We start from the raw sequence: 115,045 nt of genomic DNA, 5'->3' as shown, positions 1-115,045 counted from the left end.
TGGGGCGGTTTCAGCCGGCCCGGTCGATGCGTCAACAACGCCGGTTCTGGCGCGCCCCGCCGTTGCCGGGGGCGGAGTACCGTTGAGCACGGTCGTCGGGGCGACGGGTCTTTATCGCGAACCGGTATGGTAAAGTGGCGCACTTTTTCGAGGGGGCTGTCACTGTGTGGGAATTGGTCAAATCCGGCGGCTGGATGATGTTGCCGATCATTCTGAGTTCCATCGCCGCCATGGCGATCGTCGCCGAGCGCCTGTGGACCCTGCGCGCCAGTCGCGTCACCCCTGAGCATTTGCTGGGTCAGGTCTGGGTCTGGATCAAAGACAAGCAGCTCAACAAGGAAAAACTCAAGGAGTTGCGCGCCAACTCGCCGCTGGGGGAAATCCTCGCTGCGGGTCTGGCCAACTCCAAGCATGGTCGCGAGATCATGAAAGAGTGCATCGAAGAGGCCGCCGCCCGGGTCATCCATGAGCTGGAACGCTACGTCAACGCGCTGGGCACCATCGCCGCCATGTCGCCGCTGCTCGGTCTGCTGGGTACGGTGCTGGGTATGATCGATATTTTCAGCGCCTTCACCGGCTCGGGAATGACCACCAATGCTGCGGTGCTGGCCGGCGGTATTTCCAAGGCGCTGATCACCACCGCCGCGGGCCTGATGGTCGGTATTCCGGCAGTGTTTTTCCACCGTTTCCTGCAACGCCGCATCGATGAGCTGGTGGTGGGCATGGAACAGGAAGCGATCAAACTGGTGGAAGTGGTGCAGGGCGACCGTGACGTCGATCTGGCCGGGGGCAAAGCGTGAAATTCCGTCGCAAGCCCCGGGAAACGATCGACATCAACCTCGCGTCGCTGATCGATGTGGTGTTCATCCTGTTGCTGTTTTTCGTCGTGACCACCACCTTCACCCGCGAAACCCAGCTGCGTGTCGACCTGCCGGAAGCGGTCAGCGGCTCGCCGGCCGAGGATCAGCAGGTCAAGCAACTGGACGTGGCCATCAGCGCCGAAGGCGTGTTCTCGGTGAACAACAAGATTCTGCCGAAAAACGATCTGGCCACCCTGATGGAAGCCATGCAGAAAGAATCCAACGGCGACACCAACATGCCGTTGTCGATCAGTGCTGACGGCAAGACTCAGCACCAATCCGTGATCACCGCCATGGACGCGGCCGGCAAGCTCGGTTTCAGCCATCTGCGCATGACCACGGTCGAGGCGGCGCCCAAATCCTGATGGCCATGTCCGATCGTCTGCTCGCCGCGTGGTACCAGGGGCACCCGGCCCTGACGCTGTTGCGGCCGCTGGAGTGGCTGTACCGCCGTGTCGTGGCCGGCAAACGTCAGCGTTTTCTCGATGGCGAGGGTGAGATTTACCAGTCGCCGGTGCCGGTGATCGTGGTCGGCAATATCACCGTCGGTGGCACCGGCAAGACGCCGATGATCCTGTGGCTGATCGAGCACTGCCGACGCCACGGGCTGCGGGTCGGTGTGGTCAGTCGTGGTTACGGCGCCAAACCGACGCAACTGCCATGGCGAGTCCAAGCCGATCAGGCTGCCGACATCGCCGGCGACGAACCTTTGCTGATCGTGCAGCGCACCGGCGTACCGCTGATGATCGATCCCGATCGCAGCGCCGCTGTCAGGGCCCTGCTGGACAGCGAGCCGCTGGACCTGATCCTGTCCGATGACGGCATGCAGCATTACCGCCTCGCGCGGGATCTGGAACTGGTGCTGATCGACGCCGCACGTGGTCTGGGGAACCAGCGCTGCCTGCCCGCCGGCCCCCTGCGCGAACCGGCCGAGCGCCTGCAAAGCGTTGACGGTGTGCTGTTCAACGGCGCCCTTGAGGATCGCGACGGCGGTTTTGCTTTCCGTCTGCAACCTTCGACGCTGGTCAATCTGCACAGCGGTGAACGCAAGCCGCTCGATCATTTTCCGCCCGGTCAGGCCGTGCACGCGGTCGCCGGGATCGGCAACCCGCAACGTTTCTTCAATACCCTCGAAGCGCTAGACTGGCGACCTGTGCCCCACGCCTTCGCCGACCACGCCGAATACAGCGTGCAGGCCTTGAGTTTTACGCCGTCATTGCCAGTGGTGATGACTGAGAAGGACGCGGTGAAGTGCCGTGCCTTCGCCGCCGCCGACTGGTGGTACCTGGCGGTCGATGCCGTGCCGTCGCCGGCCTTTGTAGCCTGGTTCGACACACAGTTGATGCGCCTGTTGCCGGATCGTCTTTTGCCTTAATCCGTTTTTATCCAGGGAATGTTCATGGACACCAAATTGCTCGACATCCTCGCCTGCCCGGTCTGCAAAGGTCCGCTCAAGCTCAGCGCCGACAAGACCGAACTGATCAGCAAGGGCGCCGGTCTGGCGTACCCGATCCGCGACGGCATCCCGGTGATGCTGGAAAGCGAAGCCCGCACCCTGACCACTGACGAGCGTCTGGATAAATGACCACTGCCTTCACCGTTGTCATCCCGTCGCGTTATGCCTCGACCCGTCTGCCGGGCAAACCGCTGCTGGACATCGCCGGCAAGCCGATGATCCAGCACGTCTGGGAACAGGCCAGCAAAAGCAGCGCCAGCCGTGTGGTGGTGGCGACCGACGATGCGCGCATTGTCGAGGCCTGCAAGGCTTTCGGCGCTGAAGTGGTGCTGACCCGTGAAGATCACAACTCCGGTACCGATCGTCTGGCTGAGGTGGCCGCGAAGCTGGGTCTGGAGCCGGATGCCATCGTGGTCAACGTGCAGGGTGACGAACCGCTGATTCCGCCGAGCGTGATCGATCAGGTCGCCGCCAACCTCGCGGCCCACACCGAAGCGCGCATGGCCACTCTGGCCGAGCCGATCGAAGACGTGGAAACCCTGTTCAACCCGAACGTGGTCAAAGTCGTCAGCGACCTCAACGGTCTGGCGTTGACCTTCAGTCGCGCGACCCTGCCCTGGGCCCGCGATGCCTTCGCCAAGAGCCGCGACGTACTGCCGGAAGGCGTGCCGTATCGTCGTCACATCGGCATTTATGCCTACCGCGCAGGCTTCCTTCAGGACTTCGTGAGCTGGGGCCCGTGCTGGCTGGAAAACACCGAATCCCTCGAGCAGCTGCGTGCCCTGTGGCACGGCGTGCGGATTCACGTGGCGGACGCGTTGATCGCGCCGCCGACCGGGGTCGACACCGCCGAAGACCTCGAGCGCGTCCGTCGCCTGCTGGAGGCCTGATGCGCGTTCTGTTCGTGTGCCTGGGCAACATCTGCCGTTCGCCCACCGCCGAAGGCGTGTTGCGCCACAAGTTGCGCGAAGCGGGGCTGGCGGATCAGGTCGAAGTGGCCTCTGCCGGCACCGGTGACTGGCACGTCGGCAATCCGCCGGACAAGCGCAGTCAGGCTGCGGCCAAGTTGCGCGGTTATGACCTGTCGGCGCAGCGCGCGCAGCAGGTCAGCCGCGCCGATTTCGCCAGTTACGACCTGATCCTTGCCATGGACAACAGCAACCTGCGCAACCTCAAGGCCTTGCAGCCGTCCACCGGCAAGGCCGAGCTGGACCTGTTTCTGCGCCGCTATGCAGGCGTGGTCGACGAGGTGCCGGATCCGTACTACGACGGCGATCAGGGTTTCGAGCAGGTGCTGGATCTGATCGAGCGTGCCTGCGATCAGCTGTTGATCGAAGTGAAGGGGCGGGTATGAGTTTGCAGGTACAGCCGCAGGTTTCCCTGAAACCCTTCAATACCTTCGGCGTTGACGTTCGCGCGCAGCTGTTTGCCGAAGCCCACAGTGACGCCGATGTGCGCGAAGCCCTGGCTTACGCGGCTGCCCACGACGTGCCGTTGCTGGTGATTGGCGGCGGCAGCAATCTGTTGCTCACGGCGGACATCCCGGCGCTGGTGCTGCGCATGGCCAGCCGTGGCATCCGCGTCATCAGCGACGATGGCAACCGCGTGGTGATCGAAGCTGAAGCTGGCGAGCCGTGGCACCCGTTCGTGCAGCACACGCTGGCGCAGGGTTTTTCCGGGCTGGAGAATCTCAGCCTGATCCCCGGCACTGTCGGTGCCGCGCCGATGCAGAACATCGGTGCCTACGGCGTCGAGATGAAGGATGTGTTCGCCGGCCTGACGGCGCTGGATCGCCAGACCGGCGAGCTGCGTGACTTCAGCCTGGAAGAGTGCAACTTCGCCTACCGCGACAGCGTGTTCAAACAGCAGCCGGGGCGTTGGTTGATCCTGCGAGTGCGCTTCGCATTGAATCGAGTCGCGCATCTGCACCTGGAATACGGTCCGGTGCGTCAGCGTCTGACCGAGCAGGGCATCGAGCAGCCGACGCCGACGGATGTCAGTCGAGCGATTTGCAGCATTCGCAGCGAAAAACTGCCGGACCCGGCGGTACTCGGCAATGCCGGCAGCTTCTTCAAGAACCCGCTGGTGTCGGCGGCCGTGGTCGCACAGATCAAGGCGCAGCACCCGGATCTGGTGGCCTACGCGCAACCGGACGGGCAGATGAAACTGGCGGCGGGCTGGTTGATCGAGCGAGCGGGCTGGAAAGGTTTCCGCGAGGCCGATGCCGGCGTGCATAAATTGCAGGCGCTGGTGCTGGTCAACTACGGCGCGGCGACCGGGCTGCAATTGCTCGATCTGGCCCAGCGCATCCAGAAAGACATTGCAGAACGTTTCAATGTCGAGCTGGAAATGGAGCCCAATCGCTATTGAGGCTACGCTTTCAAGTCTGGACCCAAAGCCCTGCACTATTTAAAAAAGTGCAGGGCTTTTTTGTTAATCGCGGGTTAACGTAGCCAGCTAACGATACCAGCCATTTGCTCCACCAAAGGCCCGGTGCAGACGTTCCCGTCAGCACAAGAGAGCCTGATTAGCCTGAGCCGATCTGCGCGAACCACTACCGTCCCTGCGGTGGCAGATGGCTCGACCCCATAACCTCCAAGAATATGCGGGCGTGCCCATGATTACCCTGAAACTCAATGGTCAAGATCATCCACTCGATGTCACCGAGGACATGCCACTGTTGTGGGCGATCCGTGACGTCGCTGGCTACAACGGCACCAAGTTCGGCTGCGGCATGGGCCTGTGCGGTGCATGCACCATTCATATCGACGGCGCGCCGGCGCGCAGTTGCATCACCCCGATCGGTTCGTTGGTCGGGCAGAACGTGACCACCATCGACAACCTGCATGCCGACCCGGTCGGTCAGATCGTTCAGCAAGCCTGGCTCGACACCGCCGTGGCCCAATGCGGTTACTGCCAGGGCGGGCAGATCATGTCCGCCACCGCGTTGCTCAAGACCAACCCGAACCCGAGCGATGAGCAGATCGAAGAGGCGATGGTCGGCAACATCTGCCGTTGCGGCACCTACAACCGGATCAAGACCGCGATCCGTCAGGCATCCACTCACCTGAAGGAGGCCAAGGCATGAGCCGTCTACCGAACGATTTCGCCCTGAGCAACCTGAGTCGTCGGGGCTTCCTCAAGGGCGTCGGCGCCACCGGGGCGTTGGTGCTGGCGGCGAGCTGGGGCTGGCAGGATGCGCTGGCCGAAGACAAGCCCAAGAAGTTTGGCGCCGACGGCATGCCCAACGGCTGGATCGATGATCCCAAGGTCTACGTCAGCATCGCGGCTGATGGCACGGTGACCGTGGTCTGTAACCGTTCGGAAATGGGCCAGGGCGTGCGCACCAGCCTGACCATGGTGGTCGCCGATGAGCTGGAAGCCGACTGGGCGCACGTCAAGGTTCAGCAGGCGCCGGGTGATGAAGTGCGCTTCGGCAACCAGGACACTGACGGCTCGCGCAGCATGCGTCACTGGTACGAGCCGATGCGCCGTTGCGGCGCGGCCGCCCGGACCATGCTGGAACAAGCGGCCGCCGCCCAATGGAAGGTGCCGGTCGGCGAATGCCGTGCGCAACTGCATAAAGTCATTCACACACCGTCCGGGCGTGAGCTGGGTTACGGTGAACTGGCCGCTGCGGCCAGTGCGCTGACGGTGCCGGCCCGTGACAACCTGCGGCTCAAGCAGCCGTCGGAATTCCGTTACATCGGCAAGGAAGGCACCAAGGCCATCGACGGTGCCGACATCGTCAATGGTCGCGCGGTTTACGGCGCCGACGTGCATTTCGACGGCATGCTGTTCGCGGTTATCGCGCGTCCTGCGGTTTACGGTGGCAAGGTCAAATCGGTGGATGACAGCGCCGCGCTGAAAGTGCCGGGCGTACTCAAAGTCATCCAGATCGAACCTCGGCCATTGCCTTCGGAATTCCAGCCGTTGGGTGGCGTGGCTGTGGTGGCCAGCAACACCTGGGCGGCATTGAAGGGCCGTGAAGCGCTGAAGATCGAGTGGGACGATGGCCCGAACGCCACTTATGACTCGGTCGCCTATCGCAAGGAGATCGAAGCTGCTTCGCTGAAACCGGGCAAAGTGGTGCGCAACACCGGCGACATCGACAAAGCCATCGCCGGTGCCGCCAGCACGCTCGAAGCCTCTTATTATTTGCCGCATCTGGCACAGGCGCCGATGGAGCCGATGGTCGCCATCGCCCGTTACAAGGATGGCGCCTGCGAGGCGTGGGCACCGAGCCAGGCGCCGCAGGTCACCCGCGAGCGGATCGCCGAACGCCTGGGGCTGCCGTTCGATAACGTCACCTTCAATGTCACGCTCTTGGGCGGTGGTTTCGGGCGCAAGTCCAAACCGGACTTCGTCGTTGAAGCGGCCGTGCTCGCCAAGGAATTCCCTGGCAAGGCAGTGCGCGTGCAGTGGACCCGGGAAGACGACATCCACAACTCGTATTTCCACACCGTATCCGCCGAATACCTCAAGGCCGGCGTCGGCAAGGACGGCTTGCCGTCTGCCTGGTTGCACCGCACGGTGGCGCCAAGCATCACCGCGCTGTTTGCGCCGGGCATGAACCACGAAGCCGCGTTCGAGCTGGGCATGGGCTTCACCAACATGGCCTACGCGATTCCCAACGTGCGCCTGGAAAACCCTGAGGCCACGGTGCATACGCGGGTGGGCTGGTATCGCTCGGTGTCGAACATTCCCCATGGTTTTGCGATTCAGAGCTTTGTCGACGAACTGGCGCACAAGGCCAAGGAAGATCCGCTCAAGTATCAGATCAAATTGCTCGGCCCGGATCGGCAGATCGACCCGCGTACGCTCAGTGAAGAGTGGAACTACGGCGAATCCCCCGAGCGTTATCCGATCGACACCGGACGCATGCGCACCGTGCTCGAAACCGCGGCCAAGGCGGCGGGTTGGGGGCGTCAATTGCCTAAGGGCCGTGGTCTCGGATTGGCGGTGCATTACAGCTTCGTCACCTACGTGGCGGCGGTGATCGAAGTCGAGGTCAAGGACGATGGCACGCTGATCGTGCACAAGGCCGATATCGCCGTGGATTGCGGCCCGCAGATCAACCCCGAGCGGATTCGTTCGCAGTTCGAAGGGGCGTGTGTGATGGGTCTGGGTAATGCCGTGTGGGGCGAAATCAGCTTCAAGGACGGCAAGGTGCAGCAGGACAACTTCCATATGTATGAAGTGGCGCGAATGTCGCTGGCGCCGAAGGAAGTCGCGGTGCATCTGGTGACGCCGCCAGGTGACGTGCCGTTGGGTGGTGTCGGAGAGCCGGGCGTTCCTCCGATCGCTCCGGCGCTGTGCAACGCGATCTTCGCTGCCACCGGTCAGCGCATCCGCAACCTGCCGGTGCGTTACCAGTTGCAGGGCTGGCAGAAGGCGCAAGCGTGATGGACAGCGCCGATCTGAATGTCCTGCGCAGTGTGCTTGAATGGCGTCGCGCCGGGCAGCGAGTGATGTTGTTCAGTGTCGTGCAGACCTGGGGCACCGCGCCCCGGGCGCCCGGCGCAATGCTCGCGTTGCGCGAAGATGGCGTGGTTATCGGCTCGGTGTCCGGCGGTTGCGTCGAGGACGATCTGATCGCCCGGCTGCACGACGGACGGATTCCCGCCGACGGGCCGCCGGTGCAGTTGATCACCTACGGCGTGACGCAGGAAGAGGCGGCGCGTTTCGGCCTGCCGTGCGGCGGCACTCTGCGCCTGACCGAGGAGCGGGTCGGCGATCCGGCGTGGGTCGCCGAGTTGCTGGATCGCTGCGAAGCCCACGAAATCGTCGCTCGCGAGCTGAACATCGGCACTGGCGAGGTGGTGCTGCGACCGGCCGGCAAGACTGACACCTTGAGCTTCGACGGCCAGACCCTGCGCGCCATTTATGGCCCACGCTGGCGCCTGCTGTTGATCGGCGCCGGGCAGTTGTCGCGGTACGTGGCCGAGATGGCGCGATTGCTGGATTTCGAAGTGCTGATCTGTGATCCGCGCACCGAATTCGTCTACGGCTGGGAAGAGCAGCATGGGCGGTTTGTGCCCGGTATGCCGGATGAAGCGGTGCTGAACATCCAGACCGATGAACGCACGGCGATTGTCGCGCTGACTCACGACCCACGGCTGGATGACATGGCACTGCTCACGGCGCTCGACTCCAAGGCGTTCTACGTCGGCGCACTCGGCTCACGGGTCAACAGCCGCAAGCGTCGGGAAAATCTGGCTGAGCTAGGCTTGTCTGAAGCGGCCATCGCCCGTTTGCACGGGCCGATCGGTTTGCATATTGGCAGCCATTCTCCGGCGGAAATCGCCTTGTCGCTGTTGGCAGAAATCGTCGCGATCAAGAATGGTGTCGAGCTCAAGCAGAAGAAAACAGTGGAGAGCGTATGAGCCGATCCATCGGAGTGATTGTGCTGGCGGCGGGCGAGGGCAGGCGCTTTCGCGAGGTGGCAGGCGTTGACAAGGACAAGCTGCTGGCCGATTGCACCGGGCGCGATGGCGCGGTGCGTTCGGTGGTCGAGCAGGTGCTGGTGAATCTGCCGGCGAGTCTCGACAAGCGAGTGCTGGTGACGACTGAGGCGCGGCCGCAGGCAATGCGCATGGCGCAGGCTTATGGGTGTGACATTGTCTCGATCGAGTCCACCGGAATGGGCGACAGCATCGCGGCGGGTGTGACGGCTTGCCCTGATGCCGATGGCTGGCTGATTGTGCTGGGCGACATGCCGTTCATCCTGCCGTCGAGCATTGAGCGGGTTGTGGCGGCGATTGCCGAGGATGCGGTCAGCGTACCGACGTTGAACAGTGATTATGGGCATCCGGTCGGGTTTGGTCGTTCGTTCGGAGCGGGGCTGATGGCTTTGTCCGGTGACCGGGGCGCCAGGCCATTGTTCAAGCAGGGGCGTGTGGTGGAAGTCGTGGTAGATGATCCCGGCGTTCTGTGGGATATCGATGTGCCGCAAGCGCTGGTTTTCCCTCAAGTTTGAAGTACGCACAGATTCCCACAATTGAGTTGTGTGAATTTTGAGGCATAAAAAAGCCCCGCCTGGATTACCAGGCGGGGCTTTTTAGTGGCTTTTGGAATCAGACGAGGGGTTTAGGCTCGTGTTCTTTTTCCTGGGCCTCTTCGTGTTGCTCGACCGCTTCCTGGACGGAGCGTGGTGCCTCGGCAATCACAGCTTCAACGGCCACTTCCTCAGCGACCGGGGCAGGAGCCGCCTCGACCACTTCGGCAGCTGGAGCAGCAGCCAGCTCGGCTTCCTTCTGCAGACGCTCTTCTTCACGCTTGCGACGACGCACTTCACGCGGATCGTTCGGTGCGCGGCCGCTTGGGGTCAGGGCGCTGACCGGGGCAACGACTGGAGCCGCTTCAACTGCCGGGGCAGGTGCTTCGACGACAACTGGCGCTTCAACCACAGGGGCTTCAACGACCGGTGCCGGTTCGGCAACCACCACTGGCTCGGCAGCCTTGGCTTCTTCAACAACAGGCGCTTCAACCACTGGCGCTGGTGTTTCAGTGACAGCTGGCTCGGCGACCCAGTTGAATGCGGTCTGTTCTTCGCGAACTTCACGCACGGTTTCGGTCACGGTTTCAGCGACGGTTTCGACACCCGACTCTTCAACTACGGCTGGTGCCTGGAAGGTCACCGCTGGTTCGGCAGCTGCTTCAACCTGAGGCTGAGCTTCGCGAACCGGAGCCACTTCGACTTCCGGAGCAGCCTTCGCTTGGACTGGCGTAGTCGCTTCAACAACCGGTGCTTCAACTGGAGCACTTTCCAGCGTGGCAGCAGTGGCGCGCTCAGCCTGCTCGTGAGCCTGAGCTTCGGCTGGAGCGCTGATCACGGTGCTGGCAACCGCTGCGGTGACGGCCAGGCCGGCGGCCAGATCGGCTGTGCTCGGTTGTGCGGCTTCAGTGTTCTCTGCGGACTCTTCCGAACCTTCGATCACGTTGCCGTTGGCATCACGCTGACGCTCGCGACGGTTGCTGCGACGACGCTGACCACGGGAGCGGCGGCGTGGACGATCGCCTTCGGCGTTCTCCGAACCGTCTTCCGGCAGTTGCTCTTCGTTGGTGTGAGTTTCTTCTTCGGCGACAGCGGCAGCGGCCTGTTCGGCACGCGGTTGACGCTCTTCACGCGGAGGACGTGGTGCACGTTCTTCACGCGGCTGACGGGCCGGACGCTCTTCAGCGGTAGCGGCAGCAGCAACGGCCGGAGCGGCATCCAGCGGCTCGCGCAGTTCACGTACGCGTTCTTCACGCTCGCCACGCGGCTTGCGATCTTCACGCGGAGCACGTGGTGCACGTTCTTCACGAGGGGCGCGTGGTGCGCGTTCTTCGCGGGCTACCGGTGCTTCGTCACGGGATTCGCGTGGCTCGCGGACTTCACGTGGTTCGCGCGGTTGACGCTCTTCACGCGGCTCGCGTGGGGCGCGCTCTTCACGCGGTGCACGTTCTTCGCGCGGTTTGCGTTCTTCATCGCGGCGACCATTACGGTTGCGGCTCTGCTGACGACCGTTGCGACGCTCTTCGTTGCGGGCCGGACGCTCGGCGGCAGGTTTTTCAACCACAACCGGAGCAACAGGCTCTTCCTTGGTGGCGAACAGGCTGACCAGCGACTTCACCAGGCCTTTGAACAGGCTTGGCTCTGGCGCAGAAACCGGAGCAGGTGCCGGGGCCGGTGCGGCGACTTCGGTCGGAACCGGAGCGTTGGCGCGGGCCGGAGCCGTCTTGACGGCGGCTTCCTGGCGAACCAGGGTGCGGGTTGCGGCGGCTGGCTGGACGTCTTCGACATCGGCGGCAGCGGCAGCGATTTCGTAGCTGGACTGGTTGGTCGCGGCTTCCGGGCTGTCGTCACGCAGACGCTGAACTTCGAAATGCGGGGTTTCGAGGTGATCGTTCGGCAGGATGACGATGCGGGCGCGGGTGCGCAGTTCGATCTTGGTGATCGAGTTGCGTTTTTCGTTGAGCAGGAATGCGGCCACCGGGATCGGCACTTGGGCGCGAACTTCGGCGGTGCGGTCTTTCAGGGCTTCTTCTTCGATCAGGCGCAGGATCGCCAGGGACAGCGATTCGACGTCGCGGATGATGCCGGTGCCGCTGCAACGCGGGCAGACGATGCCGCTGCTTTCGCCCAGCGAAGGACGCAGGCGCTGACGGGACATTTCCAGCAGGCCGAAGCGCGAGATGCGACCGATCTGCACGCGAGCGCGGTCGGCCTCCAGGCATTCGCGGACTTTCTCTTCCACGGCGCGCTGGTTCTTGGCAGGGGTCATGTCGATGAAGTCGATGACGATCAGGCCGCCGATGTCGCGCAGGCGCAACTGACGGGCGATTTCTTCGGCGGCTTCAAGGTTGGTCTGCAGGGCGGTCTCTTCGATGTCGCTGCCTTTGGTGGCGCGCGCCGAGTTGATGTCGATGGACACCAGGGCTTCGGTCGGATCGATGACGATGGAGCCGCCGGACGGCAGTTCGACGACGCGCTGGAAAGCGGTTTCGATCTGGCTTTCGATCTGGAAACGGTTGAACAGCGGAACGCTGTCTTCATACAGCTTGATCTTGCTGGCGTACTGCGGCATCACCTGGCGGATGAAGGTCAGGGCTTCGTCCTGGGCTTCAACGCTGTCGATCAGCACTTCGCCGATGTCCTGGCGCAGGTAATCGCGGATGGCGCGGATGATCACGTTGCTTTCCTGGTAGATCAGGAACGGCGCGGAACGATCCAGCGAAGCTTCTTTGATGGCGGTCCAGAGTTGCAGCAGGTAATCGAGGTCCCATTGCATTTCTTCGCTGCTGCGGCCAAGGCCTGCAGTGCGCACGATCAGACCCATGTCGGCCGGAGCGACCAGACCGTTCAGCGCTTCACGCAGTTCGTTGCGTTCTTCGCCTTCGATGCGACGGGAGATGCCGCCGGCACGCGGGTTGTTCGGCATCAGTACGAGGTAACGACCGGCCAGGCTGATGAAGGTGGTCAGGGCTGCGCCCTTGTTGCCACGTTCTTCTTTTTCGACCTGAACGATGACTTCCTGGCCCTCGCTCAGGACGTCCTTGATGTTGACGCGGCCTTCAGGGGCTTTCTTGAAGTATTCGCGGGAGATTTCTTTGAGGGGCAGGAAGCCGTGGCGCTCGGAGCCGAAATCGACAAAGGCAGCCTCAAGGCTTGGTTCGATGCGAGTGATGCGGCCTTTATAGATGTTGGCCTTTTTCTGCTCGCGTGCACCGGATTCGATGTCCAGGTCGTAGAGGCGCTGGCCATCTACCAGTGCAACACGCAACTCTTCGGGTTGAGTTGCGTTAATCAGCATTCTTTTCATGTAGTACCGTCGGTTTCCGGGCTGCCGGAAACGGCGTTCGGCACACACGACTTCTCACGGTCGGTGTCAGGTGCGTCGGGAGTGGTTGGCCATTCCCGTGTCCAGCGATGTCCGGCCAATTGGGCCGTTATCGCGACGTACGCGTCCTGCTTGCTGTGGCTACTTAAGCACTCAGTCAGGAGGAGGAATCAACCGGTGGCTGTGGACGAGATGAAGCGTCTTGATAAAGCCTGTTGCTACACAGTCCAGCGGTTGTGCATCTCCACCCTACACGTATCCCTGATAATTCGGGTGCTGCCGCGCGCAGAATCCGCAGCGGGTTGGCATTTACCGTGAGCTCCGAAAGGGGAGGTCACGCATCATGGCTAATTCAGGCGGTGTTTCCGGAGCCTTCGCTCGGGGTCATCCGCGGCTGACTGCACTTTGTGAACTGGCCGTGAATATGGCTCGCGTGGCGAGTGAAAACTCTGCTTTGCGGCGTGATTCAGGCCTCATGTCACCTGCGCTTGTTACAGCTGCAAACTCCACCGTTACGTAGCAAAAGCCCCGTAGGACGGCCTCGCGTCCTGGTGAATTGCGTTGGTCAGGGCCGGTTTTTGACCGTGGTTCCGCTGTCCAGGCCGCTTTTGGCGGCGTTCGCGACTATAGCAGCAATGATTAAGTGCTTCAATTCCATAAAAAATTGTTATTATCCGCGCCATGACGACTACTGCCCCCTCGACTCCAGGCGTTCAACTGCTTGAGGTCTCGCCGGAATATGCCGGCCAACGAATCGACAATTTCCTCCTCGCCCGGCTCAAAGGCGTGCCCAAGACTTTGATTTACCGCATTTTGCGCAAAGGCGAAGTGCGTGTGAACAAGGGTCGGATCAAGCCCGAATACAAGCTGCAGGCTGGCGATATCGTGCGCGTGCCGCCGGTTCGCGTGCCTGAGCGTGACGAACCGGTGCCTTTGGCCCAAGGCCTGTTGCAGCGTCTGGAAGCCTCGATTGTCTACGAAGACAAGGCTCTGATCGTGATCAACAAGCCCGCCGGGATTGCGGTTCACGGTGGCAGCGGCTTGAATTACGGTGTTATCGAAGCCTTTCGTCAGTTGCGCCCCGATGCCAAGGAGCTCGAGCTGGTCCACCGCCTCGATCGTGATACCTCCGGTCTTCTGATGATCGCCAAGAAGCGCAGCATGCTGCGTCACTTGCATGCCGCGTTGCGCGGTGACGGTGTCGACAAGCGCTACATGGCCCTGGTTCGCGGCAATTGGGCGACCTCGATCAAACAAGTCCGTGCGGCGCTCGGCAAGAGCAATCTGCGTTCCGGTGAGCGTATGGTCGAGGTCGACGAGGAGGAGGGCAAGGAGTCTGTGACCGTGTTCAAGGTCCTGCGTCGCTTTGGCGATTTTGCCACTTTGATCGAGGCCAAGCCGATTACCGGTCGCACGCACCAGATTCGCGTCCACACGTTGCACGCCGGGCACTGCATTGCCGGTGACACCAAATACGGCGATGACAATTTCAGTAAGGAAATCCGTGATCTGGGCGGCAAGCGCCTGTTCCTGCACGCCTACATGCTGACCGTGCCGCTGCCCGACGGCGGTGAACTCAAGTTGCAGGCGCCGGTCGATGAAATGTGGGCCAAGACTGTGGAGCGATTGAGTGCGCCCATCTGATTACAAGCTGCTGATTTTTGATTGGGACGGCACGCTGGCCGATTCCATTCATCGGATTGTCGAGGCGATGCACTCGGCGTCCGGGCGATCCGGTTTCGAGTTGCGTGATGATTTTGCCGTCAAAGGCATTATCGGTCTGGGCTTGCCCGAGGCGATTCGCACGCTGTATCCGGAAATCAGCGATGCCGAAATGACGTTATTCCGCGAGTATTACGCCGATCACTACATCGCTGCAGAAGCGGTGCCTTCGCCGTTGTTCGAAGGCGTAGTCGAGTCGATGGCGTCTTTTCGCGAGCAGGGTTATCACCTGGCGGTCGCGACCGGCAAGAATCGTCGCGGGCTGGATCGGGTGCTCAAGGCCAATGGCTGGGAAGATTATTTCGATATCACCCGCGCAGCCGATGAAACTGCAAGCAAGCCGCATCCTCTGATGCTGGAGCAGATCCTTGCGCATTGTGGTGTGCGTGCCGAGCAGGCGCTGATGGTCGGTGACTCGTCCTTCGATCTGCTGATGGCGCGCAATGCGGGGATGGATTCAGTGGCGGTCAGCTATGGCGCGCAATCGATCGAATCGCTGCAACAGTTCGAGCCGCGACTGTCGATCGACCATTTTTCCGAATTGCATGCCTGGCTGGGGAAGCAGGCTTAATACGTTTTTGCTGGGGTGGATGGCATGACCGACGAATGGAAAGCACCGGCCAAGGCAACTGCCGACGACGGTGATGCGAAAAGCTGGAAGCTGCTGGAAAAGACCCTGCTGGCCGGCGTGCAGGAACAGCGTCGTTCGCGTCGCTGGGGCATCTTCTTCAAGCTGTTGACCTTTATTTATCTGTTTGTTGCGTTGATTCTGTTTACGCCGTTGATGGATATGGAGAAAAGCGCCACGCGCAGTGGCAATTACACCGCATTGATCGACGTTACCGGCATGATCGCTGATAAAGAACCTGCCAGTGCCGACAATATCGTAGGTAGTCTGCGCGCGGCGTTCGAGGACAAGAAGGTCAAGGGTGTAATCCTGCGCATCAATAGTCCGGGCGGCAGTCCGGTGCAGTCGGGTTACGTGTATGACGAGATCAAGCGCCTGCGCGGCCTGCACCCCGACACCAAGCTGTACGCGGTGATTTCCGACCTGGGCGCTTCCGGTGCCTATTACATTGCCAGTGCGGCGGATCAGATTTATGCCGACAAGGCCAGTCTGGTGGGTTCCATTGGTGTGACGGCAGCCGGTTACGGCTTTGTCGGCACCATGGAGAAGCTTGGCGTCGAGCGTCGCACTTACACCTCTGGCGAACACAAGGCGTTCCTCGATCCGTTCCAGCCGCAGAAGCCGGAAGAGACGGTGTTCTGGCAGAGTGTGCTGGATACCACGCACAAGCAGTTCATCAACAGCGTCAAGCAGGGGCGTGGCGATCGACTGAAGGACAAGGAACATCCGGAGCTGTTCTCCGGGCTGGTCTGGTCGGGTGAGCAAGCATTACCGCTGGGCTTGATCGATGGCTTGGGCAATGCGAGTTCGGTGGCGCGTGATGTGATTGGCGAAAAAGAGCTGGTGGACTTCACCGTTCAGGAATCGCCTTTCGACCGCTTCTCGAAGAAGCTCGGAGCAAGCGTTGCCGAAAAACTGGCAATGTGGATGGGTTTTAACGGCCCGTCGTTACGCTGATCGAATGCTGCATGAAAAAACCGGCCTGAGGGCCGGTTTTTTGTGGGTCAGGGAATCTGTACGCCTTCCGTCAGCAGCATGTCGATCAGGCGAATCAGCGGCAAGCCGATCAGGCTGGTGGCGTCCGGGCCTTCGGTTGATTGAAACAGGCTCACGCCCAGTCCTTCGGCCTTGAAGCTGCCGGCGCAGTCGTAGGGCTGCTCGGCGCGCAGATAGCGCTCGACGCGGGCCTGATCCAGTACGCGCATGTGCACGGTGAAGGGCACGCAGTCGACCTGGCAGTGGCCGGTCTGGCTGTTGAGTAGGGCCAGTCCAGTGAGGAAGGTCACGCTGGAACCGCTGGCGGCCAGCAGTTGTTCGCGGGCGTTTTCGAAGGTGTGTGGCTTGCCGATGATGCGCTCGCCGAGTACCGCAACCTGATCGGAACCGATGATCAGATGAGCGGGGTGGCTGTCGGCCAAGGCTCGGGCCTTTTGTTCGGCAAGACGCTTGACCAGCTCGATTGCCGACTCATCCGGGCGATGGCTTTCATCGATATCCGGCGAGCTGCAGACGAACGGCAGGCGCAGGCGGCTGAGCAATTCCCGACGATAGGTCGAGCTTGAAGCGAGTAATAAAGGCAGCATTCGCATCTCCAGAGGCAGGCGACAGATTCTAGCGGAGCCGCGCAAGTGACGGACAGGGCACAATTTCCTTTGACATGGGTGGGTGCATCCCTATAATGCTGCGCCTATGTTGAATGACCCGATTCCACCTCACGTTGACCCGCGCAAATTGGCTGACCGTGGCACCACCCTTCAAGGTGAACTGCTGCTGGCCGATTTGAAGAGACTCTGCGACCCGCTTTCCGACGATGTCGGTACGGTGCAGGCCAAATTCGTTTTTGAACGAGATGAACGTAAATCTGTGGTGATCCACAGCTTTATCGACACCGAAGTCAAAATGGTTTGCCAGCGTTGTCTTGAGCTGGTCACCCTGCCGATCCACAGCGAATGCAGTTACGCTGTAGTGAAGGAGGGTGCGAATACCCAGTCGTTGCCGAAAGGTTATGACGTGCTGGAACTGGGCGAAGATCCATTGGATCTGCAGTCACTGATCGAGGAGGAGCTTCTGCTCGCCTTGCCCATTGTGCCTGCTCATCATCCGGAAGAATGCCAGCAGCCGGCGGGAGCAGATGAGCCCGAACCGAGCGAGGACGAGGTAACGCGGTCCAACCCGTTCAGTGTATTGGCGCAGTTAAAGCGTGACCCAAACGTTTAGGAGTTAATCAATTATGGCTGTTCAGCAGAACAAAAAATCCCGCTCTGCCCGTGACATGCGCCGTTCGCACGACGCTCTCGAGGCTAGCACTCTGTCTGTAGAAAAAACCACTGGTGAAGTTCACCTGCGTCACCACGTATCGCCAGAAGGCGTATACCGTGGCCGTAAAGTGATCGACAAGGGCGCTGACGAGTAATCACTTGTCCGCTCAAGTCATCGCGATTGACGCAATGGGCGGGGACTTCGGTCCCCGCAGCATTGTTCAGGCCAGTCTCGCTTGCCTTTCTGCTACACCCTCGCTGCACCTGACCCTCGTCGGTCAACCCTCCCTTCTTGAAGAATTGATCAACGGCCAATCGGCTGCCGATCGCGCGCGCCTGACGATTGTCCCGGCGTCCGAAGTCATCACCATGGACGAAAAGCCTGCCCAGGCCCTGCGTGGCAAGCCGGACTCGTCGATGCGTGTCGCCCTTGAGTTGCTGCGTGATGGCAAGGTCCAGGCCTGTGTCAGTGCCGGCAACACCGGTGCCTTGATGGCTCTGTCGCGATTTGTGCTCAAGACCCTGCCGGGGATTGATCGTCCGGCCATGGTCGCCGCGATCCCGACTCAGAAGGGCTATTGTCAGTTGCTTGATCTGGGCGCCAACGTCGATTGCAGTGCCGAGCATCTGTTGCAGTTTGCTGTGATGGGGTCCGTGGCGGCGCAGACGCTGGGCATTGCCCGTCCGCGCGTTGCGCTGCTGAATATCGGCACTGAAGACATCAAGGGTAATCAGCAGGTCAAGCTGGCTGCGACGTTATTGCAGGCTGCGCGGGGCATTAATTACATCGGCTTCATCGAAGGCGACGGCTTGTATCGCGGTGAGGCCGATGTGGTGGTATGCGACGGTTTCGTCGGCAATATCCTGCTCAAGTCCAGCGAAGGCCTGGCGACCATGATCGCTGCCCGCATCGAGGCCTTGTTCAAGAAAAACCTCGCCTCCCGCGCTGTCGGTGCACTGGCGCTGCCATTGATGAAGCGTCTGCAGGCAGATCTGGCGCCGGCGCGACATAATGGCGCAAGCTTCCTAGGCTTGCAGGGGATTGTCGTGAAAAGTCACGGTTCGGCCGGGGTTCAAGGGTTTCAGAGTGCCATTCAGCGAGCGCTGATCGAGATTCAGGAGAATCTTCCCGAGCGCCTGCACGGCCGTCTGGAGGATTTGTTGTCTTAGGCGTTTTCGTCGGACAATGCTTAAATGTGACCGCCCGGTTCAAAGGGCCATCCAACTGTCAGTTTCTTGCGTCCCTCTAGCGGGATGCCATTTTTCCGACGACAAGATCATTAGGGGCTTGTTACATGTCTGCTTCCCTCGCATTCGTCTTTCCAGGACAGGGTTCGCAGTCCCTCGGCATGCTGGCCGAGCTGGGCGCGCAACATCCACTGATCCTCGAAACTTTCAAAGAAGCATCCGATGCTCTGGGCTATGACCTGTGGGCGCTGACCCAGCAGGGCCCGGAAGAGCTGCTCAATCAAACCGATAAAACCCAACCGGCCATCCTGACTGCTTCGATCGCCCTGTGGCGTCTGTGGCTGGCGGAAGGCGGCGCGCGTCCGGCCTTCGTTGCCGGCCACAGCCTGGGTGAATACAGCGCACTGGTCGCTGCGGGCAGCCTGAGCCTGGCCGACGCGGTAAAACTCGTCGAGCGCCGTGGCCAGTTGATGCAGGAAGCCGTTCCGGCCGGTCAGGGCGGCATGGCTGCCATCCTCGGTCTGGAAGATGCCGATGTTCTCGCTGCCTGTGCCGAAGCGGCGCAAGGCGAAGTGGTCAGCGCGGTGAACTTCAACTCTCCGGGTCAGGTGGTGATCGCCGGTGCCAAGGCTGCCGTTGACCGCGCCATCGAAGGCTGCAAGGCCCGTGGCGCCAAGCGTGCCATGCCGCTGCCGGTCAGCGTGCCGTCGCACTGCGAGCTGATGCGTCCGGCCGCCGAGCGCTTCGCCGAGTCCATTGCTGCCATCGACTGGCAGGCGCCGCAGATCCCTGTGGTACAGAACGTCAGCGCCCAGGTGCCGGCGGATCTGGAAACCCTCAAGCGTGATTTGCTGGAGCAACTCTACAAGCCGGTTCGCTGGGTAGAGTCCGTACAGACCCTGGCCGCCAAAGGCGCGACCAACCTGGTCGAGTGCGGTCCTGGCAAAGTGCTGGCTGGTCTGAACAAACGTTGCGCCGAAGGCGTTTCGACTTCCAACCTCAATACCCCAGACGCTTTCGCTGCTGCTCGTGCAGCGGCTGTCTGAATCAGGAGAAGCTTGCATGAGTCTGCAAGGTAAAGTTGCACTGGTCACCGGCGCAAGCCGTGGCATCGGCCAGGCTATCGCACTGGAACTGGGTCGTCAGGGCGCCATCGTTGTTGGCACCGCGACTTCCGCTTCGGGCGCCGAGCGCATTGCTGCGACCTTGAAGGAAAACGGCATTCAGGGCGCAGGTTTCGAATTGAACGTCACCAGCGACGAATCGGTTACTAAGGTGCTGGCAAGCATTCAGGAGCAATTCGGTGCTCCGGTAGCGATTCTGGTCAACAACGCCGGCATCACCCGCGATAACCTGATGATGCGCATGAAAGACGACGAGTGGTACGACGTGATCGATACCAACCTGAACAGTCTGTATCGCCTGTCCAAGGGCGTTCTGCGCGGCATGACCAAGGCGCGTTGGGGCCGAATTATCAGTATTGGCTCGGTGGTGGGTGCCATGGGCAACGCTGGCCAAGTAAACTACGCAGCCGCCAAGGCCGGTCTGGAAGGTTTCAGCCGTGCCATGGCGCGTGAAGTCGGTTCGCGTTCGATTACGGTCAACTCGGTAACCCCAGGGTTCATCGACACCGATATGACTCGCGAGCTGCCTGAAGCACAGCGTGAAGCCTTGCAGACGCAGATTCCGCTGGGTCGTCTGGGACAAGCTCAAGAGATCGCGTCTGTGGTCGCTTTTCTTGCGTCCGACGGTGCGGCATACGTGACCGGGGCTACAATCCCGGTTAACGGCGGGATGTACATGTAATTCAAATGTGACGGATTGCTTCAAAAAAATGTCATACGAGCTGTCTAAAATCCGTTATAAAGCTGCAATCTATTTATAGGCAGAGGGCCGCAGGGTTTGAGGAGTGAAGCTTTCAGTTGAAAAGCTGAAAAGTCTTTCTATACACTTACCCACTGGCCAGCTGCCTGAATTTGTCCATTAGGAGTGAAAACAAGGTATGAGCACCATCGAAGAGCGCGTCAAGAAAATCGTTGCCGAGCAACTGGGTGTCAAAGAAGAAGAAGTGGTTAACGACGCTTCCTTCGTAGAAGACCTGGGTGCCGACTCCCTTGACACCGTTGAGCTGGTGATGGCTCTGGAAGAGGAATTCGAGACCGAAATCCCTGACGAAGAAGCTGAGAAGATCACTACTGTAAAAGCTGCAATCGACTACGTTACTAGCCACCAGGCGTAATAGTTTGTAATCGTTGCTTGCTGTCATGGAAAAACCGCACTGCCATCATGGCGTGCGGTTTTTTCTTTAGGCCTGATGCAAAGTCGTCATTTGAAAAAGGAGAGTGCTGTGTCGCGTAGACGCGTCGTAGTCACCGGTATGGGTATGTTGTCGCCACTGGGCACGGATGTGCCGAGCAGTTGGCAGGGCATTCTGGCTGGCCGCAGTGGCATTGGTCTGATCGAACACACCGACCTTTCTGCCTATTCCACCCGCTTTGGCGGCTCGGTAAAGGGCTTCAATGTCGAGGAATACCTGTCGGTCAAGGAAGCGCGCAAGCTCGACCTGTTCATTCAGTACGGTCTGGCGGCCGGCTTTCAGGCCGTACGCAATGCCGGTCTGGAAGTCACCGATGCCAACCGTGAACGCATTGGCGTGGCCATGGGTTCGGGTATCGGCGGTCTGACCAACATCGAAGAAACCAGTCGCACTCTGCACGAAACCGGCCCGCGTCGGATTTCTCCGTTCTTTGTGCCTGGCTCGATCATCAATATGATTTCCGGTTTCCTGTCCATCCACCTGGGTGCACAGGGACCTAACTACGCCATCGCCACAGCGTGTACCACCGGTACGCACTGCATCGGCATGGCGGCGCGCAACATCATGTACGACGAAGCCGACGTGATGATTGCCGGCGGTGCCGAGATGGCGGCGTGCGGTCTGGGCATGGGCGGCTTCGGTGCTTCCCGTGCGCTGTCGACTCGCAACGACGAGCCGACCCGCGCCAGCCGTCCGTGGGACAAGGGCCGCGACGGCTTCGTGTTGTCCGACGGCGCCGGCGCACTGGTGCTTGAAGAACTCGAGCACGCCAAGGCTCGTGGCGCGACCATCTACGCCGAGCTGATCGGCTTCGGTACCAGTGGCGATGCCTTCCACATGACTTCGCCACCCGCTGACGGCGCCGGTGCTGCACGCTGCATCACCAACGCGCTGCGCGATGCGAAGATCAACGTCGATCAAGTGCAATACATCAACGCTCACGGCACTTCGACCCCGGCCGGCGACCTCGCCGAAGCCAACGCGATCAAGTCGGTGTTCGGTGATCACGCCTACAAACTGGCAGTCAGCTCCACCAAGTCCATGACCGGTCACCTGCTGGGTGCGGCGGGCGCGGTCGAGGCGATCTTCAGCGTGCTGGCGATCAACAGCCAGGTGGCGCCGCCAACCATCAACCTCGATGAGCCGGACGAAGGTTGCGACCTCGATTTCGTGCCGCACACCGCGCGCAACATGGACATCGATGTCGTGCTGTCCAACTCCTTCGGCTTTGGCGGCACCAACGGCACGTTGGCGTTCCGTCGGTTCGCCGGCTGATGGACTGCTGGGTCGACGGTCTGCCGGCTGACGCTCTGTCGCTGAAAGATCGCGGCCTGGCTTACGGCGACGGTCTGTTCGAGACCATCGCCGTGCGAGGTGGCCAGCCGTTGCTGCTGGATCGGCACCTGGCGCGTCTGGCCGACGGCTGTGCGCGTCTGGCCATCGCAGCCGACATCGAGCAGGTTCGCCATGAGCTGCAATCCTATGCCGCCGCGATGGGTGAGGGCGTGCTCAAACTCATCCTCACCCGTGGCGACGGATTGCGCGGTTATGCGCCGGATCCTTCAGCGCAGGGTCGGCGCATTCTGCAAGGCAATCCTCCCGCCGCTTACCCGGCTGCCCACGCCGAGCAGGGCGTTCGCCTTTTCCCGTGCAGCACCCGTTTGTCGATTCAGCCGTTGCTTGCCGGGCTCAAACACCTCAATCGACTGGAGCAGGTCATTGCCCGCGCCGAATGGCAGGACAGTGAGCATGCCGAAGGATTGATGCTCGACCAAGCCGGTCGGGTGATCGAAGGCGTGTTCAGCAACCTCTTCCTGGTGCGTGACGGTGTGTTGATCACGGCGGACCTGAAACGCTGCGGCGTGGCCGGTGTGATGCGCGCAGAAATATTGTTTCAGGCCGAGTCTTTGGGCATCCCCGTGCAAATCACCGACATCCCCCTCGAACAGCTGCAATGGGCGGATGAAGTCTTTGTCTGCAACAGCGTGTATGGCGTCTGGCCGGTACGCGCCTGTGCTGCTCTGAGCTGGCCGGTTGGCCCGCTCACCCGTAAACTGCAAACCATTGCCCGCGCGCTACTGGATGCCTGATTCGTGAGACGTAAACTTTTGCTGCTGCTGGAAACCGGACTGGTTCTGGCAGGGCTGCTGTTGGGCGCCAGCGCCTGGAAGATTCATTCGGCACTGGAACAGCCCCTGAACATCACGCAGGAAGAACTGCTGGATGTGCCCAAGGGATCCACCCCGACCCGTACATTTCTTGGACTCGAAGCCGATGGCGTCATCAAGGACGCGTTCTGGCTGCGGGTCTATTGGCGTTTCAATCTGGCCGGTACGCCGATTCACAGTGGTGAATACCGCATGCAGCCGGGCATGACCGTCAACGGTCTGATCGACCTGTGGAAGCGTGGCGATGTGGTTCAGTACAGCCTGACCCTGGTCGAAGGCTGGAATTTCCATCAAGTGCGCGCCGCGCTGGCCAAGGATGAAAAGATCGAGCAGACCCTCAATGGTCTGAGTGATAGCGAGGTCATGGCCAGAATCGGTCACAAGGGCCTGTTTCCTGAAGGCCGCTTCTTCCCCGACACCTACCGCTTCGTGCGCGGTGTGACCGATACCGAACTGCTGAAAAAGGCCTTCGACCGTCTCGACGAAGTGCTGGCCAAGGAGTGGGAAAAACGCTCCGCCGACGTGCCTTACACCGAGCCCTATCAGGCCCTGATCATGGCGTCGTTGGTAGAAAAGGAAACGGGCGTGCCTCAGGAGCGTGGGCAGATTGCCGGCGTCTTCGTACGTCGCATGGCGCTGGGCATGCAGTTGCAGACCGATCCGACGGTGATCTACGGCCTGGGCGACCGCTACACCGGCAAACTGACCCGCGCCCATCTCAAGGAAGCCACGCCTTACAACACGTACATGATTCCGGGGCTGCCGCCGACGCCGATCGCCATGGTCGGACGTGAAGCCATTCACGCCGCACTCAATCCGGTGGATGGTACCAGCCTCTACTTCGTTGCCCGGGGCGATGGCAGCCACGTGTTCTCCGATGATCTGGACGCGCACAACAACGCGGTGCGCGAGTACCAGCTCAAGCGACGCGCGGATTACCGCTCGAGCCCGGCGCCGGCGAACGCGCCCGAGGCTGCTCCGGCAGCCGAAGAGGCGATTCCTGCCGCCTCACCCGATACCGCACCTGAATCGTCGCCGCAGCCGCCTGCTCAAGCGCCTGCGCTGACGCCGGAACCGGAAGCCTCCGCTCCCCAAAACACGCAATGACTTTGATTAAGGACTGCCTGTGACTGGCTTGTTTATTACCCTGGAAGGCCCGGAAGGCGCCGGCAAAAGCACCAACCGCGAATACCTCGCCGAGCGCCTGCGCGCCGCCGGTATCGAAGTGGTGCTGACCCGCGAGCCCGGCGGTACGCCGCTGGCCGAGCGCATTCGTGAGGTGTTGCTGGCCCCGGTCGACGAAGTGATGAACCCGGACACCGAGCTGCTGCTAGTGTTCGCCGCGCGTGCCCAGCATCTGGCTGAAGTCATTCGCCCGGCACTGGCCCGTGGTGCGGTGGTGCTGTGTGACCGTTTCACAGATTCGACTTATGCCTATCAGGGTGGCGGACGCGGTTTGTCGCTGGAGCGCATCGCGGCGCTGGAGACTTTCGTGCAGGGCGACCTGCGTCCCGACTTGACGCTGATTTTCGATCTGCCGGTGGAAATCGGCCTCGCTCGCGCCAGCGCTCGGGGTCGTCTGGATCGTTTCGAGCTGGAAGGCCGTGAGTTTTTCGAGGCCGTGCGCAGTGCATTCCTCAAGCGCGCCGAAGCTGATCCGGCGCGTTACGTGCGGATCGACGCCGGTCAGCCGTTGGTCAAGGTTCAACAATCGCTGGATACCCTGATTCCGAACTTGCTGGAGCTGAGCCGTGGCTGAGGCCTATCCGTGGCAGGACAGCCTCTGGCAGCAGTTGGCCGGTCGCGCTCAGCACGCTCACGCGTATCTGCTGCACGGGCCGGCCGGGATCGGCAAGCGCGCGCTGGCCGAACGACTGATGGCCAGTCTGCTGTGCCAGCGTCCGACGCCTGAAGCCTGCGGAGAGTGCAAGTCCTGCTTGCTGCTCAAGGCCGGCAGCCACCCGGACAATTACATCCTCGAACCGGAAGAAGCGGACAAGGCGATCAAGGTCGACCAGGTGCGCGATCTGGTCAGTTTCGTGGTGCAGACCGCGCAACTGGGCGGGCGCAAGGTGGTGCTGATCGAGCCGGTGGAGTCGATGAACATCAACGCCGCCAACGCCTTGCTCAAGAGCCTGGAAGAGCCGTCCGGCGATACCGTGCTGTTGCTGGTCAGCCACCAGCCGAGCCGGTTGTTGCCGACCATCAAGAGCCGCTGCGTGCAGCAGGCCTGTCCGCTGCCGAGCGAATCCATGAGCCTGCAATGGCTGGCTCAGGCACTGCCGGAATGTTCCGAAGACGAACGTGTCGAACTGTTGACCCTGGCCGCCGGCTCGCCGTTGGCCGCTGTCACGTTGCAGGGGCAGGGCGTACGTGAACAGCGCGCGCATGTGGTGGAAGGCGTGAAGAAGCTGCTCAAACAGCAGCAATCGCCGACGCAACTGGCCGAGGAGTGGAAAAGCATTCCGATGCTGCGTCTGTTCGACTGGTTCTGCGACTGGTCGAGCCTGATCCTGCGCTACCAATTGACTCAGGATGAAGCAGGCCTCGGCCTGACCGACATGCGCAAGGTCGTGCAGTATCTGGCGCAGAAAAGTGCCCAGGCTAAAGTGCTGGATATTCAGGACTGGATTCTCGCCCAGCGCCAGAAAGTCCTGAGCAAGGCCAACCTCAATCCGGCGTTACTGCTGGAAGCATTGCTGGTGCAATGGGCGAGCTTGCCTGGTCAAAGATAAGAATGTGTACCTAGACTCTGAAGATCAGCAGTGGAGGTCAACATGAATGAACCTGTCAGTCCGGGGCCGCGCAACGGCATTTTGTCCCTGACCATCAAGGACAAGTCGGTCCTTTACGCCGCCTACATGCCGTTCATCAAGAACGGCGGCCTGTTCATCCCGACCAACAAGAGCTACAGGTTGGGCGACGAGGTGTTCATGCTGCTGAACCTGATGGACGAGGCAGAGAAGATTCCGGTGGCCGGCAAAGTGGCCTGGATCACCCCCAAAGGCGCCCAGGGCAATCGCGCAGCCGGAGTCGGCGTGCAATTCAATGATGGCGACAACACCGCGCGCAGTCGCATCGAAACTCATCTGGCCGGAGCGCTGAAATCCGACCGTCCCACTCATACGATGTAAGTTGCAGTCTTTTTTATGCTCGTAGATTCCCATTGTCACCTTGATCGCCTCGACCTTGCCGCTCACGACGGTTCCCTGGATGCCGCCCTGGATGCGGCCCGCCAGCGCGGAGTCGGGCACTTTCTGTGCATCGGCGTCAGCGCCGACAACGCGGCCGATGTCAAAGCCCTGGCCGAGCGTTACGACGACGTCGATTGTTCGGTCGGCGTGCATCCGCTGGATGTGCAGCCGGGCGCGGCGCCGGCGCTGGACTGGCTGCTGCACGAGCTCAATCACCCGAAAGTGGTGGCGATCGGCGAAACCGGTCTGGACTACCACTACGAGCCGGAAGCGGCAGAGCTGCAGCAGGAATCGTTCCGTCTGCACCTGCAAGCCGCACAGCAGACCGGCAAACCGGTGATCATCCACACCCGTGGCGCCCGCGCCGACACGCTCGAGTTGTTGCGCGAAGCTGCGTTGCCTCAGGCGGGTGTGCTGCATTGCTTCACCGAAGACTGGGACATGGCCAAGGCGGCGCTGGACATGGGTTATTACATTTCCCTGTCGGGCATCGTCACCTTCCGCAACGCCGATGCGTTGCGCGATGTGGCGAGCAAGGTTCCGGCCGATCGGCTGCTGGTGGAAACCGATTCGCCGTACCTGGCGCCGATCCCTTATCGCGGCAAGCCGAACCTGCCGCAATACGTGCGGGAAGTGGCAGAGTTTCTGGCGATGCTGCGTGGTGAGAATTACGAGCGCTTTGCCGAGCAGACCACCGAGAACTTCAAGCGACTGTTTCCGCTGGCGAATGTAAAAGCCTGAATCGCAGGCAAAAAAAACCCGGGTTCTGGGGGGTGAATCCGGGTTAAGACCATTAGGAGTAAAACAAAGGCACGCGGTCCCTTGGTACCTTTACCGGCGCGACACTTGGGGGAGATGTCGCCCGACAGTTCAAGTATTGATCAGTCTGGCGCCGAGTCCAGTTGGCCGGCCGGGGTTTTTAAACAAATTTGGAATACGTTCGCTTCGGTTATGTTCTCATTCCCCCCGAAACGTTCGTGAAATGAACAAGAAACACAGATATGGTCGGATGATCCGTGCATTTTTGCGCAAGTTAGGCATAATACGCGGCTTCGAATTTTGACCCCTACAGACCTTTTCTTATGCACAAAGAACCTCGTAAGGTCCGTGAGTTTCGTCGCCGCGAGCAAGAAATTCTCGATACCGCGCTCAAGCTGTTCCTCGAACAAGGTGAAGACAGTGTCACCGTCGAGATGATTGCTGATGCCGTGGGTATCGGCAAAGGCACGATCTACAAGCACTTCAAGTCCAAGGCCGAGATCTACCTGCGCCTGATGCTCGATTACGAGCGCGACTTGAACGAGCTGTTGCACTCGGCCGATGTCGACAAGGACAAGGAAGCGCTGTCCCGTGCCTACTTTGAATTCCGCATGCGCGACCCGCAGCGCTATCGTCTGTTCGATCGCCTCGAAGAGAAGGTGGTCAAGGGCAATCAGGTTCCCGAGATGGTCGAGGAGCTGCACAAGATCCGTGCCTCGAACTTTGAACGCCTGACCCTGCTCATCAAGGGCCGCATCAGCGAAGGCAAGCTCGAAGACGTGCCGCCATATTTCCACTACTGCGCATCCTGGGCGCTGGTGCACGGCGCGGTGGCGCTGTATCACTCGCCGTTCTGGAGCAATGTGCTGGAAGACCAGGAAGGTTTCTTCCAGTTCCTGATGGACATCGGCGTGCGCATGGGCAACAAGCGCAAGCGCGACCCTGAAACGCCGAGCAGCTGAATCATTCAGTTGCCTTATGCGCCGTGTTTTTCGCTACATGGCGCAGTACCGCAGGAATATACTCAGGCATAGGGCTTGCTAAAACTTGAATTGTGAGTCAAGTTTTAGCCGCTCGATTTTCCATCGCCGGAGTGCTTCATGATCGTTGACCGTCAAGGCAGGCGTTTTCGCAATTTGCGGATCAGTCTGACTTCAGCCTGCAATTACGCCTGTACCTACTGCGTGCCCAACGGCAAGCGGCTGGTGGCTGCGCAGGATGAACTGTCGGCCGAGGCCATGGCACGTGGCGTGGCTTATCTGATTGAAGCCGCCGGCATCGAGCGCCTGCGCATTACCGGCGGCGAGCCGCTGGTCAGCCCCAAACTCGAATCGTTCATGAGCGCCGTCGGCAGGATGGGGCTGGAAGACATCAGCCTGACCACCAACGGCCAGCTCCTGGCAAAAAAACTCCCGCTGCTGGTCGATGCCGGCCTGCGACGCCTCAACGTTTCCCTCGATACCCTGGACGCCGGCGCGTTCCGCAGCATTGCCCGTGGCGGTGATCTGGCCACTGTGCTGGATGGCATGGATCAAGCGGCCGCGGCGGGGATGAAGATCAAGGTCAACATGGTGCCGTTGCGCGGGCAGAATCTCGACCAGGTGATGCCACTGCTCGATTACTGCCTCGAGCGCGGTTTTGAGCTGCGCTTCATCGAGCTGATGCGCATGGGCCACCTGGCCACCGATTCCAACGCCTTCCTGCAACAGTTCGTCAGTCTGCAACAGCTGTTGAGCCTGATCGGTGAACATTACGAGTACGCGCAAACCGACGCGCCAGTGGACGCCACGGCGGTTCGCTATGCGATTCCCGGTCTGGGCAATTTCGGCGTGATCGCCAACGAAAGCGTGCCGTTCTGCCGAACCTGCTCGCGCCTGCGCCTGTCGTCCACCGGATGGCTGCATGGCTGCCTGTCGTCGAGCAACCGCCACTACGTCGGTGACCTGCTCGACAAACCACGTCACGAAGCGCTGCCGGCGTTGCAACGATTGCTGGTCAAGGCGCTGGGCGACAAGCAGGAAGTCGCGTTCTCCGGCGGCGCCACCGTCATGAAGATCATCGGCGGCTAGGCCCCAAACCACAAAAGCTTTATTTCAAACCGGATACCTGCACATTTCCACGGACTGGCGCAAAAGCTGCATCCTACGGCCATTCGCCGGTTTTCCGTCACCGGCTTCTGGAGGATTAGGATGCGTAGCCTGGTTTTGCTGCTGGCCGTTTTGGCGCTGGGCGGCTGTATGACTGTCAGTGACATGGCCGAAGGGACTCGCTACCAGATGAGCGACGCGGGTCTGCTGGACCACAGCGATAGCCGTCGCGTAAACAATTTCCGCATTCAGCCGGATTCGTTCATCTACATCGCGCAAGGCTCGTTCGCCCCCCCGGGTGGTTCTTACCCGCGTCCAAACGTCGTCGCCGAAGAGGCCTTCAAAGGCTTCGTCGAATATTTCCCGATGGTCCGCCGCGCCCGAGCGCCGGAAGGCCTCGACCAGGCGATGGGCGAAGCCCGCGACGCCGGTGCCCACTACCTGCTGTACACCCGTTTCGCCAAGGCCGACGATCGCATCGGCAACTCCGATGAGTGGCTGGATGAGGAAGCCGTGGATCGTCTCGGTATCGACGGCGGCGTGATTCAGATCATGTTGATCGAGACCAGCACCCAGTATTTGATTGATACTGCACGGATCAAGAGTCGTGGCGGTTTACTGACGTTCCACGACAACAAGCCCGAAGACCTGATCGGCCCACCGCTGGCGCAGTACGCGCGCAGTTTGCTGGGCGTCGGGGACCAGTAATTCAAGGAGTACGCCATGAGTGGCCCGCAAAAAGCCAATGATCTGTTGGGACAAATCCCCAAAACCAAAGGCTTGCCGCCGGTGCACTTGTGGAACCCGGACTTTTGCGGTGACATCGACATGCGCATCGCCCGTGATGGCACCTGGTATTACCTGGGTACGCCGATCGGGCGCAAGCCGATGGTCAAGCTGTTCTCCACCATCATCCGTCGCGATGGCGATGATTATTTCCTGATCACCCCGGTCGAAAAAGTCGGGATCAAGGTCGATGACGCGCCATTCGTGGCGATTGCCGTCGAGGTGGAAGGCGAGGGGGAGGCGCAGCGGCTGCGCTTTACCACCAATGTCGATGAAACCACCGAGGCCGGTGCGGAGCATCCGATCCGGGTCGAGATCGATCCTGCGACGCAAGAACCTGCGCCTTACGTGCATGTCCGCACCAATCTCGAAGCGCTGATCCACCGCAACGTGTTCTACCAATTGGTCGAGCTGGCGGTCAGTCGTGAGATCGATGGCCAGCGCTGGCTGGGCGTCTGGAGCGGCGGCGAGTTCTTCCGTATCGGCCTTGAGCCATAAAAAACCGCAGTCTGTGAAAGCAGGCTGCGGTTTTTTGTCGTTGACTCTCAATCGTATGATGATTAGCGTAGGCACCCACAGCGAACGGCTTCGGGGTGTCCATGTCGAGCAGTTTTCACGCATCAACGGTTGACTGGCTGGGCGCCTGGATTGCTGCCGGCCAGGTGAAACCGGGGCAGGCGATCAAGGTCGAGGCCGATCTGGGCGAGCAGCTCGGAGTGAGCCGCACCGTGATTCGCGAAGCCATCAAGACCCTGGTCGCCAAAGGCATGCTCGAAGTCGGGCCGAAAGTCGGTACGCGAGTGTTGCCGATCAAGCGCTGGAACCTGTTCGACCCGCAAGTCGTAGGCTGGCTGTCGCGCAGCGGCCTGCCGGAAAATTTCGTCGACGATCTGCTCGACCTGCGCCGCACCATCGAACCGATGGCGGTGCGCTGGGCGTGCGAGCGGGCGACGGTGGAACAGGTGCAAGCCGTGCGGCAGGCCTACAATGCGCTGGAACGGGCGGTCGACAGCGGCATCGATTACAACCGCGCCGACCAGTTCTTCCACGAATGCATTCTCGCCGCCAGCCACAATCAATTCATCGAGCAAATGGTGCCGGCCCTCGGCGCGCTGCTCGCCGTATCCTTCGAAGTTTCCGCTGCCGACCCCGACGAATTACGCCGCACCTTGCCCATCCACAAAGACATGGCCGACGCCATCGCCGCCCGGGATGCCGCGCGCGGGGTATGGGCCTGCATGACCCTGATCGACAATGCCGACCTGGCCATCAAGCGGTTTTACCCGCAGGTGATGGCCGACAAGAAAGCCAGCTGACAAAAACAACAAGACAGGAGGTTGCATGACGTGGACTGCGGTGACAGAGCATCGGGCGCAATTGGGCGAAGGCCCGTTCTGGGACGCACCGACTCAGGCGCTGTACTGGGTCGATATTGCCGGCAGGCAAGCGCTGCGGCTGATCGGGCAGAACGTGCAGATCTGGCAGATGCCGGAACACGTCTCGGCGTTCATTCCCTGCGCCAGCGGCGATGCGCTGGTGACCCTGAGCAGCGGCGTCTACCGACTTGATCTGGATTCTCCCGGACTTGAACCGCGACTGACGCTGTTCTGCGTCGCCGATCCGCAACCGGGCAATCGTGCCAACGAAGCGCGCTGCGATGGTCAAGGCCGCTTGTGGCTCGGCACCATGCAAAACAACATTGGCGAGCAGGGCGAGGACCTGCCGATCACCCGTCGTTCCGGCGGGCTGTTCCGGATTGATCCGGATAAAAGGGTCACACCCTTGTTACGGGGGCTGGGCATTCCCAACACGCTGCTCTGGAGCGACGACGGCACCACGCTGCTGTTCGGCGACAGCCTCGACAGCACCTTGTATCGCTATTTCATTCACACCGACGGCAACCTCGACACTGGCCAGCCTTGGTACAGCGCCGATCAGCACGGTGGCCCGGACGGTTCGGCGATGGACGCCGAAGGCTACGTGTGGAACGCCCGTTGGGACGGCAGCTGTCTGCTGCGCCTGACGCCGGATGGCCGGATCGACCGCAAGATTGACCTGCCGATCAGCCGTCCGACCAGTTGCGTATTCGGCGGAGAAGACCTGAAAACCCTGTACATCACCAGCGCTAAAAGTCCGCTGAACCACCCGCTGGACGGCGCCGTGCTGTCGCTGCGGGTTGATGTCGCCGGAAAGCTCTGTACGCGTTTCGCCGGCTAAATCCCAAAATATGGGATGCAAAATTATATATTGAGATTATTTGGCGGTCGGGTTTATAGTCGGCTCCAGCAGTAACACGCACTCACACTTAAAAAGAACAAAACAGGTGAAGTGATGCAGCGAATTTCCATTGCACTCCACAGCGGAGTCAGCGCTTCGGGCCGTTTCGGTACCGCGGCGTGCGCGCGCCTGTTTTGTTCCATAAGCCTTCCAGACCGGACATCGTCAGATGCCCGGTTTTTTTATGCTTTCGAACAGGAGTCCTGATTCATGGCTGAACCTCTGTCCCTGCCACCGGTGCCTGAGCCACCAAAAGGCGAGCGCCTGAAAAACAAGGTCGTGCTGCTGACCGGCGCCGCCCAAGGCATCGGCGAAGCAATCGTCGCGACCTTCGCCTCGCAGCAGGCCAAACTGGTGATCAGCGATATCCAGGCCGAAAAGGTCGAGAAAGTCGCCGCCCACTGGCGCGAGCAGGGCGCCGATGTGCAGGCGATCAAGGCCGACGTCTCGCGTCAGCAGGATCTGCACGCCATGGCCAAACTGGCCATCGAACTGCACGGGCGCATCGACGTGCTGGTGAATTGCGCCGGGGTCAACGTGTTCCGTGATCCGCTGGAAATGACCGAAGAAGACTGGAAACGCTGCTTCGCCATCGACCTCGACGGCGCCTGGTATGGCTGCAAAGCCGTATTGCCGCAGATGATCGAGCAGGGCATCGGCAGCATCATCAACATTGCCTCGACCCATTCCACGAACATCATTCCCGGCTGCTTCCCGTACCCGGTGGCCAAGCACGGCCTGCTCGGGCTGACCCGCGCGCTGGGCATCGAGTACGCGCCGAAGGGTATTCGGGTCAACGCGATTGCGCCGGGCTACATCGAAACCCAGCTCAACGTCGATTACTGGAATGGTTTCGCCGACCCGCACGCCGAACGTCAGCGCGCTTTCGATCTGCATCCACCCAAACGCATCGGCCAGCCGATTGAAGTGGCGATGACCGCCGTGTTTCTGGCCAGCGATGAGGCGCCGTTCATCAATGCCTCGTGCATCACCATCGATGGTGGTCGCTCGGTGATGTACCACGACTGACAAAAGTGGGTTTCAGGTGGAAAGGTCCGCCTGAAATTCAATCATCATACGATATGACTATTGTCGTCATGATTCGCGGTAAATGCTTCGACCGCTGTAACGCTTTTCAAATAACGCTCAAGAAAAATAACAAGGAGTCTGCTTATGAAACGTCGTTTCGGGATTCGTACCCTGTGCAGTACCGCGCTGGCGGTCACTGCGTTCAGCCTGAGCAGTGCCCTGCTGGCCGCCGATCCGGTGAAGATCGGGTTTCTGGTCAAGCAGGCCGAAGAGCCGTGGTTCCAGACTGAATGGGCCTTCGCCGAGAAAGCTGCCAAGGACAAAGGCTTTGAGCTGATCAAGATCGCCGTGCCGGACGGCGAGAAAACCCTCTCGGCCATCGACAGCCTTGCGGCCAATGGTGCCAAGGGCTTCGTCATCTGCCCGCCGGACGTCTCCCTCGGCCCTGCGATCATGGCCAAGGCCAAACTCAATGACCTGAAAGTGATCGCCGTCGACGACCGCTTCGTCGACGCCAATGGCAAGTTCATGGAAGACGTACCGTACCTCGGCATGGCCGCGTTCGAGGTCGGCCAGAAGCAGGGCGCCGCCATGGCCGCCGAAGCGAAAAAGCGTAACTGGGACTGGAAAGACACCTACGCGGTGGTCAACACCTACAACGAACTCGACACCGGCAAGAAGCGCACCGACGGCTCGATGAAGGCCCTCGAAGACGCCGGCATGCCGAAAGATCACATTCTGACTGCCGCCCTGAAAACCCTCGACGTACCAGGCAGCATGGACGCCACCAACTCGGCGCTGGTCAAGCTGCCGAGTGCGGCGAAGAACCTGATCATCGGCGGCATGAACGACAACACTGTGCTGGGCGGCGTGCGCGCCACTGAAGCCGCCGGTTTTGCCGCGGCCAACGTGATCGGCATCGGCATCAACGGCACCGACGCCATCGGCGAGCTGAAAAAGCCCAACAGCGGCTTCTACGGTTCGATGCTGCCGAGCCCGCACATCGAAGGCTACAAGACCGCCGAGATGATGTACGAGTGGGTCACCACCGGCAAAGAACCGCCGAAGTACACCGCAATGGACGACGTCACCCTGATCACCCGCGACAACTTCAAGCAGGAGCTGGAGAAGATCGGCCTGTGGAACTGACGGCAGCGGCGGCCCGGCCAGCCGGGTCGCTTGAACGGTGTGATGAGGTGGCTTAAATGCACGCGCAAGTACAAACACAAGAACACAGCGCCAGCGGCAGCCTGCGTTTCAACGGGATCGGCAAGACCTTTCCCGGGGTAAAGGCGCTGGACGGCATCAGTTTCGTCGCTCACCCCGGACAGGTCCACGCCTTGATGGGCGAGAACGGCGCCGGCAAATCGACCCTGCTGAAAATCCTCGGTGGTGCCTACATCCCGAGCAGCGGCGAGCTGCAGATCGGCGAGCAGACGATGGCCTTCAAGTCCACTGCCGACAGCATCGGCAGCGGCGTGGCGGTGATTCACCAGGAGTTGCATCTGGTGCCGGAAATGACCGTGGCCGAGAACTTGTTTCTCGGTCATCTGCCGGCCAGTTTCGGCCTGATCAATCGCGGCGCGCTGCGCCAACAAGCCTTGGCTTGCCTTAAAGGCCTGGCCGATGAAATCGACCCGCAGACCAAAGTCGGACGCCTCTCTCTCGGCCAGCGGCAACTGGTGGAAATCGCCAAGGCGTTGTCCCGTGGCGCGCATGTGATTGCCTTTGACGAACCGACCAGCAGCCTCTCGGCGCGGGAAATCGACCGGCTGATGGCGATCATCGGCCGGCTGCGCGACGAGGGCAAAGTGGTGCTCTACGTCTCCCATCGCATGGAGGAAGTGTTCCGTATCTGCGATGCGGTCACGGTGTTCAAGGACGGTCGTTATGTACGCACCTTCGACGACATGAGCCAGTTGACCCATGACCAACTGGTGACCTGCATGGTCGGGCGCGACATTCAGGACATCTACGATTATCGCGGTCGCCCGCGCGGTGCCGTGGCGCTGAGAGTCGATGGATTGCTCGGCCCGGGCTTGCGCGAGCCGATCAGTTTCGATGCGCACAAAGGCGAGATTCTGGGCCTGTTCGGATTGGTCGGGGCCGGGCGCACCGAGCTGTTCCGGCTGCTCAGCGGTCTGGAGCGCAACACCGCCGGACGTCTGGAATTGCGCGGTCATGAACTGAAGCTGCGTTCGCCCCGCGATGCGATTGCCGCCGGGATTCTGCTGTGCCCGGAGGATCGCAAGAAGGAAGGCATCATTCCGCTTGCCAGTGTCGCCGAGAATATCAACATCAGTGCGCGCGGTGCGCATTCCGGGCTCGGTTGCCTGCTGCGCGGGATCTGGGAAAAGGGCAACGCCGAGAAACAGATCAAGGCCCTGAAAGTGAAAACGCCCCACGCCGGGCAACAGATCAAATTCCTGTCCGGCGGCAATCAGCAGAAGGCGATTCTCGGCCGCTGGCTGTCGATGCCGATGAAAGTCCTGCTGCTCGACGAACCGACCCGGGGCATCGACATCGGTGCCAAGGCCGAGATCTACCAGATCATCCATAACCTGGCCGCCGACGGTATTTCGGTGATCGTGGTGTCCAGCGATCTGATGGAAGTGATGGGTATTTCCGACCGCATTCTGGTGCTGTGCGAGGGCGCCCTGCGTGGCGAAGTCAGCCGCGACCAGGCCAACGAATCCAACCTGCTGCAACTGGCTTTGCCGCGCCACCGCGCTGACGGCGTGGCGAACTGAGAGGTGACTATGATGACAACCCAAAACGAAACCCTGCCGACCGAGCGCAAACCTCTGGATATGCGGCGCTTCCTCGATGACTGGGTGATGCTGCTGGCGGCGGTGGGCATTTTTGTCGCCTGCACCTTGCTGATCGACAACTTCCTCTCGCCGCTGAACATGCGTGGCCTGGGCTTGGCGATTTCCACCACCGGGATTGCCGCGTGCACCATGTTGTATTGCCTGGCGTCGGGGCATTTCGACTTGTCGGTAGGCTCGGTAATCGCCTGCGCCGGGGTGGTGGCGGCAGTGGTGATGCGCGACACCAACAGCGTATTTCTCGGCGTCAGCGCGGCGCTGGTGATGGGCCTGATCGTCGGCCTGATCAACGGCATCGTGATCGCCAAGTTGCGGGTCAATGCGCTGATCACGACGCTGGCGACCATGCAGATCGTCCGTGGCCTGGCCTACATTTTTGCCAACGGCAAAGCGGTGGGCGTCTCGCAGGAATCGTTTTTCGTGTTCGGTAACGGCCAGTTGTTCGGCGTGCCGGTGCCGATCCTGATCACCATCGTCTGCTTCCTGTTTTTCGGCTGGCTGCTGAACTACACGACCTACGGGCGCAACACCATGGCCATCGGCGGCAACCAGGAAGCGGCGTTGCTGGCGGGGGTGAATGTCGATCGCACGAAGATCATCATTTTCGCGGTGCATGGGGTGATTGGGGCGCTTGCGGGGGTGATTCTGGCATCGCGGATGACGTCGGGGCAGCCGATGATCGGGCAGGGGTTTGAGCTGACGGTGATTTCGGCCTGCGTGCTGGGCGGGGTGTCGCTGAGTGGCGGGATCGGGATGATCCGGCATGTGATTGCCGGGGTGCTGATTCTGGCGATTATCGAGAATGCGATGAACTTGAAGAATATCGACACGTTTTATCAGTATGTGATTCGTGGGTCGATTCTGCTGCTGGCTGTGGTTATCGACCGTCTCAAGCAACGCTAAGATCAAGAGCTCCCTCACCCTAACCCTCTCCCGGAGGGAGAGGGGACTGATTGGGGGATGCTTCAGAGATACATCGACCTGAAAGTGTTTTGCTGAATCCATAATCGACTGGGTTTTTCAGGTTGATGTAGCGCGTAATACAGCTCGGTCAGTCCCCTCTCCCTCCGGGAGAGGGTTAGGGTGAGGGTGCTTTTGATTTTCCTCGCCTTCTGTCACCAACCCAAAATTTCCCTTGCCCGTCTCAACCCGTTTCGGTTATCACTTTGTACATGATTAGACAGGTACGATTTGACAAGAAACAACGGGTGGTCGACGAGCTCGTCCGACGCATCGAAAGCGGCCTCATGGAGGACGGTTTTCTGTTGCCCGGCGAGCATCAGTTGGCTCAGGAATTCAACGTCAGCCGAGGCACGTTGCGCGAAGCGCTGGCCGAACTGAAGCGGCGCAATTACATCGCCACGCAGAGCGGGGTCGGTTCCATCGTCACGTTCGACGGCGTGGCGCTCGATCAGCGCAGCGGCTGGGCCCAGGCCCTGGCCGACAGTGGGGCGTTGATCAATACCGACGTGTTGCGCCTGGAAGCCGTGACCCGCGAGGATCTGCTGCCGCGTTTCGGCTCTGATCAATTCATTCTTCTCGAACGTCGCCGCCGTTCCAGCGATGGCACGGCTGTGTCCCTTGAACGCTCTCTGATGCCCGCCAGCGGAGGCCTGGAAAGCCTGCCGCGCGTCGGTCTGATCGATAACTCTCTGACCATCACCCTGGCCGCTTACGGCTACATCGGCGAGCGCGGCGATCAGTGGATCGGTGCCGAACCGCTCAACGCCGTTGATGCCAAACTGCTCGGCCGTCCCGAAGGCACGGTATTCCTCAAGGCGCTGCGCACCACGTATGACCGGCAAAACCGTTTCATGGAACAGGTCGAAAGCCTGCTCGACCCGGTGCATTTCCGCCTGCACCTGCAATTTGGAGAATCGAAATGACCGCCCTCGACCGTGCCCTGGGCGCGTTTTACGGCCTGGCCCTGGGCGACGCGCTGGGCATGCCGACCCAATCCCTGAACCGCGAAACCATCAAGCAGCGCTTCGGCCAGATCACCGATCTGCAAGACGCCGGCCCCTTGCAGCCGATTGCCGCGAACATGCCCAGGGGCTCGATCACCGATGACACCGAACAGGCGATTCTGGTCGGCGAATTGCTGCTCGAAGGGCGCGGCCGGATCGAACCGGCGGTGCTCGCGCAACGGCTGATCGAATGGGAAGCCGAGATGCAGGCCAAGGGCTCGCAGGACTTGCTCGGCCCCTCGACCAAACGTGCAATTGAAATGATCCTCGCCGGCCATTCACCGGAAGAGGCCGGGCGCTATGGCACCACCAACGGCGCCGCGATGCGCATCACTCCGGTGGGAATCGCAGCGGATGTCGCCGACCCCGAGCGCTTCATTGCGGCGGTGGTGCAGGCCTGTCAGGTCACCCACAACACCACGTTGGGGATTTCCAGCGCGGCGGCGGTGGCGGCGGTGGTTTCGGCCGGGATCAATGGTCTGGATCTGGGCGAGGCGCTGAACCTCGGTCAGCAGGTCGCCCAACAAGCGGAAGCGCACGGGCACTGGGTGGCCGGTGGGCGCATCGCTTCACGAATCAGTTGGGCGCGCAGCATCAGTGTCGAAAGCGACCCGGTGTTGCTCGCGGATCTGCTGTACGACGTGATCGGCACCTCGGTTGCGTCGCAGGAATCGGTCGTAGTGTCGTTCGCCCTCGCGCAGCAGGTCGCGGTCGGTGAAATGACGCCGTTCGATGCGCTGTGCATGGCCGCGAGCCTGGGTGGCGACACCGATACCATCGCCGCGATTCTCGGCGCCATGCTCGGGGCCTGCCTGGGCTTGCAGAGCTGGCCGGCGCCGATGATCGAGACGGTGAAGGCCGTCAATGGCCTGGAGCTGGAACCGTTGGTGACAGGGCTGTTGGCCTTGCGCTGATTGGACTGACGCCATCGCTGGCAAGCCAGCTCCCACAGGTTCAAAGCGAACCTTGAGGTTTGCACGGTTCCTGTGGGAGCTGGCTTGCCAGCGATGGGCGCACCACAAGTCTTGAATATTCACCCGCAATGGATCGCGCAGACAGGCCCAGGAAGGGGCGGGATGTCTTGTCGTTCTGCGTCATTGCCACAACCACAATAAAGGCAAACAGGAGCATTTTTCATGAGTTCATCGACCGCCGGACAAAGCGCCGGGCAACTGGAAACCCGGGGCATCGAACCGGTGCCGGAAGGCGAGTGCAACGGCCATCCGCTGCAACTGTTCTGGGTCTGGTTCGCCGCCAACATTTCCATCCTCGGCCTGCCGCTGGGCGCCACGCTGGTTGCGTTTCGCGGCCTGGCGATCTGGCAGGCAATCATCGTCGCGATCCTCGGCGCTGCCGGTTCGTTCGCGGTGGTGGGGATCATCTCGATTGCCGGCCGTCGCGGTCGTGCGCCGAGTCTGACTTTGTCGCGGGCAATCTTCGGTGTACGCGGCAATATCGGCCCGACGCTGGTGTCGCTGATGTCGCGCCTGGGTTGGGAAACCGTCAACACCACCACCGCCGCGTTCGTGCTGCTGTCGCTGTGCTCGATCCTGTTCGGCTCGCCGGTGGAAGCCAAAAGCGCGCCGGTGCTGACCCTGATTTTCATCGCGATTTTCGTGCTGCTGACCCTGTCGGTGTCCGGCCTCGGCCACGCCACCTTGCTGGTGATCCAGAAGTGGGCGACCTACGTGTTCGGTGCGCTGAACATTCTGGTCGGCGGCTTCCTCTGCGCGACCATCGACTGGAGCGCGGTGTTCAACGCCACGCCGGCGCCGATGAGCGCGATGATCATCGGTATCGGCACCATGGCCGCCGGCACCGGGATTGGCTGGGCGAATGCCGGCGCCGACATGTCGCGCTATCAGCATCGCAGCGTCAAAGCCGTGCGCCTGGTCGCTTCAGCGGCGTTCGGTGCGGGGATTCCGCTGGTGCTGCTGATCACCCTCGGCGGCTTGTTGTCGGTGGGCAACAATGACCTGGCGTCGGCGACTGACCCGATCGTTGCGATCCGCGACATGCTGCCGACCTGGATGGCCGTGCCGTACCTGATCACCGCATTCGGCGGCCTGCTGCTGTCGAACAACCTGTCGGTGTACTCCGCCGGTCTGACGACGCTGACCCTCGGCCTGAAGGTCAAACGCGTGTACGCGGTGGTGGTCGACATCGTCGCGATCTTCGCCGGTTCGATCTACTTCATGCTGATCGCCGACAGCTTCTACGGCCCGTTCATTACCTTCATTTCCCTGCTGGCGGTGCCGATCACCGCGTGGGTCGGGATCTTCGTGGTCGACCTGATTCACCGTCACTACTACAGCCCCAAAGATCTGCTCGACGTCAGTCCGAGCAGCGCCTACTGGTACAGCGGCGGCATCGAGTGGCGCGCATTCGGCGCGTGGGCGATCGCGATCGTGCTGGGCTTCAGTTTCACCACCATCGGCACCACGGCTGAAAACGTCTGGTTCAAGGGCTTTCTGTCCGACTCCTGGCTGGGCCACAACGGCCTCGGCTGGATCGTGACGTTTGTGGTCGCTGGCGGCATTTACTTCGTACTCGGCGGGGCGAGAGATCGCCGCGCTGCGCAATCCGAGAATGCTCATGCCTAAGATGTTGCACACCGGCCAGGTCATCATTGACCTGGTCATGGCCGTGGATGCGCTGCCGCAAATTGGCGGTGACGTGCTGGCGCAGTCCGCCAGTTTCGAAGCCGGCGGCGGCTTCAATGTGATGGCTGCCGCCGCGCGCAATGGCTTGCCGGTGGTCTATCTCGGCCGCCACGGCAACGGTCGGTTCGGCGATCTGGCGCGGCAGGCGATGAATGCCGAAGGCATCCGCATCGGCATCCAACAACCTGCAGAACGCGACACCGGGATCTGCGTGGCGTTGACCGATGCGTCCGCCGAGCGCAGTTTCATTTCCTACATCGGCGCTGAAGGTGAAGTGACGGAGGCGGAGCTGAACAGCGTTGCCGCCGAGGCGGGGGACTACGTCTACGTCAGCGGCTACAGCCTGCTGCACAGCGGCAAGGCCCAGGCATTGCTGGACTGGACGCTGGCGCTGCCGAGGACGATCAACGTGGTGTTCGATCCGGGCCCGCTGGTGGAGTCGCCGGACTCACCGATGATGCAGGCATTGCTGCCGCGCATCGATGTGTGGACCAGCAACAGCGTCGAGGCGCTGCGTTTCACGGGCGCGGCGGACATCGAAACAGCACTGGACCGGTTGGCCGTGCACCTGCCACAGGAGGTGCTGATGGTCGTGCGCGACGGCCCGCAGGGTTGCTGGATTCATCAGTGCGGCGAGCGTCAGCACGCGCCGGGTTTCAAGGTGCAGGCAGTGGACAGCAACGGCGCGGGCGATGCGCATGCAGGCGTATTCGTTGCTGGACTGGCGCAAGGATTGGCCGCTCACGAAGCCGCAGGACGCGCCAACGCCGCGGCTGCGATAGCGGTCACTCGCTGGGGCCCGGCGACCGCGCCTGGCACTGCCGAGGTTGATGTGCTGATCAGCAAAAAATGCACTGACTGAACGATCGCAATCGCTGGCAAGCCAGCTCCCACAGGTTTCAGTAGGGGGCGCAGTTTTTGCGAGCCCTTTGATTTCTGTGGGAGCTGGCTTGCCAGCGATAAGGCCTTCAGCCGTTACATCCAGTCTGGACCTAGCCGGCTCTGCGCAACGCCGCAATCAACTCATCTTTACGCATCGACGAACGCCCGGGGATTTTCCGCTCCCGGGCCTCCTTGCGCAGGCTATCGACCGTCTGCACTTTGCGTGAAGCCTTGCTATCGCGCGAATGTCCCTCGCGGCTTACTGTCGCGCGCCGCGCCGACTCCTTGCGATCTGAAGCTTTGGCGCTGGCCGGTTTCCGGCGCCCGGAACCTCCGGCCTTCTCGCCGCCGCCGGACTGTTTGTTCACCGTCGCCCAGGCGCGGGCCTCGGCTTCGTCCTTGGACATCCCTTTTTTCTGATAGCTGTCTTCGATGTGTTCGGCTTTGCGCTTCTGTTCTTCAGTGTATTTGGCTTTGCTTCCACGAGGCATGGCGAGTCTCCTGGTGGTTGGATGAATCTCTGCAGGAGGTCTGGCGCAGGCAGCGCGTTCAACCACTGCCTGCGCCAGTGACCGCAAGCCTCAGGTATCGAGCTTACGCGCCGCTTCCACACCTGCAGCGCTGAGCTTGATCGGCAGATTCAGCGAATGCTCTCCCGCTTCATTGCAAGTGATGTGTCCGTGGTGAATCAGTCCACGCTCCTGCAGGGCGGCGAGGGCACTGGCCACGACTTTCTCGCCGCGATAATTGTCCAGCACCTCTTTGCCGAGGCCGCTTGGGTGGGCATGCAGCAGGCGGGTGAGGACTTCTTTTTCCAGGTTTTTATCGACGTTCATGGTTACCTCTTCAGGGAAGTGGATAAGACACGTTGCGTGGATGAAGCACGGATCACTGTCCTGCGCCTTCAGAGCCCGAACCACCCGTGGTGGTTTTCGAGCCGACGCCGGGACCGGCGTTGTCGGGGGCGGCCGGTGCGTCGGGGGTGTTCATGCCGCCCTGGCGGCCGGGATCGCTGCCTTGGGTGCGAGGATCGGTTCCTGTGGCGGGTGGCTGATTGATCAGCGGTACACCCGAACCGTCGGTATTCATACCGGGGGCACTGTTGATGGCGGGTGCTCTGGGCTGGGTGACCGGATCGGTCGGCCCGGTGCCGGCGGCGGTGGTCGAGGCGGCGAATACCGCCGGACTGAGGAGGGTTGCAAATACGAGCGCAGTCAACCTTGACGGGATCATAGGGGGTCTCCAGTGATTGAAATCCTTACCTCCTTTTTGTCTGCCCTCGTGAAAGATTGGTGCCTGATGAGCGACGAACGGTTCAGAACGACTGAACGCTTTCGAGACCTATCTCGTCCTTGAACTGCTCCATGAAGCCTTTCAGGCGCTGATGACGGAGCTGTGCCAGACGTTGACCGGCAGCGGTCTGGAAACCGTCGGCGAGGTGCAGCAGTTTGGTCTGGAAATGATCGAGGCAGAAACGCTTGTCGTCGTAGTCTCTTTCCCAGGCCTCGGGATCGTGCGGGTCATACAGCGCGCTGCCCATCCGTCCGGCGGTGTAGAAGGTGCGGGCGACGCCGAGCATGCCGAGGGAATCGAGACGGTCGGCGTCCTGCACCAGTCGGGCTTCGAGGGTAAGCGGGGTGATGTTGGCGGAAAAACTGTGGGCTTCGATGGCGTGGGTGACGGCGTCTATTTTGGCCTCGGGCCAGTTCAGGTTTGCCAGCACCTTTGAGGCTTTTTCCGCTGCCAGACGCGATGCCTGTGAACGCAGCGGCGAGTTCTTTTCCACCGCCACGCAATCGTGCAGCAACACCGCCGCGAGCAGCACCTCAAGGTCGCCACCTTCCTCGGCCTGCAAGGTGCGCGCGCTGTGCCAGACCCGTTGCAGGTGCGACAGATCGTGAGCGCCGTCCTCCGACGGTTCCAGCGCATGGGGCAGCAGTTGGGCGGCGAGTTCCGTGAGAGGCGAAAAAGCGAGATTGTTCATGGGAGTCCTTGTGGGTCATCGGCCGCGCTAGCCTAATCCGTGGATTGCCATGTGACGAGCGCCGCGCGCGGCCTTAACATGGCGTTTTCCTTTTTCCGACAAGGCCCGTCCATGACGATCGAAATCCGCCCGGCGACCCCCAGCGATGCTCCGCAAATCCTCGCGTTCATCACCGAATTGGCAGACTTCGAAAAGGCCCGACACGAAGTCATCGCCAGCGTCGCGGACATTGAACGCAGCCTGTTCAGCGAAGGCGCTACCGCCCACGGCCTGATATGCCTGCGCGACGGCTTGCCGATCGGTTTTGCGGTCTTTTTCTTCAGCTATTCGACCTGGCTGGGCAGCAACTGCCTGTACCTCGAAGACCTCTACATCACCCCGGAACAACGGGGCGGCGGCGCCGGAAAAACCCTGCTGCGCCACCTCGCAAAAATCGCCTGCGCCAACGACTGCGGCCGCTTCGAATGGAGCGTGCTGGACTGGAACACCCCGGCCATTGAATTCTATAAATCCCTCGGCGCCCAGCCGCAGGAAGAGTGGGTGCGTTACCGCATGGATGGCAAGGTGTTGCGCGAGTTTGCTGAAGGCTGAGTAAATAGTGGCGATCTGATTGCTGATTCGATTGTCCAAACCGCTCTAGTCCGGCATCCTGTGCGCCATTTTTGCGCGCTCACGGACGAAACCTGCAATGCCTCTGGCAATCTTTCTCCACGCCCGTGGAGCCTTCGCTGCGTCAACGAGTGACCGGCGATGAGCGGACTACGGGCGTCGATCCGCCTGTACGGTCTGGTCAAAAACCTCGGCTCAAGCGACAACCCGAACCGCCAACCGGTGGACATCCTCTGCACCGTCAACCGCCTCGGTGGCAAAGCCATCCGTGCGTATGTCTCGCGGCTCGATGCGCAGTTGATGACGCCTAGTGCAAACCACCTACGACCAGCATCGATTGACCGGCTACAACACCTGGCTCAATCAGCTCGACGACGCCACACCTGCCGAGCTGAACTGGTTTGCCGATGAAGCCTGGCAACAACTGCAAACCCTCACCCCCCCGAACAGCCGCGAGCATTGTCGCGCGCTTTTCGATTCTGTCGACAACCACTGGCGTTTCGCCGCGACCGATGTCGACCTCTATCAGCCACACCTGGAACCTCTGAAGCAAGGAGCTTTGAATTGAGTGGTATACCCGCTGCACGCGTCACCACCCAACCGCCTGCCCACTGCCAGGCCACGGCAACAACCCGATCGTCTCCGGCTCGCCGGACGTGTTCTTCGACGGACTCCCCGCTGCGCGCATGACCGATAAATCGGCGTGTGGCAGCCCGATAACCGGCGGTGTTTCCGCCACGGTCTTCATCAACGGCCTGAATGCCGCGATGCTCGACAGCACCGGCGGGCACGGCAATGTCGTGGTTGGTGGGTCGGGGACGGTGATTATTGGACAGAGCGGGGGAGGGGCGGCTTTTAGTGGTTTGTTGCCGATGCCGGTGCATTTCAATGATCGGATGCAGGTGATTAACGAAATTACTGGTGAGCCCATGCCAAATCACCCTTACGCGATTCAACGCGCTGATGGGAGCGTGGAGCACGGCGTAACCAATGACGCGGGGTTTACCCATACCGTGAGTTCGCATTTGCCTGAGTCGATCAAGCTGTTCGTGGAGTAGGAAGATATGACTACTGAAAATCCTGCTCTGAAAGGGTGTAAAAGACTGGTCGTGACCCACGACCTGACCTGCAAAACGGACGGAACAGTCAAGCAGGCCACGATCACTCCCAAAAAGATTATTCTGTTTTTTGTGGGTGGTGCGGGTGATAAAGAAAGTTATTACGGCACTGGCCCCAATAATAACGTTGCTGACGTCATGAAGGTGTTCGTCAGGGATATGGAGGCTCAGGGTATTTGTTCTGATAATTATGATGCCCACCATATCGGTTATAACTATTTTATTAGTGATGATGATCTGAAAAAGAATGTGCTGGAGAAAATTACTGATGTGGCCACGCCTGTATATATCATTGGGCATAGCTTGGGCGGATGGAATGGTGCGCACCTGTCAGCTGTATTGACTGATAAGGGGTATCGAATTCCGTGTCTGGTTACACTCGATCCGGTTGGCGAAGAAAAAATCGTGTGGGGGGGGTCTAACATCTACCGTCAGGAGCCGAAGCCGAAGGCGGAATATTGGGTTAACGTCAGAGCCGATGTCAAAGACTGGAATTTTTCCGATCTCGTAGCCGATTTTGGAGAGCAATGGGATATGAAAAGTGGGCCCAATATGAACGGGCGAGTGAATGTGAATCACGCCGATGCCTGGGTTATCTACACATCAGTCCTACAAGGTGGCATCTCGGCCAGAGACGCTTTGATGCAGGTTGTTGTTACTCATTTTAAAGGACGGAAATGTGCGTAATGTAATTTTATGTATAGCTCTCTTGCTTTGCACTTCCTGTGCGATGAACCATGGTAAGCCCATTGCTCACTTAAAATACGTTGGTGTTGAACGTTATTTGGATAGGGGCATTTATCAGGTTCGTTTTTCGTCTGATATTGATGTTGTCAATCTTTTCAAATCAAAAATAAGTCAAACGCTACTGTGTTCTTTTGAGGACGATTTTGATTTTTCGGCACCTCACTCCGCAGGTAGATATGGAGAGGGTTTTATCGAGCCTGAAATTTCAAGTGCCGGGCTGACTTTCAGGGCGGATGTCTTATTTTTCGAAAGAAAAAATGATACCAGTGAAAAAATTATTGGAGGTGAGGTTTTGAGGTCTTTATTAGTGGGCCGAAAGTCTATTGTCTGTAAGGTCAGAATTAATTCCTACTCCTATAAAATATATTTGTCGGAGGACATGAAAGTTCCAACGGCAGATCTGTTAAGAGAGATCGATAAGTTTTAAACGGGATGCGATCCGTCCGGACAGGCGGTGCTCGCTGCTCAGTTCGCTGTCCGGGCTTTTAAGGAAGAAAAAATCCCAAAATATGGGATGCAAAATTACATATTGAGATTTTCCGCCTGAGAGGTCTATAGTCCAGCTCACTCACTGCCAATAACAAAACAGGTGAAGCGATGCTGGCGCAATTGATCGCGCTCGATTGGGGGACGACCTCACTACGTGCTTACAAACTCGCGACGGGCGGACAGGTGCTGGCGCAGCGGTCGCTGTCGTTCGGGATCATGCAGTTGCCGAAGACGCCGCGCGTCATTAATGGTCGCGAATGCGCCGAGGGTTTTGAACTGGCGTTCGACGAGGCGTGCGGCGACTGGCTCGACGCACAACCCGAATTGCCGGTGATTGCCTGCGGCATGGTCGGCAGCGCCCAGGGCTGGCGCGAAGCGTCCTACCGCGATACGCCGGCCAACGTGGCCGATCTCGGAAAATCCCTGCAAACCGTTCGCAGCCTTCGCGGTGTCGATGTGCACATCGTGCCGGGCGTGATTCAGCGTTCGACGCTGCCGAACGTGATGCGCGGCGAGGAAACTCAAGTCCTCGGCGTCCTGCAGAACCTGCCGGTCGAGGCGGGCAATGATCTGCTGATCGGCCTGCCCGGCAGTCATTCGAAATGGGTGGAAGTGGCCGACGGCTGCATCACCCGTTTCGACACTTTCATGACCGGCGAAGTGTTCGCCGTGCTCAGCGAACACAGCATTCTCGGCCGTACCCAACAGCACAGCACGACGTTCGACGCCGCCGCCTTCGATCGCGGCGTACAGGTGGCGTTGTCTGCAGAGGGCGAGATCGGCGTGCTGTCGACCCTGTTCAGCGCTCGCAGCCTGGGCCTGACCGGCGAACTCAGCGCCACCGCACAGCCTGACTATCTGTCCGGTCTGCTGATCGGCCACGAGCTGGCGGCGTTGGCCAACGTGCAACGACGCCGACGCAACAGCGCACATCTTCCTTCGATCGTCCTCATTGGCAACGCGCAGTTGTGCGCCCGCTACAGCCGTGCTCTCGATGCCTGCGGTTTCGCCCGGGTGACGCTGGCCGAGCAAGCCACCGAGCGAGGACTGTGGCAATTGGCGCTCGCCGCCGGACTGATCGATTCCTCATCTCGTTAACCCTGACTGGAGGCCTGAGATGCTCAAGCAAGCACTGGCGCAAAACGGTCTGATCGCGATCCTGCGGGGCCTGCATCCGCAGGAAGCCGCCGCTGTCGGAGAAGTCCTGTATGCGGCCGGATTTCGCGTCATCGAAGTACCGCTCAATTCCCCCTCGCCGTACGAAAGTATTCGCATCCTGCGTAAGACCCTGCCCGCCGATTGCCTGATCGGTGCCGGCACGGTGCTGACCCCGGAACAGGTCGAACGGGTGAAGGAGGCCGGCGGCCAAGTCATCGTCATGCCCCACAGCGATGCCAAGGTGTTGCGGGCGGCAAAGGCAGCCGGGCTGTACCTGTCGCCGGGCGTCGCCACGCCGACCGAAGCCTTTGCGGCGCTGGAGGAGGGCGCGGACATTCTCAAGCTGTTCCCGGCCGAGCAGATGGGCCCGGCAGTGGTGAAAGCCTGGCTGGCGGTGTTGCCGGTCGGGACGGTTCTGGCGCCGGTCGGCGGCATCACGCCGGACAACATGCAGGCGTTCATCGACGCCGGCGTCAAAGGCTTCGGCCTCGGTTCCGGGCTGTTCAAACCGGGCATGACGACTGAGCAAGTGGCGACCAATGCCAAGGCTTACGTGGCGGCCTGGAAAGCCCTTCGCTAAGACTTTTCCGGCGCTGCGTGCGCTGCATCTAACAAGAGAGACAAGCAGATGAAAATCACCAAACTCACCACCTTCATCGTCCCGCCGCGCTGGTGCTTCCTGAAAGTCGAAACCGACGAAGGCGTGACCGGGTGGGGCGAGCCCGTGGTCGAGGGCCGCGCCCACACGGTCGCTGCAGCGGTCGAGGAATTGTCCGACTACCTGATCGGCAAAGACCCACGCAATATCGAAGACATCTGGACCGTGCTGTATCGCGGTGGCTTCTACCGGGGCGGCGCGATCCACATGAGCGCGCTGGCCGGCATCGATCAGGCGCTGTGGGACATCAAGGGCAAGGCCCTCGGTGTGTCGGTCAGCGATCTGCTCGGCGGTCAGGTGCGCGACAAGATTCGCGTGTATTCGTGGATCGGCGGTGACCGTCCGGCGGACACCGCGCGGGCCGCTAAAGAGGCGGTGGGCCGGGGTTTTACGGCGGTGAAAATGAACGGCACCGAGGAGCTGCAATTTCTCGATACCTTCGAAAAAGTCGATCTGGCGCTGGCCAACGTTGCCGCCGTGCGCGATGCGGTGGGGCCGAACGTCGGCATCGGCGTCGACTTCCATGGCCGGGTGCACAAACCGATGGCCAAGGTGCTGATGAAGGAGCTTGATCCTTACAAATTGATGTTCATCGAAGAGCCGGTGCTCAGCGAAAACTACGAAGCGCTGAAAGAACTGGCACCGCTGACCAGCACCCCGATTGCCCTCGGTGAGCGGCTGTTTTCGCGCTGGGACTTTAAACGGGTGTTGAGCGAAGGTTACGTCGACATCATCCAGCCGGACGCGTCCCACGCCGGCGGCATCACCGAGACCCGCAAGATCGCCAACATGGCCGAAGCCTACGATGTGGCGCTGGCACTGCATTGCCCGCTGGGGCCGATTGCACTGGCGGCGTGTCTGCAACTGGACGCCGCTTGTTACAACGCGTTTATCCAGGAACAGAGCCTGGGCATCCATTACAACGAGAGCAATGACCTGCTCGATTATGTGAAGGATCCGCGTGTGTTCGACTACGACAAGGGCTTCGTGAAAATCCCCAACGGCCCGGGCCTGGGTATCGAGATCAACGAGGAATACGTGATCGAACGCGCGGCGGTCGGTCATCGCTGGCGCAACCCGATCTGGCGGCATGCCGATGGCAGTTTTGCCGAGTGGTGAGTCTTTTCTGACCCAACAGCAAACCCTGTGGGAGCTGGCTTGCCAGCGATAGCGGTATATCTGGCACATCAATGTTGGATGTGCCGCCGTCATCGCTGGCAAGCCAGCTCACACAGGGTGGACAGTGCAAGTTTCACTCCCGACCTCAATAAACATAAAAAGAGGCGCTCCCCATGCAACCGCAAACCCTCACCGGGCAAGCGACGTTAGTCACGCCCAGCCGCAAGCGATTTTTCATCATGGTGTTGCTGTTCATCACCGTGGTCATCAACTACCTCGACCGCAGCAACCTGTCGATTGCCGCCCCGGCACTGACGACCGATCTGGGCATCGACCCGGTGCACGTCGGGCTGATCTTCTCGGCATTCGGCTGGACCTACGCAGCCATGCAGATCCCCGGCGGCTGGCTGGTGGACCGGGTGCCGCCGCGCATCCTTTACAGCGTCGCACTGTTGCTGTGGTCGCTGGCCACGGTGATGCTCGGTTTCGCCGCCAGTTTCATCGCGCTGTTCGCGCTGCGCATGGCGGTCGGTGCGCTGGAAGCGCCGGCGTATCCGATCAACAGCCGCGTGGTGACGACCTGGTTCCCCGAGCGTGAGCGGGCCACGGCCATCGGTTTCTACACCTCCGGGCAGTTTGTCGGGCTGGCGTTTCTGACCCCGGTGCTGGCGTGGCTGCAACATGAATTCGGCTGGCACATGGTGTTTGTCGTGACCGGCGCGGTAGGCATCATCTGGGCGGCGATCTGGTACGCGGTGTATCGCGAGCCGCGTGATTTCAAAGGCGCCAACCAAGGTGAAATCGACCTGATCCGCGAGGGCGGCGGCTTGGTGGACATTGCCGCTGAAACCGCCAAGGTGAAGGCGAAATTCAGCTGGACCGATCTCGGCATCGTCCTCAGCAAACGCAAGTTGTGGGGGATCTACCTCGGCCAGTTCTGCCTGAACTCGACGTTGTGGTTTTTCCTGACGTGGTTTCCGACCTACCTGGTGAAGTATCGCGGCATGGACTTCATCAAGTCCGGTCTGCTGGCGTCGCTGCCGTTTCTCGCCGCGTTCATCGGCGTGCTGTGCTCCGGGTTCTTTTCCGACTTCCTGATTCGCCGTGGCTGCACCGTCGGCTTTGCGCGCAAGCTGCCGATCATTGGCGGGCTGCTGATTTCGACCTCGATCATCGGGGCCAACTTCGTCGAATCGACGCCGTTGGTGATTGCCTTCCTGGCGCTGGCGTTCTTCGGCAACGGATTGGCGTCGATCACCTGGTCGCTGGTCTCGACACTGGCGCCGGCGCGGTTGCTGGGCCTGACCGGTGGGGTGTTCAACTTCATCGGCAACCTGTCGGCGATTGCCACGCCGATTGTCATCGGCTTTCTGGCCAGTGGCGATTCGTTTGCGCCAGCGATCACCTACATCGCGGTTCTGGCATTGATCGGTGCTTTGTCCTACGTGCTGCTGGTGGGCAAGGTCGAGCGCATCGAGTTGTAGTCGTCCCTGTCGGGCGACCATAATGCCGCCCGTTCCCTCGCTCAACGCTAAAGGCTGGATATGCAGGAAGACGCCCCGAAAACCGCCAAGGACGCCGCGCCGACCGGCACCCAGACCCTGCTTCGCGGGTTGGGTGTGGTGCAGGCCGTCGCCAGTGGCGCCCGCGATCTCAAAGAGATTGCCCGCCTGATCGGCACCACGCGCAGCACCACCCATCGTCTGGCCAGTTGCCTGGTGGACGAGCGCTACCTGCGCGTCGTGCCGCAAGTCGGTTATCTGCTGGGGCCGAAGCTGATCGAACTGGGTTTCCAGGCGCGTGAGGAATTGCCGCTGGTGACGTTGGCCGGGCCTTATCTGGACGAGTTGTCGGCACTGACCGGCGACACCGTTCACCTGGGCATTCGTGAAGGCGACGAGGTGCTGTACCTGTTGAAGAATCCGGGGCGCAACGGCCCTGAAATGCGCTCGCGGGTCGGCCATCGCATGCCGCTGGCGCGGACCGGGATCGGCAAGGCGCTGATGCTGGATGACGCGCCGCAGGACTGGCAGCGTCTGTACGACATCAGCCTGCCGGCGGGTGGGAAAAGTCAGTTCTGGCCGCAGCACCCTCAGCAGTCGTGGGAGCAGCTGGAGCAACGGATGACCGAGTACGTGGCCGGCGGCTACGCGTTCGATCTGGAAGACAACGAGCCGTCGATCCGCTGCGTGGCGGCGCCGATCCGCGACGCGAGCAAGCGCATCGTCGCGGCCATCAGCATCGCCAGCACCGTGCCGTACATGCCGCTGGAAAAAATGGCCGAGCTGATTCCCCTGATCAAAGGGGTCACGGCCCGGCTCTCGGCGGAGCTTGGCTTGAAGGTCTGAGGAATCAGAGCTTCAGAGTCGCCATATCGATCACGAAGCGGTACTTCACATCGCCGGCGATCATGCGGGCGTAGGCTTCGTTGATCTGGCGGATGTCGAGCATTTCGATGTCGCAGCTGATGTTGTGCTCGGCGCAGAAATCCAGGACTTCCTGGGTTTCGGCGACGCCACCGATCAGCGAACCGGCCAATACACGACGACCCAGCACCAGTTTCGCGGCGTGGACCGGCGGATCGATCGGTTCGATCAGGCCCACCAGAATGTGCACGCCATCGAAGCGCAGGGTGTCGAGGTACGGGTTGAGATCGTGCTGCACCGGAATGGTGTCCAGCAGGAAGTCGAAACGGCCGGCAGCGGCTTTCATCTGCTCTTCGTCGGTGGAGACGATGACGTGATCGGCGCCCTGACGACGACCTTCCTCGGCTTTGCTTGCCGAACGGGTGAACAGCGTCACTTCGGCGCCCATGGCCTTGGCGAACTTGATGCCCATGTGGCCGAGGCCGCCCATGCCGAGAATCCCGACCTTGTCGCCGGCCTTCACGCCGTAGTGCTTGAGCGGCGAGTAGGTGGTGATGCCGGCGCAGAGAATCGGTGCGGCAGCCGCCAGATCCAGCTTCTCGGGAATGCGCACCACGAAGTGTTCGCTGACCACGATGCTGTCCGAATAACCGCCCATGGTATTGCTGCCATCGACCCGGTCGGGGGTGGCATAGGTCATGGTCGGGCCTTCGAGGCAGTATTGCTCAAGGTTCGACTGGCAGGCTTCGCAGGTGCGGCAGGAGTCGACCATGCAGCCGACGCCGACCAGATCGCCTACCTTGTGTTTAGTGACATTCGCACCGACGGCGGTGACTTTTCCGACGATCTCGTGGCCGGGCATCAACGGGTAAACGGCGATGCCCCATTCGTTGCGCGCCTGGTGGATATCGGAGTGGCAGACGCCGCAGTACAGGATTTCGATGGCGACGTCGTCGGCCCGTGGGCTGCGGCGTTCGAACTTCATCGGGGCGAGGGGAGTGGTGGCCGTTTGAGCGGCATAGCCGATGGCGGTGTACATGTGAAACCTCGCAAAAGCAGTGACAGGTAAGGCGGCGCATTCTGGGCGCCGTCCGGTCGTCCGGCCATGGCGATTCCTCCGGGTGTCATGCCTAATCCTCCGGCATGCGGGGTTGATCGGTCGCATTGGCAAAAGGATCTGCGATGATGCTTTCATCCCTTTTTCCGTGATTTTTTCTGAAGAGCCACCTGATGCAATTGACCCGTCACCTTGATGCCAACGCCACCCTGGTTTCGCTGATCGAACCGCTGGCGCTGCGCGATGGTTACAGCCAGACCGGGCTGCCGGGCGTGCAAGTGTTGCGCGCCAGTTGCGACGTCGCCCGTGGTCCGCACATTTATGAGCCGAGCCTGATGATCATCGCCCAGGGCAGCAAACTGGCGTATCTGGGGCCGCGCACCATGGAATACGGCGCCGGGCATTACCTGATTCAGGCGTTGCCGGTGCCCTTTGAGTGCGAGACCTACGCGTTGCCGGACGCACCGCTGCTTGGTGTATCGGTGGCGATCGACCGGGTGCTGCTCGGTGAACTGGTGCTGGCCATGGGGCTGGCGCCGGGGCGGCATATTCCGGCGCAGACTCCGGAATCAATGACCTCTGTGGTGCTCGACGACGACATGCGCGGTTGCGTTGAACGTCTGCTGCGCTGTCTGCACGATCCGCTGGAGTGCCAGATTCTCGGGCCGGCGCGGGTGCGTGAATTGTTGTTCGTCGCGTTGCGCGGGCCTCAGGCCGATGTGCTGCGGGCGCTGGTCGAGCAACAGGGGCAGTTCGCCCGAGTGGCGGCTTCGATCAGTCATCTGCATGCGCATTACACCGAGCCATTGAATGTCGAGACATTGGCCGGTTGCGCGAACATGAGCGTTTCGACCTTTCACGAACATTTCAAACGCAGCACGTTGCTGTCGCCGGTGCAGTATCTGAAGCGTTTACGTTTGTTGAAGGCGCAGACGTTGTTGATCGCCGAGGGATTAGGCGTGGCGCAGGTGGCGCATCGGGTGGGGTATCAGAGCACGTCGCAGTTCAGTCGCGAATACAAACGCTATTTCGAGCGTAGCCCCGGGGAGGAGCGCGCTGCCTGATCTGCCTCAATCCTGTGGGAGCGGGCTTGCCAGCGATCGCGGTGCTTCAGCCTGCAGCAATGTCGTCTGACACGGCCCCATCGCTGGCAAGCCAGCTCCCACAGGTATTGATGTGATGCACTGAATCGCGGGCAGCAAAAAGGCCCCCATATAGGGAGCCTTGATGTTCAGCGGATCGACTTACATGTTCGGGTAAGTAGGGCCGCCAGCGCCTTCCGGCGTCACCCAGTTGATGTTCTGCGAAGGATCCTTGATGTCACAGGTCTTGCAGTGCACGCAGTTCTGGGCGTTGATCTGGAAGCGTTTTTCGCCGTCTTCCTTGGTGATCACTTCATACACGCCGGCCGGGCAGTAGCGTTGCGCCGGTTCGTCGTACAGCGGCAGGTTCTTGCTCAGCGGGATGGTCGGGTCGGTCAGTTTCAGGTGGCACGGCTGTTCTTCTTCATGGTTGGTACCGGAGATGAACACCGAGCTCAGCTTGTCGAAGCTGATCTTGCCGTCGGGTTTCGGGTAGTCGATCTTCTTGCAGTCGGCCGCGAGCTTGAGGCAGGCGTAGTCCGGCTTGGTGTCGTGCAGGGTGAACGGCAGTTTGCCGCCGAAGATGTTCTGGTCCAGCCAGTTGAAACCGCCGCCGACGATGGCACCGAACTTGTGGATCGCCGGGCCGAAGTTGCGGCTGGCGAACAGTTCTTCGTAGAGCCAGCTCTTCTTGAAGGCGTCGACGTAAGTGGTCAGCTCTTCGGTGCCGTCCTTTTCAGCGAACAGCGCATCGGCCACGGATTCAGCGGCCAGCATGCCGGACTTCATCGCGGTGTGGCTGCCCTTGATCTTGGCGAAGTTCAGGGTGCCGAGGTCGCAACCGATCAGCGCGCCGCCCTTGAAGACCATTTTCGGCAGCGAGTTCAGGCCACCCTTGCAGATCGCACGTGCGCCGTAGCTGATGCGCTTGCCGCCTTCCAGATACTGCTTCAGCACCGGGTGATGCTTGAGGCGCTGGAATTCGTCGAACGGCGACAGGTAGGTGTTGCTGTAGGAGAGATCGACGATCAGACCAACGACCACCTGGTTGTTTTCCAGGTGATAGAGGAAGGAGCCGCCGGTGTTCTCGGTGCCCATGATGTCCATCGGCCAACCGGCGGTGTGCACCACCAGGCCTGGCTGGTGTTTGGCCGGGTCGATTTCCCAGATTTCCTTCAGACCGATGCCGTAGTGCTGGGCGTCGGCATCGCTATCAAGGTTGTAGCGCTTGATCAACTGCTTGCCGATGTGGCCACGGCAGCCTTCGGCGAACAGCGTGTACTTGCCACGCAGTTCCATGCCCGGGGTGTACAGGCCTTCCTTCGGATGACCTTCGCGGTCGACGCCGAGGTCGCCGGTAATGATCCCGCGCACCACGCCGTTTTCATCGATCAGCGCTTCCTGAGCGGCGAAGCCCGGGTAGATTTCCACGCCCAGGTTTTCGGCCTGCTGAGCGAGCCAGCGGCACAGGTTGCCGAGGGAGATAATGTAGTTACCTTCGTTGTGCATGGTCTTGGGCACAAAGAAGTCAGGAATTTTTTGCGCGCTTTCGGCGTTTTTCAGCACGAAGATGTCATCGCGGGTGACTGGCGTGTTCAGCGGGGCGCCGAGTTCTTTCCAGTCCGGGAACAGTTCGTTCAGGGCCCGTGGTTCGAATACGGCACCGGACAGGATGTGTGCGCCGACTTCGGAGCCTTTTTCGACCACGCAGACGCTGATTTCCTTACCGGCTTCGGCGGCCTTCTGCTTCAGACGGCAGGCGGCGGACAGGCCAGCGGGGCCGGCACCGACGATGACCACGTCGAATTCCATGTATTCGCGTTCCACAGGCTATCTCCTACTCAAGGCTCAACAGTTTTTTTTCTAATTTGGAGGTTCGGTGTCGTATCCGTTATTGCCTTTACGTTAACGTCAAGGGTAATAATGGGCAAACCACCTTTCTCTCTAGGCGGCGCATTATATCTACACCACTCCTAGCGTCCAATACAAACGTTTGTTTGAATCGGCTCCAGGCCAGAGAAATCAAAGAAGCGCGGCTTATGACAGGGCATTTTGGCGTATTGACCAGAATGGGCGTTCCGGTCAAGATACGGGCGGTTTTGCGCTCGCCGTAGGCTGAATGGTGGTTTCAAGAGCACCTCTAAAGACAGGGCGTAGGCGGTATCCGGTGATGCGCAGCGCAGGTTTGGCGCGCAGTTTACACACCGCGAGGCGGCATGACTCGTCGGTCACGACTGACGAACGGTCATCCCGTTCAGCCGGCGTTTTTAGAGGTGCCCTTGTGCCCGATGAGCATCAACCGCCAGGTTCGCCTAGGCGACTTTCTTTTCACCGGAGAGTAACGAGGAATCCATGAAGGTTCTTGTAGCTGTCAAACGCGTTGTGGATTACAACGTCAAGGTTCGCGTCAAGGCGGACAATTCCGGCGTAGACCTCGCCAACGTCAAGATGTCGATGAACCCGTTCTGCGAAATCGCAGTGGAAGAAGCCGTACGCCTGAAAGAAAAAGGCGTTGCGACTGAAATCGTCGTCGTCTCCATCGGCCCGTCCACCGCTCAGGAACAGCTGCGTACCGCACTGGCTCTGGGTGCCGACCGCGCCATCCTCGTCGAATCCGCTGAAGACCTGACTTCCCTGGCCGTGGCCAAGCTGCTCAAGGCCGTGGTCGACAAGGAACAGCCTCAGCTGGTGATCCTGGGCAAACAGGCCATCGACAGCGACAACAACCAGACCGGCCAGATGCTCGCTGCACTGAGCGGCTACGGTCAGGGCACTTTCGCCTCGAAAGTCGAAGTCTCCGGCGACAGCGTTGCCGTGACCCGCGAAATCGACGGCGGCGCGCAGACCGTTTCCCTGAAACTGCCAGCGATCGTCACCACCGACCTGCGTTTGAACGAGCCGCGCTACGCGTCCCTGCCAAACATCATGAAAGCCAAGAAGAAGCCTCTCGAGACGCTGACTCCGGACGCTTTGGGCGTTTCCACCGCCTCCACCAACAAGACCCTGAAAGTCGAAGCGCCGGCTGCACGCAGCGCGGGCATCAAGGTCAAGTCGGTGGCTGAACTGGTCGAGAAACTGAAAAACGAAGCGAAGGTAATCTGATCATGACTATCTTGGTAATCGCCGAACACGACAACAAGGTGCTGGCTCCGGCCACCCTGAACACCGTGGCTGCCGCTGCCAAAATCGGCGGCGACATCCACGTTCTCGTTGCCGGCCAGGGCGCTGGCGCCGTGGCTGAAGCCGCTGCGAAAATCGCTGGCGTGAGCAAAGTCCTGAACGCTGACAATGCTGCCTACGCGCATCAGCTGCCGGAAAACGTTGCTCCGCTGGTTGCACAGCTGGGCGCTGGTTACAGCCACATCCTGGCTGCCGCCACTTCCAATGGCAAAAACATCCTGCCGCGCGTTGCCGCTCAGCTGGACGTTGACCAGATCTCCGAAATCATCTCGGTAGAAAGCGCTGACACCTTCAAGCGTCCGATCTACGCCGGTAACGCCATCGCTACCGTGCAATCGACCGCTGCGATCAAAGTGATCACCGTGCGTGCCACCGGTTTCGACCCGGTTGCCGCTGAAGGCGGTTCGGCTGCTGTTGAAGCGGTTGCGGCTGCTCACAACGCCGGCACTTCCAGCTTCGTCAGCGAAGAGCTGGCCAAGTCCGATCGTCCTGAGCTGACCGCTGCCAAGATCGTCGTTTCCGGCGGCCGCGGCATGCAGAACGGTGACAACTTCAAACACCTGTACGCGCTGGCCGACAAGCTGGGCGCTGCTGTGGGTGCTTCCCGCGCCGCGGTCGATGCAGGTTTCGTACCGAACGACATGCAGGTCGGTCAGACCGGCAAGATCGTTGCGCCACAGCTGTACATCGCCGTCGGTATCTCCGGCGCGATCCAGCACTTGGCCGGCATGAAAGACTCCAAAGTGATCGTCGCGATCAACAAGGACGAAGAAGCACCGATCTTCCAGGTGGCCGATTACGGCCTGGTGGCGGACTTGTTCGAAGCCGTACCTGAGCTGGAGAAGCTGGTCTAATCCGGCTGCTTCACTTATAAAGAGCCCGACCTTTTGGTCGGGCTTTTTTTTGTCTCGGATTTGAGTGGGAGCGTTTCGCCATGGATCTGCATCGTCGGTTGGGCTGCTCGTGGTTGCTGGGGCTGGCATTGTTGCCGGGCCTGTCAGTGGCGGCGGGCAAATGCGAGCGGCTGGTCGTCACCGGCAGCCCGGATGCGCCGCCGTACCTTTGGCAGGATCCGCAGAACCCCAAGCAACTGATCGGTGCCAGTGCCGACCTGTTGCGACAGGTGGCCAAGGAGCTGGGGCTCAAAGTCGATCTGTTGTACGCCGGCAAGCGCTCTCAGGCCCTCGACGAAGTGCGCAGCGGGCGCATGGACATGCTGGCCGACGCGCCAATGAACATCAATGAGCTGGAAAACCTCGACTACATTCACCCGCCGCTGCTGGAAAACGATTATCTGGTGTGGACGCGCAAGGGCTCGACCCTCGTTTATAGCGAAGCCAGGGATCTGCACGGGCATACCGGCGGCTTGTCGGAAAAGTCTCGAATGACCCCGGCATTCGGCACTTTCGCCGAGCAGGAATTGACCCTGACCCGTACGGCAAACCTGACCCAGGCATTTCAGAAACTTCTGCTGGGCGAGGTGGAATATGTACTCGCCGGTCGCTACTCGGGCATGGCGGCCGCGCAGGCATTGGGCATGGCCAATGATCTGCTGGCCTTTGAACAACCCATCGACCGCCCCGGTCTGTTCCTCGCGGTTTCGCACAACTCGGCCTGCAACGATCCGTGGTTGCGCGGACAGCTGGCCAAAAAGATGACAGAATTGCCCGCGTCCGGCCTGACGGAAGCCGCGCTGCAACGCAACATCGAGCGCTGGAAGGCGCAGCAGCAACAGCCGCCGCAACCACCTGTCAGCGCCCCAAAACAGTAGGGATTCTTAGTGAGTAATCGACTTCTTTTCGCGGCCATGGCCGTCCTGGCCCTGGCCGGTTGCGCCAGCGATCCGGCACCCAACGAACAAATGCGTCTGACCGAGCAGGCCCTTGAGCAAGCCAAGGCCGTCGGCGCCACCGCCGAAGACGTGCCGGAAATGAAACTGGCCGAGGACAAGTTCAACCGGGCCAAAGGCAGCATGGCGGGTGAGTCTTACAAGAATGCGCGGATGCGCTTCGAACAGGCCGAACTCGACGCACGCCTGGCGGAGGCCAAAGTCCTGACCCAGAAGAGCGAGGAGCAAGTGAACGTGCTCAACACCCGCATCGTCCGACTGCGCAAGCAACTGGGGGATGCCCAATGAGCCTGAAGTCCAAAGCTCTCGGTGCTCTGATCCTCGCCGGTTGCGCCAGCCTGTACGGCTGCGCCGGTCAGCACAGCGAAACCGCATTGCAGCAGGCCAGCAGCGACTTCCAGAAGGTCAAGGAAGATTCCAACGTGCTGCGTATCGCGCCGAAAGATGTGATCCGCGCCGGTGAGTCCCTGGCCCGCGCCGATCGTCTGTCGACGTACTGGGGCAGCGGCTCGGACGTGGTGCATTACGCCTACCTGAGTCAGCGCTACAGCGAAATCGCCCGTGAGCACACCAATCAGGTGCTCAACGAAGAACGTGTGGCGAAGCTGGAACTTGAACGCCAGCGCCTGCAACTGGCCCTGCGCGAGTCCAAACTGCTGAGCGTGCAACAGCAGGGCAAATGGCTGGAAGAGCAGATCGTTGCGCTGGCCACCACCCAGACCGATCGTGGTCTGGTGATGACCCTGGGTGACGTGCTGTTCGATACCGGCGAAGCTGAACTGAAAAACTCGGCCAACCGCGTGGTGCTGAAGATCGTGCAGTTTCTGCAACTGAACCCGAAACGCATCGTGCGCATCGAGGGCTACACCGACAGCACCGGCGGCAAGCAGGAAAACCTCAAGCTTTCCCGCGATCGCGCGCAGTCGGTGGCCGATGTGTTGACGGACCTGGGCATCGACGAAAAACGCATTCAGGTCGAAGGCTACGGCGACGAATACCCAGTGGACGCCAACGCTTCCGAGCGTGGACGTGCGCAGAACCGGCGGGTGGAAATCGTGTTCTCCGACGAAAAAGGCCAGCTCGGCGCCGCCCGCTAAGGGTGGCGTTACTGGAAAGCCCGGGCTGTCAGGCAGCGCCGGGCTTTTTTACGTCTGTCGATTACCTCACAGAGCAGTACAGATTTAACCGACACAGCACTGTATGGTTGACTAATATGGCAACTGTCCCAGTACACTTCCAAACTGTTCCGGTATTGTTTCACACAAGAATAAAACGCCCGTGAAATCGAGTGCTGCGTCATGACCAATCTCTTGCTCTACCAACGTATTGCTCAACAGCTGGCCGAAGATATCCGCCGTGGCGTCTATCAACCCGGCGAACGCGTACCTTCGGTGCGCAAGATGAGTTCGCAGCTCAACGTCAGCCATGCCACGGTGTTGCAGGCTTACGCCAATCTCGAGGATCAGGGCCTGATCCGTGCGCGGCCGCAGTCCGGCTACTACGTGCACCAGACTCCGGCACTGACGGCGCCCACGCCGGACATCGCCCGGGTCGAGCGGCCAGGCCTGGTCACCCGCAGCAGTATCATTCAGCAAGTGCTGGTCGAATCCCGTCGTGAAGGCGTGTTCCCGCTGGGGGCGGCGGTGCCGAGTGTCGATTATTTGCCGGTGCGCGCCCTGCATCAGCAGTTGGCCAAGGTCACCCGGTTTCACAGCCCTAGGGCGTTCAGCTACATGTTCAGCCCCGGTTTCGAGCCGCTGCGCCGGCAGGTGGCGATCCGCATGCGCGATGCAGGCGTGGTCGTTGACCCTTCGGAAGTGGTGATCACCCACGGCTGTGTCGATGCGTTGCAGATGTCATTGCGAGTGCTGACCCGCCCCGGCGACCTGATCGCCGCCGAATCACCCACCTATTACGGGTTGCTGCAACTGGCGGACCTGCTAGGCCTGAAGGTTATCGAGATCCCCAGCGACCCCGCCACCGGCATGAGCCTCGAAGCTCTGCAACTGGCGGCCAACCAATGGTCGATCAAGGCGCTGGTACTCACCACTCGCCTGAGCAATCCACTCGGCGGCACCATGCCCGAAGAGCGGCAGAAACAGCTGCTGCGACTGGCCTCGGATTTCGATATCCAGATCGTCGAAGACGACATCTACGGCGAGTTGATGTTCGAGCAGGGGCGCACCAAGTCGCTCAAGGCTTACGACCGGCTCGACCGGGTGATTTATTGCTCGAGTTTTTCCAAGACGTTATCGCCCGGTGTGCGCATCGGCTGGATGATCGCCGGCAAGTACCAGCAGGAAATCCAGCGCCTGCAGACTTTCAGCACCCATTCAGCGTGCAGCGTCACCCAAATGGCTATCGCGGCCTACCTGGAAAATGGCGGCTATGACCGGCATTTAAGGTACATCCGCCAGGAATACCGAAAAAATCTTAGTGCGTTCCAGCTGGCAGTCCAGCAGTACTTTCCCGAAGGCACGCAGATGACCCGACCCACCGGCGGATTCATTCTGTGGGTCAGTCTGCCGGGGCGGGTCAACACCCAGGAGCTGCACGTGCGGGCGCTGCAACAGGGCATCAGCATTGCGCCGGGCCTGATCTTCAGCAACACCGAGCAGTTCAACCACTGCATCCGGTTGAACTGCGGCATCCCGTGGAATCGCGAGGCGGAACGGGCGCTGATGACCCTCGGCATGTTGGCGACACAGCTCTGCCAGGAGATGGCCGGCGGATTCTGAAACAATGGCGGAGCTTGTCATGTGGCGTCCAACAGGCGAGCATATGGCCCTCTGCCGTTAGCTTCGTTGGGTTCATGAAAGCGAAATTTTCTGCTGCCTGGATTGTGCTCTGCCTGCTGTTGATGGGTCATGTGCCCGGTGTTTTGGCGGCTGCAGCGCAGGAAAAGGCGCCGGCCACTGCCAACGCGAAAAAACCGGCGACGACCAAAAAAATCGCTCCAGCGAAAACCACGGAGCAGAAAAAGGCTGCTCCGGTCAAGAAGCGCGCACCGGTCGCTAGTAAGTCAAAGTCGGCGAAAGAGGTGGCCAAGACGCCATTGCCGTCTGCGAATCTCGACTTGAGTCTGCCCAGAGACATGGTTCAGGAATTGAAACCTCCCGGCTCCGTGACGCTGCCCAAGCGCGAAGCGATCCTGCCGCAGATGTTTGGTGACAAGAACAGCGGGTTCCAGCTCAATGGACGCTTGCTCAGCAACGAAATGCAGCTGCAACTGCGCAATGAAGAGCGCCGGGAAGTCGAAGGCGCGGCGCTGGATTTCGAGTTCAAGCAATAAATCGTCCCCATCGGTGACCCGCAGACCAGACGCTTTGTCGGAGACTGGTCAGTCATTTTCGTTTCTGCGTAAAAACCCCGGCCCAGGGAATTTAAAACAGCCGTTTAAGCGGTTACCCTGTCCCGCGTCCCTTTAACACATTGCCCGCTGCGAGGAACGCGTCGTCATGAAATGCCGTGAAGGCTGTGGCGCCTGCTGTATTGCCCCTTCCATCAGTTCGCCGATTCCAGGCATGCCCGATGGCAAACCTGCCGGTGAACGCTGCGTTCAGTTGTCGGTCGATAACCTGTGCAACATTTTCGGCCGACCGGAGCGTCCGGCGGTCTGTTCAGGATTCAAGGCCGATCCGGAAGTCTGCGGCAGCAGCCAGGAAGATGCGATCAGACTGCTCGGCTGGTGGGAGCAGATGACGGCGGCGTGATGTGTCAAACGAACGGAACTTCAACAATAAGGAATAAGACTATGGGTTCGCTGCATCGTATCGCTGTGTTGTGTGGTTTGACTGCCGTGCTGGCCACCTCGGCCGCCCAGGCTGAAGACTGGAAAGTCGCCAAGAACGAAGACGGCATCAAAGTCTCCCTGAGCGAAGTGCCGGGTTCGGACTACAAGTCTTATCAGGGCGTGACCGTGATGAAGACCACCATCGCCAAACTGCGCGCCCTGCAGGAAGACGTCTCCGGTGCCTGCGCCTGGATTCACGAGTGCAAGACCCAGAAACTGCTCAAGCACGAAGGTGACCAGAGCTGGACGTACACTCAGTTCAACACCCCATGGCCAGTGACCCCGCGCGATTCCATCCTGCATGTCACCACCGTTGAAGGCGCCGATGGCAGCCTGACCCGTAATCTCGAAGGTGTGCCGAAGTACCTCCCTGAAGAAAAAGGCTTTGTGCGGGTTGCGCAGGTCAAAGGCTTCTGGAAGTTCGTGCCAAAAGGCGATCAGGTCGAAGTGACCTATCAGGTTCACACCGAGCCAGGTGGCAGCGTGCCGTCGATGATTGCCAACAAGTTCGTGGTCGACGCACCGTTCAATACCTTGAAAGCCCTGAAAGAGCGCGCCGAGAAGTAAGTATCGCGTTCCTCTGCAAACGCCCCGATGAACTCGGGGCGTTTTGTTTTCCAGGATTATTGTGTTTCCGGATATGCGTTGAACGAAATTTTCACAAAGTCTTCAAGACAATTCGCCCGCGCTGTTTGCAGCTGTCCGGGTATGCCGTGCCTTTAATGAAAGAGTCCGGCAGCGGGGCAGTAATCAATGGCAATGCCGCCGGTGATCGTGCAACATTTGCGCACCGCGCAAGCCCCGGGGCCTGGAATGGCCAACAGAGGGCAGGGCGCAGCTGTATTTTTGCAACTTCAACTTCCAATGGGTCCTAAAACGACATGGCAAACCCGGACGCCCTGAATCAGCAGCGATCTTCCAGTCGCCTGCTGCAACCGACCGTCAAATCGCATCTGGCCTACACGCTGCTGTGCGCGCTGGTCATGATGGTGATGTTTTCCGTGCTGCGCCTCGCGCTGCTGGTCTACAACCGCGAGATGATCCTCGACACCCCGGCTTCGACGTTCCTCGAAGCCTTCGCCAACGGCCTGCGTTTCGATGTGCGCCTGGTGGTGTATGTCTGCATTCCGCTGGTGCTGGCACTGTTCAGTGCCCGGGCCATGGCGGCGCGCGGGTTCTTCCGTCTGTGGCTGACCATCGCTTCGAGCATCGCACTGTTCCTCGGCCTGATGGAGATGGACTTCTACCGCGAGTTCCACCAGCGCCTCAACGGCCTGGTGTTCCAGTACGTGAAGGAAGACCCGAAAACCGTGATGAGCATGCTCTGGTACGGTTTCCCGGTGGTGCGTTACCTGCTGGCGTGGGCCGTGGGCACGCTGATCCTGACCCTGGCGTTCAAGGGCGCCGACCGTCTGACCCGGCCGCGTGGCCCGTTCAGCGGTGGCAATGTCGGCACCCGTCAGGTGGCACCATGGTATGCGCGTCTGGCGGTGTTCGTGGTGTGCCTGCTGATCTGCGTGGTGGCCGCTCGCGGCACTCTTCGCCAAGGCCCGCCGCTTCGTTGGGGTGACGTGTACACCACTGAATCGAACTTCGCCAACCAGCTCGGCCTCAACGGCACGCTGTCGCTGATCGCGGCGGCCAAGGACCGCATGGGCGAGGATCGCGACAACATCTGGAAAGCCACGCTGCCGCAGGATCAGGCACAGAAAGTGGTCCGCGACATGCTGGTGATGCCGGACGACAAACTGGTGGATGCCGACATCGCCGCCGTGCGTCGTGACTACACGCCGCCGGCCGACAAGACTCTGCCGATCAAGAACGTCGTCGTGATCCTCATGGAAAGCATGGCCGGTCACTCGGTGGGCGCCTTGGGTGCGCCGGGCAACATCACGCCGTACCTCGACAAACTGTCGAAGGAAGGCCTGCTGTTCGACCGCTTCTTCTCCAACGGCACTCACACCCACCAGGGCATGTTTGCCACCATGGCGTGTTTCCCGAACCTGCCGGGTTTCGAATACCTGATGCAGACCCCGGAAGGCAGCCACAAACTGTCCGGCCTGCCGCAGCTGCTCAGCGCGCGCAAGTATGACGACGTCTATGTCTACAACGGCGACTTCGCCTGGGACAACCAGTCCGGGTTCTTCAGCAACCAGGGCATGACCAACTTCGTTGGCCGCAATGACTTCGTCAACCCGGTGTTCTCCGATCCGACCTGGGGTGTGTCCGACCAGGACATGTTCGACCGCGGTCTGGTGGAACTCAAGGCACGGGAAAACGGCAAGCCGTTCTACGCACTGCTGCAGACCCTGTCCAACCACACGCCGTACGCCTTGCCGACGCCATTGCCGGTCGAGCGCGTAACGGATCGTGGCCCGCTCAACGAGCACCTGACCGCCATGCGTTATGCGGACTGGGCGCTGGGGCAGTTCTTCGAGAAGGCCCGTAAAGAGCCGTACTTCAAGGAAACCCTGTTCGTCATCGTCGGCGACCACGGGTTCGGCAACGAGCGTCAGATCACCGAAATGGATCTGGGCCGCTTCAACGTGCCGATGCTGATGATCGCACCGGGCATCCAGGAAAAATTCGGTACCCGTGACCACACCGTGGGCACGCAAATCGACATCGTGCCGACCATCATGGGGCGTCTGGGGGGCGAAGTGCGCCATCAGTGCTGGGGCCGCGATCTGCTGAACCTGCCGGCAGGCGACACCGGTTTTGGTGTGATCAAGCCGTCGGGCAGCGAGCAGACCACCGCTATCGTTACCGCCGACCAGATCCTGGTGCTGCCGAAAGAGAAGGAAATGGCGCCGAAGATCTATCAATACGAGCTGGGCGCGAACCCGCACGCCGAAGTGGTGCCGGATGCACCGCGCACTGCCGAGCTGAAACTCAAGCTTGAAGCGTTCCTGCAAACAGCGACCAAGAGCCTGATCGACAACACCGCCGGTGTGGTTAACGGCAAGCCGGACTGATCAGTCGGCACAATAAAAAAGAGGCCCTTGCAAGGGCCTCTTTTTTTGTCGGTCAAACAGTCATATCCGACCGAGTAACAGCAGCACCAACAGGACTACCAGCACTACACCGATAATGCCCGAAGGGCCGTAACCCCAACTTCTGGAGTGCGGAAAGACCGGCAGACCACCGATCAGCAACAGGATCAGGATAATGATAAGAATTGTGCCCATGTCGAATTCCTTGTTGGTAGTGTCTGAGAAGTCTTGATGTTCAAGGGCAGCTGAAAGTTGAACTAAATCCAGCCGGCTTACAAATTCCGACCGGTGCGCGTAAAAGAAAATTCAATGTTTTTTTAAGTTATTTGGCTCGCGCGCTTATTTCGTTTATTGCTGCGGTTTGCTCTCGCCATTCAGCAATCTGATGGAGCGTGGGTCGCCCGGTATCCTTCGCTACACTCCGCGCATCTTCCCCGGAACAACAAGGCTGTCTGCTATGCAAAATCGCATGATGATCACTGGCGCGGGCTCAGGCCTGGGTCGCGAAATCGCGCTGCGCTGGGCGCGTGAAGGCTGGCAACTGGCCTTGTCTGATGTCAGCGAGCCCGGTTTGCAAGAGACCCTCAAACTCGTTCGCGAGGCCGGCGGCGATGGCTTCATCCAGCGCTGTGACGTGCGCGATTACAGCCAGCTCACCGCGTTTGCCCAAGCCTGCGAAGTGAAACTTGGCGGCATCGACATCATCGTCAACAACGCCGGTGTGGCCTCGGGCGGTTTCTTCAGCGAGTTGTCGCTGGAAGACTGGGACTGGCAGATCGCGATCAATCTGATGGGCGTGGTCAAGGGCTGCAAGGCGTTCCTGCCGTTGCTGGAGCAGAGCAAGGGCAAGATCATCAACATCGCCTCGATGGCTGCGCTGATGCAGGGCCCGGCAATGAGCAACTACAACGTGGCCAAGGCCGGAGTGGTGGCGCTGTCGGAAAGCCTGTTGATCGAACTGGCCCAGCAGGAAGTCGGGGTTCATGTGGTTTGCCCGTCGTTCTTCCAGACTAATCTGCTGGATTCTTTCCGGGGCCCGACGCCGGCGATGAAAGCCCAGGTCGGCAAGTTGCTGGAAAGTTCGCCGATCACCGCCAGCGATATTGCCGACTACATCTACAAGCAGGTCGCGGCCGGCGAGTTCATGATTCTGCCCCACGAACAAGGGCGCATGGCCTGGGCGCTCAAACAGAAAAATCCGCAGCTGCTGTACAACGAAATGACCGCGATGGCCGAAAAGATGCGCGCCAAGGCCAAACAGAACAACGGCTGAACTTGCCCGGACTTCGTCGCATCGTTAGGGTGGCCGCAACAGTCACCCTGACGAGATGTCTTGCATGCTCAATTACCTGTGGTTTTTCCTCGCCGCGCTGTTCGAAATCGCTGGCTGTTTCGCGTTCTGGATGTGGTTGCGCCAGGGCAAGAGCGCCTTGTGGGTGATCCCGGCGCTGATCAGCCTGACCCTGTTCGCGCTGCTGTTGACACGTGTCGAAGCGACCTACGCCGGTCGCGCCTACGCCGCTTATGGCGGCATCTACATCATTGCTTCGATTGGCTGGCTGGCAGTGGTCGAACGCATCCGCCCGTTGGGTTCGGACTGGATCGGTGTGGCGCTGTGTGTGATCGGGGCGAGTGTGATCCTGTTCGGTCCACGATTCACTGCGACGTGAATGGCTGGTTTGAAGGAAATGTCTGAAGGCTTGCGCGCCTTGCTGTGTAGGGAATGACTGAATTGCCCACAGCGCATTGTAGGGCGGTCGAAACCCGCGCATCTTCAAGGCTCGCAAACCTTGAAGGACACCTCCCATGCTTGTACTCAGCCGTGTTGTCGGTGAACTGATTTCCATCGGCGACAACATCACTCTGCGCGTTCTGGCGGTCAACGGCTCCAGCGTGCGGTTCGGCGTCGAAGCGCCGGAGCAGGTCGGCGTGCATCGCGCCGAGGTCTACGAACGGATCCAGCGCAAACAGGCCAGCGGCAAGGGCCGCTGACCGTTTTCAGTCGAACAGGTGCTTGGGCACGTCGTGCTTGAGCATCAACTGGCATTGCTCGCTTTCGGGATCGAAGACAATCAGCGCCTGACCTTTGGTCAATGCCTGGCGAACCCGCAGTACGCGGGTTTCCAGCGGCGTGTCGTCACCGTTGTCCGTACCGTCGCGGGTAACGAAATCCTCGATCAGGCGGGTCAGGGTGTCGACTTCGAGCGCGTCGTGGGGAATCAGCATGGGCACCTCGGCTAAATCAATGTCGGGATGCTACGGCGAATGACCGCCGAGGGCCAGACTCAACTGTCCGAGCGTTGCCCCACCAGGCTGTCCACCGACGGCACACGGGTGTCGCTCTCCATTTGCGTCTCGTGTTCGATCTGGTGACTGAAGCGATCCAGTGACCCGGTGGCCGGTTGTGCGTCGCTGGCGAATACCGGCGGACTCAGGATGTACGCCCCCAACAAGCGACTGAGCGCCGCCAGACTGTCGATGTGCGTGCGTTCGTAACCGTGGGTTGCATCGCAGCCGAAGGCGAGCAGGGCGGTGCGGATGTCGTGACCGGCGGTGACCGCCGAATGGGCGTCGCTGAAGTAATAGCGGAACAGGTCGCGGCGCACCGGCAGTTCGTGCTCACCGGCCAGGCGCAACAGGTGTCGCGACAGGTGATAGTCGTAAGGCCCGCCGGAATCCTGCATCGCCACGCTCACCGCATGTTCGCTGGAATGCTGGCCCGGCGCGACCGGAGCAATGTCGATGCCGACGAATTCGCTGACGTCCCACGGTAGGGCCGCCGCCGCGCCGCTGCCGGTTTCCTCGGTGATGGTGAACAGCGGATGGCAGTCGATCATCAGCTCCTGACCACTGTCGACGATGGCTTTCAACGCTGCCAGCAGTGCCGCGACACCGGCCTTGTCGTCCAGATGGCGGGCGCTGATGTGGCCGCTTTCGGTGAACTCGGGCAGGGGGTCGAAAGCCACGACATCGCCGACGCTGATGCCCAGTGACTCACAATCGGCACGGGTCGCGCAGTAGGCGTCCAGACGCAGTTCGACGTGATCCCAGCTGATCGGCATCTCATCCACAGCGGTATTAAAGGCATGCCCGGACGCCATCAACGGCAACACACTGCCGCGAATCACGCCGTTGTCGGTGAACAGGCTGACGCGGCTGCCCTCGGCGAATCGGCTCGACCAGCAGCCTACGGGTGCGAGGGTCAGGCGCCCGTTGTCTTTCACTGCGCGCACGGCAGCACCGATGGTGTCCAGGTGCGCCGAGACCGCACGGTCGGGACTGTTTTTCTTGCCTTTAAGGGTGGCGCGGATTGTGCCGCGACGGGTCATCTCGAAGGGAATGCCGAGTTCTTCCAGACGCTCGGCGACGTAACGCACGATGGTGTCGGTGAACCCGGTCGGGCTGGGAATGGCGAGCATTTCCAGCAGGACTTTCTGCAGGTAGTTCAGATCCGGTTCGGGAATTTGGGTGGTCATGGAAACTCCTGTTGCGGGGCGTCATTCGCGCGTTGAACGCGGGAATGACGCTGAAGAGAGATCAAACGGCCGGCTGACTGTGCGGAAACAGCAGATCGACAAACCGTTCCGCCGTCGGTTGCGGCTCATGGTTGGCGAGACCCGCTCGCTCGTTGGCTTCGATGAACACGTACGCCGGTTGATCCGCCGCCGGCACCATCAGGTCGAGGCCGACCATCGGGATTTCCAGCGCCCGGGCCGCACGCACTGCAGCCTCGGCCAGAGTCGGGTGCAGGATCGCCGTGACGTCTTCCAGGGTGCCGCCGGTGTGCAGGTTCGCCGTGCGCCGCACGAACAGATGCTCACCCGCCGGCAGGATGCTGCTGTAGTCGTAACCGGCCGCGTGCAAGGTGCGTTGGGTTTCGTGGTCCAGCGGGATTTTGCTCTCGCCGCTGGTAGCCGCTTGCCTGCGCCGGCTCTGCGCTTCGATCAGTGCGCCGATGGAATGATGGCCGTCGCCGACCACTTCCGCCGGGCGGCGGATCGCCGCTGCAACCACCTCGAAACCGATCACCAGAATCCGCAGGTCGAAACCTTCATGGAAGCTTTCGAGCAGCACGCGAGCATCAAACTGCCTGGCCGCTTCGATGGCCTGCTGCACTTCCTCAATGGTCTGCAGATCCACCGCCACGCCTTGACCCTGTTCGCCGTCCAGCGGTTTGACCACCACACGCTGGTGTTCATCGAGGAACGCCAGATTGTCGTCCGCATTACCTGCCAATTGCTGCGACGGCACATTCAATCCGGCGGCTTTCAAAACCTTGTGAGTCAGGCTCTTGTCCTGGCACAGGTTCATGCTGATGGCGCTGGTCAGGTCGCTCAGGGATTCGCGGCAACGCACCCGTCGCCCGCCATGACTGAGGGTGAACAGACCGGCGTCGGCGTCATCCACTTGCACGTCGATGCCGCGTCGATGGGCTTCCTCGACGATGATTCGCGCGTAAGGGTTGAACTGCGCCTCCGGCCCGGGGCCGAGAAACAGCGGCTGATTGATGCCGTTCTTGCGCTTGATGGCGAACGTCGGCAGGTTGCGAAAGCCGAGTTTGGCGTAGAGGTTTTTCGCCTGGCGGTTATCGTGCAGCACCGACAGATCGAGATAGCTCAGACCCCGGCTCATGAAGTGCTCGATCAGATGCCGCACCAGCACTTCACCGACTCCGGGACGTGAACACTGCGGATCGACCGCCAGGCACCACAGGCTGCTGCCGTTTTCCGGGTCGTTGTAGGCTTTCTGGTGATTGAGCCCCATGACGCTGCCGATCACCGCGCCGCTGTCATCGTCTTCCGCCAGCCAGTACACCGGGCCGCCCTGATGGTGCGGGGTGAGCAGGGTGGCGTCGATCGGCAGCATGCCGCGCGCCTGATACAGCTGATTGATCCCCTGCCAGTCCGCGTCACTTTGTGCGCGACGAATGCGAAAGCCACGAAACACGCGGGTGGCCTGGCGATAATCGCTGAACCACAAACGCAGGGTGTCGGACGGGTCGAGAAACAGTTGGGTCGGTTCCAGCCCGAGAATCTGCTGCGGCGCGGCGACGTACAAGGCGATATCGCGCTCGCCCGGCTGTTCGTTAAGCAGTTCCTGAGCAAGGCTGGCCGGATCGGGGAAGGTGTGGCCGATCAGCAGCCGGCCCCAGCCGCAGTGCACTGCAATCGGCTCGGCAGCCGGCTCGCTGCCATCTTCGGCCAGACGCGCCTGCAAGCGTTCGTAGGACGGCGTCTGGCCGCGCAGCAGGCGTTGGCTGTAAGCCGTGGCGTGAGGTTTCATCAATCAGATTCCTTGTTCGCTGAGCCACAGGTTCAAAGCCGCCAGTTGCCACAGCTTGGAGCCGCGCAGCGGGGTCAACTGGCCTTGTGGATCGGTCAGCAATTGGTCGAGCATCGCCGGGTTGAACAAGCCGCGATCCTGACTCGGATCCATCAGCAGTTCACGCACCCAGCTCAGGGTATCGCCCTGTAAATGCTTGAGGCCCGGCACCGGGAAGTAACCTTTTTTGCGGTCGATCACTTCACTCGGGATGACCAGTCGCGCAGCTTCTTTCAACACCTGCTTGCCGCCGTCCGGCAACTTGAATTTGCCGGGAACACGGGCCGACAGCTCCACCAGTCGATAGTCGAGAAACGGCGTGCGCGCCTCCAGGCCCCAGGCCATGGTCATGTTGTCGACACGTTTGACCGGGTCGTCCACCAGCATCACCGTGCTGTCCAGACGCAGGGCCTTGTCGACTGCCGCATCGGCGCCGGGCTGTGCGAAATGTTCCTTCACGAAGTCGCCGGCGGCGTCATTGGCCGTCAGCCATTTCGGCTGCACCGTGGCGGCGTAGTCGTCGTAGCTGCGGTCGAAAAACGCCTCGCGATAGGCCGCATACGGATCGGCCGCGCCGTCCACCTGCGGATACCAGTGGTAACCGGCGAACAACTCGTCGGCACCCTGACCGCTCTGCACAACCTTGCAGTGCTTGGCCACTTCGCGGGACAGCAGATAAAAGGCGATGCAATCGTGGCTGACCATCGGCTCGCTCATCGCGCGGAACGCGGCGGGCAGTTGCTCGATGATTTCTTTTTCGTCGATACGCAGTTGGTGATGCTGGGTGCCGTAATGCTTGGCGATCAGATCGGAGTACTGGAATTCGTCACCGCGCTCGCCCCCGGCATCCTGGAAACCGATGGAAAAGGTCGACAGGTTTTCCACGCCGACTTCGCGCAGCAGACCAACCAGCATGCTCGAATCGACGCCACCGGAAAGCAGCACGCCGACATCCACCGCTGCCCGTTGGCGAATCGCCACGGCTTCGCGGGTGCTGTCGAGCACGCGGTCGCGCCAGTCTTCCAGGGTCAGGTTTTTCTCGTCGTCGTGTGGGCCGTAGGGCAGGGTCCACCAGGTTTTCTGCTCGGTGTTGCCGTCCGCTTCAATGCGCATCCAGCTCGCTGGCGGCAGCTTTTCGATGCCCGCCAGCAAGGTGCGCGGCGCAGGCACCACGGCGTGGAAATTCAGGTAATGATTGAGCGCCACCGGATCGAGGATCGGGTTGATGTCACCGCCCTTGAGCAGTGCCGGCAGCGCCGAGGCAAAGCGCAGGCGCTGGCCGGTGCGCGACAGGTACAGCGGCTTTACGCCGAGACGGTCGCGGGCAATGAACAGACGCTGGGCATCACGCTCCCAGATGGCGAAGGCAAACATGCCGTTGAGTTTCGGCAGCAGCGCTTCGCCCCAGGCGTGATAACCCTTGAGCAGCACTTCGGTGTCGCCGCCGGAGTAGAACGCATAACCGAGGGCTTCAAGTTCGGCGCGCAGTTCCGGGAAGTTGTAGATCGCGCCATTGAAGGCCAGGGACAGGCCCAGTTGGCTGTCGATCATCGGCTGCGCCGAACCGTCCGACAGGTCCATGATTTTCAGGCGTCGATGGCCCAGGGCAATCGGCCCTTGGGCATGGAAGCCCCACGCATCAGGGCCGCGAGGGGCCAGGTGATGGGTGATTCGCTCGATGGCTGCAAGGTCTGCAGGTTGTTGATCAAAACGTAACTCGCCAGCTAATCCGCACATAAAGTCCTTACCGGTTTTTCCGTTGGGGAAGGTGTCGCTGTACCGCGCCGAAATGGCCGGTACCCAGAAACTGACCCGGCTCGGATGTGGGAGTTTTAGAACGATCAGTTATAAGTACATCGATCTGACCGGTGGGCCGTTAACATCTGGGTTGAGGTTACGGGTGGTAGATATGTATTCAAAACATACGGATTGCTGCTGGTTTTCCGGCTCAAACATGCAGGTTTTCGTGTTTTTTATTCGCCCTCGGGATCGCTAGGGTGGGGGGACTCAATAGCAATAAAGGAATATTGCCCATGACCACTCCACCGCTATCGGGGACACCGGCCACCCTCACGGAAGAACAGACACTGAGCATTTTGCTGGAGGCCACCGGCGATCTGGACACGGCCCAGGCCTTGCAGAAAAACCTGCCTCCCGCGCTGCTCAAAACCAGTGCCGACACACTGGCCGCGCTGGATAAGGCTGCGCGTGATCTGCAGGCCATTCAGTGGAAAGTCGAGACGCATCTTCACCGGCTGCAACCGCTGAACAGTTTTTGCATTGATGTGTTGAACCGCGCGCTGAGCGCCCGATGGCCCGCAGTGTTCAATGTCGAGAAAGATCATCTGCAATTGCCAGGCAATTACTGTGGATGCGAGCCCGTGGTCCCGCCGGGGGGTGGTCCGGCGATCATTCCGTTCGCCACGCCCACGCTGCTCGAGGCCGCGATGCAGAACTTCACGGAGGACGAGGCGCAGCCCGATTATTTCCCCGAGGGCAGTGTGATACGGATCTCCAGCGCGCCTGCCGGGGTTCCGGGCCTGACGCCCACATCGTTCGCCGCCTTTTGTCGAGAGCTGAACCTGGGACAGCGGTATCAGCAACACTTCCTGCAGGTGTTCGGTGTCAAGGAAGTGGATGGAAACCTGGCGGCCACCGGTCCCGTGGTTCTCGACATCACCGCAATGAAAAAACAACTGCTGCAACTGGACCTGCATCTGGCGATGTTGAGGGAACACGTCTCTCGGGAGGGGGGGCAGACGATACAGCGCTTGATTGATGCCGGTGGCGTTGCTACTGCCAGAAGCCTTCAGTTCAAGGGGCGTGCGCTGATCATGCAAGGGATCGAATTGCTCGGCAGTTGTATCTGGGGTGTGGTGGTGTTCTCTGAGTCTTCGGTCGAGCTGGACCCGGAACAATGGTGCCTGGTCTACATGCCGGGAGAGCCGGATCAACCCCTTTACGAGTACGCCCGTTTCACGGCGTTCATGGCGTATCTCGAGTTCAGGCTGAGGGTGGGCAGCTACAGAAGCTATTTCACCCATTGCATCGGCGAAGGCGACAGGCTCGACTTTTTCAAGTCTTTCGCAGATACCGGCAGCCTGGGGCACGTCAGACAATTGGAGATGCCCGGTCCGCTGTTCGAGTTCATGCTCAAGAGTCATGTCGGCAAGCTGCAACTCGATGCCCGTGTGCTCGCTGTACCGACTGAAGATGTCGACGAGGAGGCGCGCAGGACGCGATTGCTGCATTACCTGGACGCCGGCATGACGGTGGCTAACGTAGCGGGTTTTGTCGTACCGGTGCTGGGAGAGTTGATGATGGGCGTTGCCATCGGGCAGATGCTCGCGCAGGTATATGAAGGCGTCGATGACTGGAGCCGGGGAGATCGTCAGGAAGCGTTTTCACACCTGCTGAGCGTCGCCGAGAACCTTGTCCTGATGGCCGTCGTGGGGGCCGGCATCAAAGGCTTGAAATCCCTGGCGATCAGAACGGTTCGAAAACATCCTGAGTTCTTCCAGCCATTCACTGCCATTCTCGACGGGAAGGGGCAGTCACGGTTGTGGAAGCCGGACCTGCAAGCATATGAACAATCCCTACCGGTGGGGGCTGCCCCCGATTCTGAAGTCATGGACTTGTACCGGGGCGACGACAGGTTTTTTGCCCGTGTCGACCAACGCTTCTATGAGGTGGTGCACGATCCGGCTTCCGATACCTGGAGTATCCGGCATCCTGTCCGTCCCGATGCTTACGCTCCGCCACTCAAGCCCCATCGACATGGAGGCTGGCGCCATGCCTGGGAGGAAAGCGAGCAGTGGAGCGGTGCCTACACCCTCAGACGCATAGACCCGAACCTGGGCAGGTTCGAGGACAGTCGCCTGGAGATGATCCGGCGGTTGACCGACACTCGATTCGAAGAGTTGCATCGTCTGAGTGACGACAATCTGTCGTGGCCCCCGCGTTTGCGCGACATGATCGAGCGCTTTGGCATCGAACGCAGATTGCGTGATTTCGTTTCCGCCATGGAACGGGGCGAGGCAACCGATGCCCGTCATGTTCAGGAGCAATTGCACGCGTTGCCCGAACTCGCCAACTGGCCGACCGATCGCTACATCAAGGTCGTGGACGAAAAAGGCCGTCTCACCGCGACCTATCCTCCTGTGTCAATTGACGATGACACTCTGAGCATTGTCGTGAGCCATGAGCAACTGGAAAAAGGCGAGTTGCTGCAAACCGTTCTGGACGGCATCTACCCCTGGGAAGCCGAAGCATTGGTGGGTGCGAACATTGCCCCGGCTGATGCAAGCGTCAAGCTGGCGCAAGTGATCGGGGCGGCGGTCAAGGCTGATCGTCGCTCGGTTTTCGAGCACCTGTACCGGCAGTTCGATCGTGGTCTCGCCGGTGAGTCGGTCAAGCTGCACAGCGCTTTTCCCGGTCTGCCGGTACGGTATGCGCGAGAATTGCTCAGGCGCACGCCGACTGTCGAGCGGATGCACCTGCGCAGCACCGGGCGGGTGCCCATGGGCCTGGCACAGAGGGCCCGTCAGGCCTTGAGCGATGTACGTGTGGATCGGGCGCTGGCCGGCTTTTACCTGGCGGACATCGCCGGTGCCGATACCAGGAAACTGGCGCTGCGCCTGTTACCCCGGCTCGCTGGCTGGAATACCGAGTTCTACCTTGAACTGCGGGCCAACACACTCAACGGTGAGGTACTGGAGACGTCAGGCGAGAAACCGCTTTTGAATTCGAATTCATGCACGCTGGTCCGACTCGACAATGGTTACGAAGTGTTCGGCAGCGACAGGAAGTCGCTCGGCAAAGTGGTGCCCGGACCGGAGGACGTCTATCACGCGATCCTCAAAGGCCTTCCAATGCGGCAGCGCAAGGCCATCGGATTTGCGCAGCCGAAGCCGGAAGATGGCTGGCGCCTGCGCCATAAACTGTTGGCAAGCGCTTTGGATGAGCGTGAAGGCTGTGCCCGGGTGTTGGCAGGCGGTCGGATGCCACCGGCCATTTCCGAGCCTGCGTGTACGCTCGCCAATTCGCCCGTCGGGCCGGCAAGGCATTCGCAGCGTTTGCTGCGCAAAGTGAAGAAGCTCTATCCCTTGATGACTGACGTACAAGCCAATGAGTTTCTTGACCAGGCGGGCAGCGACCCAGTGACCAGGGCGATCCGGGTTCGGCAGTTGCAGGAGGATCTGAGCCGGCTGCAGGAAGTTCTGGACATCTGGAGCGAGGATGAAGCGGCCATGAAGGCCTTGGGCGGCGATCTGAATGAGGTACACGAGTGTCGACAGATCGTGGCGTTCGAAATCGAAGACTGTTTTCGACGTCTGGTTTTCCTGCCCGATGACTTTCAGCGTCCCGTCTACGGTCTGAAACTCGACGGCATGCAATTCGGCAAGTTTCCGACCTTGCCGACCGGCCTGAATTTCGATCATGTCAGGCAATTGTCGCTGCGGGACATGCAGCTGGACAACGACGCCGCTTACTTTCTCAAGGCCTTCAGGCAAGTCGAATCGCTGGAACTGGACCGTAATCAACTGACCCTGTTGCCCGAGGTCATTTCGCATATGCCCAACCTCAAACGACTGAGCCTGGCCAACAACAGGATTCAATTGACCGAGCATTCGCTGGTGAAACTGGCCAGGTTGTACTCCCTGCAAAGCCTGAATCTGAGTGGCAATCCCCTGGGGGCGACAGTGGATGTCAGTCGTCTGTTCGAGTTGACTCACCTCTCCTTGCGCAACACCCGCACCACAGAACTGCCCGAAGGCCTGCAGTTTCTACCCAACCTGGATTGGGTGGACCTGCGTGACAATGAAATACGCGATCTGCCTGCCTGGCTTTTTGAAACGCCCCGCCGTTTCAGTGAAACCATCAATCTGCGTCACAACCCGATTTCCGATGCCAGCAGAATTCACCTCGATGACTACCGGAAGACCTTCGGAGTCGGCATGGGCTATCTGGATAACGATATCGCGCGCCTGGACGAAAACCAGGCCCGCTCGATCTGGCTGACTGAAACGGGAGGGGAGGAGGGCTCCCGGCATCTGCAGACGTGGAACGCGATCAAGGATGATACGAGGGCCGAAGGACTGTTCAGTCTACTGGCGGAACTGGGCAATTCCGCCGAATCCGCCAGCGTACGCGAGGATATGACCCGGCGGGTCTGGACGGTGCTGGACGCGACACAGGCCGATACCGAACTGAGGGAGCAGATTTTCGATCTGGCGGCCAATCCGATCAATTGCACGGACAATGCGGCGTTGAACTTCAGCCACCTGGAAGTGGCGGTGCAAGTGCACCATGTGACCCGTGCCTCAAGGGGGCAACGGTCTTCTGCGGCGGCGCTCATGAAACTGGCGCGAGGTTTGTTCCGGCTTGAGCAGATTGACCGGATCGCAGCCGAACATACGCAGGCACATGCGGCCGCTGATCCTCTGGAAGTGACGCTGGCTTACCGCTCCGGTCTGGCGCAGGCACTTGAGCTGCCCGGGCAACCTTCGCACATGCGTTATGCCTCGCTTGCGCAGGTGACAGGAGCGGATCTGGTGGAGGCGATCAATCGAATCCAGACCGCGGAGCTGTCTTCCGAGTGGTTGGCGTTTCTGGTTCGCCAGCCCTTCTGGAGTGAATACGTGAAAAGCAGTTTTACCCGGCAGTTCGACGATGCGCGCGCACCTCACCAACAGGAAGCACTGGCGTTATTCGAGAAGGCTGAAACACTCAGCTCGGTCGACTACCTGAGTGAGATGAACCTGTGTGCCGCCCGACAGGAGCGAACGGAAAGCGCCTTGCTCGAGCAACTGACCCACCAGGTGTTGCGGCTGCTGGAGGGCAACCTCTGCGTGTTGCCCGGTGGTTGATCATTCTCCCGATGATCCGCTCATTTGCCCCGGATCAGTCGCCGCAGGGCAAACCGGTTCGTATGACACGCCTCTGCGACACTTCTGGGCAGGGGCAGCGGTTCGTTGTCCAGCCAGGCCGCAAGCAGTTCACCGGACAATGGTGCGGTGATCAGACCTCGGGAGCCGTGACCGCTGTTGACGTACAGTCCGTCGAGCCAGGGACAAGGCATGTCCGGCACCTGCCGTGCATCCTTGCTCAATGCGGCGTAGACCTGGGTAAACGCTTCGCGGTCGGCGAGCGGGCCGACTATCGGCAGGTAATCGGGGCTGGTGCAACGGAAGGCTGCCCGGCCCTGGAGACTTTCGGCGTCGAGCTCGCTGACGTGCAGGCGCGCGACCAGATCGGTGGAGATCTCTTCGAGCATCGCCAGATTGCCCAGGTGTTCGGCGGTGGTCGGGGTCAGATCGTCGCTGTTGAAGTCGAAACTGGCGCCGAGGGTGTGCTCGCCCCACCGTGCCGGTGCGACATAACCTTCGGCACACACGACAGTGGCCAGCGCCTGGCTTTGCGCAGTCTGCGTCAGGCGGGTGATCTGCCCGCGAATGCGCTTGAGGGGCAGCTCGCCACTCTGGGCAAAACGCTTGATTTCGGCGGCACCGGCCAGCACCACGACGGGCGCTGTTGCAATCAATCGTTCACCGTCGAAGGCTTGCCATTGATCGCCCACTTTGCGCAACTCGACGGCTTCCTGATGGGGGAGCAGTGTGACGCCCGGCTGTGCCGATTGCGCCTGACACAACGCCGGCGGATGTACCCAGCCACCCTCGGGGTAATACAAACCGCCGTGAGCCAGACCGACTCCGGCGCGGGCCTGTGCCTCGGGTTGATCGAGCCATTGCAGCAGGTCTTCGGGAAACGCGGCTGCCAGTTGTACCTGACGCTCGCGCTCCTTCTCATTGAACGCCAGTTGCAGCACCCCGCAATCATCCCAGTCGGTGCCACGCTGCAAGGCTTCCAGCGCGCGCCGGGTGTAACCGAAACCGCTGACGATCAACTGCGAAAGTGCCGTGCCATGGGCGGACAGTTTCAGATACAGCACGCCCTGCGGATTGCCCGACGCTTCCTGTGCCACCGCGTCATGCCGCTCCAGCAGACTGACCTGCCAGCCCCGCGCCGCGAGGCTGGCCGCCGTGGCACAACCGGCCAGACCGGCGCCGATCACCAGGGCTCGACGGTCACCTGTCAACGGTGTCGGGCGGGCGAACCACGGTTTTGCCGCCGCAGGTGGCGCAACACCCTCGGGCCAGCCGAGAAATTCGCCGCGCAGGATTTCCCATTTGTGGCCGATGCCCGGCGTGCGTTTCATCTTGAAGCCGGCGGCGTTGAGCAGGCGTCGCACCCAGCCGGTGCTGGTAAACGTGCTGATGGTCGAGCCGGGTGCCGCCAGCCGGGCCAGTTCGGCGAACAGTTCGGCGGTCCACATCTCGGGGTTTTTCGCTGGCGCGAAACCGTCGAGAAACCACGCGTCGATCTGGCCGTCCAGTTGCGGCAACTGCTCCAGTGCGTCACCGATCAACAGGGTCAGGGTTACGCGACCGTTATCCAGAACAATGCGCTGAAATCCCTGATGGATTGCCACGTAATGCTTGAGCAACTGATCGGAGAATTGCTTCAGGTCGGGCCACAACGCCAGCGCCCGTTGCAGGTCGGCAGGGCTCAACGGAAATTTTTCGACGCTGACAAAATGCAGTCGCGCACCGGCCACCGCGTGCTGTTCGAACAACTGCCAGGCGCAGAGAAAATTCAGCCCGGTGCCGAAGCCGGTTTCACCGATCACCAGTCGCCCATCTGCCGACAACGCGGCAAAACGCTCGGCCAGACGGTTCTGTTCAAGGAACACGTAGCGGGTTTCATCCAGCCCCGACTGGTCGGAAAAATACACATCGTCGAACACTCGCGAACGCGGGCGTCCCTGGTCATCCCAGTCGAGTTGGGCGTGGGGCATTACAGGTTTCATGGCAGGCTCGGCAACGGCAAGGCGGCCATTCTAGCCGATCACGCGGGCGGCGCTTGATCCATGGCAAACCTTGCCGCAGATGACTCAAGGACAATCCGCCGCCGGCGGGAATTTCTGTGCCGCGTCAGAGCCCAATCCGCTAGTCTTGCTGAATCCTGGAAGGAGCCGTCCCATGTTCGAATCCGCTGAAATCGGTCACGCCATCGATAAAGACACCTACGAAGCCGCCGTGCCCGCCCTGCGTGAAGCCTTGCTTGAAGCCCAGTTCGAGTTGCAGCAGCAGAAGCGTTTCCCGGTGATCGTTTTGATCAACGGCATCGAAGGCGCCGGCAAGGGCGAGACGGTGAAGTTGCTCAACGAGTGGATGGACCCGCGCCTGATCGAAGTACGCACCTTCGATCAACAGACCGATGAAGAGCTGGCGCGGCCACCGGCCTGGCGTTACTGGCGGATGCTGCCGGCCAAGGGGCGGATGGGGATTTTCTTCGGCAACTGGTACAGCCAGATGCTGCAGGGCAGGGTGCACGGCTTGTTCAAGGATCCGCGTCTGGATCAGGCGATTGCCGGCGCCGAGCGCATGGAAAAGATGTTCTGCGATGAAGGCGCGCTGATCTTCAAGTTCTGGTTCCACCTGTCCAAGAAGCAGATGAAGGCGCGGCTCAAGGCGCTGGCCGACGATCCGCTGCACAGCTGGCGCATCAGTCCGCTGGACTGGCAGCAGTCGCAAACCTACGACAAGTTCGTCAAGTACGGCGAGCGCGTGTTGCGCCGCACCAGTCGCGATTACGCGCCGTGGCATGTCATCGAGGGTGTCGACCCGTATTACCGCAGCCTGACGGTCGGCAAGATCCTGCTCGAAGGTCTGCAAAACGCGCTGAAGCGTCCCGATGTGCATCCCCATGAGGTCAACGCTGCACCGCTGGGGACTTCCGTCGACCAGTTGAACCTGCTCGACAGCCTCGACCTGACCCAGCGTCTTGAGAAGAAAGACTACGAAGAACAACTGATCACCGAACAGGCGCGGCTGTCCGGCCTGATGCGTGACAAGCGCATGCGCCGGCATGCGCTGGTGGCCGTGTTCGAAGGTAACGATGCGGCGGGCAAGGGCGGTTCGATCCGCCGGGTGGCGGCGGCACTCGATCCGCGTCAGTACAACATCGTGCCGATTGCCGCGCCGACCGAAGAGGAGCGGGCGCAGCCTTATCTGTGGCGGTTCTGGCGGCACATTCCGGCGCGAGGCAAATTCACCGTGTTTGATCGTTCCTGGTACGGGCGGGTGCTGGTGGAGCGGGTCGAGGGCTTTTGCAGCACGGCGGACTGGATGCGCGCCTACGGCGAAATCAACGATTTCGAAGAGCAACTGGCTGACGCCGGAGTGATCGTGGTCAAGTTCTGGCTGGCGATTGACAAGGACACGCAGATGGAGCGCTTTCAGGAGCGTGAAGAAATCCCGTTCAAGCGCTTCAAGATCACTGAAGACGACTGGCGCAACCGTGACAAGTGGGACGCCTATCGCGCCGCCGTGGGCGACATGGTCGATCGCACCAGCACCGAAATTGCCCCATGGACGCTGGTCGAGGCCAATGACAAGCGCTGGGCCCGGGTCAAGGTGTTGCGCACGATCAATCGTGCCCTGGAAGAGGCTTTTGAAAAGTCCGACAAACGAGCCAAGAAGCACAAGGACTGAACCGATGGGCCCGCATACGCGAGGTGAATGATTGTCGCGGTCGGCGATCGGGTGGACTTATGCTCGGTCCACTCTCAACCGACTGCAACAATGAGGTATGCCATGCGTGAAGTGGTGATCGTCGACAGCGTACGGACCGGCCTGGCCAAGTCCTTTCGCGGCAAGTTCAACCAGACCCGTCCCGATGACATGGCGGCCCATTGCGTCAATGCGTTGCTCTCGCGCAACGACATCGACCCGGCCAGCGTCGAGGATTGCATCGTCGGCGCCGGCTCCAACGAAGGCGCCCAAGGCTACAACATCGGCCGCAACGTGGCGGTGCTCTCGCAACTGGGCACCGGCACCGCCGGCATGACCCTCAATCGTTTCTGTTCGTCGGGCTTGCAGGCGATTGCGATTGCCGCCAACCAGATCGCGTCGGGTTGCAGCGACATCATCGTCGCCGGCGGCGTCGAGTCGATCAGCCTGACCCTGAAAAGCGTCAACACCGATCACCTGATCAACCCGTTGCTCAAGCAGCAGACGCCGGGCATCTACTACACCATGGGCCAGACTGCCGAAGTCGTTGCGCGCCGATATGGCGTCAGCCGCGAGGCCCAGGATCGCTACTCGCTGCAAAGTCAGATCCGCACCGCCCAGGCGCAGGCAGCCGGCCTGTTCAACGATGAAATCGTGCCGATGGCGGTGAAGTATCGCGTTGAAGACAAAAACAGCGGTGACGTGCAGATCCTCGACGGCCTCGTCGATCGCGACGACTGCAACCGCCCGGACACCACCTATGAAAGTCTCGCCGGGTTGAAACCGGTGTTCGCCGAGGACGGGTCGGTGACCGCCGGCAACTCGTCGCAGTTGTCCGACGGCGCCTCGATGACGCTGGTGATGAGCCTGGAAAAAGCCCTGCAACTGGGGCTCAAGCCGAAAGCATTTTTCCGTGGGTTTACCGTGGCCGGGTGCGAGCCGGACGAAATGGGTATCGGCCCGGTGTTCTCGGTGCCGAAGCTGCTCAAGGCCAAGGGCTTGCAGGTAGCAGACATCGATCTGTGGGAATTGAACGAAGCGTTCGCTTCGCAGTGCCTGTACGCCCGTGACCGGCTGGAAATCGACAACGAGAAGTACAACGTCAACGGTGGCTCGATTTCCATCGGTCACCCGTTCGGCATGACCGGGTCACGGCAGGTCGGGCATCTGGTGCGCGAGTTGCAGCGGCGCAATCTGCGCTACGGAATCGTGACCATGTGTGTGGGCGGGGGGATGGGCGCGACCGGGTTGTTTGAGGCCGTACGCTAGGCCTTGAATGATACGTTGACCGGCAAATCGTAATCGCGGACAAGCCCGCTCCCACAGTGCTCGAGTGTGCTCACAATTCAGTGGCCAACCCCGAGCCTGTGGGAGCGGGCTTGCCCGCGATGGGGTTCAGCACGGCCTACCTGCTGGCATCCATCAATTGCATCCGCGCGATGTACGCGCGGATTTCCTGCTCGGCTTTCTCGGGACTGTCGAACGGCCCCTCGAGGGTATTTTCCCGGGTGCTGAAGTACAGTTCGCCGTTGACCCGGCACACGCGGTCGCTGCGAAAGTGCGTGGCGGGGGCGGTGTCCTGGGCGCGCATGCCTAACATGACGGGGTCTCCTTGGTGAGTGTTGTCCCGGGCTGGATCCAATGAGCTTATGCCTGAACCACTTACCTTGCCCGGCCGGCCGATCAACGGCCCATCGTCAATTTTCTGCTGCGACCTGCACAGTTTCATTTGCGGCTGAAGCGCAACTGTCCCTGTGTCGCGCAGAGTCTGTGCGCCTAGAATGAGCGCTCCTGTCTCTGGCGCTTGGGGTTCTCATGCACGTTTCATCGGGTCGTTGGGTGTACGGCATGTTCCTGGCGTTATTGACGGCTTTTCTGTGGGGAATCCTGCCGATCAAGCTCAAACAGGTGCTGGTGGTGATGGACCCGGTCACGGTGACCTGGTTTCGTCTGCTGGTGTCCGGCGGTTGCCTGTTCATTTATCTGGCGGCGACCAAACGCTTGCCGAGTCGCAAGGTGCTGGGGCCGAAGGGCGGCTGGCTGGTGCTGATGGCGGTGCTCGGGCTGGTGGGCAACTACGTGCTTTACCTGATGGGTCTGAACCGGCTCAGCCCCGGCACCGCGCAACTGGTGGTGCAGATGGGGCCGATCATGTTGCTGATCGCCAGCCTGTTCGTGTTCAAGGAGCGCTTCAGTATCGGTCAGGGCATTGGCCTGGCAGTGCTGCTGATCGGTTTTGCGTTGTTCTTCAATCAGCGTCTGGCGGAATTGCTCACCTCTTTATCTGATTACACCGCCGGTGTGTTGCTGGTGCTGCTGGCCTCGACCGTCTGGACCTTCTATGCGCTGGGCCAGAAGCAATTGCTGACGGTGTGGAATTCGTTGCAGGTGATGATGGTGATCTACCTGTTCTGCGCTCTGTTGCTGACACCTTGGGTGCGTCCGCTCGAAGCGCTGTCGCTGAGCCCGTTGCAGGGCTGGCTGCTGCTGGCGTGCTGCATGAACACCCTGATCGCCTACGGCGCGTTTGCCGAAGCGCTGGCGCACTGGGAGGCTTCGCGGGTCAGTGCGACGCTGGCGATCACGCCGTTGGTGACGTTCGGTGCGGTGGCCGTGGCGGCGGGGGTGTGGCCTGAATATGTGCATGCCGAGCAAATCAATCTGCTGGGGTATGGCGGGGCGGTGCTGGTGGTGCTGGGTTCGGCGCTGGTGGCGCTGGGGCCTTCGTTGATTGCCGGGCTCAAGGCCCGGCGGGCAAAACTGTTGGTCGGATGACCTTCCCGTGCGGGGCACGGGAAGGATCGGTATGACTCAGCCCTTGGCGCCGGCTTCGATCATGTTCTCCGGCCGCACCCAGGCATCGAACTCCTCATCGGTCAGATAACCCAGCTCCAGCGCCGCTTCGCGCAGGGTCTTGCCTTCGCTGTAGGCTTTCTTGGCGATTTCCGCCGACTTGTCGTAGCCGATGTGCGGGTTGAGCGCCGTCACCAGCATCAGGCCGCGTTCCAGATGTTTCGCCATGACGTCGGCATCCGGCTCAAGACCGGCGATGCAATGCTGCTGGAAGTTGCTGCAGCCATCAGCCAGCAGGCGGATCGATTGCAGCAGGTTGTGGATGATCACCGGTTTGAACACGTTCAGTTGCAGGTGACCCTGGCTGGCGGCGAAACCGATTGCCACATCGTTGCCCAGCACCTGACAGGCCAGCATCGACAACGCCTCGCACTGGGTCGGGTTGACCTTGCCGGGCATGATCGAGCTGCCCGGTTCGTTGGCCGGCAGGCGCACTTCGGCGAACCCGGCTCGTGGGCCGGAGCCCAGCAGGCGCAGATCGTTTGCAATTTTCATCAGCGCCACGGCGAGGGTTTTCAGGGCGCCGGAAAGGGTGGTCAATGGTTCATGACCGGCAAGGGCGGCAAACTTGTTCGGCGCGGTGACGAACGGCAGGCCGGACAACGCCGCCAGTTCAGCGGCAATCGCTTCGCCGAAACCGTGGGGCGAGTTGAGCCCGGTGCCGACGGCAGTGCCGCCCTGCGCCAGTTCGCAGACCGCCGGCAACGCCGCGCGAATCGCCCGTTCGGCGTAATCCAGCTGCGCTATGAATCCGGAGAGCTCCTGACCAAAGGTGATCGGCGTGGCGTCCATCATGTGGGTGCGGCCGGTCTTCACCAGCTTCATGTGCCGCGCCGAAAGTTCGGCCAGTCCGCCCGACAGCTCGGCGATGGCTGGCAGCAGTTGGGTCTGCACCGCTTGCGCGGTGGCGATGCTCATGGCAGTGGGGAAGCAGTCGTTGGAGCTCTGCGAGCGGTTGACGTGATCGTTGGGGTGCACCGGCGTCTTGCCGCCGCGCGGGTTGCCGGCCAGTTCGTTGGCGCGCCCGGCAATCACTTCGTTGACGTTCATGTTGCTTTGGGTGCCGCTGCCGGTCTGCCAGACCACCAGCGGGAACTGGTCGTCATGCTGGCCGTCGAGCACTTCGTCGGCGGCCTGTTCGATCAGGCGGGCAATGTCGGCGGGCAGGTCGCCGTTGCGGTCATTGACCCGGGCCGCGGCTTTCTTGATCAGGGCCAGCGCGTGCAGTACCGGCAATGGCATGCGTTCCTGACCGATGGCGAAGTTGATCAGCGAGCGTTGCGTCTGAGCGCCCCAGTAAGCGTCGTCCGGGACCTCGATCTGGCCCAGGCTGTCGGTTTCGATACGGCTCATCGTGCACACTCCTGTTGGTCTGTTTGCGCAGTTTAGGCCCGGCTCACGCCGGGTGGTTCCATCCCTTCGATTGTTGACCCGCCGGCCCCCGCCAATCAAGCACGGCAAGGGCCGGGGGTTGAGCCGCAGCGTTATTCAGGCGCAGAATGGTCGCCCTTGGGGTTTTACCTCGCCTAGCTGAAAAGGAAACTCGATGACTCGTCTTCGTGCCATCTGCACCGCGGTTGCTCTGGTCTGCGCCAGCGGCCAGGTGCTTGCCGATACCGCCAGCCACAACGCCAGTGCCGAAACTTTCCTGACCCTGGCGCACGCTGACAAGCTGGGCACTCCGGTGTACATGCAGGTGCAGCAGATGTTCGCCCAGCGTTTTGAACAGACCAAGGCGCCGGAATCCAAGAAAGCCGTGCTGGATACCTACCAGGCCAAGGCCAATGCCGCTCTGGACCAGGCCATCGGCTGGAACAAGCTGAAGCCGGACATGGTCAAGCTCTACACCAGCAACTTCAGCGAACAGGAACTGAAAGATCTGGTCGCGTTCTACCAGTCGCCACTGGGCAAGAAAGTCCTGGAAAAAATGCCGCAACTGACCCAGCAGTCGGCCCAGATGACCCAGGCCAAACTGGAAAGCGCCGTACCGGTGGTCAACAAGTTGCTGGACGACATGACCAACGAGCTGGCACCGAAAGGCGCAGCTCCAGCCAAGAAGAAGTAAGCGGAGTTCGTGATGACCATGCAACAACGCATCGAATCGACGCTGGCGCTGCTTCAGCCTGAGCATCTGCAAGTGCTGGACGAAAGCCACATGCACAGTCGAGGGTTGCAGACCCACTTCAAGGCAGTGGTGGTCAGTGCGCAGTTCGAAGGCCTGAACCGGGTCAAGCGCCACCAGAAAGTCTATGGCACGCTCGGCGAGCTGATGGGCGAGTTCCATGCGTTGGCGCTGCACACCTACACCCCGCAGGAATGGGCAGAGGTCGGGGCCGCTCCGGCATCACCGACCTGTGCCGGAGGAAAGCACTAAAAGCAGCTACAAGCTTCGAGAGGCAAGCTGCAAGCTAAAGGCGCCTTGTTCTGGCTTGCCGCTTGAAGCTCGTCGCTGGTAGCTGCTTTTTTGCTAGAATCCGCAACGCGCCGCTCACCCGGCGCGTTTTTTTTCGCATCCGGTTCACCCTTTACGAGGGTAGCCACCTGGAGAAATACCCATGACACAACCGATTGTCGTGGCGGCACTGTACAAGTTCGTCACCCTCGAAGATTACGTCAACCTGCGCGAGCCTCTGCTGCAAGCAATGGTCGATAACGGCATCAAAGGCACCTTGCTGATCGCCGAAGAAGGCATCAACGGCACGGTGTCCGGCAGCCGCGAAGGCATCGACGGCCTGCTGGCCTGGCTGCGCAATGATCCGCGCATGGTCGATATCGATCACAAGGAATCGTACTGCGACGAGCAGCCGTTCTATCGCACCAAGGTCAAGCTCAAAAAAGAGATCGTGACCCTGGGCGTCGAAGGCGTCGACCCGAACAAGAAGGTCGGCACCTACGTCGAGCCCAAGGACTGGAACGCGCTGATCAGCGATCCGGAAGTGCTGCTGATCGACACCCGCAACGATTACGAAGTCTCGATCGGCACCTTCGAAGGCGCCATTGATCCGAAAACCACCAGTTTTCGTGAATTCCCTGACTACATCAAAGAGCACTTCGACCCGGCCGTGCACAAGAAGGTCGCAATGTTCTGCACCGGCGGCATCCGCTGCGAGAAGGCGTCGAGCTACATGCTCGGCGAAGGCTTCGAAGAGGTTTATCACCTCAAGGGCGGCATCCTGAAGTACCTCGAAGAAGTACCGCAGGAAGAAACCAAATGGCAGGGCGACTGCTTCGTCTTCGACAACCGCGTGACCGTGCGGCATGACCTGAGCGAAGGCGACTACGATCAATGCCATGCCTGCCGTACCCCGGTCAGTGTTGAAGATCGCGCCTCCGAGCATTACGTGGCCGGCATCAGCTGCCCGCACTGCTGGAACTCCCTGAGCGAGAAGACCCGCCGCAGCGCCATCGACCGCCAGAAGCAGATCGAACTGGCCAAGGCACGCAACATGCCGCACCCGATCGGCTACAACTATAAGCAAGCATCCACCGAGGCTTAATCATGTCTGCACGCCTGCTCTATGTGATGGATCCGATGTGTTCGTGGTGCTGGGGATTTGCCCCGGTGGCCAAGGCATTGGTGGAGCAGGCGCAGGCCGCCGGGGTGGAACTGCACCTGGTGGTCGGCGGGTTGCGCACCGGCAGCGGTTCGGCGCTGGAGCCAACCACCCGGCGCTACATTCTCGAACACTGGCAGGCGGTCACCGAGGCCACCGGCCAGCCGTTCAAGTTCGAAGGCGCGTTGCCCGACGGTTTTGTCTACGACACCGAACCGGCCTGCCGGGCCATCGTCACCGCGCGCAGCCTGGCGCCGGATTGCGCGTGGAAACTGGTCGGGCTGATCCAGCACGCGTTTTACGCTGAAGGTCGCGATGTCACCCAGGCCAGCGTTCTGGTGGAGCTGGCGGAGAAGGCCGGCGTCCCGCGCATCGAATTTGCTGCCCTGTTCGATCATGCCGATCAACACAAGGCGACCCAGGCCGATTTTACTTGGGTCCAGGATCTGGGCATCGCCGGCTTCCCGACCCTGCTCGCCGAACGCAACGGCCAACTGGCGTTGCTGACCAACGGTTACCAGCCGCTTAGTGAACTGTCGCCGTTGCTCGGTCGATGGCTGGAGCGCGCGGCCTGTGTCTGACCCGGCCGATGACACGCCAGCCGTCAAGCGTGTCGACCGGCTGAGCTGGGCTGAAGTCCGGCGACTGGCACTTCATCACAAAAAATCCCTGTGGATCGCCAACGGCGTGGCCGTACTGGCGACGCTGTGCAGCGTGCCGATTCCGTTGCTGTTGCCGTTGCTGGTGGACGAAGTCCTGCTCGGCCATGGCGATGCCGCGCTGAAAGTCATGAACCACCTGCTGCCCTCGATGTGGCAGCAGGCGGCGGGCTATATCGGCCTGATGCTGGTGGTGACGCTGACTCTGCGTTGCAGCGCCCTGTGTTTTGGCGTTTTGCAGGCGCGATTGTTTGCGCGGCTGGCCAAGGACATCGTGTACCGCATCCGCGTGCGGCTGATCGAGCGTCTGAAACGGATCTCGCTGGGTGAATACGAAAGCCTGGGCAGCGGCACCGTTACCACGCACCTGGTCACCGACCTCGACACCCTCGACAAGTTTGTCGGAGAAACCCTCAGCCGTTTTCTGGTGGCGATGCTGACGCTGGTCGGCACTGCCAGCATCCTGATGTGGATGCACTGGAAACTGGCGCTGCTGATCCTGCTGTTCAACCCCTTGGTGATTTACGCCACGGTGCAGTTGGGCAAACGGGTCAAACACCTGAAGAAACTGGAGAACGACAGCACCTCGCGTTTCACCCAGGCGCTGAGCGAAACCCTCGATGCGATCCAGGAAGTGCGTGCCGGCAACCGTCAGGGCTTCTTCCTTGGGCGCCTTGGCCTGCGGGCTCAGGAAGTGCGCAACTACGCGGTCAACTCGCAGTGGAAGACCGACGCTTCGAATCGCGCCAGCGGCCTGTTGTTTCAGTTCGGCATCGATATCTTCCGCGCGGCGGCCATGTTGACGGTGTTGTTCTCTGACCTGTCGATTGGCCAGATGCTCGCGGTGTTCAGCTACCTGTGGTTCATGATCGGCCCGGTCGAACAACTGCTGAACCTGCAATATGCCTACTACGCGGCAGGCGGGGCGCTGTCGCGGATCAATGAACTGCTGGCCCGCGCCGACGAGCCGCAATATCCCGGCGGCGTCGACCCGTTCAAGGGCCGCGATACGGTCGGGATTCAAGTGCAGGGTCTGAGCTTCGGTTATGGCGACGAACTGGTGCTGGATCAGTTGAACCTGTCCATCGCCCCCGGTGAAAAAGTAGCGATTGTCGGCGCCAGCGGCGGAGGCAAGAGTACCCTCGTGCAATTGCTCTTGGGCCTGTACACACCACTGGCGGGGACGATCCGTTTCGGCGGCTCGAGCCAGCAGGAAATCGGCCTGGAAACGGTTCGGGAAAACGTCGCTGTGGTGTTGCAACATCCGGCGCTGTTCAACGACACCGTGCGCGCCAACCTGACCATGGGTCGTACCCGCAGCGATGAAGCCTGCTGGCAGGCACTGGAAATCGCCCAGCTCGAACCTACCATCCGCGCCTTGCCGGACGGTCTGGACAGCATCGTCGGCCGCTCCGGCGTGCGCCTGTCCGGGGGGCAGCGGCAACGGCTGGCCATCGCCCGGATGATCCTCGCCGAACCCAAAGTGGTGATCCTCGACGAAGCGACGTCAGCCCTCGATGCTGCGACCGAATACAACCTGCACCAGGCCATGGCGCGCTTTCTCCATGGTCGCACCACACTGATCATCGCCCACCGCTTGTCGGCGGTGAAACAGGCCGACCGGGTGCTGGTGTTCGACGGCGGGCAAGTGGCTGAAGATGGCGACCATCAGCAACTGATTGCCGATGGTGGGTTGTACGCCAAGCTTTATGGGCATTTGCAGCGGTTGTAGTTCAGTTCCATAAAACCTGTAGCGCGCCTGCTTCGCCTTTATGCCCGAACTCCTTCATGACCAGTGAACATGACCCGCAGGGTGGCATCGTGGTTGCGACGTCCACCGACTTCAATTCCAGCGGGTCAGGATATTTCTCGCGTATCACGCGAATCAGCTTGCTTTCACTGTCCAGAGAGGTCGGCCGGGCTGCCAGCTCAGGTGTGTAGTTATCGATGTCCTTGATGGTCAGCGGTACCGCAGCCAGACGCCCTCTATCCGTCAATTCCAGGTTGGTCTTGCCGACAGTCAGGCTGTAGTCGATGTTGATGTAGGTGGTGTCGCCGATTTTTACGTGATTGGCACCCAGATGGCGGAAAACCGGCAGGTGTCTGGTTGTGCCCTGAGCACCGGAGACGCTGACGTAAACCTCTCGCATGCCTTTTGCGTTGATGACTTCGGCATAGGCGATGTTTCGAGCGTTGCCTGTACGGTCAAATCTGCGCATCAAATGTTGCAACTTTTGCATCGTGACTTCGATGCGCAGCGCCGCGTTGGTGTCCGGTGGATTGATCACCGGTGACAGGAACAAGGTGTCGAAAATTTCTGCTGTGCGCTTTCGCAAGGCTTCTGGTGCGTCTTTGCTTCGCGCCCAGGTCGTGGCGCCTTCGGCACGGCGGGCGACGATCATCCGCGTCGAATGGTCGAACATCAGGGCTTCGCCGGGGCTGGTATCCACTTTGAGCCATTTCATCCCGGCCGGCGGGCTGGCTGCGGTGCCCAGCGCAATCGCAATGTCGTCCATGGTTGTCAGGGCGCGTTCGACCTCTGCAGCCGAATGGATTCGTGCGGTGTTGTTGGCGTTGAGCGACCCGGTATAAACCCTCTTCAATTCTTCGGCCAGGTCGGTGGGCAGGGTTTGAGCCTTGCGCAAAACCAAGGGGTCGGAAAAGGCCTGTGTCGGCAAGCGCTCGGTGACGTAGAAGTCTGCGGCGTTCAGTCGGGTGAATACATAGTGCTTTGAATTGTCTTTCGCAGGCACGATGATCGCCCCGACCTCAAGCGTATCGAACCGTTTTGAACCTTTGGACGGGAGGCTGACCTTGATTCGTGCATAGATTCCCTTTTGAAACGCTATCGAGGCATTGAGTTGTTTGTAGGTCTTTATGGCACTTTTCAGCAAGGGTCGCGTCGAGTTGGCCGGTCTATAGAGGGTGTCCCCGAACCAGGGGGCCCAGCCTTTGCTGTCATCGAAGCTCCCGGCTGCGGGCGTCGGCGCCGGATTGCGGGTGACATAACTTGTTCGGCAAACGTCCCCTGGCGCACGGCTCACCCGACATGGCAGGGGTTTGAAGAGGGCCTTTTCCTCAATCAGATCGGCCCGACGCAATTGATCGCCATCCAGACGATAGGGGATGTCATCAATCAACAGCGTGGTTCGGCCATCGATCTCCAGCATTTCACGAACATGGGCGTGTTCCGGGACTTCGGCCAGAGCGTGGGATTCGGTGGGCGGCAGCTTCCTGAAAGTGGATCTGCCCTGGATGAGATCCCGGCTGTTGTTGCGCAGGCGCGGGCCATAGGGCAGGGATGTCAACGGGTCGACCAGATGCAGTTGTTCCAGATCCAACGCATTTGTGTGACGCACAATCACGTCATCGATGCCGTTGACCGTTGCCAGCTCGTCAGTATTGGCCAGCGGCTTCCAGTTCCCCGGATCGATGGCCTGGGGCAGGTTATGAACCAGTCGGTAGCTGTCAGCATGTCCCGTGAGTTTTCTGATGCCGCCGATACTCGCCCGACCGATGAACAGCAGTCCTCTGCCAGCACCGCTTCCCAGACTTTTAAGCAGTGTGGGAATGCCATCAAGCGGGTTGAGATTTGCCAGTGAGTTGGTCAGAAGCTTGCGAGTCAGCGTCGAGAAGGACGGCAGGCTCGCTTTGATAGCCATGCGACTGCTGCCGACAGTGGCACGAAGCAGGCGCACTGAGCCCGAGATGAATTTGCCGATAGGGCAAAGGAACGATGCGAGATCAAACAGGAGTCCGACCCCGCCCATGATTTTGCCTGAGGTGCTGTCCGACAGAAGATCGTCGATACTGCCCCAGAAAGGCACGAATCCCTTGACGATGGAAACGAACGTTTCCAGGCGCTTCTCGGTTTTCGCCCGAGCGGCGTCGAAGGACGTCATGCCGCGGGCCTGTATGTGCAGTTGCTGTTTATCTACATAGAGAAAGTTCGTTGCGATATAACCCGCCAGTTCATTCAGTCGGGATGTCGTAAGGAGGGCTTCACCCTCGGCATCCGTCGAGCCGGATGATACCGCTGCCGGCATGAACCCCATGATATCGAGGTATCCCGGACACGATGCCCGCTCTGCCGGCACTCTGCCGTGGAAGTGGGCGGACCAGTCGAGCAGGAGGGAAGTGCTCAGATTGCGCTCGGGCGAATAGCTTTGTCCCGGGATCGAGGCGTGCAGTGGAAACTCTGTTCGAACGCCATCGATTGTGGAAAACCTCAAACCGGTTCGCTGACGAACGACGCCCGCGCTCGGGATGAGTTCGTAGTAAGTGATGTCTGTGTTGTAAATCACTTTCAGGACGAATCCCTTCCTTGCCCGGATTTGCTCCGACTTCTCGTTCGGCGCGGTTTTCTGCCGCAGGCTCAGCACCTGGACTTCACCTCGAGCCAGCGCTCGGCGATCTGCCGCTGGCAGTGATCTGAGCAAACTGGCAATCAGCGATTGATAAGCCTGTCTGATGGTTGTCAGGTAGCCGTTGAACGCAATTTCGAACCGGGCGTTGATGTCAGGCAAGAAATTGCCGGCCCAACTGTAGACGCCGTCTTCGACCCGGTCATAACCGCCGCGCCAGTTTTCCCGCTCGGCATGGAGCACTCGCTGTCCATCGAGCCTCAGTGCTGTGGTCGAACGCGTTGTACCATCGGGCATGGAGACGATCCATCGCTTGCTGCCATCAAGCTGACCGTCTGCATAGACGTCGAGAAAGTCCTGGCCCTGCTGCTTCTTCAGATCCAGTGGTGCCCTGGAATGGCTGTGACTCGGATCCGCCGACATCAATTTGCGCCCGTCCCGTGCGAACGTGACGCCTCTGAAAACGTTCGTCATGACCTGCCTGGCCATCTGCAGTCGCTCAGGTGGACGCAAGTCCAGTGTCTTCACGGCGTTGTTCAGGCGCTCGGTGTGCTCTTCCAGAGCCGACAGTGCGCGGTTGATATCTTCCTGGTCGTAAGCGGTTGGCGTTCGCTGCGCAATGGCGCCCGTGCAGACGGCCCATTCCAGGGCAGGAGCTATACGCAGTCGTGCAATCGCCTCAAGTTGTTCGGCCGATGCGCCGGCGCTGCGTTGCAGCGGCAGATCAACCAGTTGCTGGAAGGACAAGGGCGCTGATTGATCCAGACCGGTTTCCTCGGCCAGCAGTACGCCGTGCATGAAGTTCACCCAGACCACGGAGGTCTTGTAACGAAGCTCCGGTGGCACATCGCGCACGCTGAAATCTTTCGAAAGGCGGGTCTGGAATACCCGAGCCAGAAGGATCGCCTCTTTGGTGTTGGCAACCCGGCCGCTGCGCAGCAAATGCTGTTCGAATTCGTGGCGCAGGGTCTGGTAGCTCTTGCCCCAGTGGGCCGGGTCTTGCCAGTGAAAACCGGCGAGCGCTTGCGGCTCGTCAGCTGAGGGGGTGTGCAGATAGAGGCAGATGGCTTTGCAGATCAACTGATAACGCACCGACGCCGGCGTCTGTTCGCCTGGGGACGCGCCGTACCATTTGAGCTTTTTCAGTAGCCGTTCTGTCAGATCAAGCGATTCCGGGGTATTGAGTATTCGCTGGAGGAAAACCGAAGGTGTCGCGCGCAGCGCTTCCGGGGCCGCGAGGCGCAGGATATCGCCACTCAAATGACGAATCAGCGAGGGCTTGCCGATCAGAAAGGATTTGACCGTTTCGATCATTCGTTCATTGATGCTTTTCGCCGTGTACTGTTCAAGGGTCATGGAGGGCGCAGGGGCTGGTGTCGCAAGCTGCGCGGCCTTGAACCTTTTCCGGTCCCTGGCGGTCGGTCGGGGAACCAGGGATTCGATATCCGGGCCGGCATCCAGACCCAGCGTCTTGCGAGCGCTCGATTCTGCAATTGCCGATGGATCGATTGAAGCTGGAGACGTCGAGGTCATGTCACACTCCTTGTGAAAGCATTCCCGCCACAAAGGGAGAATGCCTGGAGTGCCCAGTTAATCGGTCCCGCCTGCAGGTGTGGCCGTATATATGTCTATCCGGCTTCTGTCCTGAACTGAGGCGGATCCGTCGCTTGCCGGAACCGGGAAGGCCTCCTAGTCTTGAGGGGATGTTCGCAGGACGATCAGGCAGTGCTCATGCAAGGAATACCATGAAGCAAAAGCGGACTCTCGGAACGCCTCGGTTGTTGGGCATCGTCTGGCCATTCATCGCCGTCGTGTTGTTTCAGGCGTTGCTGGGGGGCGTGAGTCTTTATGTCCTGTCGGCCGTTCGCGGTTATGTGGCGGGCGAGAGCCTCTGGTCCAAGGGCCAGAAGGACGCCATCTATTACCTCAACCTGTACGCCGACAGCCGTGATGATGCGATCTACCTCAAGTACCAGAACGCCATTGCCGTGCCTCAGGGCGGTCATCAGTTGCGTCTGGCACTGGACAAGCAACCGCCCGACCTGCAGGCGGCACGCGAGGGCATTCTCAAGGGCGGCAACCACCCGGACGATGTCTCCAGCCTGATCTGGCTGTACCTGAATTTCCGTCACTTCAGTTATCTGGAAATTGCCATCGACCGCTGGACCCTGGGCGATGCCTATCTGGTAGAGCTCGACGGCGTGGCGCAGGAGATGCATCAGCGCATCACCGCCAATGCCGCCACCGAGGCCGATATCCGCCGCTGGAAAGACCGGATCTTTGCGATCAACGACGGCGTGACCCCGGCCGCCAAGGCGTTCAGCGATGCCCTGGGTGAAGGCTCGCGGATGATTCTGCGCCTGCTGCTGTTTACCAACCTGGCCACCGCACTGGGCCTGATCGTGCTGGCGCTGCTGCGCACCCGCAAACTGCTCAAGCAGCGCCATGCTTTCGCCGAAGCGTTGCAACTGGAAAAAGATCGCGCGCATGTCACCCTGCATTCGATTGGCGACGGTGTGATCACCACCGACGTGAGCGGGGCGATCGACTACATGAATCCGGCCGCCGAGGCGTTGACCCACTGGAAGGCCGAGCAGGCGTCCGGTCTGCCGCTGGCGGCGTTGTTCAATTTGCTGGATGACAACGCCCAGACGGAAGGGTTGACCCTGATCGAGCACATTCTCAGTGGCCAGCTGACCGGCGGCAGCGAACACTCGAAGCTGATCCAGCGACTGGACGGCAGCACGGTGTCGGTGACCCTGGTCGGCGCGCCGATCCGCAATGCCGGCAAGGTCAGTGGGGCGGTGCTGGTGCTACATGACATGACCCAGGAGCGGCAATACATCGCCAATCTGTCATGGCAGGCCACCCACGATGCACTGACCGGGCTGGCCAACCGACGCGAGTTTGAATACCGGCTCGAACAGGCGCTGCACAACCTGACACGCCAGGCCGGGCGGCATGCGCTGATGTTCCTCGATCTGGATCAATTCAAACTGGTCAATGACACCTGCGGGCATGCGGCCGGCGATGAGTTGCTGCGGCATATCTGCGCATTGCTGCAATCGGGTCTGCGCGAAGGCGACACCCTGGCGCGGCTGGGCGGCGACGAGTTCGGCATCCTGCTGGAGAACTGCGCACCGGAGGCGGCCGAGAAGATCGCCGAGAGCTTGCGTCAGACCGTGCAAAACCTGCACTTTGTCTGGAAGGGGCGGCCATTCCTGACCACCGTCAGCATTGGTCTGGTGCACGTCGCACAGAACCCGACCACTCTCGAAGCCTCGTTGCGGGCCGCCGACATGGCTTGCTACATGGCCAAGGAAAAGGGCCGCAACCGGGTGCAGGTCTACCATGCCGACGACTCGGAACTGTCCCTGCGTTTTGGCGAGATGGCCTGGGTGCAACGCCTGCATATGGCTCTGGAAGAAAACCGCTTCTGCCTCTATGCCCAGGAAATCGCCCCGCTGGGTTCGGTTGCCGTTGGCAAGGGCGGACATATCGAAATTCTGCTGCGTCTGCATGACGAAGCGGGCCGGATGATTCTGCCGGACAGTTTCATACCGGCGGCAGAGCGTTACGGTTTGATGACCTCGCTGGATCGATGGGTTGTTCAAAATGTATTTAAGGTTATTGCTCAATGTATTAACGATAAGTGCGAAGGCCCTCTGGCAATGTGTGCGATTAATCTTTCAGGCATTACTATCGGAGATGACGCGTTCTTGCACTTTCTGCGGGAACAGTTTGATAACTACGGCATACCGCCTGAAATGATTTGTTTTGAAATTACAGAAACCAGTGCCATTGCAAATCTCGGGAGCGCAATCAGATTTATTAATGAACTCAAAGGCTTGGGATGTTATTTCTCACTGGATGACTTTTGCGCCGGAATGTCTTCATTCGCTTATCTGAAACATTTGCCTGTAGACTTCCTGAAGATCGACGGGAGTTTCGTAAAGGATATGCTGGACGACCCGATTAACCGTGCAATGGTCGAAGTGATCAATCACATCGGGCATGTCATGGGTAAGCAGACAATTGCCGAGTTTGTTGAAACAGCGCAGATCGAGCAGGCATTGCTTGAAATCGGCGTGGATTACGCTCAGGGTTATGTAGTGGAGCGTCCGCAGTTGTTTACCTGTGACAGTTTGCAAAGTCGGCCCGCCAGACCGCAGCCGTTGTTATTCAAGGCGCCTGGCACGTTCCGTTGAAATCTCTTGCCGATCCTTACAATCACAAATCAAAAGGAGCCGAACAGTGATCGACACATTCAACCGAACCGGACCACTCATGGAAGCTGCAAGTTATCCCGCCTGGGCGCAACAACTGATCCAGGATTGCAGCGAGAGCAAACGCCGGGTTGTCGAACATGAACTTTATCTGCGTATGCGTGATAACAAGCTCAGCGCCAGAACCATGCGCCAGTACCTGATCGGGGGCTGGCCCGTCGTTGAGCAATTCGCGTTGTACATGGCGCAGAATCTCACCAAGACCAAATTCGCCCGTCATCCGGGTGAAGACATGGCGCGGCGCTGGCTGATGCGCAATATCCGCGTCGAACTCAACCACGCCGATTATTGGCTGCACTGGAGCCGGGCTCATGGGGTGAGCCTGGAAGATTTGCAGGCGCAGCAGGTGCCACCGGAATTGCACGCCCTGAGCCACTGGTGCTGGCACACCAGTTCGGCGGATTCACTGATCGTGGCCATCGCGGCCACCAACTACGCCATCGAAGGCGCGACCGGGGAGTGGTCGGCGCTGGTGTGTTCGACGGGTGTCTATGCCGCCGCTTTTCCTGAAGAGGATCGCAAGCGGGCCATGAAGTGGCTGAAGATGCACGCCCAGTACGACGATGCCCATCCGTGGGAAGCGCTGGAGATCATCTGCACCCTCGCCGGGATGAACCCGAGCAAAGCCTTGCAGGCGGAGCTGCGACAGGCGATCTGCAAGAGTTATGACTACATGTACCTGTTCCTCGAGCGCTGCATGCAGCTCGAACTGTCGGAGCGGGTGATGGTCGGGCGTGAGCGTCGGGCACTGGTCGAGAGCTAGTTTCGGCGACATCAATAAAAAAAACGGGAGCCCTGGCTCCCGTTTTTTGTTGGCAGCGAATATCTAGCCCGCCATGGTCAGGCGATTGCGACCCTCGCGCTTGGCCACATACAGCGCGCTGTCGGCACGGCGCAGCAGGCTTTCGGCGGATTCGCCCGGCAACAGGGTCGAGCAGCCGAGACTCACGGTCAGTTCGATCAATCGATTATTGGCATAGTAATCCTGGGCCTGGGCTGCCTGACGCAGGCGCTCACCGACCATGGCGGCCGCATCACGCCCGGTGTTGGACAGCAGAATCAGAAACTCTTCCCCGCCATAACGGAACACCATATCGACATTACGCAACTGGCCCTTGATCGATGCCGCCACGGCTTTGAGCACGTCGTCGCCGGCGCTGTGACCATGGAGGTCGTTGACCTGTTTGAAATGGTCGATGTCCAGCATCAGCAACGACAACGGTTGCAGGTGCCGGCGGGACATCTCGATTTCACGTTGCAGTGTCTGCTCCATGGCAATACGGTTGCCGGCACCGGTCAGCGGATCACGCAGGGCGCTTTGCGTGGCGGCGCGGTAGAGCAGGGCATTGCGCATCGGATACAGCAGCGCAGACAGCAACGATTCGAGATTGCCCAGTTCCTGTTCGCTGAAACGCTGGTTGCGGCGGAACACCAGCTCACCCATGTGCTCGCCTTCGTGGCTGAGGCGGTAGCTGGCCGAGTGGTGGCCGCGGGCACCGAACTCCAGGCGCAGGTCGCTGCCGTTGTGCACGTAGGTCAAGGCGTCCAGCGGCACCAGACGCTGAACTTCGCGGAAAAACAGACCGAGGATGCGTTGAGGTTCAAGGCTGGTTTGCAGTTGCAGGCTCATTTGCTGGCGCAGTTGCGCCAGGCTGACAGGTCGCGCCAGGAGAGGCGGCTGCTGACCAAAGCCCAGGCGTTGCAATTTGGCACTGTCGAAGTCAATTGCAGTGGTCTGGGAGGGTGATTTCATATGGCGTGAGCCCCTAAGCAGTAAGTCTGTCTTACAGGCTGGGTGAGAGCGGCTATGGGCTGCGCGTCATACTGATCCATCAGTCCCGTAGGACATTTGGCGTAAGTTTAGTCTGCCCGATGACGATTAGTCAGCTATCGAATCAGGCCTTGCCCGACTGCCTTCACTCGGCGTGCTTTGAGGAAATGTAGAGCGAAAGTCGTGCCATACGGTTCATATTTTATTAAAACCGTTTTGAATCAATGGCTTGAGGTTTTGGCGGGAGAAGGGGCGGTGGTTATTTGACTGAATTTGCCGCGCTCAGAGCGGCAATTGCATGCCGCGACGGTATTCCGCCACGGCAACAAATGCGACGTATGGCATTACTGGGCGTTGAAGGCCTGACCATTGATACCGGTGCTGTCCGGGCCCATCAGGTACAGGTAGACCGGCATGATCTCTTCCGGCGTCGGATTGTTCAGCGGGTTTTCACCCGGATACGCCTGAGCACGCATGCTGGTGCGGGTTCCCCCGGGGTTGATGCTGTTGGAGCGGACCGGCGCCACGCCGTCGACTTCGTCGGCCAGGGTTTGCATCAGGCCTTCGGTAGCGAACTTCGATACGCCATAGGCGCCCCAGTAAGCACGCCCCTTGCGCCCGACGCTGCTGGAGGTGAACACCACCGAGGCGTCCTGCGACAGTTTCAGCAGCGGCAGCAGGGTGCTGGTCAGCATGAACATCGCGTTGACGTTGACCTGCATGACACGCATGAAGTTTTCACCGGACAACTGCTCGATCGGCGTGCGCGGGCCAATGATCGAGGCGTTGTGCAGCAGGCCGTCAAGGTGGCCGAACTCGGTCTCGATCATCGCCGCCAGCTCATCGTATTGATGGGGCAGGGCGGTTTCGAGGTTGAACGGGATCACGGCCGGCTGCGGATGCCCGGCCGCTTCGATCTCGTCGTAGACCTGGGTCAGGTTGGCTTCGGTCTTGCCCAGCAGCAGCACGGTCGCGCCATGGGCGGCGTAGGTCCTGGCGGCAGCCGCGCCGATGCCGCGACCGGCACCGGTGACCAGAATGACCCGATCCTTGAGCAATTCGGGGCGAGCGGAGTAATCAAACATAAGAAACCTCTAATCCATTAACTTCTGATCGTTCCCGCATCTTGCGCGGGAATACAGCGATGGTCGCTTTGCAGCACCACTCAGCAACTGCACAGAGCGTTATCCAGCACCTTGCGCAACTCCAGCGGATGATCCACCACCACGTCCGCGCCCCAATGACGAGGGTTGTCGTCGGGGTGAATGTAGCCATAGGTCACGGCAGCGGTCCTGGTGCCGGCGTCACGGCCGGATTCGATATCGCGCAGATCATCGCCGATAAACAGAACACTCGACGGATCCAGATCAAGCATCTTGCAGGCAAGGATCAGCATCTCGGGATCCGGTTTGCTGTTCTTCACGTGATCCGGGCAGATCAGCAGTGCAGAGCGCTCGGCCAGTCCCAGTTGCTGCATGATCGGCTCGGCGAAGCGCAGCGGCTTGTTGGTGACCACACCCCAGACCAGATTGGCTTTCTCGATATCCGCCAGCAATTCGCCCATGCCGTCGAACAGCTTGCTGTGCACGGCGCAGCCCACCAGATAGCGCTCGAGGAACTCCAGACGCAACTCCTCGAAGCCCGGCGACTCCGGATCCATCGAGAACGTCACCGCGACCATGGCCTTGGCGCCGCCGGAGATTTCATCGCGGATGTGTTTGTCGTTCATCGGCGGCAAGCCACGATCCGCGCGCATCGCCTGGCAGATGGCGATGAAGTCCGGCGCGGTGTCGAGCAGAGTGCCGTCCATGTCGAAAAGGACTGCTCTGATGGCCATCGGCTTACTCCTCGCGCAGGGTCTGGATCATGTAGTTGACGTCAACGTCCGCCGCCAGCTTGTAGTGCTTGGTCAGCGGGTTGTAAGTCAGGCCGATGATGTCCTTGACGGTCAGGCCGGCCATGCGGCTCCAGGCACCCAGCTCGGACGGACGGATGAATTTCTTGAAGTCGTGGGTGCCGCGCGGCAGCAGCTTCATGATGTATTCGGCGCCGACGATGGCGAACAGGTACGCCTTCGGATTGCGGTTGATGGTGGAGAAGAACACCTGGCCGCCGGGCTTGACCATGCGGAAACAGGCGCGGATCACCGAGGACGGATCCGGCACGTGCTCGAGCATTTCCAGGCAAGTGACAACGTCGAACTGCTCGGGCATTTCTTCAGCCAGGGCTTCGGCGGTGATCTGGCGGTACTCGACGTTCACCCCGGATTCCAGCTGATGCAGTTGCGCGACCGCCAACGGTGCTTCGCCCATGTCGATGCCGGTCACGGTCGCGCCGCGCTGGGCCATGGCTTCGCTGAGAATGCCGCCGCCGCAACCGACGTCGAGGACCTTTTTGCCGGCCAGGTTGACGCGCTCGTCAATCCAGTTGACCCGCAGCGGGTTGATGTCGTGCAGCGGTTTGAACTCGCTTTCGCGATCCCACCAACGATGGGCCAGGGCTTCGAATTTGGCGATTTCGGCGTGGTCGACGTTGCTCATGATTCAATCCTCTAAAACTTGGAAATGGCTGTAGCCCCGGCGTTTGCTCCGGAGTGTTTACGATTCGGTGTGGCCGCTGATGCGTCGCCCCCAGGCCCGGGCGGTTTCGCCGAGCTGCTGTTCGTCCAGGCGTGTCAGGCGGCGGTCGTCGAGCAACTGTTTGCCGGCGACCCACAGGTGTTTCACGCAGTCGCGACCGGTGGCGTATATAAGCTGCGAGACCGGGTCATAGACCGGTTGTTGCGCCAGGCCGGACAGGTCGAAGGCGACAATGTCTGCGGCCTTGCCGAGCTCCAGCGAGCCGGTCTCGGCTTCGATTCCCAGGGCGCGCGCGCCGTTCAGCGTGGCCATGCGCAGTGCCCTGTGGGCGTCCAGCGCGGTGGCCGAGCCCGCGACGGCTTTGGCCAGCAGAGCGGCGGTTCGGGTTTCGCCCAGCAGGTCCAGGTCATTGTTGCTCGCGGCGCCATCGGTGCCGACCGCGACGTTGACCCCGGCCTGCCACAGGCGCTCCACCGGGCAGAAGCCGCTGGCCAGTTTCAGGTTCGACTCCGGGCAGTGGATCACGCTGGTGTTGCTTTCTACTAGCAACGCCAGGTCGTCATCGCTGATCTGGGTCATGTGCACGGCCTGGAAACGCGGGCCGAGCAGACCGAGGCGACCGAGACGTGCCAGCGGGCGTTCGCCGCGCTGTTCGACCGCTTGCTGTACTTCGAAAGCGGTTTCGTGAACGTGCATGTGGATCGAGGCGTCAAGTTCTTCGGCGATCACGCGGATTTTTTCCAGGTTCTCGTCGCCCACGGTGTAGGGTGCATGAGGGCCGAAGGTGATCTTGATGCGTTCGTGATGCTTCAGGTCGCCGAACAGTTCGACGCCCTGACGAATGGCTTCATCGGCGCTGGCGGCACCCGGAATCGGGAAATCGAGGATCGGAATCGCGATCTGCGCGCGGATTCCGCTGTTGTGCACTCGCTCGCTCGCAACCTTCGGGAAGAAGTACATGTCCGAGAAACAGGTGATGCCACCTTTTATCTGCTCGGCGATGGCCAGGTCGGTGCCGTCACGCACAAAATCTTCATCGACCCATTTGCCCTCGGCCGGCCAGATGTGGTTTTCCAGCCAGGTCATCAGCGGCAGATCGTCGGCCAGGCCACGGAACAGGGTCATCGCGGCGTGGCCGTGGGCGTTGATCAGACCGGGGCTGAGCAGGACGTCCGGCAGTTCGCGGACTTCGGCGGCGTTACACTTCAGCGCTTCGGCACGCGGGCCGATAAACACGATGCGCCCGTCGCGGATGCCCAGGCCATGCTCCTTGAGCACAACGCCTGCGGGTTCGACGGGTACCAGCCAGGTCGGCAGCAATAATAAGTCGAGCACAATGGCAGGTTTCGGCATCGAGGGTCGGTTCCAGTGCTTTTGTAAAGGATGGCGAAGTATACCCGAGCGTCTTCGCGGGGGGATCGCTATAATCGCCGGCTTTTGTTCATGAGTGCGGGGTGAGGGATGCGCGATCGACTGTTGGCTGCGGAGAAAGTAAAGGCCATCGATTGGCGTGATGGCGCGCTCCACCTGCTGGATCAGCGCGTTTTGCCGTTCGAGGAAAACTGGATCGCCTACACCAGCGCCGCCGGCGTGGCCGAGGCAATCCGCTCGATGGTGGTGCGCGGTGCGCCGGCCATCGGCATCAGTGCCGCCTACGGCATCGTGCTGGCGGCCCGTACCCGGATTGCCGAAGGTGGCGACTGGTACGCGGCACTGGAAGAGGATTTCATGCTGCTGGCCGACTCTCGTCCGACAGCGGTCAACCTGTTCTGGGCGTTGAACCGCATGCACGACCGCCTGGATCGCTTGAAGGAAAACGCCGATCCGTTGGTGGCGCTGGAAGCCGAAGCCATCGCCATTCATGAAAGTGATCGCGAAGCCAACCTGACCATGGCTCAACTTGGCGTCGACCTGATCCGCAAGCATCAGGGCAATGCCCAGGCAATTCTGACGCACTGCAACACCGGCGCCCTGGCCACCGGCGGTTTCGGTACGGCGCTCGGAGTGATTCGCGCAGCGTTCATCGAGGGCATGGTCGAGCGTGTCTACGCCGACGAAACCCGGCCGTGGCTGCAAGGCTCGCGGCTGACCGCGTGGGAGCTGGCCAACGAGGGCATTCCGGTGACCCTGAACGCCGACTCCGCCGCTGCGCACATCATGAAGACCAAAGGCGTGACCTGGGTAATCGTCGGCGCCGATCGGATCACCGCCAACGGCGACGTGGCGAACAAGATCGGCACCTATCAACTGGCGGTCAGCGCCATGCATCACGGCGTGCGTTTCATGGTGGTGGCGCCGAGTTCGACCATCGACATGAATCTGGCGAGCGGTGATGACATTCCGATCGAAGAGCGCGACGGCGCCGAGTTGCTGGAAGTCGGTGGCAAACGTGTCGGCGCTGACGTTGAAGCGTTCAACCCGGTATTCGACGTGACCCCGGCGGACCTGATCGATGCAATTGTCACCGAGAAAGGCATCGTCGAGCGCCCGGACACCGCGAAAATGGCCCAGTTGATGTGCCGCAAGCGCCTGCATTGATTGACTCTGGCGTCTATTCGGATATTCGAACGCTATCGCTGACAAGCCAGCTCCCACAGGTTTTGTGCACGCCGCCGATCTTGTGGGAGCTGCGGTGCGACGACTCGACTTGCCAGCGATGAGGCCATAATTGTCAATAAACATCCCCAAATCTCACCTCAAATTCGCATTCAGGGAAGCTCTGAGCCTCTCTCGTCCCCGTTAAGCCTGTCATCGGTCAACTAACTATGCTCCATGCGCATCTGGGGGATAGGTGCGTGGCGGCTCTTGTGATAACATCCGGCGTTTTCCGAGGCAGTCCCACGGGGTTGTCTTCACTGCGCAAATCCAGGGTCAACTTGTCGATTTGTCGTAAGTCGGCGCATGGCACTCGGCCTGCATCGACGAGCTTCGTGCGTCCCCTATGGATATGGCGAAGTTTCACCAGAAAAAGGAATCAGGCTTCTCATGGGCGAACTGGCCAAAGAAATCCTCCCGGTCAATATCGAAGACGAGCTGAAACAGTCCTATCTCGATTACGCGATGAGCGTGATCGTCGGCCGTGCACTGCCGGATGCGCGCGATGGCTTGAAGCCCGTGCACCGTCGCGTGCTGTTCGCGATGAGCGAGCTGGGCAACGACTTCAACAAGCCGTACAAGAAATCTGCCCGTGTTGTCGGTGACGTGATCGGTAAGTATCACCCGCACGGTGATACCGCGGTGTACGACACCATCGTCCGTATGGCGCAGCCGTTCTCGCTGCGTTATCTGCTGGTGGATGGTCAGGGCAACTTCGGTTCGGTGGACGGCGACAACGCCGCGGCCATGCGATACACCGAAGTGCGCATGACCAAGCTGGCGCACGAGCTGCTGGCCGACCTGCACAAGGAAACCGTGGACTGGGTGCCGAACTACGACGGCACCGAACTGATCCCGGCGGTCATGCCGACCCGCGTGCCGAACCTGCTGGTCAACGGTTCCAGCGGTATCGCCGTGGGCATGGCGACCAACATTCCGCCGCACAACCTCGGTGAAGTCATCGACGGTTGCCTGGCCCTCATCGACAATCCCGAGCTGACCGTCGATGAGCTGATGCAATACATCCCCGGTCCGGACTTCCCGACTGCCGCGATCATCAACGGTCGCGCTGGCATCATCGAAGCCTACCGCACCGGCCGTGGCCGCATTTACATGCGCGCCCGCTCGATCATCGAAGACATCGACAAGGTCGGTGGCCGTCAGCAGATCGTCATCACCGAACTCCCTTACCAGCTGAACAAGGCGCGTCTGATCGAGAAGATCGCCGAGCTGGTGAAAGAGAAGAAACTCGAAGGCATCACCGAGCTGCGCGACGAGTCCGACAAGGACGGTATGCGCGTGGTGATCGAGCTGCGTCGCGGCGAAGTGCCTGAGGTGATCCTCAACAACCTCTACGCCCAGACCCAGCTGCAATCGGTATTCGGCATCAACATCGTCGCACTGATCGACGGCCGTCCGCGGATTCTGAACCTCAAGGACCTGCTGGAAGCCTTCGTCCGTCACCGTCGCGAAGTGGTTACCCGCCGTACCGTGTTCGAGCTGCGCAAGGCTCGCGAGCGCGGCCATATCCTCGAAGGTCAGGCCGTTGCCCTGTCGAACATCGACCCGGTGATCGCCCTGATCAAGGCTTCGCCGACGCCGTCGGAAGCCAAGGAAGCGCTGGTCAGCACGCCGTGGGAATCCTCGGCTGTGGTGGCGATGGTTGAGCGTGCCGGTGCCGATTCGTGCCGTCCGGAAAACCTCGATCCGCAATACGGTCTGCGCGACGGCAAGTACTTCCTGTCGCCAGAGCAGGCGCAAGCCATTCTGGAGCTGCGTCTGCACCGCCTGACCGGTCTGGAACACGAAAAGCTGCTGGCCGAGTATCAAGAGATCCTCAACCAGATCGGCGAGCTGATCCGCATCCTCAACAGCGCCGTGCGCCTGATGGAAGTGATCCGCGAAGAGCTGGAAGTGATCCGCGCCGAATACGGCGACGTGCGTCGTACCGAAATTCTCGATGCCCGTCTCGACCTGACCCTGGGCGACATGATCCCGGAAGAAGAGCGCGTCGTGACCATCTCCCACGGTGGCTATGCCAAGACCCAGCCGCTGGCTGCGTACCAGGCCCAGCGTCGTGGCGGTAAAGGCAAATCGGCTACCGGCGTGAAGGATGAGGACTACATCGCTCACCTGCTGGTCGCCAACAGCCACACCACGCTGCTGCTGTTCTCCAGCAAGGGCAAGGTGTACTGGCTGAAAACCTACGAAATTCCGGAAGCATCCCGCGCCGCCCGTGGTCGTCCGCTGGTCAACCTGCTGCCGCTGGATGACGGTGAATACATCACCACCATGCTGCCGGTCGAGGAATACACCGAAGGTCACTACATCTTCATGGCCACCGCCAACGGCACCGTGAAGAAGACGCCGCTGGAATCCTTCAGCCGTCAACGCAGCGTCGGTCTGATCGCGCTGGAGCTGGACGAAGGCGACGTGCTGATCTCCGCAGCGATTACCGATGGCGAGCGTGAAGTAATGCTGTTCTCCGATGGCGGCAAGGTGACCCGCTTCAAGGAATCCGACGTGCGTGCCATGGGCCGTACCGCCCGTGGTGTGCGCGGCATGCGTCTGCCGGAAGGGCAGAAGCTGATTTCGATGCTGATCCCGGAAGAAGGCAGCCAGATCCTCACCGCTTCCGAGCGTGGCTACGGCAAGCGCACCGCGATCACCGAGTTCCCTGAGTACAAGCGTGGCGGCCAGGGCGTGATCGCCATGGTCAGCAACGAGCGTAACGGCCGTCTGGTCGGTGCGGTCCAGGTGCTCGACGGCGAGGAGATCATGCTGATTTCCGACCAGGGCACGCTGGTGCGTACCCGTGTCGACGAAGTCTCCAGTCTGGGTCGTAACACCCAGGGTGTGACCCTGATCAAACTGGCCAAGGATGAAACCCTGGTCGGTCTGGAGCGGGTTCAGGAGCCGTCGGAAGTCGAGGGTGAAGAGCTTGAAGGTGAAGAAGGTGTCGAGCTGGAAGATGGCGTGATCGGCGCCGAACCGGACGATGCGGTCGACAACCTGCAGGCGGACGCCGCAGACGAAGAAGAGTCGCAAGACTAACCAAATCGTAGCAGGGCAGAGTGTTTGCTCTGTCCGCTACCGTGATTGCATAGCGAGAGTGGATGTGAGCAAACGAGCCTTTAACTTCTGCGCAGGTCCCGCTGCGCTGCCTGAAGCTGTCCTGTTGCGTGCCCAGTCCGAGATGCTCGACTGGCACGGCAAGGGTCTGTCGGTCATGGAAATGAGCCATCGCAGTGATGACTACGTCGCCATTGCCGAAAAGGCCGAACAAGACCTGCGCGACCTGCTGTCCATCCCCTCCAATTACAAAGTGCTGTTCCTGCAGGGCGGCGCGAGCCAACAGTTCGCCGAAATTCCGCTGAACCTGCTGCCCGAGAACGGCACTGCCGACTATGTCGAAACCGGCATCTGGTCGAAGAAAGCCATCGAGGAAGCGCGTCGCTTCGGCAACATCAATGTTGCTGCCAGCGCCAAGCCTTATGACTACCTGGCCATCCCTGGCCAGAATGAGTGGAATTTGACCCCGGGTGCGGCCTATCTGCACTACGCGTCCAACGAAACCATCGGCGGCCTGCAGTTTGACTGGGTTCCCGAGACCGGTGACGTTCCGCTGGTGGTCGACATGTCCTCCGATATCCTCTCGCGTCCGATCGATGTGTCGCAGTACGGCCTGATCTATGCCGGCGCGCAGAAGAACATCGGCCCGAGCGGTCTGGTGGTGGTGATCGTCCGTGAAGACCTGCTCGGTCGTGCCCGCAGTTCGTGCCCGACCATGCTCGACTACAAGATCTCGGCCGATAACGGCTCGATGTACAACACCCCGGCCACCTATTCCTGGTACCTCTCGGGTCTCGTCTTCGAGTGGCTGAAGGAGCAGGGCGGCGTTGCCGCGATGGAGCAGCGCAACAAGGCGAAGAAAGATCGCCTGTACGGCTTCATCGACAACAGCGACTTCTATACCAATCCGATCAGCACCAACGCCCGCTCGTGGATGAACGTGCCGTTCCGTCTGGCTGACGAGCGTCTGGACAAGGCGTTCCTGGCCGGCGCCGACGCCCGTGGCCTGCTCAACCTCAAGGGTCATCGTTCGGTCGGCGGCATGCGTGCCTCGATCTACAACGCCCTGGGTCTGGACGCCGTCGAAGCGCTGGTCGGCTACATGGCTGAATTCGAGAAGGAGCATTCCTGATGTCCGAGCAGGAGCTCAAGGCGCTGCGCGTTCGCATTGATAACCTGGATGAAAAGATTCTCCAGCTGATCAGCGATCGCGCGCGCTGCGCCGAAGAAGTTGCCCGGGTCAAGATGGCCAGTCTGGCCGAAGGCGAGCAGCCGGTGTTCTACCGTCCCGAGCGTGAGGCGCAGGTCCTCAAGCGCGTGATGGAGCGCAACAAGGGGCCGCTGGGCAATGAAGAGATGGCGCGCTTGTTCCGCGAAATCATGTCTTCGTGCCTGGCCCTCGAGAACCCGCTGAAAGTGGCTTATCTCGGTCCGGAAGGCACCTTCACCCAGGCGGCGGCCATGAAGCACTTCGGTCACGCGGTGATCAGCAAGCCGATGGCGGCGATTGACGAAGTGTTCCGTGAAGTGGCAGCCGGTGCGGTGAACTTTGGCGTGGTGCCGGTGGAGAACTCCACTGAAGGCGCGGTCAACCACACCCTCGACAGCTTCCTCGAGCACGACATGGTGATCTGCGGCGAAGTCGAGCTGCGGATTCACCACCACCTGTTGGTCGGTGAAAACACCAAGACCGACAGCATCAGCCGTATCTATTCCCACGCCCAGTCGCTGGCCCAGTGCCGCAAATGGCTGGACGCCCATTATCCGAATGTCGAGCGCGTGGCGGTGTCCAGCAACGCCGAGGCGGCCAAGCGGGTCAAGGGCGAATGGAACTCGGCGGCGATCGCCGGTGACATGGCGGCCGGGCTCTATGGCCTGACCCGTCTGGCCGAGAAGATCGAGGATCGCCCGGACAACTCCACGCGCTTCCTGATGATCGGTAACCAGGAAGTGCCGCCGACCGGCGACGACAAGACTTCGATCATCGTGTCCATGAGCAACAAGCCCGGCGCACTCCACGAGCTGCTGGTGCCGTTCCATGACAACGGGATCGACCTGACCCGGATCGAAACCCGTCCGTCGCGCAGCGGCAAATGGACCTACGTGTTCTTCATCGACTTCGTCGGTCATCACCGTGATCCGCTGATCAAAGGTGTACTGGAAAAGATCAGTCAGGAAGCAGTAGCACTCAAGGTGCTGGGTTCCTACCCGAAAGCAGTTCTTTAAGGGGTGGTAGCAATGAGTGGCAACTTCCTCGCTCTGGCACAGCCGGGCGTGCAGCAACTTTCGCCATACGTGCCGGGCAAGCCCGTGGACGAACTGGCCCGCGAGCTGGACCTGGATCCGGCGAGCATTGTCAAACTGGCGAGCAACGAAAACCCGCTGGGCGCCAGCCCGAAAGCGCTGGCCGCCATCCGCGAAGCGCTGGATGAGCTGACCCGTTATCCGGACGGCAACGGTTTTGCCTTGAAATCCCTGCTGGCCGAGCAGTGCCGTGTCGAGCTGAACCAGGTGACCCTGGGCAACGGTTCCAACGACATTCTCGAGCTGGTGGCGCGCGCCTATCTGGCGCCGGGCCTGAATGCGGTGTTCAGCGAGCACGCGTTCGCGGTTTACCCGATCGCGACCCAGGCGGTCGGCGCTCAGGCGAAGGTCGTTCCGGCCAAGGATTGGGGGCATGACCTGCCGGCGATGCTGGCCGCCATCGACGCCAACACCCGTGTCGTGTTTATCGCCAACCCGAACAACCCGACGGGCACCTGGTTCGGCGCCGAAGCGCTGGACGAGTTCCTGCAGGATGTGCCGGAGCATGTGCTGGTGGTGCTGGACGAGGCGTACATCGAATACGCCGAAGGCAGTGATCTGCCGGACGGTCTGGACTTCCTCGCGGCTTATCCGAACCTGCTGGTTTCGCGCACCTTCTCCAAGGCCTACGGTCTGGCGGCGCTGCGCGTAGGTTACGGCCTGTCCACTCCGGTGGTGGCGGACGTGCTGAACCGGGTACGTCAGCCATTCAACGTCAATAGCCTGGCCCTGGCCGCGGCGTGTGCAGCGCTGAAGGATGAGGAATATCTGGCGCAGAGTCGTCAGCTCAACGAGTCCGGCATGCAACAGCTGGAGGCGGGTTTTCGCGAGCTGGGCCTGAGCTGGATTCCGTCCAAGGGCAACTTCATTTGCGTCGACCTCGGTCAAGTGGCGGCTCCGGTGTTTCAGGGCCTGCTGCGCGAAGGCGTGATCGTGCGCCCGGTGGCCAACTACGGCATGCCGAACCATCTGCGGGTGACCATTGGTCTGCCGGCAGAAAACAGCCGCTTCCTTGAGGCGCTGCGCAAGGTTCTGGCTCGTGGGTGATGTCACTGCGCTGCAATCTGCTGCACCTATGATCGGGCGCCTGGTGGTGGTCGGTCTGGGGTTGATCGGTGGTTCGTTTGCCAAAGGCTTGCGTGAAAGCGGCGTCTGTCGCGAAGTGGTCGGGGTCGATCTCGACCCGCAATCGCGCAAGCTGGCGGTTGAGTTGGGTGTCGTGGATCGCTGTGAAGATGACCTGGTGGCGGCTTGCCGGGGTGCGGACGTGATCCAGTTGGCGGTGCCGATCCTGGCCATGGAAAAAGTGCTGGCCCGTCTGGCCGACATGGATCTGGGGCAGGCGATCCTGACGGATGTCGGCAGCGCCAAAGGCAATGTGGTGCGCGCGGCGACCGAAGCGTTCGGCGGCATGCCGTCGCGCTTCGTGCCGGGGCATCCGATTGCCGGCTCCGAGCAGAGCGGGGTGGAAGCCTCCAACTCGGAGCTGTTCCGCCGTCATAAAGTGATTCTGACCCCGCTGGAGCAGACCGATCCGGCCGCCCTGGCCGTGGTCGATCGCTTGTGGCGCGAGCTGGGCGCCGACGTCGAGCACATGCAGGTCGAGCGTCACGATGAAGTGCTGGCCGCGACCAGTCATCTGCCGCACCTGCTGGCCTTCGGTCTGGTCGATTCGCTGGCCAAGCGCAATGAAAACCTTGAGATCTTCCGTTACGCTGCGGGCGGTTTCCGTGATTTCACAAGAATCGCCGGAAGCGACCCGGTCATGTGGCATGACATCTTTCTCGCCAATCGCGAGGCTGTCCTGCGCACACTCGATACATTTCGCAGCGACCTCGACGCCTTGCGCGACGCGGTCGATGCAGGGGATGGGCACCAATTGTTGGGCGTCTTCACGCGCGCCCGGGTTGCCCGCGAGCATTTCAGTAAAATCCTGGCCCGCAGGGCCTATGTGGACGCTATGAATTCCAACGATCTGATTTTCCTGGCTCAACCTGGTGGCCGCCTGTCCGGTCGGATTCGCGTACCGGGTGACAAATCGATTTCCCACCGTTCGATCATGCTCGGTTCTCTGGCTGAAGGCGTCACCGAAGTCGAAGGCTTCCTCGAGGGCGAAGACGCCCTGGCGACCTTGCAGGCGTTCCGCGACATGGGCGTGGTCATCGAAGGCCCGCATCACGGCCGCGTGACCATTCACGGTGTCGGCCTGCACGGCTTGAAGCCTGCGCCGGGCCCGATCTATCTGGGCAACTCCGGCACTTCGATGCGCCTGCTGTCCGGCCTGCTGGCCGCGCAGGACTTCGACAGCACCCTGACCGGTGATGCTTCGCTGTCCAAGCGTCCGATGAATCGCGTCGCCAACCCGCTGCGGGAAATGGGCGCCGTGATCGAAACCGCTGCCGAGGGTCGTCCACCGATGACCATTCGTGGCGGTCACAAGCTCAAGGGCCTGACCTACACCATGCCGATGGCCAGCGCACAGGTTAAATCCTGCCTGCTGCTGGCGGGTCTGTACGCCGAAGGCAAGACCACCGTCACCGAGCCGGCCCCGACCCGTGACCACACCGAGCGCATGCTGCGCGGCTTCGGCTACCCGGTGAGCGTTAACGGTGCCACGGCATCGGTTGAGTCCGGCGGCAAGCTGACCGCGACCCACATCGAAGTGCCGGGCGACATCTCGTCTTCGGCATTCTTCCTGGTGGCCGCGTCGATCGCCGAAGGTTCGGAGCTGGTGCTCGAACACGTCGGCATCAACCCGACCCGTACCGGCGTGATCGACATTCTGCTTCTGATGGGCGCCGACATCACTCTGGAAAACCAGCGTGAAGTGGGTGGCGAGCCGGTAGCGGATCTTCGTGTACGGGCGGCTAAACTCAAAGGTATCGAGATTCCGGAAGCGCTGGTTCCACTGGCCATCGACGAATTCCCGGTGCTGTTCGTGGCCGCGGCCTGTGCCGAGGGGCGCACCGTGCTGACCGGCGCCGAAGAGCTGCGGGTCAAGGAATCGGACCGTATCCAGGTCATGGCGGATGGTTTGCTGGCGCTGGGCGTCAAATGCGAACCGACCCCGGACGGCATCATCATCGACGGCGGCCAGATCGGCGGCGGCGAAGTGCATGGTCATGGCGATCACCGTATCGCGATGGCATTCAGCGTGGCCTCGCTACGCGCCACGGCACCAATCCGCATCCATGACTGCGCCAACGTCGCGACATCGTTCCCGAATTTCCTGGCGCTCTGCGCGCAGGTCGGCATTCGTGTGGCGCAAGAGGCTCAGTCGTGAACAACATTGCTCCGGTCATCACCATCGACGGGCCAAGCGGCTCGGGCAAAGGCACCGTAGCCGGGATTCTGGCCAAGCGTCTGGGCTGGAACCTGCTGGACTCCGGTGCGTTGTATCGCCTGCTGGCGTTCGCGGCGCACAACCATGGTGTGGACCTGACCAATGAAGAGTTGCTGAAGAAACTGGCCGCTCATCTGGATGTGCAGTTCATCGCGGCGACCGACGGTCAGTTGCAACGCATCATTCTGGAAGGTGACGAAGTCAGCGATGTCATCCGCACTGAAAGCGTCGGTTCCGGCGCTTCGCAGGTGGCTGCATTGCCCGCCGTGCGCGAGGCGCTGCTTCAGCGTCAGCGTGCATTTCAGGAAGCGCCGGGTCTGGTGGCCGATGGTCGCGACATGGGCACGGTGGTGTTTCCCGATGCGCCACTGAAGATTTTCCTGACCGCCAGTGCCGAGGAGCGGGCGCGCCGTCGATATTTGCAGTTGAAGGGCAAGGTCGAGGGTGTTAGTCTGTCGAGTCTGCTAGATGAGATCCGTGCGCGCGACGAGCGCGATACCCAGCGAGCGGTGGCCCCGCTCAAACCGGCGGCCGACGCGATACAGCTGGATTCCACGGAGTTGTCCATCGATCAGGTGCTTGAACGCATCATGAGCGAGATTGCCATTCGCGATATCGCCGGGTGACCAAGAAGGCCGCAGGGGACCAGTCATAGTCCTGTGGTGCTTCTTTTTAATGAAACTAACCCACATCGTCTGGGGTGTGGAGATGGGCGTATTTTTCGCCCTAATCAACAGGAATTAAAATGAGCGAAAGCTTTGCGGAACTCTTTGAAGAAAGCCTAAAGACCCTGAACCTTCAGGCAGGCTCCATCATCACCGGTGTTATCGTTGATATCGATTACCAGGCTCGCTGGGTAACCGTTCACGCTGGCCTGAAGTCCGAAGCACTGATCCCTCTGGAGCAGTTCTACAACGACGCTGGCGAACTGAACATCAACGTCGGTGACGAAGTTCACGTTGCGCTGGACTCGGTTGAAGACGGTTTCGGTGAAACCAAGCTGTCCCGTGAAAAAGCCAAGCGCGCTGAATGCTGGATCGTTCTGGAAGCAGCCTTCGCAGCCGAGGAAGTGGTCAAGGGCGTTATCAACGGTAAGGTTAAAGGCGGCTTCACTGTCGACGTTAACGGCATCCGTGCGTTCCTGCCAGGTTCCCTGGTTGACGTCCGTCCAGTGCGCGACACCACGCACCTGGAAGGCAAAGAGCTGGAATTCAAGGTCATCAAGCTGGACCAGAAGCGCAACAACGTTGTCGTTTCCCGTCGCAGCGTCCTGGAAGCCGAGAACTCCGCCGAGCGTGAAGCTCTGCTGGAATCCCTGCAGGAAGGCCAGCAAGTCAAAGGTATCGTCAAAAACCTCACCGATTACGGCGCATTCGTCGATCTGGGTGGCGTGGACGGCCTGCTGCACATCACCGACATGGCCTGGAAGCGCATCAAGCATCCTTCCGAGATCGTCAACGTTGGTGACGAAATCGATGTCAAGGTTCTGAAATACGATCGCGAACGCAACCGTGTTTCCCTGGGCCTGAAACAACTGGGCGAAGATCCATGGGTTGCTATCAAAGCCCGTTACCCAGAAGGCACTCGCGTTACCGCTCGTGTAACCAACCTGACCGACTACGGCTGCTTCGCTGAGCTGGAAGAAGGTGTTGAAGGTCTGGTGCACGTTTCGGAAATGGACTGGACCAACAAGAACATCCACCCTTCGAAAGTCGTACAAGTCGGCGACGAAGTGGAAGTCATGGTTCTGGACATCGACGAAGAGCGTCGTCGTATCTCCCTGGGCATCAAGCAGTGCAAGTCGAACCCATGGGAAGACTTCTCTGGCCAGTTCAACAAGGGCGACAAGATCTCCGGCACCATCAAGTCGATCACCGATTTCGGTATCTTCATTGGTCTGGACGGCGGCATCGACGGTCTGGTTCACCTGTCCGACATCTCCTGGAACGAAGTGGGCGAAGAAGCCGTACGTCGTTTCAAGAAGGGCGACGAGCTGGACACCGTTATCCTGTCGGTTGACCCGGAGCGTGAGCGTATCTCCCTGGGTATCAAGCAACTGGAAAGCGATCCGTTCTCCGAGTACGTCTCGGTTAACGACAAGGGCGCAATCGTTACTGGCACCGTGAAAGAAGTTGACGCCAAAGGCGCCATCATCGTTCTGGCTGACGATATCGAA

Annotated in this window: 106 protein-coding genes and 1 pseudogene (2 of these 107 cut by a window edge); 85 read left to right on the top strand and 22 right to left on the bottom strand. The window is 60.6% G+C overall.

The genetic code is table 11. From position 1 onward, the window contains the following. From QLG12_RS28620 to QLG12_RS28565, 12 genes are all read left to right on the top strand, one after another. A protein-coding gene (locus tag QLG12_RS28620) for a DNA internalization-related competence protein ComEC/Rec2 (RefSeq protein WP_282475621.1) crosses the window boundary here: on the top strand, positions 1–86 show its 3' portion. Its footprint begins 2,158 nt before the window's first position; only the last 86 of its 2,244 coding nucleotides appear in the window; the start codon falls outside the window, past its left edge; the stop codon is at positions 84–86. A 78-nt stretch (positions 87–164) separates the two neighbouring features. Continuing rightward, entirely contained in the window at positions 165–800 is a 636-nt protein-coding gene (locus tag QLG12_RS28615; RefSeq protein ID WP_163976130.1) for a MotA/TolQ/ExbB proton channel family protein, read from the top strand. Next, positions 797–1,225 carry a biopolymer transporter ExbD gene (locus QLG12_RS28610; RefSeq protein ID WP_065257247.1) on the top strand — a complete coding sequence of 143 codons (429 nt, stop codon included), beginning with the start codon at positions 797–799 and terminating at the stop codon, positions 1,223–1,225. The genes QLG12_RS28615 and QLG12_RS28610 overlap by 4 nt, the downstream gene beginning before the upstream one ends. Further along, positions 1,225–2,235, top strand: a complete 1,011-nt coding sequence (lpxK, locus tag QLG12_RS28605) for a tetraacyldisaccharide 4'-kinase (RefSeq protein ID WP_282475620.1) — start codon at positions 1,225–1,227, stop codon at positions 2,233–2,235. Before QLG12_RS28610 ends, lpxK begins: the two co-directional genes overlap by 1 nt. Positions 2,236–2,259: 24 nt before the next feature. Beyond that, positions 2,260–2,445, top strand: coding sequence for a Trm112 family protein (locus QLG12_RS28600; protein WP_003179363.1), 186 nt, complete (start codon positions 2,260–2,262; stop codon positions 2,443–2,445). Next, positions 2,442–3,206 carry a 3-deoxy-manno-octulosonate cytidylyltransferase gene (kdsB, locus tag QLG12_RS28595; RefSeq protein WP_064383500.1) on the top strand — a complete coding sequence of 255 codons (765 nt, stop codon included), beginning with the start codon at positions 2,442–2,444 and terminating at the stop codon, positions 3,204–3,206. The genes QLG12_RS28600 and kdsB overlap by 4 nt, the downstream gene beginning before the upstream one ends. Next, positions 3,206–3,670 carry a low molecular weight protein-tyrosine-phosphatase gene (locus QLG12_RS28590; protein WP_197869189.1) on the top strand — a complete coding sequence of 155 codons (465 nt, stop codon included), beginning with the start codon at positions 3,206–3,208 and terminating at the stop codon, positions 3,668–3,670. The genes kdsB and QLG12_RS28590 overlap by 1 nt, the downstream gene beginning before the upstream one ends. Further along, positions 3,667–4,686 (top strand): UDP-N-acetylmuramate dehydrogenase, encoded by a 1,020-nt coding sequence (gene murB / locus QLG12_RS28585; RefSeq protein WP_282475619.1) that lies wholly within the window; start codon positions 3,667–3,669, stop codon positions 4,684–4,686. Before QLG12_RS28590 ends, murB begins: the two co-directional genes overlap by 4 nt. Positions 4,687–4,933: 247 nt before the next feature. Next, entirely contained in the window at positions 4,934–5,404 is a 471-nt protein-coding gene (locus tag QLG12_RS28580; protein ID WP_282475618.1) for a (2Fe-2S)-binding protein, read from the top strand. Next, complete coding sequence (locus QLG12_RS28575; protein ID WP_282475617.1) at positions 5,401–7,722, top strand: xanthine dehydrogenase family protein molybdopterin-binding subunit; 2,322 nt, start codon at positions 5,401–5,403, stop codon at positions 7,720–7,722. The genes QLG12_RS28580 and QLG12_RS28575 overlap by 4 nt, the downstream gene beginning before the upstream one ends. After that, positions 7,722–8,702, top strand: coding sequence for an XdhC family protein (locus QLG12_RS28570; RefSeq protein WP_064383496.1), 981 nt, complete (start codon positions 7,722–7,724; stop codon positions 8,700–8,702). Before QLG12_RS28575 ends, QLG12_RS28570 begins: the two co-directional genes overlap by 1 nt. Further along, positions 8,699–9,295, top strand: coding sequence for a nucleotidyltransferase family protein (locus QLG12_RS28565; RefSeq protein WP_197869186.1), 597 nt, complete (start codon positions 8,699–8,701; stop codon positions 9,293–9,295). The genes QLG12_RS28570 and QLG12_RS28565 overlap by 4 nt, the downstream gene beginning before the upstream one ends. A 97-nt stretch (positions 9,296–9,392) precedes the next feature. On the opposite strand, the gene rne is transcribed toward QLG12_RS28565, so the two are convergent. Beyond that, complete coding sequence (rne, locus tag QLG12_RS28560) at positions 9,393–12,620, bottom strand: ribonuclease E (protein ID WP_282475616.1); 3,228 nt, start codon at positions 12,618–12,620, stop codon at positions 9,393–9,395. Between the two features lie 699 nt (positions 12,621–13,319). Between rne and rluC the strand changes: the two genes are divergently transcribed. The 3 genes from rluC to QLG12_RS28545 are packed head-to-tail and all read left to right on the top strand — an operon-like array spanning position 13,320 to position 15,945. After that, positions 13,320–14,282: a 23S rRNA pseudouridine(955/2504/2580) synthase RluC gene (rluC, locus tag QLG12_RS28555; protein ID WP_011335441.1), complete on the top strand. Its 963-nt coding sequence runs from the start codon at positions 13,320–13,322 to the stop codon at positions 14,280–14,282. Further along, a complete protein-coding gene (locus QLG12_RS28550; RefSeq protein ID WP_134021312.1) occupies positions 14,269–14,931 on the top strand; it encodes an HAD-IA family hydrolase in 663 nt (220 codons plus the stop codon). The genes rluC and QLG12_RS28550 overlap by 14 nt, the downstream gene beginning before the upstream one ends. 24 nt (positions 14,932–14,955) lie before the next feature. Next, positions 14,956–15,945, top strand: coding sequence for a S49 family peptidase (locus tag QLG12_RS28545; RefSeq protein WP_282475615.1), 990 nt, complete (start codon positions 14,956–14,958; stop codon positions 15,943–15,945). Positions 15,946–15,992: 47 nt separating this feature from the next. Here the strand turns inward: QLG12_RS28545 and QLG12_RS28540 are convergent, their stop codons facing one another. After that, a complete protein-coding gene (locus tag QLG12_RS28540) occupies positions 15,993–16,571 on the bottom strand; it encodes a nucleoside triphosphate pyrophosphatase (protein ID WP_282475614.1) in 579 nt (192 codons plus the stop codon). 106 nt (positions 16,572–16,677) lie between these two features. Between QLG12_RS28540 and QLG12_RS28535 the strand changes: the two genes are divergently transcribed. From QLG12_RS28535 to QLG12_RS28405, 27 genes are all read left to right on the top strand, one after another. Continuing rightward, positions 16,678–17,205 (top strand): YceD family protein, encoded by a 528-nt coding sequence (locus QLG12_RS28535; RefSeq protein ID WP_003204262.1) that lies wholly within the window; start codon positions 16,678–16,680, stop codon positions 17,203–17,205. A 13-nt stretch (positions 17,206–17,218) separates the two neighbouring features. Beyond that, positions 17,219–17,401: a 50S ribosomal protein L32 gene (gene rpmF / locus QLG12_RS28530; RefSeq protein WP_003179396.1), complete on the top strand. Its 183-nt coding sequence runs from the start codon at positions 17,219–17,221 to the stop codon at positions 17,399–17,401. A gap of 4 nt (positions 17,402–17,405) precedes the next feature. Beyond that, positions 17,406–18,416 carry a phosphate acyltransferase PlsX gene (plsX, locus tag QLG12_RS28525; RefSeq protein ID WP_108562971.1) on the top strand — a complete coding sequence of 337 codons (1,011 nt, stop codon included), beginning with the start codon at positions 17,406–17,408 and terminating at the stop codon, positions 18,414–18,416. Positions 18,417–18,541: 125 nt separating this feature from the next. After that, positions 18,542–19,480 (top strand): ACP S-malonyltransferase, encoded by a 939-nt coding sequence (gene fabD, locus QLG12_RS28520; RefSeq protein WP_197869182.1) that lies wholly within the window; start codon positions 18,542–18,544, stop codon positions 19,478–19,480. A 16-nt stretch (positions 19,481–19,496) separates the two neighbouring features. Continuing rightward, the gene (fabG, locus tag QLG12_RS28515) at positions 19,497–20,240 is read left to right on the top strand and encodes a 3-oxoacyl-ACP reductase FabG (protein WP_007950790.1); all 744 of its coding nucleotides are present in this window, start codon (positions 19,497–19,499) and stop codon (positions 20,238–20,240) included. A gap of 196 nt (positions 20,241–20,436) precedes the next feature. Further along, positions 20,437–20,673: an acyl carrier protein gene (acpP, locus tag QLG12_RS28510; RefSeq protein ID WP_197869181.1), complete on the top strand. Its 237-nt coding sequence runs from the start codon at positions 20,437–20,439 to the stop codon at positions 20,671–20,673. Positions 20,674–20,781: 108 nt separating this feature from the next. Further along, positions 20,782–22,026, top strand: coding sequence for a beta-ketoacyl-ACP synthase II (gene fabF, locus QLG12_RS28505; protein WP_007908259.1), 1,245 nt, complete (start codon positions 20,782–20,784; stop codon positions 22,024–22,026). After that, positions 22,026–22,841: an aminodeoxychorismate lyase gene (gene pabC / locus QLG12_RS28500; protein ID WP_197869180.1), complete on the top strand. Its 816-nt coding sequence runs from the start codon at positions 22,026–22,028 to the stop codon at positions 22,839–22,841. Before fabF ends, pabC begins: the two co-directional genes overlap by 1 nt. A gap of 3 nt (positions 22,842–22,844) precedes the next feature. Then, a complete protein-coding gene (gene mltG, locus QLG12_RS28495) occupies positions 22,845–24,026 on the top strand; it encodes an endolytic transglycosylase MltG (RefSeq protein WP_197869179.1) in 1,182 nt (393 codons plus the stop codon). 19 nt (positions 24,027–24,045) lie between these two features. Beyond that, a complete protein-coding gene (tmk, locus tag QLG12_RS28490) occupies positions 24,046–24,678 on the top strand; it encodes a dTMP kinase (protein ID WP_197869178.1) in 633 nt (210 codons plus the stop codon). Beyond that, a complete protein-coding gene (locus QLG12_RS28485) occupies positions 24,671–25,654 on the top strand; it encodes a DNA polymerase III subunit delta' (RefSeq protein ID WP_197869177.1) in 984 nt (327 codons plus the stop codon). Before tmk ends, QLG12_RS28485 begins: the two co-directional genes overlap by 8 nt. Before the next feature lie 42 nt (positions 25,655–25,696). After that, positions 25,697–26,053 (top strand): PilZ domain-containing protein, encoded by a 357-nt coding sequence (locus QLG12_RS28480; RefSeq protein WP_007908272.1) that lies wholly within the window; start codon positions 25,697–25,699, stop codon positions 26,051–26,053. A 15-nt stretch (positions 26,054–26,068) separates the two neighbouring features. Beyond that, complete coding sequence (locus QLG12_RS28475) at positions 26,069–26,854, top strand: TatD family hydrolase (RefSeq protein ID WP_236193989.1); 786 nt, start codon at positions 26,069–26,071, stop codon at positions 26,852–26,854. A gap of 341 nt (positions 26,855–27,195) precedes the next feature. Further along, positions 27,196–27,834, top strand: coding sequence for a TetR/AcrR family transcriptional regulator (locus QLG12_RS28470; RefSeq protein WP_007950805.1), 639 nt, complete (start codon positions 27,196–27,198; stop codon positions 27,832–27,834). 138 nt (positions 27,835–27,972) lie between these two features. Beyond that, on the top strand, positions 27,973–28,941 hold the full coding sequence (locus QLG12_RS28465) for a radical SAM protein (RefSeq protein WP_064383475.1): 969 nt from the start codon (positions 27,973–27,975) through the stop codon (positions 28,939–28,941). Between the two features lie 120 nt (positions 28,942–29,061). Then, complete coding sequence (locus QLG12_RS28460) at positions 29,062–29,667, top strand: DUF4823 domain-containing protein (protein WP_064598539.1); 606 nt, start codon at positions 29,062–29,064, stop codon at positions 29,665–29,667. A 15-nt stretch (positions 29,668–29,682) separates the two neighbouring features. Next, the gene (locus QLG12_RS28455) at positions 29,683–30,243 is read left to right on the top strand and encodes a DUF1285 domain-containing protein (RefSeq protein ID WP_085696984.1); all 561 of its coding nucleotides are present in this window, start codon (positions 29,683–29,685) and stop codon (positions 30,241–30,243) included. A gap of 101 nt (positions 30,244–30,344) precedes the next feature. After that, positions 30,345–31,061, top strand: coding sequence for a FadR/GntR family transcriptional regulator (locus QLG12_RS28450; protein WP_064383471.1), 717 nt, complete (start codon positions 30,345–30,347; stop codon positions 31,059–31,061). 25 nt (positions 31,062–31,086) lie between these two features. Continuing rightward, complete coding sequence (locus QLG12_RS28445) at positions 31,087–31,962, top strand: SMP-30/gluconolactonase/LRE family protein (RefSeq protein ID WP_197869174.1); 876 nt, start codon at positions 31,087–31,089, stop codon at positions 31,960–31,962. 270 nt (positions 31,963–32,232) lie between these two features. Beyond that, entirely contained in the window at positions 32,233–33,051 is an 819-nt protein-coding gene (locus tag QLG12_RS28440) for an SDR family oxidoreductase (RefSeq protein ID WP_011335425.1), read from the top strand. Between the two features lie 144 nt (positions 33,052–33,195). Next, positions 33,196–34,200, top strand: a complete 1,005-nt coding sequence (locus QLG12_RS28435) for a substrate-binding domain-containing protein (RefSeq protein WP_197869173.1) — start codon at positions 33,196–33,198, stop codon at positions 34,198–34,200. A 56-nt stretch (positions 34,201–34,256) separates the two neighbouring features. Beyond that, complete coding sequence (gene araG / locus QLG12_RS28430) at positions 34,257–35,801, top strand: L-arabinose ABC transporter ATP-binding protein AraG (protein ID WP_011335423.1); 1,545 nt, start codon at positions 34,257–34,259, stop codon at positions 35,799–35,801. A 12-nt stretch (positions 35,802–35,813) separates the two neighbouring features. Continuing rightward, a complete protein-coding gene (gene araH, locus QLG12_RS28425) occupies positions 35,814–36,782 on the top strand; it encodes an L-arabinose ABC transporter permease AraH (RefSeq protein ID WP_011335422.1) in 969 nt (322 codons plus the stop codon). Positions 36,783–37,051: 269 nt separating this feature from the next. After that, positions 37,052–37,765, top strand: a complete 714-nt coding sequence (locus QLG12_RS28420; RefSeq protein WP_197869172.1) for a GntR family transcriptional regulator — start codon at positions 37,052–37,054, stop codon at positions 37,763–37,765. Further along, positions 37,762–38,760 (top strand): ADP-ribosylglycohydrolase family protein, encoded by a 999-nt coding sequence (locus QLG12_RS28415; RefSeq protein ID WP_282475613.1) that lies wholly within the window; start codon positions 37,762–37,764, stop codon positions 38,758–38,760. Before QLG12_RS28420 ends, QLG12_RS28415 begins: the two co-directional genes overlap by 4 nt. Before the next feature lie 222 nt (positions 38,761–38,982). Further along, a complete protein-coding gene (locus QLG12_RS28410; RefSeq protein WP_085647459.1) occupies positions 38,983–40,449 on the top strand; it encodes a cytosine permease in 1,467 nt (488 codons plus the stop codon). Next, positions 40,442–41,371, top strand: coding sequence for a PfkB family carbohydrate kinase (locus QLG12_RS28405; protein ID WP_282475612.1), 930 nt, complete (start codon positions 40,442–40,444; stop codon positions 41,369–41,371). The genes QLG12_RS28410 and QLG12_RS28405 overlap by 8 nt, the downstream gene beginning before the upstream one ends. 130 nt (positions 41,372–41,501) lie before the next feature. On the opposite strand, the gene QLG12_RS28400 is transcribed toward QLG12_RS28405, so the two are convergent. The 4 genes from QLG12_RS28400 to QLG12_RS28385 form a co-directional block, all read right to left on the bottom strand. Continuing rightward, entirely contained in the window at positions 41,502–41,882 is a 381-nt protein-coding gene (locus tag QLG12_RS28400; RefSeq protein ID WP_282475611.1) for a Rho termination factor N-terminal domain-containing protein, read from the bottom strand. A gap of 90 nt (positions 41,883–41,972) precedes the next feature. Beyond that, entirely contained in the window at positions 41,973–42,227 is a 255-nt protein-coding gene (locus QLG12_RS28395) for a hypothetical protein (protein WP_011335416.1), read from the bottom strand. A gap of 52 nt (positions 42,228–42,279) precedes the next feature. Next, complete coding sequence (locus QLG12_RS28390) at positions 42,280–42,624, bottom strand: hypothetical protein (RefSeq protein ID WP_011335415.1); 345 nt, start codon at positions 42,622–42,624, stop codon at positions 42,280–42,282. 82 nt (positions 42,625–42,706) lie between these two features. Further along, a complete protein-coding gene (locus QLG12_RS28385; RefSeq protein WP_282475610.1) occupies positions 42,707–43,375 on the bottom strand; it encodes an HD domain-containing protein in 669 nt (222 codons plus the stop codon). 111 nt (positions 43,376–43,486) lie between these two features. Between QLG12_RS28385 and QLG12_RS28380 the strand changes: the two genes are divergently transcribed. From QLG12_RS28380 to QLG12_RS28335, 10 genes and pseudogenes are all read left to right on the top strand, one after another. Further along, positions 43,487–43,966: a GNAT family N-acetyltransferase gene (locus QLG12_RS28380; protein ID WP_041475599.1), complete on the top strand. Its 480-nt coding sequence runs from the start codon at positions 43,487–43,489 to the stop codon at positions 43,964–43,966. Positions 43,967–44,294: 328 nt separating this feature from the next. Beyond that, complete coding sequence (locus QLG12_RS28375; protein ID WP_282475609.1) at positions 44,295–44,552, top strand: hypothetical protein; 258 nt, start codon at positions 44,295–44,297, stop codon at positions 44,550–44,552. Further along, positions 44,549–45,042, top strand: a pseudogene (locus QLG12_RS28370) (PAAR domain-containing protein). Before QLG12_RS28375 ends, QLG12_RS28370 begins: the two are co-directional and overlap by 4 nt. A gap of 6 nt (positions 45,043–45,048) precedes the next feature. After that, positions 45,049–45,789 carry an alpha/beta fold hydrolase gene (locus QLG12_RS28365; RefSeq protein WP_282475608.1) on the top strand — a complete coding sequence of 247 codons (741 nt, stop codon included), beginning with the start codon at positions 45,049–45,051 and terminating at the stop codon, positions 45,787–45,789. Continuing rightward, positions 45,782–46,276 (top strand): hypothetical protein, encoded by a 495-nt coding sequence (locus QLG12_RS28360; RefSeq protein WP_236194000.1) that lies wholly within the window; start codon positions 45,782–45,784, stop codon positions 46,274–46,276. Before QLG12_RS28365 ends, QLG12_RS28360 begins: the two co-directional genes overlap by 8 nt. Before the next feature lie 170 nt (positions 46,277–46,446). Further along, positions 46,447–47,436 carry a 2-dehydro-3-deoxygalactonokinase gene (locus QLG12_RS28355; protein ID WP_282475607.1) on the top strand — a complete coding sequence of 330 codons (990 nt, stop codon included), beginning with the start codon at positions 46,447–46,449 and terminating at the stop codon, positions 47,434–47,436. A 19-nt stretch (positions 47,437–47,455) separates the two neighbouring features. Then, complete coding sequence (locus QLG12_RS28350) at positions 47,456–48,076, top strand: 2-dehydro-3-deoxy-6-phosphogalactonate aldolase (RefSeq protein WP_236194002.1); 621 nt, start codon at positions 47,456–47,458, stop codon at positions 48,074–48,076. Positions 48,077–48,124: 48 nt separating this feature from the next. Next, complete coding sequence (gene dgoD / locus QLG12_RS28345; protein WP_007950849.1) at positions 48,125–49,273, top strand: galactonate dehydratase; 1,149 nt, start codon at positions 48,125–48,127, stop codon at positions 49,271–49,273. Between the two features lie 173 nt (positions 49,274–49,446). After that, positions 49,447–50,757, top strand: coding sequence for an MFS transporter (locus QLG12_RS28340; protein ID WP_282475606.1), 1,311 nt, complete (start codon positions 49,447–49,449; stop codon positions 50,755–50,757). Positions 50,758–50,817: 60 nt separating this feature from the next. Next, the gene (locus tag QLG12_RS28335; protein ID WP_007950852.1) at positions 50,818–51,621 is read left to right on the top strand and encodes an IclR family transcriptional regulator; all 804 of its coding nucleotides are present in this window, start codon (positions 50,818–50,820) and stop codon (positions 51,619–51,621) included. Positions 51,622–51,625: 4 nt separating this feature from the next. Here QLG12_RS28335 and QLG12_RS28330 read toward each other — a convergent pair whose 3' ends face one another. Beyond that, positions 51,626–52,678 (bottom strand): NAD(P)-dependent alcohol dehydrogenase, encoded by a 1,053-nt coding sequence (locus QLG12_RS28330; RefSeq protein WP_011335405.1) that lies wholly within the window; start codon positions 52,676–52,678, stop codon positions 51,626–51,628. A gap of 191 nt (positions 52,679–52,869) precedes the next feature. Between QLG12_RS28330 and QLG12_RS28325 the strand changes: the two genes are divergently transcribed. Further along, on the top strand, positions 52,870–53,760 hold the full coding sequence (locus QLG12_RS28325) for an AraC family transcriptional regulator (protein WP_064598498.1): 891 nt from the start codon (positions 52,870–52,872) through the stop codon (positions 53,758–53,760). A 180-nt stretch (positions 53,761–53,940) separates the two neighbouring features. On the opposite strand, the gene QLG12_RS28320 is transcribed toward QLG12_RS28325, so the two are convergent. After that, on the bottom strand, positions 53,941–55,605 hold the full coding sequence (locus tag QLG12_RS28320; protein WP_282475605.1) for an electron transfer flavoprotein-ubiquinone oxidoreductase: 1,665 nt from the start codon (positions 55,603–55,605) through the stop codon (positions 53,941–53,943). A 525-nt stretch (positions 55,606–56,130) separates the two neighbouring features. On the opposite strand from QLG12_RS28320, the gene QLG12_RS28315 reads away from it, so the two are divergent. The 10 genes from QLG12_RS28315 to QLG12_RS28270 all read left to right on the top strand — a co-directional run bounded on the left by QLG12_RS28315 (position 56,131) and on the right by QLG12_RS28270 (position 65,575). Next, a complete protein-coding gene (locus QLG12_RS28315) occupies positions 56,131–56,880 on the top strand; it encodes an electron transfer flavoprotein subunit beta/FixA family protein (RefSeq protein ID WP_007950859.1) in 750 nt (249 codons plus the stop codon). Positions 56,881–56,882: 2 nt separating this feature from the next. After that, the gene (locus QLG12_RS28310) at positions 56,883–57,812 is read left to right on the top strand and encodes an FAD-binding protein (RefSeq protein WP_282475604.1); all 930 of its coding nucleotides are present in this window, start codon (positions 56,883–56,885) and stop codon (positions 57,810–57,812) included. 80 nt (positions 57,813–57,892) lie between these two features. Continuing rightward, a complete protein-coding gene (locus QLG12_RS28305) occupies positions 57,893–58,729 on the top strand; it encodes a transporter substrate-binding domain-containing protein (protein WP_197869161.1) in 837 nt (278 codons plus the stop codon). Positions 58,730–58,738: 9 nt separating this feature from the next. Further along, the gene (locus QLG12_RS28300; protein ID WP_170929392.1) at positions 58,739–59,095 is read left to right on the top strand and encodes a DUF4398 domain-containing protein; all 357 of its coding nucleotides are present in this window, start codon (positions 58,739–58,741) and stop codon (positions 59,093–59,095) included. After that, positions 59,092–59,904, top strand: coding sequence for an OmpA family protein (locus QLG12_RS28295; RefSeq protein ID WP_282475603.1), 813 nt, complete (start codon positions 59,092–59,094; stop codon positions 59,902–59,904). The genes QLG12_RS28300 and QLG12_RS28295 overlap by 4 nt, the downstream gene beginning before the upstream one ends. A gap of 201 nt (positions 59,905–60,105) precedes the next feature. Continuing rightward, entirely contained in the window at positions 60,106–61,545 is a 1,440-nt protein-coding gene (locus QLG12_RS28290; RefSeq protein ID WP_007950868.1) for a PLP-dependent aminotransferase family protein, read from the top strand. A 74-nt stretch (positions 61,546–61,619) separates the two neighbouring features. Then, positions 61,620–62,099: a translation initiation factor 2 gene (locus QLG12_RS28285; protein WP_282475602.1), complete on the top strand. Its 480-nt coding sequence runs from the start codon at positions 61,620–61,622 to the stop codon at positions 62,097–62,099. 166 nt (positions 62,100–62,265) lie between these two features. Further along, entirely contained in the window at positions 62,266–62,520 is a 255-nt protein-coding gene (locus QLG12_RS28280; RefSeq protein WP_007950870.1) for a YkgJ family cysteine cluster protein, read from the top strand. Between the two features lie 41 nt (positions 62,521–62,561). Further along, positions 62,562–63,167 carry an START domain-containing protein gene (locus tag QLG12_RS28275; RefSeq protein WP_007950871.1) on the top strand — a complete coding sequence of 202 codons (606 nt, stop codon included), beginning with the start codon at positions 62,562–62,564 and terminating at the stop codon, positions 63,165–63,167. A 314-nt stretch (positions 63,168–63,481) separates the two neighbouring features. After that, entirely contained in the window at positions 63,482–65,575 is a 2,094-nt protein-coding gene (locus QLG12_RS28270) for an LTA synthase family protein (RefSeq protein ID WP_282475601.1), read from the top strand. A 60-nt stretch (positions 65,576–65,635) separates the two neighbouring features. On the opposite strand, the gene QLG12_RS28265 is transcribed toward QLG12_RS28270, so the two are convergent. Then, entirely contained in the window at positions 65,636–65,788 is a 153-nt protein-coding gene (locus QLG12_RS28265) for a DUF3309 family protein (protein ID WP_003226960.1), read from the bottom strand. 262 nt (positions 65,789–66,050) lie between these two features. Between QLG12_RS28265 and QLG12_RS28260 the strand changes: the two genes are divergently transcribed. The 3 genes from QLG12_RS28260 to csrA all read left to right on the top strand — a co-directional run bounded on the left by QLG12_RS28260 (position 66,051) and on the right by csrA (position 67,585). After that, complete coding sequence (locus tag QLG12_RS28260) at positions 66,051–66,866, top strand: SDR family oxidoreductase (protein WP_007950873.1); 816 nt, start codon at positions 66,051–66,053, stop codon at positions 66,864–66,866. Between the two features lie 64 nt (positions 66,867–66,930). Further along, a complete protein-coding gene (locus tag QLG12_RS28255) occupies positions 66,931–67,263 on the top strand; it encodes a YnfA family protein (protein ID WP_197869157.1) in 333 nt (110 codons plus the stop codon). Between the two features lie 136 nt (positions 67,264–67,399). After that, entirely contained in the window at positions 67,400–67,585 is a 186-nt protein-coding gene (gene csrA, locus QLG12_RS28250) for a carbon storage regulator CsrA (protein ID WP_007950875.1), read from the top strand. 6 nt (positions 67,586–67,591) lie between these two features. Here the strand turns inward: csrA and QLG12_RS28245 are convergent, their stop codons facing one another. The 4 genes from QLG12_RS28245 to QLG12_RS28230 form a co-directional block, all read right to left on the bottom strand. Continuing rightward, on the bottom strand, positions 67,592–67,819 hold the full coding sequence (locus QLG12_RS28245) for a YheU family protein (protein WP_003172962.1): 228 nt from the start codon (positions 67,817–67,819) through the stop codon (positions 67,592–67,594). 59 nt (positions 67,820–67,878) lie between these two features. Continuing rightward, positions 67,879–69,069 (bottom strand): osmoprotectant NAGGN system M42 family peptidase, encoded by a 1,191-nt coding sequence (locus tag QLG12_RS28240; RefSeq protein ID WP_197869156.1) that lies wholly within the window; start codon positions 69,067–69,069, stop codon positions 67,879–67,881. A 61-nt stretch (positions 69,070–69,130) separates the two neighbouring features. Further along, positions 69,131–70,876, bottom strand: a complete 1,746-nt coding sequence (gene ngg, locus QLG12_RS28235; RefSeq protein WP_197869155.1) for an N-acetylglutaminylglutamine synthetase — start codon at positions 70,874–70,876, stop codon at positions 69,131–69,133. A 3-nt stretch (positions 70,877–70,879) separates the two neighbouring features. After that, positions 70,880–72,652: an N-acetylglutaminylglutamine amidotransferase gene (locus QLG12_RS28230; RefSeq protein WP_282475600.1), complete on the bottom strand. Its 1,773-nt coding sequence runs from the start codon at positions 72,650–72,652 to the stop codon at positions 70,880–70,882. A gap of 296 nt (positions 72,653–72,948) precedes the next feature. Between QLG12_RS28230 and QLG12_RS28225 the strand changes: the two genes are divergently transcribed. Further along, positions 72,949–77,784, top strand: coding sequence for an NEL-type E3 ubiquitin ligase domain-containing protein (locus QLG12_RS28225; protein WP_282475599.1), 4,836 nt, complete (start codon positions 72,949–72,951; stop codon positions 77,782–77,784). Positions 77,785–77,804: 20 nt separating this feature from the next. On the opposite strand, the gene mnmC is transcribed toward QLG12_RS28225, so the two are convergent. Next, on the bottom strand, positions 77,805–79,784 hold the full coding sequence (gene mnmC / locus QLG12_RS28220; protein ID WP_282475598.1) for a bifunctional tRNA (5-methylaminomethyl-2-thiouridine)(34)-methyltransferase MnmD/FAD-dependent 5-carboxymethylaminomethyl-2-thiouridine(34) oxidoreductase MnmC: 1,980 nt from the start codon (positions 79,782–79,784) through the stop codon (positions 77,805–77,807). A gap of 172 nt (positions 79,785–79,956) precedes the next feature. Between mnmC and pap the strand changes: the two genes are divergently transcribed. Next, positions 79,957–81,471 (top strand): polyphosphate:AMP phosphotransferase, encoded by a 1,515-nt coding sequence (gene pap, locus QLG12_RS28215; protein WP_197869151.1) that lies wholly within the window; start codon positions 79,957–79,959, stop codon positions 81,469–81,471. Positions 81,472–81,573: 102 nt separating this feature from the next. Continuing rightward, entirely contained in the window at positions 81,574–82,758 is a 1,185-nt protein-coding gene (locus tag QLG12_RS28210) for a thiolase family protein (RefSeq protein ID WP_197869150.1), read from the top strand. Positions 82,759–82,894: 136 nt separating this feature from the next. Here the strand turns inward: QLG12_RS28210 and QLG12_RS28205 are convergent, their stop codons facing one another. Next, positions 82,895–83,089 carry a DUF6316 family protein gene (locus tag QLG12_RS28205; RefSeq protein ID WP_197869149.1) on the bottom strand — a complete coding sequence of 65 codons (195 nt, stop codon included), beginning with the start codon at positions 83,087–83,089 and terminating at the stop codon, positions 82,895–82,897. A gap of 215 nt (positions 83,090–83,304) precedes the next feature. On the opposite strand from QLG12_RS28205, the gene QLG12_RS28200 reads away from it, so the two are divergent. Then, positions 83,305–84,264 carry a DMT family transporter gene (locus QLG12_RS28200; RefSeq protein WP_197869148.1) on the top strand — a complete coding sequence of 320 codons (960 nt, stop codon included), beginning with the start codon at positions 83,305–83,307 and terminating at the stop codon, positions 84,262–84,264. Between the two features lie 36 nt (positions 84,265–84,300). Here the strand turns inward: QLG12_RS28200 and QLG12_RS28195 are convergent, their stop codons facing one another. Continuing rightward, positions 84,301–85,695, bottom strand: coding sequence for a class II fumarate hydratase (locus QLG12_RS28195; RefSeq protein WP_011335386.1), 1,395 nt, complete (start codon positions 85,693–85,695; stop codon positions 84,301–84,303). Between the two features lie 193 nt (positions 85,696–85,888). On the opposite strand from QLG12_RS28195, the gene QLG12_RS28190 reads away from it, so the two are divergent. The 5 genes from QLG12_RS28190 (at position 85,889) to QLG12_RS28170 (ending at position 90,287) form a co-directional block, all read left to right on the top strand. Beyond that, positions 85,889–86,407 (top strand): DUF2059 domain-containing protein, encoded by a 519-nt coding sequence (locus tag QLG12_RS28190; protein ID WP_011335385.1) that lies wholly within the window; start codon positions 85,889–85,891, stop codon positions 86,405–86,407. A gap of 12 nt (positions 86,408–86,419) precedes the next feature. Continuing rightward, the gene (locus tag QLG12_RS28185) at positions 86,420–86,716 is read left to right on the top strand and encodes a BolA family protein (RefSeq protein ID WP_197869147.1); all 297 of its coding nucleotides are present in this window, start codon (positions 86,420–86,422) and stop codon (positions 86,714–86,716) included. A gap of 181 nt (positions 86,717–86,897) precedes the next feature. After that, positions 86,898–87,839 carry a rhodanese-related sulfurtransferase gene (locus QLG12_RS28180; protein ID WP_064383409.1) on the top strand — a complete coding sequence of 314 codons (942 nt, stop codon included), beginning with the start codon at positions 86,898–86,900 and terminating at the stop codon, positions 87,837–87,839. Positions 87,840–87,874: 35 nt separating this feature from the next. Next, positions 87,875–88,477 carry a DsbA family protein gene (locus QLG12_RS28175; protein WP_170928299.1) on the top strand — a complete coding sequence of 201 codons (603 nt, stop codon included), beginning with the start codon at positions 87,875–87,877 and terminating at the stop codon, positions 88,475–88,477. After that, the gene (locus tag QLG12_RS28170) at positions 88,470–90,287 is read left to right on the top strand and encodes an ABC transporter ATP-binding protein (RefSeq protein ID WP_011335382.1); all 1,818 of its coding nucleotides are present in this window, start codon (positions 88,470–88,472) and stop codon (positions 90,285–90,287) included. Before QLG12_RS28175 ends, QLG12_RS28170 begins: the two co-directional genes overlap by 8 nt. A gap of 1 nt (position 90,288) precedes the next feature. Here the strand turns inward: QLG12_RS28170 and QLG12_RS28165 are convergent, their stop codons facing one another. Next, positions 90,289–94,452, bottom strand: a complete 4,164-nt coding sequence (locus tag QLG12_RS28165) for a hypothetical protein (protein ID WP_282475597.1) — start codon at positions 94,450–94,452, stop codon at positions 90,289–90,291. Between the two features lie 212 nt (positions 94,453–94,664). On the opposite strand from QLG12_RS28165, the gene QLG12_RS28160 reads away from it, so the two are divergent. Further along, positions 94,665–97,127 (top strand): EAL domain-containing protein, encoded by a 2,463-nt coding sequence (locus QLG12_RS28160; protein WP_236194012.1) that lies wholly within the window; start codon positions 94,665–94,667, stop codon positions 97,125–97,127. A gap of 46 nt (positions 97,128–97,173) precedes the next feature. Further along, positions 97,174–97,968, top strand: a complete 795-nt coding sequence (locus QLG12_RS28155) for an iron-containing redox enzyme family protein (RefSeq protein WP_064383403.1) — start codon at positions 97,174–97,176, stop codon at positions 97,966–97,968. Between the two features lie 63 nt (positions 97,969–98,031). On the opposite strand, the gene QLG12_RS28150 is transcribed toward QLG12_RS28155, so the two are convergent. The 5 genes from QLG12_RS28150 to QLG12_RS28130 all read right to left on the bottom strand — a co-directional run bounded on the left by QLG12_RS28150 (position 98,032) and on the right by QLG12_RS28130 (position 102,908). Next, on the bottom strand, positions 98,032–98,958 hold the full coding sequence (locus tag QLG12_RS28150; protein WP_085655148.1) for a GGDEF domain-containing protein: 927 nt from the start codon (positions 98,956–98,958) through the stop codon (positions 98,032–98,034). A 362-nt stretch (positions 98,959–99,320) separates the two neighbouring features. Continuing rightward, positions 99,321–100,061 (bottom strand): YciK family oxidoreductase, encoded by a 741-nt coding sequence (locus tag QLG12_RS28145; RefSeq protein WP_197869144.1) that lies wholly within the window; start codon positions 100,059–100,061, stop codon positions 99,321–99,323. A gap of 80 nt (positions 100,062–100,141) precedes the next feature. After that, the gene (mupP, locus tag QLG12_RS28140) at positions 100,142–100,813 is read right to left on the bottom strand and encodes an N-acetylmuramic acid 6-phosphate phosphatase MupP (protein WP_197869143.1); all 672 of its coding nucleotides are present in this window, start codon (positions 100,811–100,813) and stop codon (positions 100,142–100,144) included. A gap of 4 nt (positions 100,814–100,817) precedes the next feature. Next, on the bottom strand, positions 100,818–101,516 hold the full coding sequence (ubiG, locus tag QLG12_RS28135) for a bifunctional 2-polyprenyl-6-hydroxyphenol methylase/3-demethylubiquinol 3-O-methyltransferase UbiG (protein ID WP_007950906.1): 699 nt from the start codon (positions 101,514–101,516) through the stop codon (positions 100,818–100,820). 57 nt (positions 101,517–101,573) lie between these two features. Next, on the bottom strand, positions 101,574–102,908 hold the full coding sequence (locus QLG12_RS28130) for a TRZ/ATZ family hydrolase (protein ID WP_236196767.1): 1,335 nt from the start codon (positions 102,906–102,908) through the stop codon (positions 101,574–101,576). Between the two features lie 108 nt (positions 102,909–103,016). On the opposite strand from QLG12_RS28130, the gene mtnA reads away from it, so the two are divergent. The 8 genes from mtnA to rpsA all read left to right on the top strand — a co-directional run. Next, complete coding sequence (mtnA, locus tag QLG12_RS28125) at positions 103,017–104,093, top strand: S-methyl-5-thioribose-1-phosphate isomerase (protein ID WP_282475596.1); 1,077 nt, start codon at positions 103,017–103,019, stop codon at positions 104,091–104,093. Positions 104,094–104,540: 447 nt separating this feature from the next. Then, complete coding sequence (gene gyrA / locus QLG12_RS28120) at positions 104,541–107,204, top strand: DNA gyrase subunit A (RefSeq protein ID WP_282475595.1); 2,664 nt, start codon at positions 104,541–104,543, stop codon at positions 107,202–107,204. A 64-nt stretch (positions 107,205–107,268) separates the two neighbouring features. Further along, positions 107,269–108,354, top strand: a complete 1,086-nt coding sequence (gene serC, locus QLG12_RS28115; protein ID WP_197869140.1) for a 3-phosphoserine/phosphohydroxythreonine transaminase — start codon at positions 107,269–107,271, stop codon at positions 108,352–108,354. After that, entirely contained in the window at positions 108,354–109,448 is a 1,095-nt protein-coding gene (gene pheA / locus QLG12_RS28110; RefSeq protein ID WP_007950913.1) for a prephenate dehydratase, read from the top strand. Before serC ends, pheA begins: the two co-directional genes overlap by 1 nt. A gap of 12 nt (positions 109,449–109,460) precedes the next feature. Further along, positions 109,461–110,573 (top strand): histidinol-phosphate transaminase, encoded by a 1,113-nt coding sequence (gene hisC / locus QLG12_RS28105; protein WP_007950914.1) that lies wholly within the window; start codon positions 109,461–109,463, stop codon positions 110,571–110,573. 28 nt (positions 110,574–110,601) lie between these two features. Next, positions 110,602–112,809, top strand: coding sequence for a bifunctional prephenate dehydrogenase/3-phosphoshikimate 1-carboxyvinyltransferase (locus QLG12_RS28100; protein ID WP_282475625.1), 2,208 nt, complete (start codon positions 110,602–110,604; stop codon positions 112,807–112,809). Next, entirely contained in the window at positions 112,806–113,495 is a 690-nt protein-coding gene (gene cmk, locus QLG12_RS28095) for a (d)CMP kinase (protein WP_007973641.1), read from the top strand. Before QLG12_RS28100 ends, cmk begins: the two co-directional genes overlap by 4 nt. Before the next feature lie 119 nt (positions 113,496–113,614). Further along, positions 113,615–115,045 carry the 5' portion of a 30S ribosomal protein S1 gene (gene rpsA, locus QLG12_RS28090; RefSeq protein ID WP_039770554.1) on the top strand. 255 nt of this gene lie beyond the right edge of the window, so only the first 1,431 of its 1,686 coding nucleotides appear in the window; the start codon lies at positions 113,615–113,617; its stop codon lies off the right edge, out of view.

The organism is Pseudomonas sp. V88_4 (assembly GCF_029967985.1).
GTDB lineage: Bacteria > Pseudomonadota > Gammaproteobacteria > Pseudomonadales > Pseudomonadaceae > Aquipseudomonas > Aquipseudomonas glycinae.
This window is presented reverse-complemented; position numbering and strand designations above follow the sequence as displayed.

Bases quoted from the DNA above. Each gene is read 5' to 3' on its own strand.
- ubiG (WP_007950906.1), bottom strand. From the start codon at position 101,516: ATGAGCAACGTCGACCACGCCGAAATCGCCAAATTCGAAGCCCTGGCC.
- QLG12_RS28380 (WP_041475599.1), top strand. From the start codon at position 43,487: ATGACGATCGAAATCCGCCCGGCGACCCCCAGCGATGCTCCGCAAATC.
- QLG12_RS28450 (WP_064383471.1), top strand. From the start codon at position 30,345: ATGTCGAGCAGTTTTCACGCATCAACGGTTGACTGGCTGGGCGCCTGG.
- QLG12_RS28480 (WP_007908272.1), top strand. From the start codon at position 25,697: ATGAATGAACCTGTCAGTCCGGGGCCGCGCAACGGCATTTTGTCCCTG.
- fabD (WP_197869182.1), top strand. From the start codon at position 18,542: ATGTCTGCTTCCCTCGCATTCGTCTTTCCAGGACAGGGTTCGCAGTCC.
- QLG12_RS28255 (WP_197869157.1), top strand. From the start codon at position 66,931: ATGCTCAATTACCTGTGGTTTTTCCTCGCCGCGCTGTTCGAAATCGCT.
- QLG12_RS28365 (WP_282475608.1), top strand. From the start codon at position 45,049: ATGACTACTGAAAATCCTGCTCTGAAAGGGTGTAAAAGACTGGTCGTG.
- QLG12_RS28200 (WP_197869148.1), top strand. From the start codon at position 83,305: ATGCACGTTTCATCGGGTCGTTGGGTGTACGGCATGTTCCTGGCGTTA.
- QLG12_RS28535 (WP_003204262.1), top strand. From the start codon at position 16,678: ATGTTGAATGACCCGATTCCACCTCACGTTGACCCGCGCAAATTGGCT.
- QLG12_RS28600 (WP_003179363.1), top strand. From the start codon at position 2,260: ATGGACACCAAATTGCTCGACATCCTCGCCTGCCCGGTCTGCAAAGGT.
- QLG12_RS28570 (WP_064383496.1), top strand. From the start codon at position 7,722: ATGGACAGCGCCGATCTGAATGTCCTGCGCAGTGTGCTTGAATGGCGT.
- QLG12_RS28315 (WP_007950859.1), top strand. From the start codon at position 56,131: ATGAAGGTTCTTGTAGCTGTCAAACGCGTTGTGGATTACAACGTCAAG.
- gyrA (WP_282475595.1), top strand. From the start codon at position 104,541: ATGGGCGAACTGGCCAAAGAAATCCTCCCGGTCAATATCGAAGACGAG.
- QLG12_RS28275 (WP_007950871.1), top strand. From the start codon at position 62,562: ATGGGTTCGCTGCATCGTATCGCTGTGTTGTGTGGTTTGACTGCCGTG.
- QLG12_RS28150 (WP_085655148.1), bottom strand. From the start codon at position 98,958: ATGAAATCACCCTCCCAGACCACTGCAATTGACTTCGACAGTGCCAAA.
- pheA (WP_007950913.1), top strand. From the start codon at position 108,354: ATGTCCGAGCAGGAGCTCAAGGCGCTGCGCGTTCGCATTGATAACCTG.
- QLG12_RS28475 (WP_236193989.1), top strand. From the start codon at position 26,069: ATGCTCGTAGATTCCCATTGTCACCTTGATCGCCTCGACCTTGCCGCT.
- araH (WP_011335422.1), top strand. From the start codon at position 35,814: ATGACAACCCAAAACGAAACCCTGCCGACCGAGCGCAAACCTCTGGAT.
- QLG12_RS28180 (WP_064383409.1), top strand. From the start codon at position 86,898: ATGACACAACCGATTGTCGTGGCGGCACTGTACAAGTTCGTCACCCTC.
- QLG12_RS28455 (WP_085696984.1), top strand. From the start codon at position 29,683: ATGAGTGGCCCGCAAAAAGCCAATGATCTGTTGGGACAAATCCCCAAA.
- QLG12_RS28225 (WP_282475599.1), top strand. From the start codon at position 72,949: ATGACCACTCCACCGCTATCGGGGACACCGGCCACCCTCACGGAAGAA.
- QLG12_RS28310 (WP_282475604.1), top strand. From the start codon at position 56,883: ATGACTATCTTGGTAATCGCCGAACACGACAACAAGGTGCTGGCTCCG.
- QLG12_RS28245 (WP_003172962.1), bottom strand. From the start codon at position 67,819: ATGCTGATTCCCCACGACGCGCTCGAAGTCGACACCCTGACCCGCCTG.
- QLG12_RS28165 (WP_282475597.1), bottom strand. From the start codon at position 94,452: ATGACCTCGACGTCTCCAGCTTCAATCGATCCATCGGCAATTGCAGAA.
- kdsB (WP_064383500.1), top strand. From the start codon at position 2,442: ATGACCACTGCCTTCACCGTTGTCATCCCGTCGCGTTATGCCTCGACC.
- fabG (WP_007950790.1), top strand. From the start codon at position 19,497: ATGAGTCTGCAAGGTAAAGTTGCACTGGTCACCGGCGCAAGCCGTGGC.
- QLG12_RS28290 (WP_007950868.1), top strand. From the start codon at position 60,106: ATGACCAATCTCTTGCTCTACCAACGTATTGCTCAACAGCTGGCCGAA.
- QLG12_RS28565 (WP_197869186.1), top strand. From the start codon at position 8,699: ATGAGCCGATCCATCGGAGTGATTGTGCTGGCGGCGGGCGAGGGCAGG.
- QLG12_RS28390 (WP_011335415.1), bottom strand. From the start codon at position 42,624: ATGATCCCGTCAAGGTTGACTGCGCTCGTATTTGCAACCCTCCTCAGT.
- QLG12_RS28470 (WP_007950805.1), top strand. From the start codon at position 27,196: ATGCACAAAGAACCTCGTAAGGTCCGTGAGTTTCGTCGCCGCGAGCAA.
- QLG12_RS28160 (WP_236194012.1), top strand. From the start codon at position 94,665: ATGAAGCAAAAGCGGACTCTCGGAACGCCTCGGTTGTTGGGCATCGTC.
- QLG12_RS28260 (WP_007950873.1), top strand. From the start codon at position 66,051: ATGCAAAATCGCATGATGATCACTGGCGCGGGCTCAGGCCTGGGTCGC.
- acpP (WP_197869181.1), top strand. From the start codon at position 20,437: ATGAGCACCATCGAAGAGCGCGTCAAGAAAATCGTTGCCGAGCAACTG.
- QLG12_RS28460 (WP_064598539.1), top strand. From the start codon at position 29,062: ATGCGTAGCCTGGTTTTGCTGCTGGCCGTTTTGGCGCTGGGCGGCTGT.
- QLG12_RS28175 (WP_170928299.1), top strand. From the start codon at position 87,875: ATGTGTTCGTGGTGCTGGGGATTTGCCCCGGTGGCCAAGGCATTGGTG.
- QLG12_RS28335 (WP_007950852.1), top strand. From the start codon at position 50,818: ATGCAGGAAGACGCCCCGAAAACCGCCAAGGACGCCGCGCCGACCGGC.
- QLG12_RS28445 (WP_197869174.1), top strand. From the start codon at position 31,087: ATGACGTGGACTGCGGTGACAGAGCATCGGGCGCAATTGGGCGAAGGC.
- QLG12_RS28415 (WP_282475613.1), top strand. From the start codon at position 37,762: ATGACCGCCCTCGACCGTGCCCTGGGCGCGTTTTACGGCCTGGCCCTG.
- mupP (WP_197869143.1), bottom strand. From the start codon at position 100,813: ATGGCCATCAGAGCAGTCCTTTTCGACATGGACGGCACTCTGCTCGAC.
- QLG12_RS28395 (WP_011335416.1), bottom strand. From the start codon at position 42,227: ATGAACGTCGATAAAAACCTGGAAAAAGAAGTCCTCACCCGCCTGCTG.
- QLG12_RS28230 (WP_282475600.1), bottom strand. From the start codon at position 72,652: ATGTGCGGATTAGCTGGCGAGTTACGTTTTGATCAACAACCTGCAGAC.
- mnmC (WP_282475598.1), bottom strand. From the start codon at position 79,784: ATGAAACCTGTAATGCCCCACGCCCAACTCGACTGGGATGACCAGGGA.
- QLG12_RS28575 (WP_282475617.1), top strand. From the start codon at position 5,401: ATGAGCCGTCTACCGAACGATTTCGCCCTGAGCAACCTGAGTCGTCGG.
- rpmF (WP_003179396.1), top strand. From the start codon at position 17,219: ATGGCTGTTCAGCAGAACAAAAAATCCCGCTCTGCCCGTGACATGCGC.
- araG (WP_011335423.1), top strand. From the start codon at position 34,257: ATGCACGCGCAAGTACAAACACAAGAACACAGCGCCAGCGGCAGCCTG.
- QLG12_RS28440 (WP_011335425.1), top strand. From the start codon at position 32,233: ATGGCTGAACCTCTGTCCCTGCCACCGGTGCCTGAGCCACCAAAAGGC.
- QLG12_RS28190 (WP_011335385.1), top strand. From the start codon at position 85,889: ATGACTCGTCTTCGTGCCATCTGCACCGCGGTTGCTCTGGTCTGCGCC.
- QLG12_RS28280 (WP_007950870.1), top strand. From the start codon at position 62,266: ATGAAATGCCGTGAAGGCTGTGGCGCCTGCTGTATTGCCCCTTCCATC.
- QLG12_RS28330 (WP_011335405.1), bottom strand. From the start codon at position 52,678: ATGTACACCGCCATCGGCTATGCCGCTCAAACGGCCACCACTCCCCTC.
- QLG12_RS28130 (WP_236196767.1), bottom strand. From the start codon at position 102,908: ATGCCGAAACCTGCCATTGTGCTCGACTTATTATTGCTGCCGACCTGG.
- hisC (WP_007950914.1), top strand. From the start codon at position 109,461: ATGAGTGGCAACTTCCTCGCTCTGGCACAGCCGGGCGTGCAGCAACTT.
- QLG12_RS28295 (WP_282475603.1), top strand. From the start codon at position 59,092: ATGAGCCTGAAGTCCAAAGCTCTCGGTGCTCTGATCCTCGCCGGTTGC.
- dgoD (WP_007950849.1), top strand. From the start codon at position 48,125: ATGAAAATCACCAAACTCACCACCTTCATCGTCCCGCCGCGCTGGTGC.
- QLG12_RS28420 (WP_197869172.1), top strand. From the start codon at position 37,052: ATGATTAGACAGGTACGATTTGACAAGAAACAACGGGTGGTCGACGAG.
- lpxK (WP_282475620.1), top strand. From the start codon at position 1,225: ATGGCCATGTCCGATCGTCTGCTCGCCGCGTGGTACCAGGGGCACCCG.
- QLG12_RS28590 (WP_197869189.1), top strand. From the start codon at position 3,206: ATGCGCGTTCTGTTCGTGTGCCTGGGCAACATCTGCCGTTCGCCCACC.
- QLG12_RS28100 (WP_282475625.1), top strand. From the start codon at position 110,602: ATGATCGGGCGCCTGGTGGTGGTCGGTCTGGGGTTGATCGGTGGTTCG.
- QLG12_RS28210 (WP_197869150.1), top strand. From the start codon at position 81,574: ATGCGTGAAGTGGTGATCGTCGACAGCGTACGGACCGGCCTGGCCAAG.
- QLG12_RS28205 (WP_197869149.1), bottom strand. From the start codon at position 83,089: ATGTTAGGCATGCGCGCCCAGGACACCGCCCCCGCCACGCACTTTCGC.
- QLG12_RS28350 (WP_236194002.1), top strand. From the start codon at position 47,456: ATGCTCAAGCAAGCACTGGCGCAAAACGGTCTGATCGCGATCCTGCGG.
- QLG12_RS28355 (WP_282475607.1), top strand. From the start codon at position 46,447: ATGCTGGCGCAATTGATCGCGCTCGATTGGGGGACGACCTCACTACGT.
- QLG12_RS28305 (WP_197869161.1), top strand. From the start codon at position 57,893: ATGGATCTGCATCGTCGGTTGGGCTGCTCGTGGTTGCTGGGGCTGGCA.
- murB (WP_282475619.1), top strand. From the start codon at position 3,667: ATGAGTTTGCAGGTACAGCCGCAGGTTTCCCTGAAACCCTTCAATACC.
- QLG12_RS28540 (WP_282475614.1), bottom strand. From the start codon at position 16,571: ATGCTGCCTTTATTACTCGCTTCAAGCTCGACCTATCGTCGGGAATTG.
- QLG12_RS28405 (WP_282475612.1), top strand. From the start codon at position 40,442: ATGCCTAAGATGTTGCACACCGGCCAGGTCATCATTGACCTGGTCATG.
- QLG12_RS28340 (WP_282475606.1), top strand. From the start codon at position 49,447: ATGCAACCGCAAACCCTCACCGGGCAAGCGACGTTAGTCACGCCCAGC.
- csrA (WP_007950875.1), top strand. From the start codon at position 67,400: ATGCTTGTACTCAGCCGTGTTGTCGGTGAACTGATTTCCATCGGCGAC.
- pap (WP_197869151.1), top strand. From the start codon at position 79,957: ATGTTCGAATCCGCTGAAATCGGTCACGCCATCGATAAAGACACCTAC.
- pabC (WP_197869180.1), top strand. From the start codon at position 22,026: ATGGACTGCTGGGTCGACGGTCTGCCGGCTGACGCTCTGTCGCTGAAA.
- QLG12_RS28195 (WP_011335386.1), bottom strand. From the start codon at position 85,695: ATGAGCCGTATCGAAACCGACAGCCTGGGCCAGATCGAGGTCCCGGAC.
- ngg (WP_197869155.1), bottom strand. From the start codon at position 70,876: ATGAAACCTCACGCCACGGCTTACAGCCAACGCCTGCTGCGCGGCCAG.
- QLG12_RS28240 (WP_197869156.1), bottom strand. From the start codon at position 69,069: ATGACCACCCAAATTCCCGAACCGGATCTGAACTACCTGCAGAAAGTC.
- QLG12_RS28270 (WP_282475601.1), top strand. From the start codon at position 63,482: ATGGCAAACCCGGACGCCCTGAATCAGCAGCGATCTTCCAGTCGCCTG.
- mtnA (WP_282475596.1), top strand. From the start codon at position 103,017: ATGCGCGATCGACTGTTGGCTGCGGAGAAAGTAAAGGCCATCGATTGG.
- QLG12_RS28385 (WP_282475610.1), bottom strand. From the start codon at position 43,375: ATGAACAATCTCGCTTTTTCGCCTCTCACGGAACTCGCCGCCCAACTG.
- QLG12_RS28185 (WP_197869147.1), top strand. From the start codon at position 86,420: ATGACCATGCAACAACGCATCGAATCGACGCTGGCGCTGCTTCAGCCT.
- rne (WP_282475616.1), bottom strand. From the start codon at position 12,620: ATGAAAAGAATGCTGATTAACGCAACTCAACCCGAAGAGTTGCGTGTT.
- QLG12_RS28545 (WP_282475615.1), top strand. From the start codon at position 14,956: ATGACCGACGAATGGAAAGCACCGGCCAAGGCAACTGCCGACGACGGT.
- QLG12_RS28580 (WP_282475618.1), top strand. From the start codon at position 4,934: ATGATTACCCTGAAACTCAATGGTCAAGATCATCCACTCGATGTCACC.
- rluC (WP_011335441.1), top strand. From the start codon at position 13,320: ATGACGACTACTGCCCCCTCGACTCCAGGCGTTCAACTGCTTGAGGTC.
- QLG12_RS28145 (WP_197869144.1), bottom strand. From the start codon at position 100,061: ATGTTTGATTACTCCGCTCGCCCCGAATTGCTCAAGGATCGGGTCATT.
- QLG12_RS28400 (WP_282475611.1), bottom strand. From the start codon at position 41,882: ATGCCTCGTGGAAGCAAAGCCAAATACACTGAAGAACAGAAGCGCAAA.
- QLG12_RS28465 (WP_064383475.1), top strand. From the start codon at position 27,973: ATGATCGTTGACCGTCAAGGCAGGCGTTTTCGCAATTTGCGGATCAGT.
- QLG12_RS28325 (WP_064598498.1), top strand. From the start codon at position 52,870: ATGCAATTGACCCGTCACCTTGATGCCAACGCCACCCTGGTTTCGCTG.
- QLG12_RS28410 (WP_085647459.1), top strand. From the start codon at position 38,983: ATGAGTTCATCGACCGCCGGACAAAGCGCCGGGCAACTGGAAACCCGG.
- QLG12_RS28435 (WP_197869173.1), top strand. From the start codon at position 33,196: ATGAAACGTCGTTTCGGGATTCGTACCCTGTGCAGTACCGCGCTGGCG.
- QLG12_RS28265 (WP_003226960.1), bottom strand. From the start codon at position 65,788: ATGGGCACAATTCTTATCATTATCCTGATCCTGTTGCTGATCGGTGGT.
- QLG12_RS28285 (WP_282475602.1), top strand. From the start codon at position 61,620: ATGAAAGCGAAATTTTCTGCTGCCTGGATTGTGCTCTGCCTGCTGTTG.